This is a genomic window from Marinobacter caseinilyticus, from assembly GCF_011074955.1.
GTDB classification, from domain to species: Bacteria; Pseudomonadota; Gammaproteobacteria; order Pseudomonadales; family Oleiphilaceae; genus Marinobacter; species Marinobacter caseinilyticus.
In genome coordinates this window covers 1-115343 of the sequence record NZ_WUQJ01000019.1, presented here as the reverse complement: position 1 = coordinate 115343, position 115343 = coordinate 1, and the positions used below count along the sequence as shown (strand labels likewise).

The window sequence follows — 115343 nt, the reverse complement described above, 5'->3', positions numbered from 1 at the left end:
CGATGCTGGTGGAAATCCAGGCGCTGGTGGATGTTGCTCAGGGCGGCTATCCAAGGCGGGTCGCCGTCGGCCTCGATCAAAATCGACTGGCCATGCTGCTGGCAGTGCTTCACCGCCATGGCGGTCTGCATTGCGCGGATCAGGACGTCTTCGTGAACGTTGTGGGCGGGGTCAAAGTGAGCGAGACCAGTGCCGACCTGGCGCTACTGGCAGCCGTAGTGTCGTCATTTCGCGACCGGGCTCTGCCGCAGGATCTGGTGATATTTGGTGAGGTTGGTTTGTCCGGCGAAATCCGCCCGGTCCCCAGCGGGCAGGAGCGGATTTACGAGGCGGCCAAACACGGTTTTACCCGCGCACTGGTGCCCAAGGGTAACGCGCCCCGCAAGGTCCTGGAGAATATGAAGGTCATTCCGGTAACCAAACTCAGCGATGCCCTGACCGCGCTGGAAGAGCTCTGAGCCCAAGGCCCTCACTCACCCAACAAGTGGCTGAGCTCACGCTCCAACAAGGCCTGATCGCCCAAGTTGAGCTCTACCAGGCGTTTGAGGTGAGAGGCACTGTCGAGGTCAATATATTGGCATTTGAAGCCCAGGTGATCAGACTCAACATGGCAAAGCTCGACCGCCATGACGATGCCACTTTCCTGATCGTCCAGATGAATGGTGATTTCGAACGACTGCTTAAGCGGGGCCGACCAGTCTTCCGGGCGCCTTACCAGCAGGCCCCGAAAGGAAATATCCAACAGCTGTGACGACCAAACCTCGTCCTGCCAGTGAATGTCACAGGGGGCGTCGAACAGGATTCGTTGAAACTGGCGCTTCTCATTCCGTGGCACATTCAAAGTCAAACCACCTTTGTTTTTACCGTCGATCTCGAAACTATAGTGCCGTGCGCCATCAGGCGCCAGCTGCCATCACCCCTGATGATATGGCGGGCTCAGCTCAACCACCGCCTCAATAAAGGCGCCGGCATGGGCCGGGTCAACATCCGGCGTGATACCGTGACCAAGATTAAAAATGTGTCCGGAACCTTCGCCAAAGCGAGCCAGAATATCGGCCACTTCCTCACGAATGCGAGCGGGGGGGGCGTATAGCATGGACGGATCCATATTGCCTTGCAGCGTCACCCGATCCCCGACCCGCGCCCGAGCTCGACCGATATCCGTGGTCCAGTCCAGCCCGAGCGCGTCAGCCCCGGAGTCCGCCATGGTTTCCAGCCATTGGCCACCATTCTTGGTGAACAGAATAACCGGCACATGCCGGCCGTCATGCTGGCGAATAAGCCCGTCGACGATTTTCTTCATGTAGGCCAGGGAAAACACTTCATAGGCCCAGCTACTGAGCACTCCGCCCCAGGTATCAAAGATTTGCACGACCTGGGCGCCCGCACGGATCTGACAGTTCAGGTAATCTGTCACCGCTGTCGCAAGATGGTCTAACAACCGATGCATCACCTCCGGCTCTGAATACATCAGGCGTTTGGCCTCGCGAAAATCTTTCGACGAACTGCCCTCAACCATATAGGTCGCCAGGGTCCAGGGGCTCCCAGAGAAGCCAATCAGTGGCACCCGGCCATTAAGCTCACGCCGTATGGCACTGACAGCGTTCATGACATACTCAAGGTCCGACGCGGCGTTCAGCGTAGGCAAGGCGTCGACATCTGCGGCGGTTCGTACCGTCTTGCGAAACTTGGGACCTTCCCCGGTTTCAAAGTACAGACCGAGCCCCATGGCATCCGGGATGGTCAGAATGTCAGAGAACAGAATCGCCGCATCCAAAGGGTAACGAGCCAACGGTTGTAGCGTCACCTCACAGGCGAGTTCAGTATTTTTGCACAAACTGAGGAAATCACCCGCCCTAGCCCTTGCCGCCCGATATTCAGGCAAATATCGCCCCGCCTGCCGCATCATCCACACGGGCGTGCGATCTACCGGCTGGCGCATCAGGGCCCGGAGAAATCGGTCATTCTTAAGTTCAGTCATGCAAATCCTGTTCAGTCAATGAGCGTCGTTCAGACGTCGAGATAATCGAGAATACCTTCCGCCGCTTGCCGGCCTTCCCATATGGCGGTTACTACCAGATCGGAGCCGCGGACCATATCACCGCCAGCGAAGATCTTGGCATTCGACGTTTGAAACGGGTACTCGGCCTTTTCTTCAGCGGTTACACGACCTGAATCATCGGTCGCAACCTCAAGCTCGCCAAACCATTCGGCCGGACTCGGCCGGAAACCGAATGCTACGAGCACCGCGTCCGCCGGGATCACTTCTTCACTCCCCGGCACCACTTCAGGGCGCCGACGACCATTCTCGTCCGGCTCGCCCAACCGGGTCTGAACGACTTTTACGCCCTCGACCTGATCTTCACCAAGAATGGCGATGGGCTGGCGATTGAACAGGAATTTAACACCCTCCTCTTTCGCGTTGGAGACTTCCCGTCGTGACCCTGGCATGTTGGCTTCGTCGCGACGGTAAGCACAGGCGACACTCGTCGCTTGCTGGCGAATAGAGGTGCGGTTACAGTCCATGGCGGTATCACCCCCGCCGAGCACCACCACGCGTTTGTCCTTCATATCAATGAATTCGTCGCCGTCTTTTTCGAAACCCAGACGACGATTTACGTTGGACACCAGGAAAGGCAGCGCGTCGTAGACGCCCGGCAGGTCTTCACCCGGGAACCCACCTTTCATGTAGGTATAGGTGCCCATGCCCATAAATACCGCATCGTATTCATCGATGATGTCCGGCAACATCACGTCGGTTCCAACGTCTGTCGACAACCGGAATTCGACCCCCATCTCTTCGAAAATCTGGCGGCGACGGGTCATTACCGACTTCTCGAGTTTGAACTCGGGAATGCCAAAGGTGAGCAGGCCACCAATTTCCGGGTACCGGTCGAATACCACCGGTTTGACGCCATTACGCGCCAAAATGTCTGCGCAACCCAGACCCGCGGGCCCGGCTCCAATAACCGCTACTTTCTTATCAGTCCACTTAACGTGGGACAGATCCGGGCGCCAGCCCAAGGCAAATGCGGTGTCAGTGATGTACTTTTCGACAGAACCAATGGTCACAGCCCCAAATCCGTCGTTCAGCGTGCAGGCGCCTTCACAGAGCCGATCCTGGGGACACACACGACCACAGACTTCTGGCAACGAGTTGGTCTCGTGACACAATTCCGCCGCTTTGAGGATGTTGCCCTCGGACACCAGTTTGAGCCAGTTGGGAATATAGTTGTGGACAGGACACTTCCACTCGCAATAGGGATTACCACACTCAAGACAGCGATGCGATTGATCCGAAGCCTCTTCCTGCTTGAATGGGTAGTAGATCTCACCGAACTCTTTTTTCCGCTTCTTGGCGGGCACTTTTTTCGGATCAATGCGTCCGACTTCGACGAACTGAAAGTCGTTATGCAGTCGTTCTTTCATTATGATGCTCTCATTAGCTCAATTTCGAGAGGCTCGATTACCATGCGCAATCGAGCCGAAACCTCTGGTTGCGATGCCCGCTATTCAGGCCGTCCGCGAGTACTCGCCAAAAGGCTTCTGAGGCTTGCGGCCTTGGGTTTCACCAGCCAGAAGCGCCCTACGTAGTCATCGAAATTGTCAAGAATATGCTCAGCCCACGTACTGCCCGTTTCTGCGACGTGCTCTCTCACAACGCCTCGCAAATGGTTACGGTAAGGCTCCATTTCTTCACTGGATATCCGCTGGATCTCCACTAACTCGTGGTTGTACTTGTCAACGAACGTATTTTTTCCGTCCAGCACATAGGCAAAGCCGCCCGTCATGCCTGCACCAAAGTTATGGCCAGTCGCACCAAGGACCGTCACCAAACCACCGGTCATGTATTCACAACAGTGATCGCCGACACCCTCAATTACGGCATGGGCACCCGAGTTACGGACGCCAAAACGCTCACCCGCGGTACCCGCGGCAAACAATTTACCGCCAGTTGCACCATAGAGGCATGTATTGCCGACAATCGAGGTGTCTTGGGACTTGAAACTGCTGACGCTGGGCGGCCGAATGACGAGTTTGCCACCGGTCATGCCTTTACCGACATAGTCGTTCGCATCGCCTTCCAGAATCATATTCAAACCGGAGACGTTCCACACCCCGAAGCTTTGACCGGAGGTGCCTGTCAGTTCAAGCGTGATGGGCGCGTCGACCATGCCTTGGTTGCCGTGCAGTTCGGCAATTTCCCCTGACAGGCGGGCACCGATGGAACGGTCACAGTTAGTCACCCGATACGAGAAGGTACCGCCTTTCTTATGGGCGATGGCGTCCGCGGCATCACTGACCATGCGCTCAGCCAGAGCACCCTTATCAAATGGCTCGTTGCGCTCGACCTGACAGGTGTGCGGTTTATCCGCCGGTATCAGGTCACTGCCAAGCAATGGCGTGAGGTCCAGTTTTTGCTGGCGTGGTGTGTTGCCGGGCAAGCGCTCAAGCAGATCCGTGCGACCGACCAACTCTTCAAGCGTACGCACGCCCAATTGCGACATCCACTCACGGGTTTCTTCTGCCACAAACCGGAAAAAGTTCATTACCATTTCAACGGTGCCTTGGAAATGCTCGTCCCGTAACCGCTGATTCTGGGTTGCAACACCGGTTGCGCAATTATTGAGATGACAGATCCGCAGATACTTGCAGCCGAGCGCGACCATTGGCGTGGTGCCGAAACCAAAGCTCTCAGCACCCAGAATCGCGCCTTTCACCACATCCAGACCGGTTTTGATCCCGCCATCGGTCTGCAGACGAATCTTGCCCCGCAAATCATTACCACGCAGCGCCTGCTGCGTTTCGCTCAAGCCCAGTTCCCATGGAGAACCGGCGTAACGTATAGAGGTGAGCGGGCTGGCTGCCGTGCCACCGTCGTAGCCGGAGACGGTGATCAGATCGGCATAAGCCTTGGCCACACCGGCCGCGATGGTGCCCACACCAGGCTCAGACACCAGTTTCACTGACACCAGGGCTTTCGGGTTGACCTGTTTGAGATCGAATATCAGCTGGGCCAGATCTTCTATCGAGTAAATATCATGGTGCGGAGGCGGTGAAATCAGCGTCACCCCAGGCACGGAGTAGCGCAACCGGGCAATCAGGTCGTTAACCTTGCCTCCGGGTAGCTGGCCACCCTCACCCGGCTTGGCACCTTGTGCGACCTTGATTTGCATGACATCGGCGCTGCGCAAATATTCTGCCGTCACCCCAAATCGACCGGAGGCCACTTGCTTGATCTTTGAGCGGCGTTCTGACCCGTAACGAGCGGGGTCTTCACCGCCCTCGCCAGAGTTCGACCGGCCACCCAGTGTGTTCATGGCAACCGCCAACGCCTCATGGGCTTCCGGCGAGAGGGCCCCAAGCGACATGGCGGCTGAATCGAAACGCGGGAAGATGGCCTCAACAGGTTCAACCTCGGACAAATCAATTGCCGTCAGGTCTTTTCTGAAGGTCAGCAAGTCCCGCAGTGTCGCCACAGGGCGCTCATTAACCAGTGCCGCGTATTCGCGGTAGGTACCATATTCACCGCTGCTGACAGCCTGCTGCAGCGTTGTAACCACGTCCGGGTTAAAGGCATGGTATTCCTGACCGTGGATGTACTTGAGCAAGCCACCGGGTGATATCTGCTTACGCGGTTTCCAGGCTACCGCCGCCAATTGCTCCTGGTCCTGCTGGAATTCGTAGAAACCGGCGCCCTGTATGCGACTGGGTACGCCTTTAAAACAAAGATCAACCACTTCGTCCGCAACACCAATGGCTTCAAATAGTTGGGCTCCGCGATAAGACGTGATGGTGGAGATCCCCATTTTGGAGAGAATCTTCAGCAGGCCTTTGTTGATGCCCTTGCGGTAATTGTTCTTCGCCTCGATGGGGTCCATCAATACTTCGCCGGTGCGAATCAGATCATTCAGTACCTGGTAGGCAAGGTACGGGTACACCGCGGTTGCGCCAAAACCAAACAATACTGCGAAATGGTGCGGGTCTCTTGCCCAGCCAGTTTCAACAATAATATTGGTGTCGCAACGCAGGCCTTTGGTCACCAGATGGTGGTGCACCGCACCGGTGGCCATCAGTGCGTTGACCGGCAGTTCACCTTCCTTCAAAGTCTTGTCAGTCAGTACCAGCAAGACACCGCCGGCACGGACCGCTCGCTCGGCTTCTTCACAAACGGTTTCGACCGCTTTCTTAAGCCCTAACTCCGCTCGATATCCCAGCTGCACCTGTGCAACTTCAAAACCTTCACGATCATTGTTGACGATCCGCAAAAACTTTGCGGGCGACAATACCGGCGTGGACAGAATTATCCGGTTGGCATGGTCCGCCGTCTCTTCGAAAACGTTGCGCTCGGCACCCAGGCAGGTTTCCAGAGACATAACGATGGATTCACGCAATGGGTCAATGGCCGGGTTGGTCACCTGGGCGAATTTCTGGCGGAAATAATCCGCCACATGACGAACCCGACTGGACAACACTGCCATTGGGGTGTCATCGCCCATCGACCCAACGGCTTCCTGGCCATTTTCTGCCAATGGCCGCAGAATCTGATCGCGCTCTTCGTAGGAAACCATGAACATTTTTTGCTGAATCAGCAGTTCATCGGCCTCCATCAGCTTGAAATCAGGGGTGTCCTGATTCAGCGTGGCTTCAACCCTCAGGCTGTTTTCTTTCAGCCACCGTTTGTACGGCTGACTGCTTTTCAAGCGGTCATCAATGTCCTGGGTATGCAGCAGTTCGCCCGTATCCGTATCGATGGCCAACATCTGTCCCGGTCCGACTCGGCCTTTTGCAACAACGTCTTCCGGCTTATAACCGTAAGTACCAATTTCCGATGCCAATGTAATAAAGTCATCTTTGGTGATGACCCAGCGGGCAGGACGAAGTCCATTGCGGTCAAGCATGCACACGGCGTAACGGCCATCAGACAAAACAAGACCGGCCGGGCCATCCCAGGGCTCCATGTGCATGGAGTTGTATTCGTAAAATGCCCGCAGCTCCGAATCCATGGTATCGACGTTCTGCCAGGCCGGCGGGATCATCATCCGAGCGGCCCGGAACAGATCAACGCCACCGGCAAGCAATACTTCCAACATGTTGTCCATGCTGGAGGAGTCGGACCCGGTCAGGTTCACCAAGGGCTGAAGAGTCTGAAGGTCCGGCAAGTCGGGAGAACTGAATTTGGACGCTCGCGCCAGCGCCCAGTTTCGGTTGCCCGACACTGTATTGATTTCACCATTGTGGGCCAGATAACGAAACGGCTGAGCCAGTGGCCAGCGCGGCATGGTATTGGTGGAAAACCGCTGATGAAAAACGCAGATCGCGGTTTCAAAATCCGGATCAGCCAAATCCGGGTAAAAGGCCGTCAAATCGGCCGGCATCATCAGCCCTTTATAGGACAAGGTCTGATGTGACAGGCTGCAGATATAGAACTCCGAATCGTCGGCCATGTCGCCTTCCGCATGCCGGCGACCAACAAAGAGGCTGATGGCAAACTGACGTTCGGTTTTACCGCCAGGTTCGACAAATACCTGCTCGATCTTTGGCAGGCAGTCCAGTGCCATAGGGCCCAGGCAGTCGTTATTGGTTGGAACTCCCCGCCAACCGACAATTTCGAGCCCCTGCTCCGTGAGTCGCTTTTCAATGGCTGCCCGGCCAGCCTGAGCCTTGGCATCATCCTGGCTCAGAAAAATCTGCCCGACGGCAAACTGGCTGCTCAGTTTCTTTCCACACGCAGCGTTCGCCGCTTTTCTCAAAAACGCATCCGGTTTTTGGATCAGAAGACCACAACCATCTCCGGTCTTGCCATCGGCCGCAATGCCACCGCGGTGGGTCATGCACGTCAGCGATTCGATGGCAGTTTGCAATAACGTGTGGCTGGTTTGCCCTTTCATATGGGCAATCAGACCAAAACCACAGTTATCCCTGAATTCATCGGGGTGATACAAACCTGTCTTCATAAGCGTTCTCTCGCAAAGAAATTCTTTTTCAATCAAAGGGATATTATTTAATAAGCAATAAGTCCGACCTTCGACACTGAAAATAGGGGCTGGCCATTTTACACACGTGGAAGTACCTACTCAAACAAATGAGCAGTTGGCATGGATTTTTCATTAACCGCCGCACCCAGGTTTCGCTTTGAGCGCGAGCTCAACTGGCGGGAGCGCAAGCTACATGGTGTTGAGTGGTCTGATCCAGGTATCCTGCTGTTGAATCGTTGCGGGCAACGATTTCAGGGCCACGCGAGCCGCCTCGGAACTTTCAAACTCGCCATAGAATACCACAAACCAATCCCGCCCCTTTCTTTCACTGCGGGTGTAGCGCAAGCCTGGGACACCTTTGTGCTGCTGAAGGAACTTAAGCGCCGTCTCTTCATTGAATCCCGCAATGTACTGAGCGGTTTTGCCACTTTTCACCCGAACCCGTGTCACCTCGACAAAACGTTCAGGGTCAGCAGGCACAAACAGCGGCTCTGGCTCTGGCTCTGGCTCTGGCTCTGGCTCTGGCTCTGGCTCTGGCTCTGGCTCTGGCTCTGGCTCTAATTGTGGGGTTTGGGTAGATGATATTAGAAGGTCAGCACCATCTCCCACGCCCTGCCCGTTCGTTTCGTCTCCACTGACAGGCCTGTCGCTGCCTGACGCCGGACGGGGTTCGTCGTCTGTCGAGACGGTCGCGCCAACATTGGATTCAGCACCGTGCTGCTCCAAGGGCGGCTGCCTAACCAGCCCCTGGGGCGCCCTGTGGTCGCTCTCCACCCTGGAATCGGTATCCAGATGCTGATTTTCGGGCCCCAGTGAAATAATTGTTCGCTGTTTTTTGGATTCGCTTCTGTTGACGTCCTGCTGCGCTATGACGGTATCGTACTGGTAGGAAACCAGCCACCAAGAGATGCCAAGCAATAATGCCGTGAGCGCAGGCCAGCGAATACTTCTCAGTGAGGGCACCCTGCGATTGGCGCGAGCCATAGAGGGCGTAATATCCAGCCAGACAGCTGGCGTCACACGCTTTAAGCGCCCGAGGCTACCCTGACTCAACTCTTGGATAAGATCCAGGTACCGCCCGGACAGCAATTCACTAACCTTGCCACCAGCAGCGTGCACTCTGGGCTCAAGGTATCGAAACACTTCCGCACGAGTCAGGGGCCGCAAATGAATCTGATGGACGCCCGATATATCGCCAGCCCCTCCAATGACACCAATACTGTGAACAAGCTGGTCCAAGCCACTCAATACAGGGGTCGCGCAACAAGTGGTGTCAGCGGCCCGATGTGCGGATAAAATCAGGCGGATCAGCTCAGGGGCGACCTGATCCGCATCATCGATTAACAACACCAGACGCGAACCCTTTCGGGTTGCCGTCTCGCTCCATCGAAAGAACCGGTAGACTGCGTCGCGGGGAGACTCTCCCGGAGACGAACCGAGGTGCGCCGCACTCAACAATGTTTTCGCAAGCGCCTGCACACTGGTCAAATTCGTTGCGGGAATACGCACAAACTCCAGACGTGCCGACTCACTGCGCACCAACTCCACCAGAATACGGGATTTACCCGCTCCTTTTGCCCCGGTGAGGAGTAATGCCAGATCGCCAAAACCACAGAGGTGCCTGAGTGTTTCCAGCGCATGTTGACGCTGGGCATCAGGATAAAAAGGAGAGTCCATGGCGAGCGGGTCCGACCTTAAGCCATAGCGTTCCTGCAACCGCGGAAACAGGCCTCCGGCATCCAGGCCAGTCAACGATTCATGACCCATTGTCACCCTTTTTGTCCTTCAATTTACTTGTGCTCACAAAAAGCTCGCAAGGTATCCCCTAGCGCTACGGGATCGAAATCGTCTTTAATCACTGCCCGTCCCGGCGCTTGCAAGAGTATTAACCTAAGTGTCCCATCCAGGTTTTTCTTGTCGACCGCCATCAGATCCAGGAACTTATCCGGCGTCATCCCCTCAGGTGTTTTCAGGGGCAAACCAGCACGCTCAATCAGACGCTCGACACGTGCCAGATCAGCTGGTGTTATCATGCCCAGCCTTGCCGACAAATTGGCGGCCATTGCCATCCCCGCGCCAACGGCTTCACCATGAAGCCAGTGACCATAGCCCGCAAACGTTTCCATTGCATGCCCAAAAGTATGGCCCAGATTGAGAAGCGCACGCACGCCGCCTTCCCGCTCATCCATGGCCACAACTTCCGCTTTACAGGCGCAAGAACGATAAATCGCCTCTGCCAGAGCTTCGGAATCCAGATCTGTAAGACTGCGGATATGATCCTCAAGCCACTCAAGGAAGGGCAAATCCCGGATAAGGCCATATTTTATGACTTCGGCAAGACCCGCGGGAATTTCCCTGCCCGGTAAGGTCTTGAGGGTCTCGGTATCAATCAACACAACTTGCGGCTGATGAAAGGCGCCAATCATATTTTTACCCAGCGGGTGATTGATGCCGGTCTTGCCACCCACTGACGAGTCAACTTGGGACAATAACGTGGTTGGAATCTGAATGAATCGGACGCCTCGCTGGTAGGACGCGGCGGCAAAGCCGACCATATCTCCCACCACACCACCACCCAAGGCCACCAGTGTGGTATTCCGGGAGTGCTTGTTTGCCAATAAGGCATCAAAGATCAGGTTCAGGGTTTGCCAGTTTTTGTGTTGCTCACCATCCGGCAACATCATGGTGTCGATTGTTTTCCCGGGGAAACAGCGACAAGCCTGCTCAAGATAAAGCGGCCCAACGGTCTCATTGGTCACAATCATAATCTTCTCCCCTGCCGCATACGGGGTAAGATCCTGACTATCAAGCAAACCGGCGCCAATGATAATGGGGTAACTACGGTCCCCCAGTTCAACCCGCAGCTGACGAACGGTTTTATCCATGCTTGTGACCCTCCTTCCTTACTTGTCGTTTTTGTCTCGGCGTTTTCGGATGAATTCGGTTCACCAATTGACGCACAACCAGGCGGGGACTTTTTTTGTCGGTAAACATTACAATGTCGGCAAGCTCAGTGTAAATAGGGTCCCGAATAGCAAACAACGATCTGAGAACGCCTTCCGGATCATCGCCCTGAAGCAGTGGCCGATTTCGATCTCGCCGTGTTCTTTCGACTTGCTGATCAACCGACGTCTTCAGATATACCACCAGTGCCTCACATTTCAGGCTTTGACGGTTTTCCTGCCGCAAAACAGCACCGCCACCGGTGGCCAGCACAACTTCATCCAGGCTCGCCAATTCCGCAAGGATAGCCGCCTCACGCTGACGAAAACCCTCCTCCCCCTCTACATCAAAGATCCAGGGAATATTGGCGCCACAGCGTTCCTCAATCAGTCGGTCTGAGTCGACAAAGCGATACCCAAGCTCTCTGGCCAACAATCGACCAATAGTACTTTTGCCTGCACCCATGGGTCCGACGAGAACTACACGCTTTGGCAACAACATGGTATCCGCTCTTATCACTCTGGGCGGGTGAGAATAGCACAGCGACTTAAGTTGCATAAGATTTGGGGAAATTGAAGGCAAAAAAAAGCCGCCCTGCAAGGGGCGGCTCTTTGTTCAGTTCAACTAATCAACCAGGTCGCCCTTAAGGATCTTAGGCGTGATAAAAATCAGCAGTTCGCTTCGTTCATCAACAGACGCCCTACGTGTGAACAAGCGGCCTAGGTATGGAATATCTCCCAAAAATGGCGTCTTAGTGATCGTGGTTGATGTTTCTGATTGGAAGATACCACCGAGTACCACGGTTTCTCCATTTCGAACCAACACCTGAGTGGTTACCTCGTTGGTGTTAATACTTGGAACACCAGCGGTTTCTTGCCCACGAGAATCCTGATTAACGGTTAGATCCATAATGATTTTGTCATCAGGCGTAATCTGAGGCGTTACCTCAAGGGACAACGCCGCTTCCTTGAAGGACACCGACGTAGCACCGCTGGACGATGCTTCCTGATAAGGTATCTCTTCGCCCGATTTAATCTTTGCGGTTTGTCGATCCGCCGTTACAACTTTAGGCTGGGCCACAATTTCAGCTTGGCCATCACTTTCGAAGGCTGACAACTCAAGATCCACAAGAAAGTCGGATCCGATATAACCGAACGATACCGAGGACGTGTTAGCCCGAGTGACACCAAGATCAACGTTCAACCCCCCCAAGCTCAGCGGCGACCCTCCGATTGGCGCGCCGTTGCTACTGCCTGCGAACCCGATATTGTTCTCGCTACCGTTGATATTGGAACGGCCGGCTGCGCCCCAGCGAACACCCAATTCTTCCGCTAAGTCTGTCTGAGCGCGAACCAGTCTCGCCTCGATTAGGACCTGACGCACGGGCACATCCCAAGTGTTCACCAGCCTACGGATTTGCTCGAGCTTATCCGACGTCTCGCGAACACTGATCGTATTCGTCCGGTCATCGGATGACACAAAGCCCCGCGATGAAATCAGCTCTTCATCTTCTTTGATCAGCGCCACTATATCAGCCGCCTTGGCGTAATTCACCTGAACGATGTCCAGGCGTACTGGGGCAAGCTCGGAAATTTGTTTGCTTGTTTCCAGCTCCAGCCTCTCGCGGGCCGCAATTTCGTCTGCCGGCGCGACTAAAAGGACGTTACCAATTTGGCGTTTATCCAGGCCTTTGGTCTTCAGAATCAAGTCCAACGCCTGATCCCAAGGCACGTTCTGCAGGCGCAATGTAATGCTGCCGCTGACGGTGTCGCTCGCAACCAAATTAAGCCCCGTAAAATCAGCGATCAGCTGCAAGACTGAACGAACCTCAATGTCTTGAAAGTTGAGAGACAGTTTATCGCCGGTGTAAGGAAATTTGTCTTCTCGTCTACTTTCAGCTTCTTCCTCAGTCAACGGCTCAACACTGACCGTGAAAACGTTATCCGCTTGGTAGGCAATGTAGTCGTAACTTCCTTCGGGTCGGATTTCGACGACCGCATTATTGCCTTCCATATACGTGTCAACACGGGTAACGGGTGTTGCAAAATCGGTTACATCCAGGCGTCTGCGGAGTTCTGCCGGAACTTGCGTGTCTTCGAGCACCAAACGGATCCGGCCGCCGGTCTCAGACAAGTCAATCGGCGTCTTGCTGCTACTGAGTGACAAAACGACACGCCCTTCGCCATTCTGGCCACGCCGGAAATCAACGCCCGCCAAGCCCTGGCCAGAAGAGGAGCCCCCAGCCCTTGCAGGCTGGCTTGATTCGCTTCCAGCGATTTCCGACCCACTGTCAGCTGTTGCGCCACCGATGGTTAATACCAGCGAGTCCGCTTTCTGCGACGTCGAGTAAGGCACAAGCTCAACCAGATTGAAGATAAGACGCGTGCGATCTTTTGTTTCAACGACGGTCATGCTTTGGGCATTGCCCGAACCCAACGAAATATTACGGCTGTCGAGTCCGCTTTGCGTATCACGCAAATCAACCGCAATACGGGCGGGGCGCTCAATAGTGTAGCCGGTCGGCTCGGGCGGTTGGCCATCAAACTGCAGGATCACCTGGGTCTTGTCTCCCGGCAGTGAAGAAAAGGATACATCCTTGAGCGTGACCGCACTGGCGAGGCATGACACCATTCCAAGAGCAACCATGCTGACGCAAGCGGTAAGTTTTCTGAACATTGCTAGCCTCGACCCCAAACCAAAGTGTTTGTGCATTTTTTTTACATTTATCATATTCACGCTCCTCAGCCCTCATCCAGTGAAAGGGATCGGGGGCGTTCTACCCAGCCTCCCCGGCCATTGGGTACAATTTCGATCAATTCTATTCGGGACTCACTGACACCGATAATACGGCCGTAGTTTTGCCCGACATAATTGCCACCACGAACTCTATGGACACCACCTTCACCATCTGAGATAAGCGCAAACTGGCTTCCACTCGCGCCTTTCAGCGTGCCAACCATCTTCAATTCAGCCAACCCGAAGTTTTCCAGAATTTCCCTCGGCCGATCCAGGTCTGGCTCAATATCGCTCTGCGGTTGCTCATCGACCATCGTTAACTGAACGTCAACCGGTGGCTCGAAGGGGGCCCGGCGATCAGCGGAGGCGTAGCTGAATGCCTCGTACGCCTTAAACTCGGGCAAAGGTTCAACAAAACCCCGCGGCTTAGAACGAGTCTCTTGCATAAACCGATCAATATCCGAGAAGCCGTTACCTTGGGAACAGGCGGACAAAAGCGATACCATACAAATACTTAACCAAGCCTTACCGGCATGCTGTCGTGCCATGCTCATTCTCCAGCCCGGTAGCGATACGTACGTGCCAGAACTTGCATATCCAGCCTATCTCCACCGCTTGTTGGTTTAATCGTGAAATCGTGCAAAGTGACGATGCGAGGTAAGCTGGCAACACTGCTCACAAATGAAGCGAGCTCGTGGTACGACCCGATTACCTTTATGCTGATGGGGAGCTCCACATAAAAGTCCCGGCGCTGTTCTGGCTGCAACTTTATCTCTTGGAGCTCAAGCCCACTGCCCACCGCCGTATTGGTAATATCTTCGAGTAAGCCTGGCACCTCGGTGTCACTGGGCAACTGTTTTACCAACGCACCAAAAGTCTCCTCCATTTCAAGCATCTGAGCCCTGAACACTTCGAGGTTGGCGACCTTGTAGGCTTTCTTTTCGTATTCCTGGCGGAGTTCCGTCTCCTTCTTTTCCACACCAGCAAGTTTGACGTACTGGTCCTTCACGAAGAAATAGTACCCGCCACCTATAATCAAACCGACAATGATCAATACAACGATCGCTTTGACAGGCGCAGGCCAAATCCCCGCGTTGTTTACGTCAAGGTCGTTGATATCGAATTCCTTCAATCCTTTCATCGAGTCCGCGAAGCTCATCACTTATCCTCCGCTTTCAGCTCGGGCGTCTGCTGACTCACCGATAGAGTGAACTTGCTGTAACCTGCTCGCGCGTCATCGACGGAAGCCACATCGAAAAGGTCAGGTTCCTTAAACCAATCCGAGGTTTCAAACTGCCGCATCAGTGCAGATATTCGACTGTTTGACTCCGCCATACCTACGATGCTGACCTTGTCGTTAGCCCGCTTGAGATCCGTGTAATACAGGCCTTCCGGAAGCGTCCGAACCAGCTCATCGAAAACACGCACAATGACCGGGCGTTTGCCCTGCAGATCCTGAATAACGCGCATCCGCGCCAACAGTTCATCCCGTTTGCGCTTCAGGTCTTCTATCTCTTTTATCTGGCTTTCCAACTGCTTGGTCGCCGTCTGAATGTAAGCGTTGCGAGACTCCTGGTATGCGATTTTACTGTCCAGGTCGGACTTCCAGAGAAACGCCATACCCGCAGCGACAATAGCCGCCCCCAGCAACATAACGACAAACTGCTGTTGCTTCTCAGCTCTGAGTTCTTCACGCCAGGGCCGAAGGTTAATTTTTGCCATTAGTCGAAGCTCCTCATTGCCAACCCGCAGGCAATCATCAGAGATGGTGCGTCGTTAGCCAAAGCCGATGCGTTGACCCGCGAACCAACGGCCATTTCGGAAAAAGGGTTGGCTACCAGGGTCGAGGTTCCGGTCTTATTTTCGACCATCTCAGTTAACCCCTGAATCGACGCTGTGCCGCCAGCTAAAATCACATAGTCAACCGCGTTGTACTGGCTGGCCCCGAAAAAGAACTGGAGTGCGCGTGCAACTTGCTGAACCACGGCCTCCCTGAACGGCACCAAAACCTCAGATTCGTAATCGTCCGGCAAACCACCCTGTTTCTTGGCCAATCCGGCTTCCTCCAGGGACAAGCCGTATCGCCGCTGAATTTCTTCGGTCAGCTGTTTGCCTCCGAATATCTGTTCACGGGTGTAGACTGTTTTCCCTTCCGCCAAAACACTCAAGGTGGTCATCGTCGCGCCTATATCGACAATTGCGACAACCAGCTCTTCACCCTGAGACTCGAGCTGCGACTCTATCAACGAGTAAGCCCGCTCCAGAGCATAAGCCTCTACATCCACAATTTTTGCGGTTAACGCGGCAATGCCGAGCGCATCCTCACGGATGTCCACGTTCTCCTTTCGGCATGCAGCCAAAAGAACATCAACCTGGTCTGGATTGGATTCGGACGGCCCTTGCACCTCGAAGTCGATAGCGACTTCGTCCAAGGGGTAGGGGATGTATTGGTCCGCTTCGAGGGCGATCTGGTCTTCCATCTCAAACTCGTTAAGTCCCGAGTTCATCTGAATCAGCTTCGTAATTACCGCCGAACCGGACACCGCGACAGCCGTCTGTTTGACGCCTGTGCGCGACTTACTCGATACGCGTTTGAGGGCTTCACCAACGGCTTCTACATCCGTGATGTTTTTTTCGACAACAGCATTGGCTGGCAGCGGTTCAACCGCATAGCTTTCAACCCTGTATCGATTGCCCTGCTTTGAGAGCTCTAACAGTTTTACCGAGCTGGAGCTGACATCCACACCCAGTACTGCATTGGATTTCTTACCGAACAATCCGAACACGCGGTCACCCTATACCTGGTTACATGCACCCGGTTATGTGATTTTTATTTAAGAGAATTTTTTCTACTTTACGTCTACAATGCCTGATCAATACTTGGAGAGGCGTTGTAGTGACGAAGCAAGCCCGTCGTTCCTAAAGCAATTTCTCAAATGATAGACCTATATCCAACAGTTGTCAGAAAAAAATGTCCCGAATCTTCCGAACATCTCGCATTCTTGCCTGGTTTTTTCTCACGGGTACAAGCTTAGCCATAATCATGGTTTCCAGTTTCTACCTTTACTTGAGACCAGGACTTCCTTCTGTCGATCAACTGATGGACATCCGGCTACAGACCCCTCTCAGGGTCTTCAGCGCGGACAACAGATTAATAGCAGAATTCGGTGAAAAGAGAAGGGCACCGGTCACAATAGAACAGATCCCTACAATTCAGTTACATGCCTTTCTAGCCGCAGAAGACAGCCGTTTTTACGAACACATTGGCGTCGACTTTAAAGGCCTACTGCGGGCTGCAATCGAACTGGTCACTACCGGCGAAATCCAATCGGGAGGCAGTACGATCACAATGCAGGTTGCAAAAAATTACTTTTTGTCACGTGATCGCACCTTCATTCGCAAGTTCAACGAGATACTTCTGGCACTTCAGATAGAGCGTGAACTTCCAAAAGACCAGATTCTGGAGCTGTACCTCAACAAGATTTACCTCGGTAATCGAGCTTACGGCATAGAGTCGGCAGCAGAAGTCTACTATGACAAAAGCGTTAACGAACTCAGCCTGGCGCAAATGGCCATGCTCGCCACGCTCCCGAAAGCACCATCTGCCTACAACCCTATTGCCAACCCTGAGCGCGCGCTCGTTCGCAGGAACTGGATTCTTGGCCGTATGCGAGACCTCGGCTATATAACTCCGGACGCCTTCCAACTTGCCAGCAACGCGCCCGTCACGGCGACTTACCATGGCGCCTCGACAGAGGTGGATGCCGATTATGTGGCGGAAATGGCGCGGTCAGAAATCGTTTCAAGGTATGGCGATGCCGCCTATACCGATGGCTATCGAGTAACGCTAACGGTGGATAGCCGAGATCAGCAAGCCGCCACTGACGCACTGCGTGCCGGCCTGGAAGCGTATGACCAACGGCATGGGTTTCGTGGACCGATTGGCCGAATCGAGGACAAGGCGCTTGAGTCCGGCGATCTCAGCCAAGCACTCTCGAACTACCAGCGCCTGGAGTCGCTGTACCCTGCGGTGGTAACCGCTTTGAGCGAGGACAAGGCGACGCTGTTTTCTCGACATCTGGGGAAACTGGTCATGCCATTTGAAACGATGGCCTGGGCCCGTCGCCACAAGACGGAGGACTTACTGGGACCCGAACCCAAGACGCCCGCCGACGTGGTTACGCGCGGGGATGTCGTTTACGTTCAACGCGAGCAGCCCAGCGCCTCTTCCGGGACATCCGGAATCAGTGAGCGCCCAGAAGACTCTGGCGATTCAGAAACAGCTACTACGAGCGTCACATTATCACAGGCTCCCAACATCCAGGGCGCCCTGATATCGCTGAACGCCAAGACTGGGGGCATCAAAGCACTCACCGGTGGCTACAGCTTCAGCCAAACAAAATACAATCGCGCTACTCAGGCGCGGCGGCAGCCCGGCTCCAATTTCAAGCCCTTCCTCTACCTCGCCGCGTTGGAAAAAGGCATGACACCGGCAACGATATTCAACGATGCGCCCATTGTGTTTGACGACCTGGATCTTGAAACCACATGGCGACCGCAGAATTCCTCAGGTCAGTTTTACGGCCCAACCCGGCTTCGCGAAGCACTGTATCGATCACGCAACCTGGTATCCATTCGACTGCTGCGCGACGTAGGCATCAACAACACCATTGACTACTTAGATCAGCTGAAAGTCAGCACAGCCGGAATGCCCCGTGACCTTTCACTGGCCCTTGGCAGCGGCAACCTGACGCCTATGGACGTCGCCCGGGGGTTCGCGGTTATTGCCAACGGTGGCTACGATGTAACCCCTTACCTTATACAGTCGATACAGGACAGCCAGAACAACACCCTTTACGAAGCACCCACGGTCGTCCTCTGTGACGACAAGTGCGATACCCTGGAGCAAGAGACATCCCAGGCGTCGACCGACGCGCCTACGACAAGGGTAGCCCGGCGATTGGCGGATGAGCGTGCCGTATACATTCTGCACTCCATGCTGCGGGACGTGATCACACGAGGCACAGGCCGCAGAGCGCTAGCGCTGGGCAGAGATGACATTGGCGGCAAGACTGGCACCACGAACGAACAACGGGACACCTGGTTTTCAGGCTTCAATTACGACACTGCCGCGACCGCATGGGTCGGCTTTGACCAACCTACCCCGCTGGGACGTGGCGAATATGGCGCCAAGGCAGCCTTACCGGTTTGGTTGGATTACATGACCGTTGCCATGAAAGGCAAATCCAGATCCTTTATGCCGCAACCGAATGGCATCGTCAGCATCAGGATCGACCCGGAGACCGGGCAGCGAGCCAGACCCGGGCAATCCGACGCCGTGTTCGAACTATTCCGGGAAGAAGACGCGCCGGCACCGCTGGACATCAGTGACAACGGAAGCGCTGACACGGATGGTGACGACGGCAGCTTGCCACAGGATATTTTCTAACCAGCGGGTTACCGGTGGCCAGCATCTACGTCAGCCTGGCATTAACAGGTACAAAAAAACCGGCGTATTTCGCCGGTTTTTTTGTTCGCAATTCGCGCGTTACTTGATGTCGTCCATAGACGTCAGCGGGTAATGCGCAGGGTACGGGTTCCGAGCAACACCGGAGTCAACCGCTGCACGTGCAACTGCCGCGGGCACAACATTCAGCAACCGAACGTCCATCGGCTTCGGAATGATGTATTCGTGACCGAACTCAAAGCTCTCGACACCGTAAGCTTCGCAAATCTCTTGAGGCACCGGCATCTTGGCCAGTTCACGGATCGCGTTCACCGCAGCCACTTTCATCTCTTCATTGATCGCAGTAGCCCGAACATCAAGAGCGCCACGGAAGATGAAAGGAAAACCAAGAACGTTGTTGACCTGGTTCGGGTAATCCGAGCGACCAGTTGCCATAATCAGGTCGTCTCTCGCGGCCAATGCGAGCTCCGGACTAATTTCCGGGTCAGGGTTGGAGCACGCAAACACGATGGGCTTTGGCGCCATCTTTTTCAGGCACTCAACCGGGAACAGGTCAGGGCCGGAAAGCCCCAAGAATACGTCCGCACCATCAATTGCATCTTCCAGGGTGCGCTTGTCCGTTTCATTGGCGAACATGGCCTTATACTGGTTGAGATCATCTCGACCCGAGTGGATGACACCCTTGCGATCCAGCATGTAAATGTTCTCAGACTTGATGCCGCAACTAACCAGCAGCTTCATACAAGCAATGGCTGCCGCACCAGCGCCCAGGCATACAACCTTTGCTGATTCCGGAGTTTTTCCCTGCAACTCCAGAGCATTGAGCATGCCCGCAGCCGTCACGATTGCAGTGCCGTGCTGATCATCATGAAACACGGGAACGCTACACTTTTCGATCAGTGCACGTTCAATTTCGAAGCACTCTGGCGCCTTGATATCTTCCAGATTAATGCCGCCAAAAGTGTCCGCTATGCGCTCTACCGTTTCGATGAATGCCTGCGGGCTTTCGGAGTTAACTTCGATATCAAACACATCAATGCCAGCAAAGCGTTTAAATAGCACGCCCTTGCCTTCCATCACCGGCTTGCTGGCCAGCGGCCCCAGGTTTCCGAGTCCCAGAATCGCCGTGCCATCAGAGATAACGGCGACAAGGTTACCCTTACCCGTGTATTTGTATGCGTTCTCGGGGTCTTTCGCGATCTCGCGGACCGGCTCTGCAACCCCAGGACTGTATGCCAAAGAAAGGTCGCGAGACGTTTGGGTAGGCTTGGTGATTTCAACACTCAGCTTACCAGGCCGCGGCTTGGCGTGATATTCAAGGGCTGCTGCTTTCAGATCTTGAGACATTGCCACTGTTCCGTTTGTCACGTTAAAAGGGACGGAGATACGTTGTTGTCGGCCATCACTACCTTTAGGTCGGCGCTTTCGCGACCCTAACCATGGGCTTTTATGTATTTGCCGACGCTGTTCTCTCGTAACCCGCCAACCCTAAGGTTAGCGAGAGCGCGACATTATGGCGCGAAGGCGGGGCGCAAACAAGGGTTGCTGAGCATTCTATGACCAGCAAAACCGTCAAAGATGTTAAATTCCAAACATAAAAAAAGCGCCCTGAAGGGCGCCTTTTTGCTGACGTGTTCGGATCAGTCTTTTTTGGCTGCGATCCGGCCACCAAAGCGCTTCTGGAACCGATCGATACGACCGCCGGTGTCCATGACCTTCTGCTTGCCAGTGTAGAAAGGATGACACTGTGAACAAACATCCAGCTGCAAATCGCGGCCAATGGTTGAACGCGTATTGATGACATTGCCGCAGCTACAGGTGGCAGTAATTTCTGCGTACTTAGGGTGAATACCTTCTTGCATGGCGAACCTCTATCGGTCATGCCGCTACCCGATCATCAACCCAGAACATTAACACTGAGGATGTCAGGCACCGCATCGTTTGAAACAATCGGGAAGACAGGGCACAATCATGCCCCGTCACAATTAGACCGCGAATCTTACTGACAACGTGCCGTTTCCGCAAGCACTGATGTTTACGGAACATCCGCATTTACCGAAGTAGAAACCGAACATCACAAGGCCGGAGCTCACTTGACTCGATCAGTCCGAATTGCGTTGGCCCGCCCTGTCCGTAAACTCTTTGATTACCAGACACCGGAAAGTCTGTCCCTGACTGCCGGGCAAAGAGTCCGCATTCCGTTCGGGCGACAGATCGCAACAGGGGTGGTCGCCGAAGTCGACGCGCATCCGCCGCCGGGCATCACTCTGAAGACAGTGCAATCTGCCTACGAGCATTGGCCTGCGCTACCGCCTGAAACCCTGTCGCTTCTGACATGGGCGGCCAACTATTACCAGCACCCTCTCGGCGAATGCCTGTTCATGGCCATGCCGCCGCCCCTGCGCAAAGGACGACCGGCTGAGCGGGCGACAAAAACCCATTGGCAACTGATCGAGAACACCCTCGCCAACCTGCCCGCCAACGCGGTCCGGCTGAAGGCGCTAATCGATTGGCTATCCACCCAAACTACCCCGAGGGAAACGTCGGCCATCACACAAGCCGGATTCACCCGCGCCCAGTTGACCTCCCTGGCCAATAAAGGGCTGGTATCTGCGACCGACCAGGCGATGCCGCCACAACCATCCGAGGCACCGTTTGCATTACCTACCTTGTCCGGTGCGCAAACGGAAGCGTTTGATCAGCTCCCCTCGCCGGAACTCGGATTCAGCGCCTCTCTGCTCTACGGAATTACCGGCAGCGGTAAAACCGAAATCTACCTTCACTACCTCCAAAAATATCTCCCGCATCACCAGCAGGCGCTGGTACTGGTGCCTGAAATCAATCTGACACCTCAAACCGTCAGTCGTTTTCGGCGGTATTCCGGCTCTGATATTGTGGTATGGCACTCGTCACTCAATGACAGTGAACGCCTGGATACCTGGCTCAGAATTCGCGAGGGCGAACCCGTCACGGTGATTGGCACCCGGTCGGCTGCATTGCTGCCATTTACTCATCTGGGCACGATCATTGTTGACGAAGAGCACGACAGCTCTTACAAGCAAGGGGAAGGGTTCCGTTATTCGGGACGGGATCTGGCGGTGTATCGAGCCCGCCTCAACCAGTGTCCAATCATTCTGGGCTCTGCCACACCGTCACTGGAGTCCCTACACAACGCTCGTTCGGGCAAATATCGCCTGATCAAACTGGAGGAGCGCGCGGGCAACGCCCAACCTCCGACAATCAAGCTGCTGGATATACGCAGCCGCCCGCTTGAGGGCGGGCTTGCGGCGCCCGCGCTCAAGGCTGTCCGAGATTGCCTTGAGTCCGGCCAACAAGCACTGGTGTTCGTCAACCGCCGCGGTTTCGCGCCGGTCATGATGTGCTTTGACTGCGGCCACATGGTCGAATGCCCTCGCTGCGACACTCGGCTGACCTACCATCGCAAGGATCGCGCCATGCGATGTCATCACTGCGAGTTCCAAATGGCGGCTACCGAACAGTGCCCCCAATGCCAGAGCCACGCCTTCAAGCCGGTCGGACAGGGTACCGAGCGTACGGAAGATATCCTGACTCAGCAGTTTCCGGATACTCCGGTGATTCGGGTAGACCGAGACAGCACCCAGCGAAAAGGCAGCATTCAATCCATCCTGAAAACCGTCAATACGGGACAACCCTGTGTACTGGTGGGTACTCAAATGCTGGCCAAAGGTCATGACTTTCCGAACGTCACTCTGGTGATCGTGGTGAATGCCGACGGCGGATTATTCAGTGTCGACTTTCGCGCACCCGAGCAGCTCATTCAGACTCTCTTGCAGGTCAGTGGCCGGGCGGGTCGGGGTGAACTGGCAGGCCAGGTCATAGTGCAAACCTGCCACAGCGACCACCCGATGCTGCGCCAACTGGCCGACGGACACTATCTTCCCCTGGCGGACCACATGGTGGAGGAACGTGCCACCGGTGGTTTCCCGCCATTCCGGGCGATGGCCATTCTCAGAGCTGACAGCAGCACGATGGAAGCCAGCATCGACTTCCTCGATCGCGCCAAAGAACTTCTGAAAGCCCAGCCTCTGGACGTCTGGGGCCCACTTCCCGCGGTCATAGCCCGCCGAGCAGACCGGCACAGGGCTCAACTCACCATCCTCTGCGACAGCAAGTCCCGCCTGAACCGGGCATTGTCCAGTCTCTGCCAGGCCCTTGAGTCACAAAAGACCAGCAACCAACTGCGCTGGCATGTCGATGTTGATCCACTGGAGACTGGCTAACATCGCATCCTCGCCAACGTCCAACCGCAAATCGCCGCCCGTCTCAACCGGATCAAAGCAGACCAGGGCCTCCGTCCTATGACCCACTCGCGCCCGGAATCATTGACTGCGCCGGAGCTGCCCCCTGTAGCCGGCCTCACCCGACTTGCTACGGTGCTTTTGCTTGCCGGCCTTGTTTCCGGGATAATGCCGCCTTTAAGCGTCAACACGACATCAATCTCCCCCAATACCCGATGAACTGAGTCATCCGACAGCATGAAAGACACCGTTACCCAACTGCTTGAATCTGCACTGGCAACCCTGCAGTCCGAAGGCATCTTGCCGACGAACCAGTCGTTTACCCCCAATGTTGGCAATACCAAAGACAAAGCTCACGGCGACTATGCGAGCAACATCGCCTTAATTGCGGCAAAGGCGGCCGGTTGCGCGCCACGGCAGTTGGCTGAAACTCTGATTTCGCGTCTGCCCGCGTCTGGCGCCGTGGATAAAATTGAAATTGCAGGGCCCGGGTTCATTAATTTTTTCATGAGCACCGCCAGCAGCTTTGAAGTTGTGAACGACATTCTGGCGCGCGCGGAACAGTATGGCCGCAACAATTTCGGTAACGGCGCCTCCGTCCAAATCGAGTTTGTCTCGGCCAACCCGACCGGGCCGCTGCACGTCGGACACGGCCGCGGCGCAGCGATAGGCGATTGCCTGAGCCGCCTGCTGGAAGCGAATGGGTACAACGTGACACGGGAGTTTTATTACAACGACGCGGGGGTGCAGATAAAAAATCTGGCGTTGTCGGTTCAGGCCAGGGCAAAGGGCCTGACACCCAATGATGAAAAGTGGCCCAAAGATGGCTATCGGGGTGACTACATTGATGATGTCGCTCAAGCCTATCTGGCCAAGGAGACCGTTACGGCTGATGACCGCGAAGTAACGGCCGTAGGCGATGCCGACGACCTGGACGCCTTGCAGGCGTTTGCCGTTGCCTACCTTCGCCGCGAACAGGATCTGGACCTGAAGGCTTTCGGTGTCGAATTTGACGTGTACTTCCTTGAATCCTCGCTTTACGACAGCGGCAAGGTCGAGGAAACGGTCAACCGCCTTATTGCCAATGGCTACACCTATGAACAGGACGGCGCGCTGTGGCTCAAAACCACCGCGTTTGGTGACGATAAAGACCGGGTAATGCGCAAAACAGACGGTGGCTACACCTACTTTCTACCAGATGTCGCTTACCACCAGAACAAGTGGGAACGGGGTTTTAACACCGTGATCAATGAACAGGGTGCCGACCATCATTCCACCGTCACCAGAGTTCGGGCCGGGCTGCAGGCGCTCAACGAGGGCATCCCGAAAGGCTGGCCGGACTACGTCCTGCATCAAATGGTAATGGTCACCCGGTCGGGCGAAGAAGTGAAATTATCCAAACGGGCGGGAAGCTACGTTACACTGCGGGATCTGATCGACGAAGTCGGCTGTGACGCAACGAGATTTTTCCTGGCTGCCCGGCGTGTGGACTCACAGCTGACATTTGATATTGATTTGGCGCGTTCGCAAACCAATGAAAATCCAGTGTATTACATCCAATATGCCCACGCCCGCATTTGCAGCGTGCTCCGCAAGCTATCAGAGAGCGGTATAGAGCGTGGTTTTCAAGAGTGTGTGGGTGATCTGTCTCTGCTGACTCTGGACGAAGAAAAAGACCTTGCCAACCAGTTGGCCCAGTATCCGGAATTGATTCGCAACGCGGCCAACCTGAGAGAGCCCCATCATCTGACTCATTATTTGCGAGAGCTGGCGGGACATTTTCACACTTACTACAACGCCCACAAAGTACTGATCGATGACACCGCACTGCGGGATGCGCGAATCAGCCTATACCTGGCCGTCCGCCAGGTACTGGCCAATGGCCTTGATCTGCTGGGGGTCAGCGCCCCCAAAGAAATGTGAAATCTGAGTGGAATACAAGGTAACGTCCTCCCATGCCACACGACTACGCCAAAAAAAACCGACCTTCCGGTGGTGGCGCCAAAGGCGTCCAATCCAAACATGCGAGTCGTAACAGGCCCAGGCGTAATTCCAAGCCGGCCGCCAAAACACCGGCGGCGAAACATCGACAGTCAGGAGGCTTATCCGTGCGTTGGATTCTGTCTTTAGCCGCCGTCGGCGGGTTCATCGGGTTTATTGCCTACCTGAATTCGGTGCCGCCGCACAAACTGCCTGCAGCACACGATGGGCAGCCTGAGCAGCAACCACTGAACACAAAAGCAACCGAAACCCAGAAACCTAAAGAAGAGACCGGGTTCAGATTCTACGACATGCTGCCTGACTCCGAGGTAATTCCGCCAAAAGTTGAGGCCTATGATCCGGGTCCGGCGAAACAATCGTTTACTTATCTGGTCCAGACAGGCTCGTTTCGAAGTGAGAAAGACGCTGAACGGCAACGTGCAGAAATCGCCTTTCAGGGCCTGCGTGCCCGGGTCGATCGCATCGATCTGGACAATGGCTCCATCTGGTTCCGCGTCAACGTAGGCCCGTTCATCTCCCGCAGCCAGATGAATGCAGCGATCGATAAGCTGGTTTCGATCAGCATCCAGCCGCTGGTTCGGAAAATCCCAAAGGATCAGGGCTAGCCACTGCGGCTGGCCCTGAATGACACTGCTGAGACTGACCGAGGCCAATTACCCTCCCCCACCTTGAAAAACACGCCACAGCCGCCATATCGGTTGAATAATCTATTCGCCGGCAATTGGAGCTGACATGACAACCATCCTCTCGGTACGACGCGGCGACAGTGTTGCCATGGGCGGTGATGGCCAGGTATCCCTGGGCAATACTGTAATGAAAGGCAATGCGCGCAAGGTGCGCCGACTTTACAACAATCAGGTACTTGCGGGTTTTGCCGGCGGCACCGCTGATGCTTTTACACTTTTTGAACGTTTCGAGGCACAGCTTGAAAAACACCAGGGCAACCTGACGCGCGCTGCGGTGGAGCTGGCCAAAGACTGGCGAACGGATCGCGCCCTGCGACGTCTGGAGGCGCTTCTTGCCGTGGCCGATAAAACAGCGTCGCTGATCATCACCGGTAATGGCGATGTGATTGAGCCCGAACAGGGTCTGATTGCCATCGGTTCCGGTGGTCCATTTGCGCAGGCAGCCTCCCGCGCACTGCTGGAGAACACCGAACTGAGCGCCAAAGACATTGTCGAGAGGGGTCTCGATATTGCGGCCGACATCTGTATCTACACAAACCACAACCGTACTCTTGAAGTGCTGTCTGCCAACGAATGATTCGGAGCCACCATGTCTGCAATGACTCCCCGTGAAATTGTCCACGAACTTAACAAGCACATTGTCGGTCAAGACCAGGCCAAGCGCGCCGTCGCCATTGCTTTGCGCAACCGGTGGCGTCGCATGCAACTGGACAGCGACCTGCGCGAAGAAATCACTCCAAAAAACATCCTGATGATCGGGCCGACCGGTGTTGGTAAGACGGAAATCGCCCGCCGACTCGCGAAACTCGCTGACGCGCCCTTCCTGAAAGTCGAGGCGACGAAATTTACCGAGGTTGGCTATGTGGGCCGCGATGTCGAATCCATCATCCGTGACCTCGCTGACATGGCCGTCAAGCTGCTGCGCGAAAAGGCGATGAAGCGCCACGAATATCGGGCGATGGACGCCGCGGAAGATCGCATTCTTGACGCCCTGCTGCCACCGCCGAGGAATTTTGAAGAGAACAGTAAGCCCGCCGAAGACTCCACCACTCGCCAACTGTTCCGCAAGAAATTGCGCGAAGGGGATTTGGACGACAAGGAAATTGAAGTGGATCTTAAAAACCCCAGCGCGGGTGTTGAGATCATGGCCCCTCCCGGCATGGAGGAGATGACCAACCAGCTTCAGAGCATGTTCTCCAACATGTCTTCCGAGCGTCGCAAGACCCGCAAGATGAAAGTCTCGGACGCCCTAAAGCGGGTTCGCGAAGAAGAGGCCGCCAAACTGGTCAATGAAGATGAAATCAAGCAAGAGGCCATTCAGGCGGTGGAGCAAAATGGCATCGTCTTCATTGATGAGATTGACAAAGTGGCCAAGCGCTCTGAGAACAATTCCTCCGATGTGTCCCGGGAAGGCGTTCAGAGAGACTTGTTGCCACTGATTGAAGGCAGTACCGTCAGCACCAAGTTCGGTATGATTCGAACCGATCACATCCTGTTCATTGCATCTGGGGCCTTTCACCTGACAAAACCGTCAGATTTGATTCCAGAACTCCAGGGTCGGCTCCCGATTCGCGTCGAACTGCAAGCCCTGACGCCGGATGACTTTAAACGAATTCTGACCGAGCCGGACGCCTCACTGGTGCAGCAGTACGAAGCATTGATGGCCGCCGAAGGCCTGACACTCACGTTCAATGACGCGGCGATCGAACGAATCGCCGAGGTGGCGTACAAAGTGAACGAGACCACCGAGAATATTGGCGCACGTCGATTGCATACGGTGCTCGAGCGTTTGCTTGAAAGCCTGTCGTTTGATGCCGGCGATAAGGTGACAGAAAAGTTCGAAGTGACGGCTGAGTATGTTGACGAAAAACTCGGTGACCTGGCGGAAGATGAAGATCTAAGCCGCTATATTCTCTAACATAAGGGCAATTCAGGATGACGGAAGGACTGCGCCCCACCGACATCAGGGTACGTAAACAGAGCCGATTGCTGCGGCTCGAATACCCTGATGGGGTTCTGCATGAACTGCCCTTCGAATTGCTTAGAGTCTACTCTCCGTCTGCCGAAGTTCGCGGACACGGAGCGGGCCCGGGCATTTTGCAAACGGGCAAGAAAGGCGTCTTGATAACGGGTGCCGATATTGTGGGCAATTATGCGCTCAAGTTGAGTTTCAGTGACGGCCACGACTCCGGGCTGTTCAGCTGGGAATACTTACGCCAGCTCGGAGATGCGCAGACCGCCTACTGGCAGGCCTACCTGCAACGTCTTGAAACGGAGGGTGGTTCAAGGGACTGAATTGGGGAGTCGATTAACTTAACCCCCACAACGCTACTCTCCACTCAGCTCTAAAGCGCTTTTTGAATGAGATCGGTCACATTATCGAAGCGGGCGCTCAGCCCGTTTTTTTGGGCCAGTTTTTTACGGCCTTTGGCAACATACAGCGGCAACATTTCCCCGTAGAGACTGGTGCTGATGGTGCGTTGTTCGTCTTCAAGCCGATCGCGACGCAAACGAATGCCATACTTGGCAAGCCTTGGCTCAAGCTCATCCGCACGACTCAACAAGTCCCGCCGAGTCATCTGATAGGCGTGTTCACACACCATACGTCGCGATTGAAAGCTGAAAACGTTGGAGAAAAACAGCTTGGCGTCGTCTCGCGTGGGCTCAAACAACAGTATGTCTTTGTCAGGATAGTCTCGCGTGTACTGCGCAATCCCGGACTGCATCCGGGAATAAACCATGGTGCGGTACATTTGTGACAGCAGGTTAGGCATTCCGGAACGGGTCAGAGCGCCCGGCTCCATAGAGCCGGAGCGCACCGCGGCACTGGCGTCTATCGGGACTTGGGGATTAACCGCAAACACCAGGTCGGCACCGTCCTCAAACGCGACTGAAGCGTGCAGTCCTTTGCGCAAGGTACCGTCCACGTAATAGCGGCCGTCGATATTGACCGGCACATAGAGCCCCGGTGACGCCGTGCTGGCCTGAATCGCTTTCGATATCGGGACGTGGTCAAAGCCGGGGGCGCCAAAACAAACGGCTTCGGTGCTCTCCACATCCGCGGCAACGATATACAAGCTGCGCTTAAGTTGGCGGAAATCGTTGGTTCGACCCAACATGCTGAACGCGCGATGAAGATAATCGTGCAGACCTTCGTTGTCGAAGAAACCTGCGGGTGCTGCCTGGGCAAGAATGGTCAGCGCCTCCAGCAAGCTTTGGTCATAGGGGTTGTTGACGAATCGACCAATAGCACTGGCCATCAGTCCTGGTACTGCCAACAGTCGACTGCCCATTTCGCGTAAGGCGGGCCGATAAAAAACCTCAGGATGAAAGGGGTGAACCTCTGCCTCATTGCGGACAAAAATCCGGCACAACTGCGCGGTAGTCATCTGGTTGGCCAGGTTTGCGGCCACAAACGACCCCGCATTCACCCCGACGTAGACATCAATTTCATTAAAATCGATGCCGTCCAATGCCTCATCCAGTGCCCGCATCGCCCCGATTTCATAGATTCCACCCAGCGGCCCACCACCCCCAAGGGCCAGGCCAATGCGCGGTTTCGTTTTTAGGTCCGAGTGCGTTGCATTCATGGGCACATTCTTATTCAGTTATGAACAGTACGGTATACGTTAACAGGCCTCATTAGAGTTCACAGCCTATTCGCGTTGTCGCGTGGTAACACAAAGTCTCTTTATTTAGAGCTTTGCGATCAGGAATTTTGGCTTAGCAGATCCGCCGAGGCCTTACCGGGCCTGAGATATCGCCCGAACCCGGCGTTCCTGAGCGCCAGATCGACGCAACTTTTGATAACGTGCGGGGAGTCCAGCAGCAGAACATCTTCCAATAGCTGACCCGCCCAATCCAAGGCAATACTGCGAATAACGGATTTCACTTTCGGCAAGCTGGCTGCGTTCATGGAGAGGGCATCGTACCCCATTGCCATCAGCAGAACCGCTCCACCCGGGTCACCCGCCAGCTCGCCACAAATGCTTACCGGCTTGCCTACAGAATGGGCATCGTGAGCAATACGCACCAACGCCTGCAACACCGCTGGATGATACGAGTGATACAGCTGGGCCACCCTTGGATTATTGCGATCAACCGCCAGCAAGTACTGCGTCAGGTCATTAGAGCCCACCGACAGGAAGTCGACCCGTTCAGCCAGCTCCCGAACCTGATACACGGCGGCAGGAATCTCAACCATCACGCCCACTTTGGGCATGTGAATGTCATAACCTTCCTCGCGAACCTCATGATAGACGCGGTAAATCAGGTGCAAGGACTCTTCAACTTCAGAAATGTTACTGATCATGGGCAGCATGATCTGCAAATTGTTCAAGCCCTCACTGGCCTTCAACATAGCGCGGACCTGAACCAGAAAAATTTCCGGATGATCCAGTGTTACGCGTATGCCGCGCCAGCCCAGGAAAGGATTTTCCTCCTGGATAGGAAAATAGCTCAGGGCCTTGTCGCCACCAATATCCAGCGTCCGCATGGTAACCGGGCTCGGAGCGAAGGCTTCCAACTGCTCGCGGTAGTATTGGCGCTGTTCCTGCTCGGAGGGAAAGCGCTCTTTGATCATAAACGGGACTTCGGTCCGGTACAGACCAATGCCCTCGGCACCGTGGCTTAGAGACCGCACCACGTCTGTCATCAAACCAGTGTTGACCAGCAATGACACGCGATGGCCATCGGTGGTTTCGCACGGCTTGTCGCGCAGCGCTTCAAGGCCGCGAAACAGCGCAGCTTCCTCGTCGTAGATTTCCTGATAAAAGGTTCTCAGGTCGGCGGTCGGTGAGGCAAACAGCTGCCCTTCAAAACCGTCAACAATCAATTCCTTGCCGTCAAGCTGGTTGACGGGAATATCCACCATGCCCATGACGGTTGGGACACCCATGGCGCGCGCCAGGATGGCCACGTGGGAATTTCCCGAGCCACGCACCGACACCAGGCCGACCAATTGCCCCCTGGGCACCTCGCCCAGCATCGCAGGGGTCAGCTCTTCACTGACCAGCACTGTATTGTCCGGGTAGACGACTTCCTGCTGATCCCCTTCCTGCAGGTGCGCCAGTAGTCGTCGGCCCAAGTCCCGGATATCGACGGCCCGCTCCCGGAGATACAGGTCGCCCATCAATTCAAAGTGGCGGACATACTGATTGACGACCTGTTTCAGTGCGCCTTGCGCCCACAGCCCTTCCTTGACCCGCGTAACCACTTCGCCGGGCAGTGCGTTGTCATCAAGCATGCGCAGGTAAACTTCAAACAGCGCCTGTTCTTCCGGCCGCAATTGCGACGCCAAGCGCTCGGCCACCCGCTCAATATCCTCTCTGACTGCAGTAACGGCGTCACCGAACACCTGCAACTCATGGTCAATATTGTCGGTCTGTTTTTCGGGCACAGCATCAAGATCAGCGGGGGGATAGATGACCACGCACTGCCCAATGGCAACACCCGGGGCGCCGGCAACCCCTTTAAAGCTGACGTCCCGGGTCTCCTCGCCGGTCATCGACAGGCCGCTGATGGCTCCGGTTGCTTCGCTGTGCGCAATCACGCCTGCCAGCTGGGCTGATACCGTGACGAGAAACGCCTCTTCGCCTTCATCAAAACAACGGGAATTCTCTCGCTGCTGGACAACCAGTACACCCAGCACCCGGCGGTGGTGAATGATCGGTACACCTAGAAAGGACCGGAAGCGCTCTTCGCCGGTTTCAGGAAAATAACGATATCGTGGGTGGGACGGTGCATCTTCAAGGTTGATCGGCTCCTCTCGGGAGCCCACAAGACCGATCAGACCCTCAGAGTGGCCCAGACTGACATTGCCAACCGCTTTTTTATACAGCCCTTCGGTGGCCATCAGGATATAGCGATTGGTTTCGGGATCCAGCAGATACACCGAGCAGACTTCGGTGGTCATGGCCGACTGAACCCGCGACACAATAATATCCAACGCTTCCTGCAAGTCGCGGGCGCTGTTTACTTCTTGTACGATACTTCGCAGTACACTCAGCATGGCGGGCTCAATTCGTCATTGATGATCCTGTAATCGCCGCTGACCCTCACCCCGGCTGGCCTGTTCCATCTCTCGAAACAGCCTGGGCGCAAGTTCTCTCAGCGCACGTCTGTACACCTCACGCTTAAACGACACGACCTGGCCGAGTGGATACCAATAGCTTACCCATTGCCAGCCATCAAACTCCGGTGAGTCGCTGCCATCAACACACACTTGCGCGTCCGGCGAAAGCATCCTCAGCAGGAACCATTTCTGTTTTTGCCCCACACACACAGGGTGCGAATTAAATCGTACCATCCGTCTCGGCAAGCGATAGCGCAGCCAGCCGCGGGTGCAGCTGATGATATCGACATCCGCTGCACACAGACCAACTTCTTCTCCCAACTCCCGGAATAACGCATCCTCAGGTGACTCATGCTGCTTGATGCCACCCTGGGGAAATTGCCAGGAGTCCTGCCCTATTCGCCGTGCCCAGAGAACTTCACCCCTGTGGTTGGCCAGAATGATTCCGACGTTGGGTCTGAAACCGTCTGAATCAATCACGGCACAGTCCTATATAAAGTCGGTATAAATCCAAGTTGACTTCATTCTTACAGAAAGCCCAACTGGCGGCAAACTAAGCCGTTATCTTTTCAGCATGTTAGACTGTTGAGTTCAGATATAAGGGCGGCTGTTGCGGCGTCCGCCATCTGCCCTTTCCCGCCGGCCTTTATAGGAGTTGCGCTTTGACGCTTGCTATTTTTGACCTCGATAACACACTGCTGTCTGGCGACAGCGATCACGCCTGGAATGAGTTCCTGGTGGAGGAAGGTATTGTCGATGCCGAGAGCTATCGTCAGGCCAATGACCGTTTTTACCAGGACTATGTCAACGGCGACCTCGATATTCTCCGTTATCTGAGCTTCGCACTTGCGCCGCTGGCGCGTCACGAGCCGGCGCAGCTGGACCGGTGGCGAGCACAGTTCATGGACAAGAAAATACGCCCGATGATGCAAAGCAAGGCCGCGGCTCTCGTCGACCATCACCGCAGCCAGGGCCACACCTTAATGATCATTACGGCCACCAACCGTTTTGTGACGGAACCGGTTGCCGAAGCGCTTGGCATTGAACACCTGATCGCCACCGAACCTGAGATGATTAATGGTCAGTACACCGGCGGTGTTGCTGGCATTCCCAGTTTTCAGGATGGCAAAGTGGTTCGGCTTGACGATTGGCTGTCCCATCAGCAGTTGACGTTAGACGGCGCTTGGTTTTATAGCGACTCCCATAACGATTTGCCACTACTGAAAAGGGTCACAAACCCGGTTGCGGTGGATCCAGACCCGACCCTGTCAACCTATGCCCAAGCCCAAAGCTGGGACATCATCTCCCTCAGAGACTGAACGGAGCAGCACAATGCGAAACCTGGCTTTATCGCTGAGCGCCTCAGCTTTTTTGCTACTGGCCGGCTGCGATGCCCCAAAGCCGCCAACACCGACTGTCGACGATACCCTGTCCTCTGCCGAGCCGTTTCCGGAGGCGATTCGTAACGAAGTGATGGCCCAAACCGGCAAGGTGTGCGACGCAACGGTTGTCTTGAAGGACAGCACCGCTGAGTTTCTGGACAATCCCGATGCCGATACCCTGACCGCTGCCCAGACCCAGTGGGCAGCGGCGCACCGCGACTACACTCAGCTCATGGCGCTCTATACTGTGGCGGGCACGCAACCGCTGCACATTCGCGACGACCGGGATAGTATTGACGCTTACCCGATGCTGCCTGGCTATCTTGACCGGGTTCCCGGCTACCCACGCAGCGGGCTGGTCTACTCCGAAGTGCCGTTGACGCCGGATTTCTTGCGTGAGGAACACCAATACAGCGACTTTTACTACCTGACACTGGGCTTCCATCCTCTGGAGACGATGCTTTGGGGCAGCGCCGAGCAGAGTGCGAAGGAACGCGCAGCGCTTTATACCCGTAAAGAACAGGTTCCGGAAGACCAGGTTGATTCACACACACGTAGAGCTGAATTGCTGCGCCTGATTGCCCATCGTCTGACTCGCGATGTCGCTGTGCTCTGTCAGCCAAATAGCCAAACCCATCTCATGGCTGAACTGACAACGGTTGTTCAACATCGCGCTGACCTACTCAACGCCAGCCGGCGTGCCCTGAAAACCATGGTCCAAAGTCCGCTCTCACAGTGGTCTGCCCATCCAGATGGAGAGGACCGGAACGGTATGCCGATATGGCACGCACCGTTAGCCCGAAGTGATTTTGACAATATGCGAACTCAGGTTGCCGCGCTAAACGACCACTTGCTGCCCTTGATGTTTGCCGCAGGCAACATGGAGCCCAAGGTCCTTGAGTCACTGACCGCCACCTTCTCTGCACTCGACCAACGCCTGGACGCGCACGCCAACGCCGGCAGTGAACAAAAACAAGAGGCGCTCGAGGTGACACTGGCGCACGTAAACGACCTGATACAGGCCCTTGAGCTGCCAGCAGCGACATCGGCCGAGTCCGAAAACGACTCAGAGAAAACCGGTCAATGAGCGCACGAAACACGATTTAATGTAATCCGTTTCCGGAATGCCTGGCACAACGGGGTGGTCGGGCGCCTGATGCCCCTGCTCTAGCAGCTGAACGAAGCGGTCAATCTTGCGACCACTGCCGCGAATAATATCAATCAGCTTTTCCTGCGACAGATGCATGGAACAGGACGCCGAAACCAGCAAGCCGTCGCGCTCCAACAACCTCAGCGCCAGCTGATTGAGCCGCGCATAAGCCTGTTCGCCTGCTTTCTGGTCCCGGCGCCGGGGAATCAGCGCCGGCGGATCCAGCACAACAATGTCGTATTTCTCTTTCTCATCACACAGCGCCTTCAATGCTTCGAAGGCGTCGCCTTCGATCGATTCCACATTGGCCAACCGGTTCAGTTCGGCATTATGGTGGACAGCATCCAATGCCTGGGTGGAACTGTCGAGACACGTAACGTGGGACGCTCCGGCGGCGGCGGCCTGGATGCCCCAGCCACCGACGTAGCTGAAGACGTCCAACACACGTTTTCCCGGTGCGTAGGCTTGCAAACGTTGCCGATTCATCCGGTGATCATAGAACCAACCGGTTTTCTGTCCACCTGCAAGTGGCACTTCAAAATCGACACCGTTTTCGCGAACCTGCAGACTATCGACCGGCACGCCGTCAACGTGCTCCACATAACTGGCAAGCCCCTCCACCTGACGCATTTTGCCGTCATTCTTCAGCACAATGGCTTTGGGGTGCACCAGGCGCTGAACCGCCCTTACGATGGCCTCTTTCATCACTTCCATGCCAGCGGTGGATATTTGCACCACCACCACATCGGCAAAGCGATCAATCACCAACCCGGATAAGCCATCACTGTCCCCGAAGACCCAGCGATAAAACGGCTCCGGAAACAATCGCTCCCGCAACGACAAGGCCATTTCCATCCGATGGGTCAGACGCTGGGCCGTCATGCCATGGGCTGGATCCCGGCTTATCAGGCGCCCGCAAATCAACGTATTGGGGTTTACAAACACGGTGCCCAGCGGCTTGTCCTGCGACGAGCGCAATTCCGCCTGACTGCCGGACTCGAACCCCGCCAATGGGGAGCGCTGTGTATCGACCTCATTACTGTATACCCAGAGATGACCCGCCCGTAAACGACGCTCAGCGCCCTTTCGCAAATAAAGTACCGGGAACTTCATACTGCCCACCTCTGTGCCAACGCTAAAAGAAGGGGCGGATTATACGCCGTACACCGCCTATGCGACAGGCGCGAAGCCCATCAAAGTGGAAAGCAAGGTGGTTCCGTCGTCGGAGCGACGTTCAAGCGTGTTAATCCGCTTGTTAAGACATCCACGAATTAATCAGGCATGACATCAGGATGAAAATGTGGATTGGCGGCAGATACCGAAAGGGGCGGTGAGACACCCAGATCCGAGGTTCCACTCATCACCGGGACATCGTGGCTGAACACGTCGGAACATGGCTGCCGACATCTGCGGCAACTCAATGCCCGGCCGCCGCAGACAGATACCTCAAAGACTTTATTCTTCCGACGCCATGTGCTCAGAATACGCCTCAGCGTCCATCAGGCCATCAAGTTCGCCGGGGTCGGCCAACTTGACTTTGAACATCCAACCCTCACCGTAGGGGTCTTCATTCACTTTTTCAGGCTCGTCTTCCAGACTCTCATTCACCGCCAGCACCTCACCGGTAACCGGGCTAAAAACATCCGATGCCGACTTGACCGACTCAGCAACACCGGCCTCTTCGCCTCCGTTGACCCGCACGCCCACGTCTGGCAAACCAATGTAGACCACGTCGCCCAGCTGTTCCTGGGCAAAATCCGTAATCCCGATCGTGGCGGTGCCATCATCAGCCACTCGCACCCACTGGTGAGTTTCAATGTATTTAAGATCCGCTGGTGTTTCACTCATAGTTCAGTCCTTGGCCTGTTTTTCCGGCAGTTTAACCGATGGTGCGCGTATGGCAAGAAACGCCTAAAAACTCCAGCATGGCCGGAACCACGCGATCGAAGCGCTGAAAACGGTGATCCCCGCCCGGCTGAATCCAGGCCGGCGAATCTGGGTACCGTCTAATCGCCTGCCTGAAATCGAGCGTTTCATCACCGCTCTGTAACAACAGCAGCAGCTGTTTCGGATGTTTTAGCGGGCCGGGATCAAGGGCGCGCAAATCCGCCATGTGGCGCTCGGTGAGCACATAGCGCTCGCCAGTATAGGGATTATGCTGCGGCCCCAGATGGCTGCGCAACAATTCATAGGGATAAACGGCGGGGTTGATAAGTACCGCTTTAAGGCCAAACCGCTGGCTCAGGGCGGTCGCATAATAGCCGCCCAACGAACTCCCCACCACCCCGGCACAACGACCGGAAACGGCCTCATAGGCCTCACAAGCTCGCCGATAGGCTTGCTTTGGATCAAACCCAAGCAATGGCGTAACAAGTTCAACGTCCGGATTCAACTCCGGCAGCAGCCCGCCCAGCTCAACGAGTTTTTGTGACTGTGGCGAACTGTTAAAACCGTGCAGATACAGAACAGCGGGATTTTTTAATAGACGAGGGGGCATGATCAGTAACCGGTACTGTCGGCGTCCAGATCGTACACAAAATCTTCGGCCCGATGGATACCGGTTTCAAATTCGCCAGAAGGGAAAAAGTTAAACCAGCGATACCCCGGCGCCAGCGCCTCAACCGAAAATTGACGAGAGCCCCGTTCAAATTGTATGCACGTCGATGGGGTGGCCAACAGTCGCACATCTTTACGCAGACCTTCGTACTCTTGGTGTATGTGGCCCCAGAGTACAATCTTGACCTGCGCGAACCGATCCACAACCTGCCAGAAGGCTTGCCGGTTGCGCAGGCCTATTTCCGCCATCCAGCCGCAACCAATATCAACCGGATGGTGATGCAGCAAAATCACTGTTGGTAAGTCCGGCTCGCCGGTCAGGGCCGAGGTTAAAAATGCCAGCTCATTCTCGGTCAGTTCACCGTGGACTTTGCCTCGCACTGAAGAGTCCAACTGAATAAAATGCCAGCCCCCCATAACCCGCTGTCTCAACGCGCTCTCAGTGCCCTGAATGACGGAGTTCAGCACGTCCACATCATCATGATTGCCCGGCAACCAGGCCGTCGGGCAGTTGAATGATTCGAGTCTGTGGGCGAACGCCTGATACGCCGCTTCAGATCCGTCCTGGGCAATATCCCCGGTCGCCAGGATGAGATCCGGCGATGGCGATTCCCGGTGCGCAAGGGCAATCACCGCATCAAGGCTGTCGCGCGTATTGACACCCAAAAGGGCACCTGACGGATCAGCCATCAAATGGGGGTCGGTTAATTGAAGTACCCGCAATGCAGGACCGTGCTTAGCGCGTGTCATATCATCCGCTGTTGAGTTTATGGCTATGCCGAGATTAGCCATAATTGAGATGGGTTTCCAGAACCACCATCACACTATGACCGACGCTGAGAGACAGTTTACGAAATATGGCGCAAGGTGAATCCTGGCGCCATTCAACCTTGGTCGATTTGATCGCCCGTCGGCCAGCCGGAAAACGTCAGCGGGATGTGCCCAAAATGCAAACAGAAGTCCAGCCAGTCGGCCAGAAAACCGTTGACCTGAACTTTCTCATCCGGGTGATGCATGTAGCGGTTGGGATAATCGTTAACCGCAGCAATGTGATGATCACGGTAGCAACTGATCACTTCAACCATTGATGCGTCGTGGTAGACCCGCACAGTTAACTGCGGATTGTTCAGCCATTTGCCACCGTTGTGAACTTGTTCCAGAAGCAACGTCTCAGTGAACCTTGCCCGCTGCAAGACTTCCAGGCGAACCCGGCCAAAGTATTGCTCACCCCGGTGCAATTCGAATTCGGATACCGGCTTGCCGTTCGATTCGAGTTTACGGAGCTGGCAAATCCTCAGGTAGTTCCCCTCACAGAGTGCCCCGAACCGTCGAATATCCGGTACGTAAGACTTTTGCCGCATTGTCCACTCACCCACGTTCGCGCCACTCCCGCTGCAGCCTGGAGCGATTCAGCTGCAACCACTGAAGACTGATGATCGCGGCGGCGTTATTGATGTGGCCCGCCGCCATCATTGCCAGGGCATCATCCACTGAGAACACATGAGCTCTTATGTCCTCATGCTCCGCCTCAAGACCAAACAAACCACCTGCGCCGTCCGTACTGACACAACCACAGAACAGGTGCACCATCTCGGTAGTACCGCCTGGAGACACCAGATAGTTACAAACAGGCTCCAGGGCGCTGAAACTTAAACCCGCTTCCTCCTCCGCTTCCCGGTGTGCGACGTCTTCCGCGCTTTCACCCTCTTCGTTCATACCCGCCACCAGTTCCAACAACCAGGGTGACTGTGATCGCCCCATTGCGCCCGGGCGAAACTGCTCCAGCAATACCACTTCCTCTCTCTTAGGATCATAAGGCAGTACACACGTGGCGTCGCCCCGTATGAACAGCTCACGGCTGAAAACCTGGGATTCCCCGCCCGCAAACGTGGCGTGACTCAACATCAGTTTATCGACCCGAAAAAAACCCTGGAAGACGGTGTCCCGGCTTTTGACGTGCACGTCGTGTTCAGAGAATTGAAACGGCTTGGGGTCAGGCATAAGGGCACTACGTCAGTGGGTGAAGGCGAACAATAGCTGGCTCTGGATGAAGGTTTCAAGTCCCGGTTTCCGTTCTCACAACGAAAACCGGGCACACCCGGTCAGACCTTGTCGTACAACTTGCTGCCCGATGCCAGGAACTCCCGGGATTTCTCCTTCATCCCCGCCTCAGTCGCAACCACTTCATCAATCCCTTTGGCTTTGGCGTATTCGCGCACTTCCTGACTGATCTGCATGGAGCAGAATTTTGGCCCGCACATGGAACAGAAATGTGCGACTTTGGCGGAGTCCTTGGGCAAGGTCTCGTCGTGATAGGCCCGAGCCGTATCCGGATCAAGCCCCAGGTTGAACTGGTCTTCCCAGCGGAACTCAAAACGGGCCTTCGATAGTGCGTTATCCCGAATTTGCGCGCCCGGGTGCCCTTTCGCCAAATCCGCCGCATGGGCGGCAATTTTATAGGTGATAATGCCCGTTTTTACATCGTCTTTGTTGGGCAGACCCAAGTGCTCTTTCGGGGTGACATAGCACAGCATTGCGCAACCAAACCAGCCAATCATGGCGGCACCGATACCCGAGGTGATGTGGTCATAGCCGGGCGCAATATCGGTAATCAACGGCCCCAGGGTGTAAAATGGAGCCTCGTCACAGCAATCAAGCTGCTTGTCCATATTCTCTTTGATCAAATGCATGGGCACATGGCCGGGGCCTTCGATCATCACCTGCACATCGTGCTTCCACGCAATCTTGGTCAGCTCGCCGAGGGTTTCGAGTTCGCCGAACTGGGCCTCATCGTTGGCATCCGCGATCGAACCCGGTCGCAGACCGTCGCCCAGGCTGAACGACACATCGTAAGCCTTCATGATCTCGCAAATTTCTTCAAAGTGGGTATAGAGAAAGCTTTCCTCATGGTGCGCCAGGCACCACTTCGCCATGATAGAGCCTCCCCGGGAGACGATTCCGGTTACGCGCTTGGCCGTCATGGGCACATGATGGAGGCGAACTCCGGCATGAATGGTAAAGTAATCAACGCCCTGCTCCGCCTGCTCAATCAGTGTGTCGCGGAAAATCTCCCAGGTCAGGTCCTCTGCAACACCACCGACTTTCTCCAAGGCCTGATATATCGGTACCGTCCCGATCGGGACCGGTGAGTTCCGTATGATCCATTCCCGGGTTTCATGAATGTTCTTACCGGTGGACAGGTCCATGACCGTATCGGAGCCCCAACGAATGCCCCACGTCAGCTTTTCAACTTCTTCCTCGATGGAGGAACTGACAGCGGAATTACCGATGTTGCCGTTGATCTTCACCAGAAAATTCCGGCCAATGATCATGGGTTCCGATTCGGGATGATTGATATTCGCCGGAATGATTGCCCTTCCCCGGGCCACCTCATCACGGACGAATTCAGCGGTGATTTCTGCTGGCAGCGCCGCGCCGAACGATTGCCCGGGATGCTGTGCCGCCAGCAATCCCTGGGAGCGGGCTTCCTCCAGCTTCATGTTTTCCCGAATGGCCACAAATTCCATTTCAGGCGTGATTATGCCTTGCCGGGCATAGTGCATCTGACTGACATTCTGGCCTGTCAGTGCCCGCCGTGGCGTGCGCTGATCCATAAATCGCAGGGGATCCAGCTGAGGGTCTTTCATTCGGCGACGAGTGAACGCCGACGTGTACTCGCTCAACCGCTCAGTGTCATTACGCTCATCGATCCATCGGTCTCGCAGCGATGGAAGTCCTTTGCGCAAATCTATGCTGGCAGTGGGGTCGCTGTATGGGCCCGACGTATCGTAGACCCGCACCGGCGAATTTTTCTCGCCCCCCAGTTCGGTGGGGGTATCGCTGACGGATATTTCCCGCATCGGTACTTGAAGATCGGCACGGCTGCCCTGAACGTATATTTTTCGCGAGCTTGGCAGCGGTTGAATCGCTGCGGTATCGACTTGAGCGGCATCACTGAGGTAACGAGGTACTGTCATGAGAGCGTCCCTGGTTTGCAGGTTATCGGGTCGCGTATGACGGAGTCGCGGAGTGCCACATAGAAAATTCAACGGGGCCTCCACTCTTGTCTCAAATCCCTACGCCGGTACTAACCGGATCAGGTTCGCGGGTTTTGCGATGCAATCTCAGCCAGTCGACGCTGGCACCCCGTCAAGACGCTTGAAGTCGACACCCGTATGGCCCTGGCTTGCACTACTGCTGCAGCGGCATTAGGTGTCTTTTGCAAGTGTAGAGATCGAAATGATTATTGTCCATAATGACTGCCGCTATCTCGTCGCCGCAGCATTGCGTCCTCACGTTTCAGGAGTGTTTATGAACAAACGACTGCTTTGTGGTCTGATCGCCGTTTTTTCGGCACAGCCCGCACTTGCCATGGATCTGGTGGAAACATACGAGAAAGCGCTTTCCTATGACTCCGGCATCGCTTCTGCCCGAGCGAGCTACGAAGCCCAGCAGGCCAGCATCGATGTCAGCCGCAGCGGGTTGTTGCCGCAGATCAATGCTTACGGTGATGCCAGCCACATTGACAGCGACTCGGACAACAGAGAGCTCAGCTATAGAACCTACGGCTACGGCGTGCGTCTGACCCAGCCGTTGTTCCGCGCCGGGGCGTGGTTCGAATATAAAACCAGCGAACTGCAGAGCGAAGCGGCCCGTGCGGATTACAATCTCGCTCAGCAACAACTGATTCTTGACGTCGCCAGCGCTTACTTCAATGTGCTTCGCGCCAGCGACAACCTGACCACCACCCGGGCCGCCGAGGCAGCCATTCAGCGCCAGTATGAGCAAGCCCGCGAGCGTTACGATGTGGGCCTGATTGCGATTACCGAGGTGTTCGAAGCGCGCGCCAGTTACGACGACAGCAAGAGCCGACGTATCGCCGCGGAAAGCGACCTCGACATCGCACGAGAGCAACTGGCACGTCTCACCGGCGAATACACGGAAACGCTCAACAACCTGGTTCAGGCGTTTCCTCTTATCAGGCCAGAACCGATGAATCCCGAAGCCTGGGAAGACATTGCCCTGGAACAAAACTGGCAGATTCAATCGGCGAGCTACAGCCTGGACGCCAGTGAGTCCACCCTGAAAACCGCCAAAGCTGGCCACTACCCCACGCTGGATCTCAATGCCTCGTACGGCAATACTGAAATCGACGGCATCAATCAGAGTGGCACTGCCTTCGCGAGCCAGGGCCAAACCGATGGCACCACGACGGAAGGGGTTATCAGCCTGTCACTGAACGTGCCGCTATACCTCGGCGGAGGCACTCAAGCGGGCGTCCGACGTCAACGGTCCCTGGTGGACGTCGCCGAACAATCCTTGCGCACGGTGCGCAGAGATATTCGGGTTAACACGCGCAGCCTGTTCCGCACCGTTAACACCAACATCGAGACCGCCTCTGCGCTGGAGCAAACGATCGTGTCTCGGCGCAGTGCCTTGGATGCGACTCGCGCGGGGTACGATGTCGGCACCCGCAATATTGTCGAAGTGCTTGACGCCGAACAGGCCTATTACGTGGCACTGCGGGATTTTGCCAACGCCCGTTATGACTACGTCGTCAACACGCTGACACTCAAGCAGGCCGCCGGGACTCTGAGCCCCCAGGATCTGATCGATCTTAACCGCTGGCTAAGTGACACGGCCCCGGGCATTGAAGCGCTGGCCAATGACAACAAAACCATAGACGAACCCGCCAACAACTGATTCAGACGGACCTCACACCCGCTCGATAATGCCTGTTACTACCTTTTCCAACGCGCCACGGTTGTCATCGACAACCTTGAGCGCGTTGGTTCCGGCCTGCCGGGCCGCAGCCTGGTCCTGAATCAGTTGAGTGACGCAATCGGCCAACTCCTTGCTGTTGTGGGTGATCCGCAAGGCGTCTCCCGCATTGAGATGCTGGTAAATAGTCTCAAAGTTAAACACGTGCGGGCCCGATATCACGGGTATACCCCAAGCGGCGGGTTCCAGAGGGTTGTGACCACCGCGCTCGATCAGGGAGCCACCAACAAACGCAATATCTGAGGCGCCAAACAGCATCAACAGCTCACCCATGGTATCGCCCAGATAGACCTGCACGCGGTTTGCCTCGGTGCTGGCCGAGCGCCGGGCCTGACTGAAGCCGTGTTCGGTGATTAATTCGGATACGTCGTCGAACCTTTCTGGATGCCGTGGCACGATCACCAACAGCGCGTCGGGCACCGCTTCCAGCAATTGCCGGTGAGCTTGCAATACTTGCCGGTCTTCACCTTCGTGGGTGCTGGCGGCAATCCACACGGGCCGCTGTGCACCCAAAAAATGGCGAAGTGCCGATGCCGTGTCGCGCAACGCAGGGGTGATGGCCACATCGAATTTGATGCTGCCGGTTACCGACACGGTCTGAGGGCTGGCACCGATTCGCAAGAAGCGCTTTGCGTCCTCTTCCGCCTGAGCTGCTATCCAGCTGATGCTTTGTAACAGAGGCCGGACCAGAGAAATAATGCGCTGATAACCTTTTGCCGAGCGGCTCGATAACCGGGCATTGATGAGAAAGGTAGGCACCTGGCGCTGACGGGCAAGCGCAATCATATTGGGCCAGAGCTCAGTCTCCATGATCACCAGGGCCCGGGGCCGGACACGATCAACAAACCGACTCACCGATCCGGGCGTGTCGTAGGGTGAAAACGCGTACTGTACCTGGTCACCAAACATCGCCTTGGCGCGCTGGGAGCCCGTGGCGGTCATCGCCGTCATTAAAATTGGAATATCCGGGTTTCGCTTCAGCAATGCTGTCACAAGTGGCGCGGCTGCAATCGTCTCGCCGACGGATACAGCGTGCACCCAGATCACCGGTTCCTTTGATTTTGGGACAAACCCCAACCGCTGCTGCCAGTGTGCCCAGGTTTCCGGTGACTGGCGGCCTTGCCACCACAGCCGAATGAGCACAAACGGCAACGCCATCCTGAAAAACAGTGAGTATAAAAAGTGCAGCATGACAACTCCGTGTAAAACGAACTGGGCGCCATTCTACCTAAACCGGCCTTCTTTCGCTTGCACTGCCCGCACACGGCAGACTAGCGCTGCGACAAACCGATAATGAAGTCTTATACAACGTCACCTCCACTGCTAAACTGGCGCTTGATAACGTGACCCCCACACTCAGTCATGACAGGAAGGTCTCTGAGCAACGTGAGCCAGCCCAAAAAGAAAACCCGAGATACCAACTATTACCACTACCTTCACCCACGCTGGTGGCCCACCTGGATCAGCGTGGGATGCATGCGGCTGCTTGCGCTGCTGCCCATGTCAATCCAGTGGCGGCTCGGTGTTGCGGTGGGCGAACTGGCCTACAGGCTTATCCCCCGTCGGCGTCACATCGCCAACGTGAATATTCAGTTGTGCTTCCCCACACTGAGCCCCGAAGAGCATCAGGCACTGGTGCGAAAGACCTTTCACTCCAATGGCATTGGCTTCATGGAAATTGGTCTGGCCTGGTTTCGGGATCCGGAAGACTTCAGGCCGATAACCCGGGTTCATGGCCTCCAACACGTCGAAACGGCTCTGGCCCGGGGCCACGGTGCACTTCTACTCGGCGGCCACTACAGTACGCTGGACCTTGGCGGCAGCCTGGTGTCGCTGTTCATTGACGCGGACGTCATGCAACGCGACCATAACAATCCGTTGATGAACGCCGTTATGACGCGCGCCCGGGAGCGCCGCTATGGCGTTGCGCTGGGCAGCAAGGACCTGCGGGGCTTGCTGCGCCGGCTGAGTGAGAATCGTGCGGTCTGGTATGCGACCGATCAGGACTATGGCCGAAAGGGCACCGTGTTTGCGCCCTTTTTCGGCATCCCGGCGGCCAGCATTACGGCCACTGCCCGCATTGCACAGCGCAGTGGCTGCGCGGTGATACCCTTCAGCCATTTTCGTCGCGAAGGGGAAGTCGGGTACGATATTTATTTTCAACCGGCCCTGGAAAATTTCCCGTCCGCTGACGAGATGGCTGACGCCAGCCGTGTGAATGCCACCATCGAACGGGAAGTTCGTCGGTACCCGGATCAATACTTATGGATGCACCGCCGATTTAAAACCCGACCGTCGTCAAGCGATCCAGACCTCTACCGGACAACGAGCCCATGACATCTCAACCAGCATTGTCGACAAAAGCTCCGGTAGTGTGGCTACTGACCGATAATAAAGCAGGCCACCTCAATCAGTTGAAAGGCCTTGGCAATCGTCTGCGAGTTCTCAGCGGGGCAAGCCTCTACTGGCTGGATACCACTGAAATAATCACACCACTCTGGCGCGCCCTGACGGGCATTGCACCCCACCTGGACGCCGCCCTGCCAAACCCCGATCTGGTCATTGCGGCGGGTACCGGAACGCACCGATTGCTGCTCTCGCTCCGGCGCAAGCGACACGCGCGTACGATTGTGCTCATGAAACCCGGATTCCCGATGCGCTGGGTCGACGCCGCCATCATTCCCGAGCACGATGACGTACGTCCGGACAAACACACCCTGATCACCGAGGGCGTCCTCAATGCCATCACCCCCATGGCGAGACTGACCGACAAACCCGAGGCCCTCGTGCTTATCGGCGGCCCGTCACGCCATTACGAATGGGACGACGATTTGATCTTTGACCAATTAATGCGACTCATGCAGACCTACCCTCAATGGCGCTGGACCATCAGCAGCTCCCGACGCACGCCTGACCATTTGAAAGCCCGCCTGGAAGCGCTCGCCGGCCCGAAAACCACCGTCACCGATCCGGAGCGAACCCACGCAAATTGGCTGCCCCATACGCTGGCCGCGTCCCGCGCAATTTGGGTAACGCCAGACAGCACCTCCATGGTCTTTGAGGCACTCACCTCCGGCGTACCAACGGGGCTCTTCGAGCTGCCCACAAGACCCCAGAGCCGTCTTGCCAAAGGCGTGGCTGAATTAGTGGCACGCGGCCGCGTCGCACACTGGCGCGACCACCACGCCATCATGGAACCTCGCCGTGAAGTCAGCACTCCTTTGTGGGAAGCAGACCGCGCCGCCCACTGGCTGATTGATCGGTACCTGTCCGAGCGTGCATCATGAGAGTCTTGCAAGTGCTGCCAGCGCTCCAAAGCGGCGGCGTTGAGCGCGGCACCGTGGAGTTTGCGGCGGCCCTGGTCCAGCGTGGCCATGAATCATTTGTGTTGTCCTCGGGTGGCTCGCAGACCAGGCACCTGGAAACCCATGGGTCGACCCACATAGAGATGCCGGTTCATCGCAAGTCACTGGCATCCTTTGGCCAGATAAAACCAGTCAGGCAATTATTGAGGACGATACAACCCGACATCGTGCACGTGCGCTCACGCATGCCGGCATGGATCACCTACCTGGCCTGGAAAGGTTTGCCCAAGGCCGAACGCCCGGGGCTGGTGTCGACGTTTCACGGCATGTATTCCGTTAACCCCTACAGCGCTGTTATGGCAAAAGCCCAACGCATCATTGCGGTCTCCGACTGCGTTAAGCACTACGTCCTGACCAACTACAAGGTCCAGCCCAGCCAGCTGTCAGTGATCCAGCGGGGCGTCGATGTGGCCGCCTTCAAAGACGGGCAATTGAACGAGGCATGGAAACAGCGGCTGTTTCGGCAATACCCCCAGTTTCAGGGAAAGCGGCTACTGCTGTTGCCGGGGCGGATCACCCGCTGGAAAGGCCAACTGCTGTTCCTTGAGGCAATAGCGGACATTCTGCGGACCCGAGCCGACTGCCATGGCTTGATTGTGGGCGGCGCGGAACCCGGCAAGGAGCGATTCCTGAAGGAACTGGAGCAGCGTCGCTCCGAGCTCGGGCTTGGTCCGCATGTTACGTTCCTGGGTCAGCGCAGCGATATGACCGAACTCTACTTGCTGGCCGACCTGGTTTGCCACATGTCCACCAAACCGGAACCATTTGGTCGCACCGTCACCGAGGCGCTCGCGTCCGGCACGCCCGTGGCCGCATTCAATCGCGGTGGTGCCGCCGAAACACTGCAGGCCTGTTTTCCCGCCGGCCTGGTGCCACCGGATGACACCCAGGCGTTTGCCCGCAAAGCGCTGGCATTGATCGGCGCATCGGAGCACCACATTGTGTTGCCTGAAAAATTCAGGCTGGACGCCCAGACAACCGCGACCCTCGCCGTCTATGACGACCTGCTGGCAAGCCTGCCCCATGACCGGCCCTAGCCGCCTGCGGATAGCCCTGGTACTGGGCACACCGGGTACCGTCCCCGGCGGTATGGAAAAACACACCTCCGATCTGGCGGCCGGGCTGGCCCGACTGGGCCACGAGGTCCATGTGCTTGCCCACCGGTCATTCGCCAGCATACTCCCAGCGACCGTCCACCTGCATGAGATCCCCATGAGTGCCAGCCGCAACAACCCCTGGCTGATCTATCGGGTTCGCAGGACGCTGGCCTCGATCGCACCGGATATCTGCCATGCCCAGGGCAACAAGGCCGCCAAGTTGATTGCCCGCTACCGCAAACCCGGGGTGCCCAGGATCGGAACCGTGCATGGGATCAAATCGTCACACCGATCGTTTGCCGCACTCGACGGGGTCATCACTATCAACCAACGTATGCAGGACAGCCTGCGCCACCGGCAGACCCGACTGATCTACAGCGGCGTTCCTACGCTCGCCATTCCGCCCAAATCCAAACTGTCGCCGCTGACGGCACTGCCCACATCCCAGCCGTTAATACTGGCCATTGGGCGCCTGGAACCGGTAAAAGCGTTCGATCTGCTGATTCGGGCCTGGGCTTGTGTCGACACGCCGGGGCACCTCGTGATCATCGGTGACGGTTCCCAGCGATCGGTCTTGCAGGCCCTGATCCGCGACCTTGATCAGACCGACCGCGTTACGCTCGCCGGTTTTCGCAACGACGCCCGAGACTGGCTCGCCTACGCCGACCTGTGTGTAATCAGCTCTGTGCGGGAGGGATTTTCTTACGTACTGATTGAAGCCCTGCTCGCCGGCTGCCCGATTTTATCCACTCCGGTGGGGGGCGCCCAGGAGTTTTTGCCTGCTGACAACCTGACCAACGGGCATTCGGTTGACGCCATGTCTCGTTTGCTGCGGCAACACCTGACAGATCTGGCATCACTGAAACAAGGCCAATCCAGCGCCAGGGCAAGAGCGCAGCAGGAACTGACACTCGACGCGATGCTGGCGCAAACCCAGCAATTTTATCGGGCGTTGATACACAACGCTCAAGGCGTCTGATCCAGTTTTGACAACATCTGAATCTCTCGGGCCTTGGCTAACCGCATAAAATTCCGGTTGGCCGCCACGATGGCAACACTGAGCCCAAACCAGCCATTCAGGATCTGGCGGTGCACAAAGTAATATTTGAGGAACTTCAGCGGGAATTCCACCGCCAACCGGCCAGACGTGATTTTTCGACCGGTTGCCGCCAGGAACCGGGCCTGCTCGCTGGACAGCTGGACGTATTTACGCTCCATCTGCTCAAGACTCACCAAGGTCCGGTGCAATACGTCCCCGGGGATAAAACCAACCTTGCCCTCATGCACGCGGGGCCGGTCATCGTTGCTGTCCAGCTCAGCATGAATGGCGGCTTTCTTACGGTGGTAAAGGCGCACTATCTTTTTGGGTTTATCGTGCCGGAATGGATGGTCCTTGTGGGGCTGGGACAATACCCAGCGCATTTTGAATCCGGCCAGGTTTGGCTGGATGGGGTGGGAGAACAGTGTCTTGATGTTGGCGACCAGTTCATCGGACAGCACCTCGTCCGCGTCCAGATCAAGCACCCAGTCATTCCGACAAAGACTGGCAGCGTAAGCCTTTTGGCAGGCAAAGCCCTGCCAGACATTGAATTCGAACCGGGCACCGTAGCGCCGGGCGATGGCTTCGGTGCCATCGGTGCTGCCGGAATCCACCACAATTACCTCATCGGCCCAATCAACCACCTTGCACAGCGCCTCTGCCAGCCGCAGCTCTTCGTTCTTTGTTATAAAGTAGACGGATACAGGTACCATAATGACATCTCTTGTTCGCGAGCCGTGGCTGTCCAAAAGCATGCACATTGCGCATCAACACGGACAGTGTTAGTTTCCTCTCGCCTTTTGTTGACTGCACGGAACCAGGCGCTGAATGAAAGTCGTAAAATACTTTATCATCACTTTGTTGCTTCGGACGGCCGGGTTGCTGTCCCTCCGGTCCGCCCAATGGGTGGGCAAGGTGCTCGGAACCCTGGCTCGAGTATGTCGAAGTCAGTCGCTAAAAGTCACTAACGTCAATCTCGACATCTGCTTTCCCGACATGACCGCGAGCGCGCGGCAGCAACTTGCCAGAGAATCCCTTCAGCATACCGGCATGACCATAATGGAAATCCCCCTGATGTGGGAATGGCCTGTGGACAAATGTCTGGCCCTAATTCGTGAAATAGACGGCGAAGACTTGCTGCATCAGTCATTGAATTCCGGCAAGGGTCTGATCCTGCTCGCCCCCCACCTGGGCAACTGGGAATTGGTCGGGCTGTATTTTTCCTCCCAATACAAAATGGCCGCACTCTATAGCCCACCCAACATGGCGGAGTTTGAGGACTACATGATCAAAGTCCGCGGCCGCCTGGGGTCTGAGCTGGTCCGCGGTGACCGTCGTGGACTGGCCCGTCTGGCGTCAATTCTGCGGGAAGGCGGCATTGCCGGGATTTTGCCGGACCAATCACCCCGCGGCAAAGGGAACGCCTTTGCGCCCTTCTTTGGCATGGACGTTAAAACCATGACGCTGGCGTCAAAACTGATGCAGCGCACCGGCGCCCAGGTGCTTGTTACCTACGCCGAACGTTTGCCTGACGCCCAGGGCTTTCGTATTGTGATACGCAAAGCGGATGCTGGCATGGACGATCCCGATTCCATCAAAGCCGCCACCGCCATGAACCATTCCATTGAACAGTGCGTTAAAGCCATTCCCGCACAGTACCAGTGGGAGTACAAACGAATGCGACATCGCCCCCCTGGCGAACTCAACCCCTACAACCCCGACCGGGTATGTTGATGTTATGAACCGACTCAAAATCGCTTTGCTGGCGCTGACGTTTATCGGACTGGGTGGCGCTTTGCTGTCGTCTTCCTGGCTCGCTGGCGCAACGCTGTTCATTGCCTTGACTGGCATAGCTCTGTCCTATCGCAAAGCGCTGCCCAAGGCAGGTTGGGACGAGCCCAAGGAACTTCGACTGCTTCATTTTGCATTCTGGTTTTTCGTCGTTGCCAGTGCCCTGTCCTGGTTCAACGCCGGCTTGGGCTATGAGGGATTTAAAACCCTGGGTTCCGATGTCCGTTTCATTCTGTTCTGGCCCCTGATCATAGCGCTCACTTATTCCGAGCTGCGTGCATCGACCCTCTTTCTCGCGTTCGGCCTGACCGCGCTGTCCGCACTAGCGGCCGTACTGGCCCACTTTGCCCAGTCCACCGAGACCCTGACGCCCTACCTGGCAGGCCGGCTCGGTGGCGGCATCAACCCGATCATGTTTGGCAACTTGGCCTTACTGGGTGGCGCGCTTTCGTTGGTGGGTGGGCTCTACTTCCGTCGTCAGCCATCGGACCAGATCAAAGCACTCGTTTTAATTATTGCGGGCCTCGCCGCGCTGGTTGTCGCCGGTCTGTCACAGACCCGGAGCAATTTGATCGCCCTGCCGGTTCTGCTCTTACTGATCACCCCCTTGCTGACACCCCGCCTGCGGCGGATGTCGGTGCTGGTGATTATCATCATCGCTGCGGTGTCATTCACCACCAGCGACCGTATCCAGACAATGATGGCCAGCCTTTCCAACGGCGTGTTGGAGCAAGGCATCACCATTCGGTTCGAGCTCTGGCAACTGGCCTGGAACCTGTTCCTGGACAACCCCATACTGGGTGCAGGTCTCAACAGTTTCACCCAGGCAGCCGCAGAAGCGTCCAGTCGCGGCGATATATCACCGACGATACTCACCTGTTGTACCGGCCATGCCCACAACGACGTGTTGAACCTGATGGCCACCCGGGGCATCGCCGGACTCCTGAGCTGGCTCTTTTTACTTGGCGTCCCGCTCTTTATTTTTGGCCGCTACATCACCAGCCGACACCCCGCTACCGCCCACATGGCGGTGGCAGGCACCATGGTTCCTGCCGCCTACATAGTGTTTGGTCTGACCGAAGCGACCCTGAGTCGCAATCTGTACCTCACCTTCTACCTGCTGCTCATTGCCAGTGTATCGGCCGCATTTTTTCGTGAACTCAGCGCGTCTTGTTACCGTCCGCGCTCGGTGACAGTGTCAGCCACGGTCATCACCATGAACGAAGCCGACCACATCGCTGACTGCCTGCAATCCGCGCGCCTGGTGGCCGACGAGATCATTGTGCTGGACAGCGGCAGCAGCGACGGCACCGCCGACATTGCCCGACAATATGCCGATGTTGTCGAAGTGACCGACTGGCCAGGTTTTGGTATCCAGAAACAGCGCGCGCTGGAAAAAGCCACCGGTGACTGGGTGCTGTCCATTGATGCCGATGAGCGCATTACCCCGGAGCTGGCCAGTGAGATCAATCACCGCCTGGCCGAGCCAGACGCCGATGCCTACAAATTGCCTTGGGCCGTTACCATCTACGGTAAGCGACTGGACTTCGGTCGCAGCGGGCGGGCCCCTCTGAGGTTGTTCCGACGAGAGGGGGTGCGCTTCTCCGACGCCTTAGTGCACGAAAAAATACTGATCCCGGATGGCCGAAAAACACGCACGCTACGCGGTCGTCTGACCCACTATACGCACCGTGACTTTGGCCATTCACTGGAAAAAAGCTCAAAATACGCGTGGTTGGGCGCCCAGGAAAAATACCGTCAAGGCAAACAAACCCGCACTATGGTCTACCCAACCTTGCGTGCGTTGCTGACTTTTGTGCAGGTCTATTTTATCCGGTTCGGCTTTCTGGACGGGTCCGTGGGGTACTTGACGGCCGTCACCTATGCGCAAGTGACGTTTAATAAGTACGCGGGCCTGTGGACCCTGGGGAAGGCATACCCAAAAAACGACGCCAAGTCTTAGGCATACTTACTTGTCAGGTTATTAGCCTGGAACACCCTGTTCGATCTCTGCTACGTCTCGTCTCATGACTGACGATGAAGCAGTTTAAAACATCCGATCCCGCAGTTTGGTAAAGGCCAAGGACTCGGCCGCTTGTCGGACCATGTTCATAGTGATCTCACATCGCTCGAAACCCAAAGAACTCCATTCGCTCTGCGATCTCACCCCGGCAATAATGGGGACTGGATACCGGGGGCGCCAATGCAGTTGAAGCATCCGCCTGAATCCGTTCAGTTCACACCAATGAAAACCCAAACAGGCACTGTTCCATTTGCCACCGCCTGTGCGGTTTACACGGGCGGAATCGTCTGCTCATTGATTCTCAACATCATGCGAATGGTCAGATCGCAGGCTATATACCGTTGAGAACCAAAAAACCAGCGGAAGCCATAACAGCATCCAGTTTGCGCTGGGCGACGAGATCGGGTGGGCCGTATCTGTAAAGTTAACCATAATAACCACCAGCAAAACCGACACGGCTAGCAACTTGCTTCTGCCGGAAACTGGAGCCTCCCACAACCTCTTCAAAGCAACACAAATTGTTGATAATAGTATAAAAAGAGCAAAAACCCCTCCGATCAGAAATATTTCCAGAAAAATATTATGAGAATGGGCAAACTCAAAACCCAGTTCCGACTTGAGCGCCGCGCCAGCGCTGGTGTCTACAAACTCTGTGGCGGCCCCAGAGCCAAAAATCCAATGATTAGCGGCATACTCCAACACAGACGACCAAATTTCGGGGCGGTACGATAAACCTCGGCTCATCATCATCTCGAAGAACCAGTCGGCATAGTCCTGGGGCAATAGAACCCAAAATCCGCCAAGGGATACGCCAAAAATAATATACAACCAGAGCTTGGATCTTGGGTGCGCAATAAGCCACGGACCTGTCATCAGCAGCACGGTTATCACAGACGCAATCACAGGCCCCCGGCTTTGCGAAAAGACCGCCACCGTCAACATGGCCAAGCCCGAAAGGGCAATCAGCAACCAATCAGCGGCCTGCACAGAGGTTGCGAACCCCATCAAGGCAAACCCGATTGCCCACAGTACAAGCAGGGAGGAGGCACCCTGAATCGGGTGCTCGAGAAACCCGACGCCCACCAGGCGAAGGTCAAAAAATCCGTTTGTAACGTAAGGCATCAGCACCAGCACACTGGCTAAAAACACACCACTCAGGATTAGGCGTCCGAATATTATGGGCCGTCGCATCCAATGCTCCGAAGCGTACAAAATACCCATTATCAGGAATAATATTTCCCCTCCCCACCGAAAAGAATCAACGCTGTCTTTCAGCGGCGCACTGCTAACCAGAAACGAATTCAATGACAAATACAACACCAGAAGAATAAGAGCCTTGATGCTGCGCGCGCCCATACACAACGGCTTTTCACCCTGATAAAGCGCCCAAATAACGCCAGGCATGACACCTGCGAAAAAAAAGAAACGGTAGACATCTTTCCAGGGCACCAAAATTGCGAGGAGTAAAAACAGTAGCAAGCTAGTGCTAATGAGAACTATTGGCGAGCGCATTAACGAATGCCCATCCTTCACAGTGAACATAGCAGCGTTATAGTCCAAGTTGTGCTCGCACATTTGATACAAGTAAATCCGGATCGGAATCTATCATCGAACCATACATGGAGTCGTAGTTACTTGATTTTGTTCCAGCAAATAGTTCACAGGAGTATATCGGGCCGTCGCCTTTGTACTGCTCACCGGAGTGATGAACGGGCAAGAAAAAATGGCTTGGAACAATGGTAGCGCTTCGGTCGCTTGTTGAAAAAATAGTATTTGTAAACGGAATCGGACCGGTTGTGTTCCAAGCCCGACGCCGCTTATGCTTAAGCTTGTACCAGACAAACCGCCGTGCCAGATCTTTTTGCTCAGCCAGTTGGTTTACCATGGAAGCGATCACGGCATGCCCTGAATGGGCACCAACATAGCCATTGGCAACAAGCCCGGGCCTTACGTATTCATTCTCCCACGCCGCAAACAAGCTACAATCGAAAAGCCAATCAGGCAGCCTGTTAATACAAACAGAGTCCGCATCAAGAGCGAACCCTCCCTCATTGAGTAAAATTTCCCATCGCATAATATCTGCAATTCCACGAAACTCACGAGAGTGTTCGGCAAAAGCATCCATGTGGTGCCGGTTCAACCAGTTGCCATTTTTCCAGTCATCATTACCCCAAACGCGAATTTTGAAATCCGGGTGCTTTCGGCGCCATGTTTCTATAAACGCATCAGGCCTTAAGGATTCATCTCCGACCCAGACGAAATGCAAAGTCTTTGGGATCACGCTCATATGATTAATTCCTGTGCATCCTATTCAAAATCCAAAATAATTTTCGGATTAAGTACTGAGTTTGTTTTCTAAAGGAAAGCAGTGCTTCCAGTTTTTGACGGAGAGATTCTCTGGGAACAAGACTTCTCGCCCAGTCCAGTTTGCTCAAAGCCGATCGGTATTCCTTTTTTACTGGGCTGAAACAATAGGAAAGCCAGGGTTTTTCCCTCCCAGTGAAATGATAAATTCCCGGATTTTGAATAGCCTCTCTCAGCTCCTCTTTTGAATACCCACAGTCCTCGCTGATTTTTTTATAGGCTTTGTATACGCTGGCCTGCTGATTCCATCTGGCCGGCAACCGTGTCCATTTCTTATGAAGAACTGCATTCAGGCTACACTGGTCAACGTGTTTTAACCGGTGTGCATTTTGACCTGCATACGCCGCCACGGTTTTGTGAATTCCCTGCCTTCTCCAGACTTCGAGATCCATAAGAAGGACGCCAGAGTTGAAATATTCATGTCGGGGAATCTTAATCGTTTTGCATGCTGACTTTGATAGGTCTTCAACCGCCCCGAGTGGGTTACCTTGCAGATTCATTTCCCAGAGAACACTCAAGTCATCAACAACGTATGTATCCGCATCGATGTAAATCACTCGATTTATGTCGTTAGACAAATAATCTGCTAACAATATTCTTTGATAAACAGAATTCCCATATCTCAAAGTTGGTAAATCTTTGAATGACAGTTCATCCGCTTGATAAGAAATCAATTCCCCGCCTTTTTGCTCTACCTCGTTTTTTAATGCTGAAAGCGTATCTTGATCAATATCAACACCCACGAAGTGAAAAATCGGATTATATTGCCCACTTAATCTACTGATCGCCGAATTCATCATTACGGCAACAAAAGGCAAATAATTTTGGTCGCAACACGCAGCAATATGAATCTGTTTTTTTCCACTTCCAAATGTGTCAGACATTTTAAAACCTTAACCTTTAAAAATTTTAAGAAAATTCCAGTCAGATTTTAATTGACAGAAACAGACAGCCACTAAACACCCCAGTACTTTATAATTTTCACTGACTAAAATTTCTGACTGGACTTTTTGAAACCTTAATACAATAAGGGCATCCAGTTTCGTTAAACCCATATCAGGGTCAGTGACTAAACCAAAGTTTTGCGCAGCTCTCGGCGCAAACGTCTCCGAACCTTCAGTTTACGGATCAAATTCAGTGGCTTGGATTTAAGGCCATGGTGTTGACGCTGCATAAAATGCTCGACAGCATTCAGTACCCGCTCACTCGATGCACCGTCCGAGTATGTGTGCAGATCCAGACACAGTTTCCGCTGTTCGGCCAGCAGATTTTCAGGACGACTCACCGCCTCCGCGAGAGCCCCTTCCAGTTCCTCAGGCTCCTTCGTGTCAATCAGATAAGGCCCGGGCATCTTGGTTCGGTACGTCACCACCGGTCGGTCCAGAAACATAAACTCAAACATGATGGACGAGGTGTCACACAACATCACATCCGCCTCTGGCATGATGGGAAGCAGGTCCTCATGGCTCTCAACAAACCGCAGGTTGGGCCCAACCAGAGCGCGGTATTGGTCCACCACGGCCGGGTCCATTTTAGGATGCAGGGTAACAATGAACTGCCAGTTGCCATTCTTTGAGAGCCTGGTGATGGTATCCAGCAGCGCTGGCGCCGCAGTCACGGACCGGCTGAAGGTCGATGCAAAAAACACCACCGGCAGTTCGCCTTCCTGCCTTCGACGTTCACCTTCCACCCGGCTCGAGAGCAACGGGTCCAGTTTGGGCCAGCCGGTTTTGGCGACAGCAAAATGCCCATGACTCTGAGCCAACGATTGAAACTTGGCAGTATCTTTTTCCGCATGGGTGCAATAAAGATCAAAAAAGCCCCGAATCCGGTAGTGGTCACTTTCATCTTCACTGCTGTGACCACGCTTATTGCGCGCCATGCCATGGAACACTTCCACTTTAATGCCGGGGAAAAAATACGGCACCCAGTCACCGGGGACAAACGTCGCGGCGGCGTTGTAGGCCATCACTTCGGCAACAGTTGTCAGACGCCTTTCGTCCGCCTGCAAGGGCCCGGCGGTACAACCGGCGACAAACCAGGCCACCTCATCACCCCGTTTGCGGATGGCATCCTGCAAGGGCCTGAGAATAGAGTACGAATATGGCTGGTTAACAAAAAAGAGGTAACGATTCATGAAGTAAGCTCGCGTGTCAGTTCCTGATATAGGCGGCTTGTTTCGGTCACCGTGGCGGCTGTATTGAAATCATCGGCAATACGGTTCTGTCCCTTGCGCCCCATTTCTGTCGCCTTGTCGCGATCCGCTTCCAATTGGATGAATGCCCTGGCCAATGCTTCAGGATCCTTGACCGGCACCACCAGACCTTCCTCGCCATGACGCACAAGTTCCGGCATGCCACCCGCCTCGGTCACCACGACTGGACGACAGTACGCCATGGCTTCGATAACGACACGAGGCAACCCTTCACTTTCAGATGGCAATACCATGGCGTCGCAGGCCGCCGCCACTTGCGGCGCATCGGTGCGGAATCCAGCGAGCCGAATTCTGTCGGCGTGGCGAGAAGACTGAATGCGTGCGTGCAGTGCGCCGTTTTCCTCCAGCTTACCCACTAATAGCAAATGAACGGGGCAATGATCGGGAATGAACTCCATGGAATCGATCAGGGTGCCAAAGCCCTTGCCCGGACGGTCACGACCGGTACAACAGATAACAAAGGCGTGCTTCGGAAACTCAAAGACCGACAAATCCGCCGGCGGCAGCTGATACCACGCCAGATCATGGCCCTTATAAATACGAACAAGCTTTTGGGGAGCGATGCGCATCCAGAGGAAACGAATACCAAGAAAGTAGCGTTTGACCGCATCGGACACACAGACAATTCGGTCCAATCTCGGATGCAAAAAGGTAAGCCATGATTCAGGGCTCAATACGCCGACGTTCCCGATTACGCCGCGGTAGGCTACCACTTTGATCCGCATTCCCCGGGACGCCCGGAGCGAACACGCAAGCGCCCTGGGGTTGAATGTATGGATGACCGTGTACTGCTTGCTCTGCAACTGCTGGTGGATGGCGAGACTGCCCGCTTTGTCGAAGCGCCCGGCCAGTGCGACAGGCACTACCCGGACACCGGCGTCCACCAATCGCTGGTAATTTCGGCCCGACGGGTTGGCCATGACATCCACGTCAAACCCCGCACGGTGAAGCCCGATAAACAGCTCGGACTCCGGCAGGTCGCACGCATCGGTCACACACAATACGCTCGGCAACACGCGGTCTGTTTCTGGTTGCTCAGTCACTGAAAGGCTTCCCGTCATATCCATTGTTCATGGTGACCCATCGAGTCTCCAGACGCCCTTGTTCCTGCTTGCCTGCCACTTTTTTCAGCGAGCGGTAGAGTCGGTCGAGGGTTGATTTTTTCCAGCGCGCGGCGCCGCTTTCACCGCGAATGCGGCTTTTGTCAAAGTCGATTAAATAGAAGTCGTCACCCTGTACCAGAATGTTGTAGCAATTAAGATCCGCATGCATAACACCGGCATCGTGGAATCGACGCAGCACACGCCCCAGTCTGTGCCAGAGCCCGAGCTCCATGGACAAAAATCGATCCGCCAGCGGCACCGAGTCGGCAATACGCTCGATAATGATAGACGCACAATACAGGAACGGGGACTTCCTCTGGTACCTTGCGGCCACGGGCTTGGGCACCGGCAAGCCCTGATCGGCAAGCACATTCAGCAGGCGGAATTCCGCGAAAGCTCGAACATCGCTCTCGCGAAGAAACAGATAGGACGCCTCGGACAATCGAGCGATCAACCCGCCGCGGCGGTACTCTCGCAACACCACGGCTAACTGATAACCATCGATAAACCAGGCGTTGCCCCGACCGCCACTGTCGACCGGGCGTGCATACCCGCCCCAAGCTCCGGGATCAAACCAGCTCGACGTTACCTGACCCCGGTAATCCGGGTGAACCAGCAACGCGGAATCCGAGCCCGACATATAGATCTCGGGTTCGGTTTTAGCGTCGCTGGAATGGTTTTGTTGTGTCATGGATTACCGGGTTACAGCCGGAGCCACTGGGACGTCCGATCTCTAGTAGGTTAGAATGGCGGCCAGTTTACCAATGAATGCCCTCCAAGCTCCACACACCTCAGCCTTGGAATTGAAACGGACTGTCATTCAATGAATTCTATCTGCATTATGCGACTCTCAGCCATCGGCGATGTGACCCACGTTGTACCGGTGATACTAAGCCTACAGGCGCAGGTTCCGGGCATCCAGATTACCTGGGTCGTTGGAAAGCTGGAGGCCAAACTCGTGGGCGACTTACCGGGTGTGGACTTCGTGATTTTTGATAAAAAGGCGGGGCTAAAGGGCTATCAGGCGCTTCGTCAGGCCATGAAAGGGCGACGGTTCGATGCGCTGCTGCATATGCAGGTCGCTTTTCGCGCCAATCTGGCCGCCGCACTGATACCCGCGAAGGTCAAAATCGGGTATGACGCTGCCCGCAGCAAAGACCTGCATGGGTTGTTCATCAATCGTCGCATTGCCCCATCCCCACACCAGCATGTGCGCGACTGCCTGGCGAGTTTTCTGGAGCCCTTGGGACTGGCGGCGGCGCCACCGAAGTGGACAATACCGATATCCGACAGTGACAGGGCATTTGCAGAGCAGTGGGTCGACGAAAACCAGTTCACCCTGGTCATCAGCCCATGTGCCAGCCATACCCTGAGAAACTGGACACCGGAGCGTTATGCCCAACTGGCTGACCATGCGGTTCTACAGCATCAAGCCAAAGTGATTCTGGTCGGTAGCCCGGCCGACTTTGAGAAGACCATGTGCGAGGCTATCGCCTCCCGCATGCAGTCCCCGGCGCTTAATATTTGCGGTCAGGACACGCTGAAGCAGTTAACAGCATTGCTGGCAAAGGCGGATTTACTGGTGTCGCCGGATACCGGACCGGCCCACATTGCCAGCGCAGTCGGTACCGATGTGTTGGGTCTGTATGCCGCCAGCAACCCTTTTCGCTCTGGCCCATACAACTCCTTGAACTGGTGCGTCAACCGCTATCCGGAGGCACTGGAGCGCTTCACCGGTTCGACCGTTTCGCAGGCACGCTGGGGGGCTAAAGCTGAGTTCGAGGGCGCCATGGATATGATTTCAGTCGCGGACGCAACCGAGATGCTCGACAAATGGGTGGCCCAAAAGCGCTGACACGGCCATGTCGTTCACCGTCATGCCAGCACCTCGGCCGCCCATACGCACTTGCTAATTTTTAACGCTGTAATCCTGATAGGATTTTTCTTCCACGAAGCGCGAGCCCAGCGCCAGGTTCACTTCCTTTTTGATCGCAGCACGCTTGTCATTCGTCACATACACTGCGCGCGCCAGCTCCACGAAGCGAGAGCCGAAATCCTGAGCCGCTTCCTGGTCGCGAATGTCATCTTCAATTTCCCAAAGCTGCTCATTCACCGCCTTCAAACGCTGGCGGGCTTCGCTGATCGCGGCCTGGTCGGGCACCGCCGTATCCCATACCCGGCTCAGTTCCTCCAGCTCAAGACGCACGTTGCGGACTTTCTGAGCGTCCGCAATGCGCTCGGACTTGATCTCCAGAATGGTGATTTTGTCGAGCACTTCGCCGAATGAAACCGGCACAGTTATAACGTCTGCCATGGTCATACCCTGGAATTCATGAATTGGTGTGGGTCAGCCAATCGGCGTTGACCTCCCGCTTGCCTTTGACGGCATCGAAATACATGTTCTGTAGCTTCTCGGTCAGCGGGCCGCGCTTGCCGGCACCGATCAGACGCCCGTCAAGCTCCCGGATAGGCAACACTTCAGCGGCCGTGCCGGTGAAGAAGGCTTCGTCGGCGATGTAGACTTCGTCGCGGGTAATCCGACGCTCCCGGACTGGAATGCCCAGCTCCTGACAGAACTCCATAATCGTTTGACGGGTAATGCCTTCCAGACAGGACGTCAGCTCCGGTGTATGCAGCACCCCGTTGCGTAAAATAAAGATGTTTTCGCCGGAGCCTTCCGCGACGTAGCCTTCGTTATCAAGCAACAGCGCTTCTTCACAACCGGACGCGATGGCTTCGTTCAACGCCAACATGGAGTTCATGTAGTTGCCGTTCGCCTTGGCCTTACACATGGTGATGTTCACGTGATGGCGGGTGTAAGACGACGTCCGCACCTTGATACCCAACTCTTTGGCTTCCGGTGACATATAGGACGGCCAGCTCCAGGCCGCGACCATCAGGTGCACCTTCAGGTTATCGGCCCTCAACCCCATACCTTCAGACCCCAGAAAGGCCATCGGTCTCAGGTAGGCTTCATCCAGATTGTTTTCACGCACGGATCGAATCTGAGCTTCATTGACTTGCTCTTTGGTGAAAGGCATCTTCATGTTGAGAATGTGCGCAGACCGGAACAGGCGATCGGTATGCTCTTTCAACCGGAAGATAGCTGGGCCCTGGTCTGTATTATAAGCGCGCACCCCTTCGAAGCAGCCCATGCCATAATGCAGCGTGTGAGTCAGAACGTGCACCTTGGCGTCGCGCCAGGGCACCATTTCACCATCCAACCAGATCAGGCCATCGCGATCCGCCATTGACATTGTTCTTGCTCCTAAGCAGGCAAATTCCGGAAAAGCAGCATTCTAGCAGGAATTCTCATGGGGACGAAGAGCCTCTATGCATCCATCATGATACGTTTCCACATCGTTTGAATATAACGGCGCTCGGCCTCAAAGGCATCCGGCTCGACCTGACTGTTCAGGTTCTGCAGCGCACGCCGGTGGATGGTTGAGCGCAGAGTGATGTAAGCGTCTCTCAGCTTTTCCGTATCAGCCACCGGCAGGACACCAACGCGCCCAAGCTCCTCCAGTTGTCGAATGTTGTCCGACCACTGGGTCAGTTCGGCGTGCTGCGCCGCATTGGCCAGCATCAGATACTGCACCATAAATTCAATATCGATGATGCCGCCATAATCGTGCTTTACGTGAAAGGTCTCGGGTGACTTTCCCTCTGATTGAGGGGTGCCGAGACTGGCGCGCATTTTCTCCCGCATTTCCACAACCTCGTTGCGGAGCCTCTTTGTATCCCGGGGTAGGCACAATAGATCGTGGCGCAACACCTCAAACGCGTCTATCGTGGCCCGACAGCCTGCCACACCTCTGGCCCTTGCAAGCGCCTGGTGTTCCCAGGTCCAGGCGTCCTCGCGTTGATATTTTTCGAACGCCAACAGAGTGCTGACCAACAGCCCTGAATTACCCGACGGGCGGAGTCGCATGTCCACTTCGTAAAGCTGGCCGGCCGTGGTCTGCGTACTCAGGATATGAACAATTCTCTGCCCCAACCGGGTATAGAACACGGCATTATCAATGGATTTTTCGCCATCAGTGGACAGCTGTGGGTCGGCGTTGTGAATAAACACCAAATCCAGGTCTGACGTGTAACCCAACTCAATGCCACCCAATTTGCCATAACCAACAATGGCAAAATCCGTATCACAGACCGTCCCATCCTTACGCGTGGGATAGCCATAACGACTGACGAGGTTGGCAAAAGCGACAGCCACCACATGGTCCAAAACAACTTCGGCTATCCAGGTCAGGTAATCACTTACTTTCATCAGAGGCAGTGTGCCCCGCAGTTCTGAGGCCGCAACCCGAAGAATATGGGCTTTCTTAAAATGCCGCAGCGATTCCATCTGCTCTTCCAGGTCCTCATAGGAAATTCTCAGCATTTGCTGTCGCAAATCGTCCTGTAATTCGCTTTTGGCCGGCGGGTGATAAAGACTTTCGGCATTCAGCAGTTCATCCAGCAACAGGGGCGTCTCGGCAAGTTGGCGGGCAATCCAGGGACTTTCACTGCACAGGCGAACCAGCTGCGTCCTGGCCCCGGGGTTTTCCAACAGCAACACCAGATAGGCTGTACGCCGCAGGACAGCCTCAACCAACTGCAATACCCGATCCAACGTCTCCGAGGGCTGGGCCACGTGGGTGAGCGCCTCCAGCAACACCGGCATGATCTGGTTCAGCCGGCGCCGCCCCTGGGTCTGCATGGTCTGCACCGGACGGCCACTGCGCAGGTCAGTCAGTGCCTTCATGCTGGCAGCCGGATGTTCGAAGCCATGATGCGTCAACCATGCTTCGGCAGCGGACTCATCCATCTCCCCAAGCCACAATTCCTTCCAGCCATCCGCCAGCATACTGGCATCGTCATCTTCGTCATCGGAGGCAATGATATCGGCGAAGTGATGGGCTACGCGCGCCCGGTGGCGGTCAAGCTCGGCACAGCACGCCGACCAGTCCACACAGTTCATGATGAGCGCTACCCTGGCCTGCGAGCGGGCATCCGCCGGAAGCAGTTGAGTTTGCTGGTCATCGATACCTTGCAAGGCATGCTCGAGGTTTCGCAGAAACACATAAGCGTCCCGGAGTTCTTGCACCACTTTTGTAGGGAGCAACTCCATGTGTTCCAGCGCCGTCAGCACCTGTAGCAGCTCTCGTTTCTGTAACTCGCGGTCACGCCCCCCACGAATCAACTGAAACGCCTGCACAACGAACTCGATTTCCCGAATCCCACCACGGCTTAGTTTGATGTTATTTTCGAGCCCCTTGCGACGGACTTCACGGCTGATCATCGACTTCATGTTGCGCAAAGACTCAAAGGCACTGAAATCAATGTATTTTCGATAGACAAAGGGCCGCAGACTCTCCATCAGTACCTGCCCCAACGCCTGGTCACCAGCGACCACCCGCGCCTTGACCATCGCATAGCGTTCCCAATCCCGACCCTGATCCTGGTAATAGGTTTCCAGCGCCGAAAAACTCATGGCCAGGGCACCACTCTGGCCATACGGTCTTAATCTCATGTCGACGCGGAACACAAAACCATCCGCAGTAATCTGATCCAGTGACTGGATCAGGCGCTGGCCCAATCGAACAAAAAACTGTTCACTGTCCAAGGCCCGGCGGCCACCTCGGGTCTCTCCCTTGCTGGGGTAGGCGAAAATGAGATCAATATCGGACGATACGTTCAGCTCCCGCCCCCCTAACTTTCCCATCCCGATAACCAGCAAGGGCTGCGGTACAGGCTCCGACGTCACGGGGTGAGCTCCCCAAGGGGTTCCGAATTGTTCACACGCATCGGCATAAAGCCAAGCCAATGCCCCCTGAATACAGGTATCGGCCAGTTCACTGGTGGCCGCCATGGTTTCACTCAGATCAGACCACCGCATGGCATCCCGCCAAATGATGCGGAACTGACTTTCCATGCGGAATTGTCGAAGACCACGGTGCAGTCCGGGTTCATCTTTTACATCGGCAAGGTATTCCCGCCAGCGACTGGATAGAAACTCGGGCGTTGTCGCCGCCCGGAGAGATTGAGCGGAGGCCAGGCGCGCCATTGCTTCCGGATGTCGGAGCATGGTGTTTTTCAGGAAATCACTCCGGGCAATCGCCTCAACGACGTCGTCATGACTGACATCTGCCATCGAATCCAACCAGGACAACCGATCGTCGTCCGCCAGCGATTTCAATGCGGCTTTCAACGCCGGGCGGAGGACCTCTGGATACGTTTCAAGATGCGCAGACATAATGCAAACCCCTGTTACTCTTTTATATTTTCGACTAGGTTATACTTCCGATACAGTAAACGTAAGCTCTCACTGTCTAACCGGGGCCCCAAGCACCAACCATGCTACCTAACCGACGCCCGTTAAACCCAGAACATCAGCTCTCTCACCTTCCCATGTCCGGTATTATACGACGTCGTATCCGCTGGTTGTTTGCCATGCTGGGGCTACTGGTGGTGTTTCAGACCGTGTTGCTTTCGGTGGTTGAAAACCTGACATTATTTGAAGCGGCCTGGCTCACCTTAACCACCCTGGTGACGGTCGGTTATGGTGATCTGGCACCCCACACCATCATTGGTCGACTCAGTACCGTTATTTTCATGTACATCATGGCAATAACACTGCTGACACTGATCGTCAGCGACTTTATCGAGTACCGATTCTATCGAAGGGAGCGCATCCTAACCGGACGCTGGGTATACGACATGAAAGATCACATTGTAATCATCAATACACCCCGGCAGGGTGGCGAACAGTACTTTTCCCGGATTGCGTCTCAGGTCCGTGCCGTGCCCGGCTACGAGACCATTCCGATCCAGATCCTGACGCAAGAATTCCCGAACGGTATGCCGCCGGAACTCAAGGATGTGGGGTTGACCCATTACCACGGCTCCGGCAGCGATGCTGCCGCATTGAAAGCGGTGCATGCAGCGGATGCGCGACATATTATTTTACTTGCGGCCGACGAATGCGACCCCACCTCTGACAGCCTGTCGTTTGACGTTGCCCACCGTCTCAGTGAAGCCAAACTTGCCGGGCGTTTAACCGTGGAAGTAGTCCGGGACGAAGACCGGCCCCGCTTCAAAGCCCTGGGCGTTCGTACCATCATCCGGCCGGTACGCACCTATCCGGAAATCATGGTGCGGGCGGTGATTTCTCCAGGGTCGGAAAAGGTGCTTGAGGACCTTTTCAATTACCAGCAGGACCACCCTCATCGCTACGATATCGTGCTGGATGACCTGACCTGGGCTGACATAGTGAGCGCCTTGGTGCGTGACGGTGTCGGTACGGCGCTGGCGTACATCGACAAGGATGGCGAAGTCATTTGCCACCCCGAACCCAATGAAGAAGTCGAAGGCAAGGGCTTGATCGTGTTGGTGAAATCCAGCAATACCGCGTCCACCGAAGTGGTCGAATCGGCGCTCGAACGCTATAGACAGTTCCTGAAAAAATGGCGCGCCATGCAAGCTCACGCCGGTTTTGACACCGTGGAAGAGGACAATACGTCCGCGAAATAAAGCCCTTGAGGTTGGCGGTTACCTCAGCAGCCCCAACTGCAGTTGCCCCAGTTGCAGCTCAGTCATGAGCACCTCAATGCTGACTCCGGCCCTGAGGCGCTGCGCAAGCCAGTCGTATTCAGTGCCCAGACCTTGACCGTGAGCCTGAGCCCGCAGATCGCTCAGGCAGTGATCCAGGGTGTTTGGCCGTTCTCCGGTGAGCCAGGCATTACTGAGGCAACGCAACAAGCCGGTCAGCCCCTCTCCCGCCGGCACCTTGCCGGGCTGATACAGTCCCGCGAGCCAATAGCCTTGCTCCGCTTTACTCACCAGATTCAGGAATACCGGCACCTCACTGGCTAGCCATCCGGCCCATACCCTCAATCTGTCCGGACTGCCCCCCTTAAGCTCCAGCTCCACTTCATTCAGGGTCCGTCGGTGGTCACCCGATTTGATTTCGCCTCGGTCGAGCGCGCACTCAATCAGCGAACTCCCATCGTCGAGCATCACAATTTGTCGCTCAAAATTGGTTTCGAAAGCCGGCGCCAGCTCCGCAACGTTGACGCTCTGGGCAACCGGCGTGTCGGCTATTAAACCGAGATTCAGATCAGGTGTAAGCAGCGGCCATTCCCACTCCTGACGGCGATGTGCGCCATTGACGAATACCCCCTGTGTTTTTAAGGTTTGAATGTAACGATCGCCCGCTGCTCTGACCCGAAGGGCAATACGTTGGCGATTCAGATCCGCACCCGGAGTATCGTAATAGACATTATGCAACGTGCGCACCGGGCCTTTGCGCGCCTCTTCACGTGCCAGAAGCCAGGACTGCGCCAACGCCATGGCCGAGGAAGAAAGTGTCAGCTTGATTTCCAGCTCTTCTGCCATATGCACTCTTTTCCAATCGATTGAATGAAACTTGCACCCATGAACGGCGGCGGTTGAGACCCGTTTGCAAATCGGCCCGCAAGCACCTCAGGCCGCGCCCGCTCAGTCCTCCATTGACACGCCAGTCGTAGGGAATGTCGGTCACCAATGTCAGGGCTGCTGCCAGGTCAGGACGGTAGCGGCGGACAAATGCTTCGACACCGCCAGGAGATTCAACACCGGCTTCGAACCCATCGCAAATACTCGACAAGCGAAGCTCGTTGTCCTTTTCATTGAGAATAATGCCTTTATTCGTCAGATTCAAAAACCGGACAGCCTGATCGTCAAGCTGCTCATCAGGAAAGTATTCGACCCAAGGTTCATGCCGCAGGTCCGGACAGCTCATTGACGCGCCGTTAATCGCCATAGGCACCCGGGGATCATCCACGGCTCTGAGCACATCGTTTTCCAGCACTCTCAGCGAGACCTTCCCGCCCCTTATGGACCCGGCATCGTGTGCCCAGACAGGATCAAATAAAGTGCCAAGCGAACGCAGGCTGCGCAATGGCCAATAAGTCTGAACCATGTTTATTGAGAGGGTGTTGTAGGCATTGAGATAAAACGCCTTCTGCTGGCCCCGGGTTCTTGATTTCTTAACCGGAAATACTGCCAACGCCCGGACCAGGACGGCCCACTGCCGGTCGCCAGACACCGCGGAGTAGTCGACCATTCGCGCTTGCAGAGTGCCTGCTCGCCAATGCTTGTATGACGAATCAGAAGCTCAGCGTACAGCGTGTTCAAAGCTTCTCGCGTCAACCTTGCCGGCGTACACAGAGGATGAACTGATAATAGCGATGACGAGAGAGCAACAGGAAATCAGATGCATACCAGGCCCTCTGAACCGAGGAGAGGCGGCATCCTACGTGGATAACCCATTCAAACAACCATAAAAAAACCGGCGACTTCGAAAAGTCGCCGGTTCCTATTACCGCTTCAACTCAGGCCTAGGCCTTGATTAGAAGTAGTAAACGCCACCAACAGATGCGACAGAACGCTCGCTCTTGCCAGCTACGCCGTATACGCCGTCATCGCCGCCACCCAGGTAGCCTTCGAAGTAAACGTACATGTTGTCAGACAGGTTGTGCAGCGCCTGAGCAGTGATTGTAGTGACTTCAGTGTCCGATGCGTCGTCGGCAGTTGCCATTTCATACGACAGGGCAAACTGGTTTGCACCCAAGGCAATAACGCCCTGAACACCGATCAGATCGCCAACATCCTTACGCGTCTGGTACTCACCTGAGAAGGTCAGGTTGTCCAGGCTGTAAGCGGCACGAACGCCGTAGGTGTTTTCGTTGTTGATATCAAGACCTGTGCTTGAGTAGCCAGTGTTGCCATCGTTGGAGTCCATGGCAACGGCCAGATCCAGATCGCCCAGGGAATACATGGCGGCCAACTGGTACGGGTACGACTTGTCGTCAGGCTGCTGATCATCGCCGTCGCCGTTGATCTGCAGTGAAGCGCCCAACGTCAGGCCGCCAAAAGAAGGCGTCTTGTACTGGATCAGGTCGCCTTCGCCGGTGGAGTAGGAGCCGCCGATGTTCAGCGCCGCTACTTCGTAGAAGTTCACAATCTGGTCAATGGTCGACTCATACATGGAATCGTCAGAACCAACCCACAACTGGCCGAAGCTGTCGCCTTTCACACCAATGTAAGCTTCGTCCAGACGGATCTGGCCGCGGCCATAGGACTTGTCGTCAGCGTTGATGCCGTCGAATTCAATTTTCAGGAAGCCGGTCAGACCCGGTACGATTTCGTGATCGTGCTTGAAACCGATGGTTGAACCGTTGTCAAAGTGGCTGAGTTCTGAAGAACCGCCATCAACCGCGTCGTGAGCGATTGCGTATTGAATGTTACCGTAAACTGACGGCATGGAGTCCATGCGGGCGGCCAGTTCAGCTGCGCTTTCCATTGCCAGCACGGAGCCGGAGAAAGTGGCGGCTGCGATTGCAGAGGCGATGAGCGTTTTTTTCATTTTGCGTCTTCCTTTTTGAGTTAACTCAGGTTTTAGCGGCGGGTTTTCCCCGCTTTCTTTACGATCGGGCTATCAACGTGCCCAATTCTGTGTCGATAAAATGTCAGCTTAATGACAATTTGTAAATAACGACAAAAGTTTTATCGGTACGTCCACAAGTCAGCGCCAGGCATCGTCGATCACTGTACCACCACCGGACTTCTTCTGAGCTCTCCATTTTTGTCCACAAAACCTGAAGAGCGAATCCTTCGTGGTCAATTGCTTACAGCACTTTATTAAAGCACTGAATGATGAGTCTTTTTAATACAAGGAACGTGAATTTGCAAACTTTTCTACCAGATTTAATGGTCAGTTTTGTGACACGTCTTGCATGTTTCCGTGACTCATTTTCTAACCCTGACATTACAAATTCAGGGCCAACACACCAGTAATTCTTAATTTTCAGCAACATAAATGTCATTTTAGTCGAGCCGACCCAAAACCATGCCGACCGACCCGCCCTAATAAAGCACACACAGGCCATCACCGCACTATTTAGGACCATGGAGATTGGAGCCATGGAACCCGGATACCTCTAACAAAAATGTCACAGGCCCATCATTAACCAGGGATACCTCCATATCGGCGCCGAATTGACCCGCGCCTATCCGCTTCGGTCCAAGAAGGCTCGTGGATTGTTGCAAAAAATTACAAAATAATGCCCGCGCATCGTCAGGAGCGGCTGCTCCGGAGAAGCCTGGCCGGGTTCCCGAGCCAGTATCGGCAGCTAACGTAAACTGAGGCACGATCAACAAGGACCCACCGGCGTCCATCAGACTCCGATTCATGCGTCCGTCTTGGTCGGGGAAAACGCGGTAGTTCACCACTTTTTTCAGTAAGGCTGACACCTGCGCCTGGCCGTCGGACTTCTCAACCCCCAGGAACAGAAGCAGGCCTGCGGGGATTTCAGCGATTAACACTTTTTCAACATGAACACTCGCACGCTTTACACGTTGTATAAGCCCTTTCATGCATCCCCTAAATCATGGGCGCAACCTGGTGTCCTGTTGGCTTGATTCGGCTAACCTACTCAGCCACTGAAGACCTAGAAAGCAAGTCGCAGTGGCGACAGTTTGGCGGTTCCAAACCGCGGCAGTACAACGTGGCTGTAAAGGTCTTCAGCCGGGTCCAAAGGGGTTGACGCTGAGGCCACTGGCCGGCGTTGCCAGACCTTGATGCGAGGCCTCAGCGTCACGCAGTAGATTAGCCGAATCAAACCAACGGGGCACGAGCGTTGCTCAAAATGGTCTCGAGATTCTAGTCGTCCGTTGGCACTCTCGCAAGCAAGCTCAGTCCGCGCGACCTTCGATCGCATCGGCGACTTCATCGCAGGCTCTCATCAGCGCGTCGACAATAGCGGGTTCTGACGAAGAGTGCCCGGCATCCCTTATGATGCGAAGGCTTGCTTGCGGCCAAGCTTCGCTTAGCGCCAGTGCATTATCCAAAGGGCAGACCATGTCGTATCGACCGTGCACGATCACACCCGGGATGCCGGCCAGCTTTCCGGCATGCCTCACAATCTGGTCGGGCTCAAGAAACGCCCTGTTCATGAAGTAGTGACATTCGATTCGAGCCAAGGCGATGGCAACGTGCGGGTGACCAAACCGATCCACGACGCGTGGGTTGGGGTGCAACGTCGCACAACGCCCCTCCCACACCGACCACGCTTTGGCGGCCTGAATTTGCTCCAGTTCATTGGGGCTGGTGAGGCGACGATAATAGGCGGCAACCATATCGTCTCGCTCGTCTATTGGTATCGGGGCCAAATAGTCCCGCCAATAATCCGGAAATACCCGGCTCGCACCGTGCTGATAAAACCAGTAGATGTCCTCAGGCCGACAAAGAAAAATGCCACGAAGTATTAGCCCACTGACGCGCTCGGGGTAAGTCTCTGCATAGACCAGGCTGAGAGTGGAACCCCAACTGCCGCCAAACAGCAGCCACCGGTCAATGCCCAAAAATTGACGTACCCGCTCCAGGTCTGCGACCAACGCCTGAGTTTCATTACCCTCCAGTTCCGCCAGCGGTGTTGATCGCCCGGAGCCACGCTGATCCAACAACAGGATCCGGAAGCGTTCGGCATCGAAAAAACGGCGGTAATAGTCCTCACAGCCGCCCCCGGGGCCGCCGTGAATCACGATCACCGGAAGTCCGTCGGGGTTTCCGCTTTCTTCCAGATACAGTTCGTGAGGTGCATCCACCGCCAAACGGTGTTCGGCATAGGGCTTGATGTCGGGGTAGAGAGTGAGCATAAAAAGCTCCGAAAAAGGGTATTACCAAAGTTTAGCTGAAGTGAACAAAAAAAGGGGCAGATGTGATCTGCCCCTTTTTTTGTATTGATGTACTGCAGATTACTTCTTGTGGGCGCGCTTGCGATCGGTTTCGGTCAAATGTTTCTTGCGCAGGCGGATCGACTTCGGCGTCACCTCAACCAATTCATCTTCATCGATGAATTCCAGTGCCTGCTCAAGAGTAAACTTGATTGGCGGCACCAGGGCGATGACTTCGTCTTTGCCAGAAGCGCGCATGTTGTCAAGCTTCTTGCCCTTGGTTGGGTTGATCACCAGGTCGTTCTCACGGCTGTGAATGCCACACAGCTGACCTTCATAAACTTCCTGACCCGGGTCGAGGAACAGCTTGCCACGACTCTGCAATGTTTCCAGTGAATAGGTCAGCGCAGGGCCAGTTGCCATAGACACCAGCACACCGTTCTGGCGAGCGGTCATATCGCCACTTTTGATCGGACCATAGTGACTGAAGGTGGACGTCAGAATGCCTGAGCCAGAGGTCAGGGTGAGGAAGGAGTTACGGAAACCGATCAGACCACGTGCTGGAATGGTGTATTCAAGGCGCATACGCCCCTTGCCATCCGGCACCATATTGGTCAGGTCGCCCTTGCGCAGCCCCATCTGATCCATCAAAGCGCCCTGATGCTGCTCTTCGATATCAATAGTGACGTTTTCGTACGGCTCCTGTTTGACACCGTCAATTTCCCGGATGACCACTTCAGGACGTCCAACAGCGAGCTCGAACTTCTCGCGACGCATGTTTTCGATCAGCACCGACAGGTGCAGTTCACCGCGGCCGGATACCTTGAACTTATCCATCGTTTCGCCATCCTCAACACGCAGGGCGACGTTGGTAAGCAGCTCCTTCTCAAGACGCTCCTTGATGTTCCGGCTGGTGACAAACTTGCCTTCTTTACCACAGAACGGCGAGTCGTTGACCTGGAAGGTCATAGACACGGTCGGCTCATCCACCGTCAGCGGAGGTAAGGCCTCCACCTTGGCCTGATCGCACAGGGTATCGGAAATGTGCAGTTCGTCCAGCCCGCTCACGCAGATGATATCCCCTGCCTGTGCTTCTTCGACTTCCACACGGTGCAGACCGGAATGCCCCATGATTTTCAGGATACGGCCCTGCCGTTTTTTGCCGTCGGCGCCAATAGCGGTTACTGGAGAATTGGCCTTGATTTTACCGCGCGCAATACGACCGATGCCGATTACACCCAGGAAGCTGTTGTAGTCCAGCTGGGAGATCTGCATCTGGAACGACCCCTCGGGGTCGACGTTGGGTGCGGGCACATGATCAACGATGGCCTGAAAAACAGCATCCATATTGTCGTCGAGGTTCTCATGATCCATACCGGCGATGCCATTCAGGGCGCTGGCAAATACTATCGGGAAGTCCAGTTGTTCATCGCTGGCCCCCAGGTTGTCAAACAGGTCGAACACCTGGTCAACGACCCAGTCCGGTCGGGCACCGGGACGGTCAATCTTGTTCACCACAACAATCGGATGCAGACCCGCCGCAAAAGCCTTCTGGGTTACAAAACGGGTTTGTGGCATCGGGCCGTCGATGGAGTCAACTACCAGCAGCACACAGTCAACCATGCTCATTACCCGCTCAACTTCGCCACCAAAATCGGCGTGTCCCGGGGTATCAACGATATTGATGTCGTAGTCGTGCCATTTCAGCGCTGTATTTTTGGCCAGGATGGTAATGCCTCTTTCCTTTTCCTGGTCATTGGAATCCATGACGCGCTCACTCTCGAGCTCTTTTCGGTCCAGAGTACCGGATTGGCGCAACAACTGGTCCACCAGCGTGGTCTTACCATGGTCAACGTGAGCGATGATGGCTATATTACGAAGTTTTTCAATCACAACTGTATCCTGCGGCATGCATGATGACCTGAGAGGGTCGTCTGGCCGCGGTCTCACCGCAGCACGTATGCCGTCTCAAATCTTTAAAGTAAAGTAGGGTCACGGTATCGCCGTAACCGAGGGCGCGCAGTATATCGGAAACTGCTGTCAGTAACTATGTAGAGATATGCTTATCTGACTAAAAAACAACCAGCCAGCATTCCCTTCGACAAACCAACCCAAAAACGCACCATCTTTGAGCGACTCATGGCTTAACGCTCCTTATTGGTGCGCATCTTGTCTTAAGCACTTCCTTTCTGAAACGACCGCTGGCGCCATAAACGCTCAGTTTCCGCACTGCTGCGCAATTCTGGCGCACTCACAAAAAACTGGCAAGCGGATTGCTTAATTCAAATCCAACGAATATGCAGGCAAGCAGCCAAACCTTTTGATAAGCTGCCCAAACCTGAAGAATGAGTGGCGTGACCGACAATCTGTCCGGCGCGCGACTTTCCGATCCGGTAATTCGAATAAAGAACTCTCCCGCTAAGCGGGTAAAACTACGGAGCATGCACAATGTCGAAGACGATTGATCTGATCAAAGAACACGAAGTCAAATGGGTCGATTTGCGATTCACCGACAGCCGCGGTAAAGAGCAGCACGTAACGCTGCCTGCGACCGAGGTCGATGATGACTTCTTCACTGACGGCAAAATGTTCGATGGCTCATCGATCGCTGGCTGGAAAGGCATCAACGAGTCCGACATGATCCTGATGCCAGACGATACCAGCACCGTTCTGGACCCGTTCACCGAAGAAACGACTGTCAACATCACCTGCGATATCGTCGAGCCTTCTACTATGCAGGGTTACGAACGCGACCCCCGCTCCGTTGCACGTCGTGCTGAAGAATATCTGAAGTCCACAGGCATTGCTGATGGCGCACTGTTTGGTCCAGAGCCCGAGTTCTTCGTATTTGACTCGGTCAAGTGGAAGACCGACATGAACGGCGCCATGTACGAACTGTACTCTGAAGAGGCAGCCTGGGTTTCCGGCGAAGACTTTGAGCGCAACAACATTGGTCACCGTCCTGGCGTCAAAGGTGGTTACTTCCCGGTTCCACCGGTAGACAGCCTGCATGACCTGCGTGGCGCAATGTGTGCGGCCATGGAATCCATGGGCCTGGTCATTGAAGTACACCACCACGAAGTGGGCACAGCCGGTCAGTGCGAAATCGGTGTTGGCGCCAACACTCTGGTCAAGAAAGCTGACGAAGTTCAGATTCTTAAGTACTGCGTTCAGAACGTCGCTCACGCTTACGGCAAGACGGCCACCTTTATGCCTAAGCCAGTGGTTGGTGACAACGGTTCCGGCATGCACGTACATATGTCACTGAGCAAAGACGGTAGCAACCTGTTTGCGGGTGACAGCTACGCGGGTCTGAGCGAGTCGGCACTGTTTTACATTGGCGGCATCATCAAGCACGCAAAAGCCATCAACGCGTTCACCAATGCCTCGACTAACAGCTATAAGCGTCTGGTTCCAGGTTTTGAAGCACCGGTTATGCTGGCTTACTCTGCCCGCAACCGCTCTGCCTCTATCCGTATTCCTTACGTGAATAGCCCGAAAGCACGCCGGATCGAAGTGCGCTTCCCGGACGCTTCCGCCAACCCATACCTGGCCTTCGCGGCCCTGATGATGGCAGGCCTTGACGGCATTCAGAACAAGATCCACCCGGGCGATGCCATGGACAAGGATCTGTACGACCTGCCAAAAGAAGAAGCACTCAACATCCCGACCGTGTGCGAAACCCTGCAGGAAGCACTGGATGTTCTTGAAAGCGACCACGAGTTCCTGACTCGCGGCGGCGTATTCACGGAAGACATGATAGAAGGTTATGTCGGCCTCAAGCGTGCTGAAGTTGAGCGTCTGAACATGACCACACACCCGGTTGAGTTCGACCTGTACTACTCAGTCTGATCCTTCGGGACGCAGTCTGAAAAACCCCGCTTCGGCGGGGTTTTTTTGTGCCGGCAGGACCAAAAATCAGACGGTTGCATTACCCCGCTGTAACGCATCTGCCCGCGCCAGGCATTGCAAACCACAGACCGCCTGCTGATAATCAAAAAACAATCACCGAACGGGCTACTAACATGAACTATTTGATGTGGGCCGCAGTGCTCGTCATCGTCACCACAGCGACTCCTGCCGTGGCGGAGGTTTATCGCTACCTGGACAAAAACGGCAACGTTACCTTTTCCGACGAACCGCGGAAGGGCGCCGAAACCGTAAAAGTGCGCCCAGTAACAACCGTGACGCTGCCCAAAATGAAAGACGTTGAGGCCCGTGCCCGGCAACCCGAAGCGGAGGAAAAAACTCAAGCCAAGCCTTACGACGCCATTACGTTCGATGCGCCAGAGGATGGTACCGCTTTTTACAGCGGCAACGGTGATATCGAGTTACGCGTGTCCAGCTCACCGGCCCTGAAGAAAGGCCACCGCTTTGAAGTCGATATTGATGGTCAACCGGTTGGGCAGAACCCTAGTGGTTCGTTCACCGTCCGGAATATCGACAGAGGCACGCATAATGCCAGCGCCTTTGTGGTCGATAGCAAGGGCCAGCGCATTCAATCCGGCAGCCGCATAAGCTTCACCCTTCACCGCCCATCGGTTATCAATCAGAATCGCAGCAACTAAGCCCCGCCTTTGGCTCCCCGCCACACAAACATAGCGCACCTCATTGGTGCGCTCGCACTATAAAGTCGCCATACTCTGATCCACCACGGGGCATTGGGCACATTAGTGCTTCCGAATTATGTTGAGGCCCGCACCAGCACACAGCGACGCACGCCCCGCGAGAGTGGCGTCGCTCATCACCGATGCACTGTCTGGACATCCCGTCCATTTTGGTTCGCTTTTTGCAGTGCTACTGATCATCACAAGGGGGCGAATATGGACATATCGGCAGAATACAAACACATACTGGATAACCTGACCACCGCCGTTCTGGTTCTGACCCCAGCACTGAAAGTCCAATATCTGAATACAGCCGCCGAAAATCTGCTTGAGACCAGCCTGACGCGCATTAACGGCCACCTGGTGAGTGACCTGTTCATCGAATCCGCCAAGGCGCTCGAAACTCTGTTTGCAGCCGCGAGCAATGGCAACTCCTACACCAAGCGGGAAGCGGAGTTCATGTTGGTGTCAGGCTCACGGTTTACCGTGGATTACTCTGTGTCGCCGATGGGGTCCGAGCCCTCCGATTTGCTGATGGAATTGCAGCCCCGGGATCGGTTGCTGCGCATCAGTCGTGAAGAAGACATCATTGCCCAACAGGAAACCACGCGCATTTTGGTCCGGGGCATGGCTCATGAGATCAAGAACCCTTTGGGCGGCATTCGAGGTGCCGCACAGCTTCTCGATCGGGAGCTGAATGACGAAGGACAACGGGAGTACACCCGCGTCATTATTGACGAAGCTGACCGGCTGAGAGGTCTGGTTGACCGCATGCTCGGCCCCAACCGGGCACTGAAGCTGGCGCCAACGAACGTTCATGAAATTCTTGAACGGGTCCGAACGCTGCTTGAAGCGGAAAGCCGGAACCAACTGGTGTTTGAACGCGATTATGACCCCAGCCTCCCGGACTTGATCGGAGACAAGGAACAGTTGATTCAGGCGTTTTTGAACATTGCTCGCAACGCCATGGAGGCGGCCTTTGAACAGACCGATAAACGGGGCGTCACAGACCCACCGACGATTCGGTTCCGCACCCGTGCGCTCCGGCAATTCACCATTGGCCATCAACGTCACCGCCTCGTGTGCCGCGTGGACGTAATCGATAACGGACCGGGGATTCCGGCAAACCTGTTGCAAAATGTGTTTTACCCCATGATTAGCGGCCGTGCGAACGGCACCGGACTGGGGCTTTCCATCACGCAAAGCATAGTCGGACAGCATCACGGACTCGTAGAGTGCGAAAGCGAGCCCGGCCGAACCAACTTCATCATCTTCCTACCCCTGGAGGAAACATCATGAGCCAAACGGCGAATGTCTGGATTATTGACGACGACCGAAGTATTCGCTGGGTTTTAGAGCGCGCCCTCACCCAGGCCGGGTTGAACCCACGGGTGTTCGAAAGTGGTGAGAGCATTCTGGCGCGGCTGGACCACGAGCAACCCGATGCCATCATCAGTGATATCCGGATGCCGGGCATTGATGGCATCGCTTTGTTGTCCGGCATTGTCCAGGCTCACCCGGACCTTCCCGTTATCATCATGACGGCGCACTCCGACCTGGAAAGCGCGGTGACCAGCTACCAGACCGGCGCCTTTGAGTATCTGCCCAAACCCTTTGATGTCGACGACGCCGTTGCCCTGGCCAAACGCGCCATAGCGCACAGCCATGAGCGCCGGGCAACGTCTGAACCGCCCGTGGACAGCGGTCAGCGCCACACCGAAATCATTGGCGAAGCGCCGGCCATGCAGGAGGTTTTTCGGGCAATCGGTCGGTTGTCGCATTCCAATATCACCGTCCTGATCAACGGTGAAAGTGGCACAGGTAAGGAGCTCGTGGCTCAGGCTCTGCACAATCACAGTCCACGCTCAAGCAACCCTTTTATCGCCCTCAACATGGCTGCCATTCCCAAGGACTTGATTGAGTCGGAGTTGTTCGGTCATGAAAAAGGCGCCTTCACCGGGGCTGCGGCAGCACGCCAGGGCCGTTTTGAACAGTCCAACGGCGGTACGCTGTTCCTTGATGAAATCGGCGACATGCCCGCGGATACCCAGACCCGGCTATTGAGGGTCCTGGCCGATGGTGAATTCTACCGCGTCGGCGGCACCACACCGATCAAGGTGGACGTCCGCATTATTGCCGCCACACACCAGGACCTCGAGAAACTGGTCCAGGCAGGCACTTTCCGGGAAGACCTGTTTCACCGACTCAATGTCATTCGTGTGCATCTGCCGAAATTGGCCGAACGCCGGGAAGACATCCCTCGCCTAATGCAGCACTTTCTTAAGCGTGCTGCCCGGGAACTGGCGGTAGAGTCCAAGGTATTGCGGCCGGACGCTGAAGAGTACCTGACGACGCTTCCGTGGCCGGGCAACGTCCGCCAGCTCGAGAACACCTGTCGCTGGCTGACCGTCATGGCCAGTGGCCGAGATATTCACGTGGAAGATCTGCCACCAGAACTGCTACAGCAGGCCGACGCCCCCACCACCGCTCACACCTGGCAAGAAGGCTTGCAGAGTTGGGCGGAACAGGAATTGAAGCGTGGCAAAAAAGGCATCCTCGATTCGGCCATCCCGGAATTCGAACGCATCATGATAGAAACGGCCCTCAAGCACACTGGCGGCCGACGTCGCGACGCCTCGATCCTGTTGGGCTGGGGCCGCAACACCCTAACCCGGAAAATCAATGAATTGGGGCTAGACCATCCGGAGGGCGAGGAGGATTAAACCCTCCTCGCGCTGGACTACCCGTTACCGCTCTTGCCAATAGATGACTCGGTCATGGCCACGAAAAACTCCAAATGTGGCCGTTGCAACGGGAGACTCCAGACTGCCATCGCCATTCCAGTCGTCCCTCAGCCACAAGGGCACCAGCCACGACAACGTGTCGGTGCCGCTTGTTGCGTTCGGCTCCAGCACCAGCGGGCCGCCCTCACCTCCGCTCAATACCCCGGCATCAGCAACCAGCGAGTGGAAGATCTCCGTGTCCGAGATGTCCGCTGTTGACCACTGGCTGCATGCATCCGCCTGGTGATCAACAAACCGGAAACCATTCCAGTACTCTGCGCTGAACGGCATCGTCAACTCCGCCAGAGTTTCAGGACCGTACACGTTTTCAAGGGCGAATCGCCCATAACGAAGTTCAAACGGCGCATCCGGCGAGATACCGAACGGTATCGCTGTGGCCGAGACCGAATCGGTGTCTTCGACACCGGTCACCGTGATATCCAGCGCAGGTACAAACGGTGCCACGAGGGCATCGATATTTTTAGCATAGGTAAAGGCATCGGAACCCGAAAAATCGTAACTTACAACGCCCGGCGACAAGACGCTGAGTCCCCCCCCACCGAGGACAGAGTTGACAGCGAACAAGGCCCCGGAGCCATCCACCGAACCTGAATCCGTGGTTGGCGCCACTCGAGTGATGCCGGCAGCGGACAGCTTCAGGAACCCACCCACGGTGTAATTGCGCGTTACTTCCTCCGTGGCCGACACGGCGGTGATGGACAGCTGGGCGGGCAGGCTCCACAGTATCGGCGAGCCGCTGTACCCGAAAGCCGTTCCGACGTCGCAATACGGCAACAGACTGCCAGAATCAACGACTACGCTGAACCGAGCGGGCACGAAACGCCCAACATTGGACGACTCACCTGTTGTTAACGGTGAAACGCCCAGGTAGCGGTTGTTGCTGGCACGAATCCGGATAATGCCCACTTCATTCCAACTGACACCCCCGAGTGCCGCCACCCCGCCAGCAAACTGACTCCCCGGGATCGTTGTTACTCCAGACAACACGCCGGTCTCGCCCAAGGCCGGGGCCACGAGTGTGTGAGTGAGATCAACGCCCTGGGGCGTGCCCTCTTGGCCATAACTTGCCAAATTGCCACCTAAGGCCCCCAACGCCGTCACTGACAGGTTGAAAGCATCGCCCGCTGCAACAAACACGGCGCCGCCGGCGTTAGCTGCCGCAGGATTATCCACCACCGCTACACCAAATCGGTCGGGCCGGACTGTCCATTGCGCGCCGGACCCAAGAACGGGGATTGGGTTGTTGGCAGCGTCAACCACCAGGCCGGAACTGTCATCTTTGGTGTTTAACCGATACTGGCCGACGTCTGTGGTAACCCAGGACAAAGCGGCCACGCCGTCAATAAACGAGACGGCAAAATTGGCCACCCCAGGCTCAGCATCGGGCAGCGTGGCTTTTGCAGCACCGGCAGTGGCCACCGGTGCCTGACCACCCGGGTCATCCGTGCTGCGATCCAACCACGCTTTTATATCAACCGCCCCATTGTAATTGGCATTCAACCCACACTGGCCGGAGTCGGGATCTCGCCGGATGGCTTCCAGTTGCAAGGCGTGATCCCGTTCGGCGATAAAGTCGCTGCCCTGGGAATCGGTTACGGAAATCACAAAGGCATTGTCCGAAAATGCCACGGGCGTTGACGAACCGGTGATGCCAGCCGCGCCATCGGTTGCCATCACCGTTAGCACGTCAGCACTGGCATTGCTGAGGGCGAGGACAACAGAGCCCCCGTCCGCCGCTACGAACTGATAACCGGCCTGGCCATCATTGCTGGCGTGAGGGTCTGGCGACAAGGTGCCCCCACCCGAGCTGATGGACCAATTACCCCGACCAGAACTGGTTTGCAGATCAACCTCGCCCACATAGTCGCTCAGCAGGTTGCCGCCCCCGTCCCGGACACTGATTGTCACGTCCGCCGCACGGCACACGCTGGCAGAAGTGGGCACGTCTACTCTGATTTCTGCCGGCCCTGTGGCTGGGCACGAACGCCTGCGCTCATACAGGCGCTGGATACCCGCTTGCTTCAGGGCCGAGCGAAAAACCGACACCTCGTCGATACGTCCATTGAAAAAACGGCCTGCAAAGCCTTGGTCCTGGCCGATCTGAAAGGGATCATTATTGACTCTGAGCTGACCACTAAAAGCCGCATTGCCGCGCTCGGTACCGTCTATGTAGATGCGCTGTGCACCACTGCGGTAGGTAACCGCAATATGATGCCAACGATTGACCGCCAGCCCGGCGGACGTGGTGGTCATTGAGTGAGTGGCGCCACTGGCCGTTCGCCACCACCAGTAAACCTGTCCATTGGCATCCAGATGGAATTCGTAGTTTTCATCTTTCGATACAATGGTATTCAACCCGAACTGTGGAAACCGATCAATGTACACCCAGCCACTGATGGTCAGTTCGTCGCTCAGATCGAGCCGGGGATCGTCCGATATTTCCGCGTACTGGTTCTGCAAACCGTCAAACACGCCGTAGCCGCACGTGCCTGGGTCACCGGATAACGCCGGCGCGGCATCACTGAAGCCGGTACCGTTAAACATTCGGCCATGGAGACCTGATTCGGAATAATCCAGCACTTCGCTGGCTGAACCGTCCCAACCACCTTCGTCAAAACGCCAATCTGCCACAGCTGCCGGAATAATGGTGCCTACCCCTACCTGGGTCTCGAAACGACCGAACCGGGTACCGCCCCCATCCACGGCATTACTCAATTCAAGGTAGAATTGCCGGGGACCGGCGGCCCCAGACACGAGCGTGGGAACGATGATCTGCGCCGAGGTGTCCCCGGCGGCGATAACCGACGTCCCTTGGGTGACGCTGTAATCCCGCCCGGACACGGCTGACGCATCCGCGGTTCGATAATCAACCTGGACATCCCGGGTCGCTGCCGCGCTCAGGGACCAGGTAAACACCGCGGACTCGCCCTTAAAAACGGACACGTTGTCGATGTTTATGTTGGGCCCAGAAACTCCGCCATCATTAGTATCGCCGCCGCTGACATCGCCAGAATTGCCGCTCTCAAAGCCCCACATTCCGGTTCCATCAGGATTGCGAAACAGCGTCTTGGAATTCGAACCGGGTACTTCCCAGTCGAATGCCGGCGTACAACGGGCGTCGCTCTGCTGGGAAACCCCCCCGACACTGAGGTAGTCAATCAGATTTCCGCCCGCATCCAGCAGCCTCACGTCCATGGCATTGAAATCAAGATTGTCATTGCGGGTGATTAACGAGTCATCCGCAGTAATCCACGGCAGCGTCGAATCGTTCATGGCCGACACCGGAATATCACCCGTGCAACGTCGACTGGTGCAGGCGCGCAGAGTCCAGCTGTCGTAATCCGTAGCGCTCAGTCCCGAAGACAGAATCTTAAGTTCGATGAACCGACTGGTCGCACCTTGGGATTGTTGATTGACCTCATTGATGGTCGCCAGGCCGTGATAATCGGCAGAGCATACCGCCCAGGCTGCGTTTGAAGCGCCGGTCATCAGCGTCAGTGCCAACAGCCGCGCGACGGCTTTGTCTGGAAACGTATCGGCAAATACTCTGGCGATAATCAACAGGAGTTTCAGGGCACCCTTCATCGCACACGCACCTCAACCACTCGTTCGGACAAGTCTTGTCCTGCACCGCAACGTCCGGTACTGACAATGGTGAAAATCGTCTGTGCCGGACTCTTGCCGTTGAGTTCGGCAGTCACTGCATTGCAGGTCAAAGTAGCCCCACAGCCATCAAGGCCATCAACCGAATAGGATCTCGACAACGTCACGCTGGAGCAGGCTCCGCCGGAGAGCACCTCGGCAACGCCGGCCTGAGCACCACTTTCAGCAGCAAACAATGCCCTCTGCGACTGGACTTGCAGCCCGATTGCCTGCCCGCTACTTTGCTGCACTTGCCCCATGCCGACCACCAGCAACGCCAGCACGGTCATCACGAAGAGGGCAACCGGTAGCCCGGCACCCGATTGATGGACTCCAGGATGGTCACGGTACATTGCGAATCTGCACCTCCTGACTGACGGTCGTGGTCTCACCACTGCCGGTGTCGTAATCCTGCAATGTAAACGTAAATTGGACCACGCCCGCTCGCTTCAGCGTCGGCGGCGCGACCGAAAAATCGACGGAGCCCAAGAGGTTGGCGCTGAGCACTTCTCGTGTCGCGGACGACAGAAAGCTGACCGGCTGGGTGGTGGCGCGACCGTAGTCACTGTATCGATAAAGGAAGCGACCGCTTTGACACAGGCTGACGGGGGTATTGATGACGTAGAGTCTCTGTTCGGGTGAATGCGAGCCAAAGCGGTGACCAGCGCTCAGGGTGATGGCATTGCTGGCAATGCCCCCTGCGGCAATCCTTGGGGATACCGGGCCGGGATTGCCATTGCCATACAACGATGCCTGAGGCGAACCATAACCATACACAACCACCCGTGTGCTGCCGACCAGTGGTACCGTGCTGAATGCTGCAATGGATATATCGTCAAACCCCGGGGCGGTTGTCAGGGCGGCGTAGTTGGTCACGGCCTCAACAGGCAACCACTCGATACACCCTCCCGCCACTCTGATGGACAGCGGGAAGGCCTCGCGCAGCTCCCGGATAATCTGCTCAGAAATCACCGTATTCTGCAACGCTCGCTGCTGACGTGCGCTGACATCCAGCGCACCACGAGTCGAGAGTGCGACGAACTGAACGGAGATTGTCGCCACAATAGCCAGCAGCACAATCACCATAACCAGCTCGATCAGCGTAAAACCCTTTGTCCGGCGCATCAGAAATTCGCCCGGTAGCCGGAAAAGAGATAGCTTTGGCTGGAGGGATCGGTGATGGTGATATCCACCCGTTTACCGTCCTCATTGGCCAGCCCGATCTCCGTCCCCGCGCAGGTGATGGCAACGGAGACAGTAAAGCCGTTGTATGCGGTACCTGCCAGTGCAAGCCCATCTGCATTGCGGGGGCTCTCGCCGGCAATGGCGTTGTAATCGTCCACATCGTCGTAACCGCTGCGAGCGCTTTCTTCGGTCACAATCGAACACCCGTTTTGCTTTGGCGTGCCGCCCGGAGGGGTATTCTCGTCATACTTACGCGCAATAATTTCGTCCATGTAAAGCTGGGCAATCGCAATCGCCCGAGTCTGGTTCAGCGGGTCGGCACTGCGCCCGGCAATGACCGAGAAAGCACCGACCACACCCGCAATGGCAATGCTGATAATCACAATGGTGATGATCAGCTCAACCAGCGTTGCGCCCGCGGATCGAACCAGCCGAAGTTCCCGGCCCGGAGTCATTGGCATGCCCCGGAATAGACCGCCCCAAGAGCGCTCAGGCAGACGTCAAACTGACTTTCCCCTGAGACCCTGAAGTCAATAGGTTGCCTTGCGACCGGGCTGCCAATCCGTCCAAAGGCATCAAATACCACCTCAAAACCGGATCCGGGCACCAGCGTGTAGCTACCGCCTGACAGCCGGTAAGAAAGGCTGGCGCCATTGCGAGCCATATCAAACTGACTTCCCAACGCTTCAAACGTCAAGCGGTCAGCGGTCTGGCGGAGGGTCACCGAATTGGCAGGGTTGCCCGCCAACGCAGCTTGCTGGGCAAGCAGCGCGGCGGACGAGAATTGTTGCTGGACTAAAAGAGGGCTAAACGCGGACCGGCCTGCGAACAGGCCAACGCCAAGGGCGGAAAGGATACCGACGAGGATCAGCACCATGACCAGCTCTACAAGTGTAAAGCCGGATGTTGAGAACTTGAGGAAACGGTCATACTTCACACTGCCTCCTCCACTTCAACACATCGTAAATAATGCGATGTTGATAAGCGCCTCACCCTACTCTTAAAGCTGACAGTCTCTTTGATAGTCTGACCTTGAAAAAGCCGCTAACAAAAAACTGTCAGGTTACCCATCGCTACCCATCCGGTTTAGCAATCGGTTACGTCAACAGCGATCACCGGAGCGGTTGTCGCATCAGCGGCGGCGGTGAAGGAAACCTGACAGTCAGCCGGCGTCGCCGCACCAATCGGACTGACGAGAATCGGGTCACCTGCAGTTATTGCAAAGTCAGTGGCAATTACTTGGGCGGCATCAAGGATACCTGCCTGCGTTGCAGCTGGGTAACCAAACACTGTATCGACGGCACCGCCATCAAGCGCAACCGTTCCAGTTGGAGCGGTGGTATCACACGCTGCGTCAGCCAAACAGGCTGAGCGCACAATGGCATTTGCAGATTTGATCGCGCCGGCCGCACCCTGGGCTGTGCTAACCCTTGCATCCCCGCCCAAATCCGCAAACCGTGGCAGTGCAAACGCCGCCAAAATCCCCAGAATAACGATCACCATGACCAGTTCGATCAGGGTGAAGCCTTGTTCTTTTCTTGCTGCGATTGCGTTCATTGCTGTCATGGTATTTTCCTGTTTACTGCTGTTTGAATTGGAAATCAGTTTAGGGTGTTCGCTACTTCGCCATTGGTGGCGTTGTATTCAATGTACTCACCGGCACCGTCGAGGTTATAGGTGTAACGACAGCTGCCCGCGACCGGCACAGCCGCGGTGTAGTCGTCGGTCGCCGCCGTTGTCGATACCGTAGGCGCGTTGGACTGCATCAGCCCCGCCCAGAGTTGTAAGCAATCCGTTGCGTTGATCGCGGACGCCAGGGCCTTGTCGCCGGCCACACTGACCGGCCAGCCGTCAGCACTGACATCCACATTCTCTTCTCCGAATCCTGTCAGGTTGGTTTGCGCGCCACCGGCACCACGAGCTGTCCACTGAGCCCGGACCAGGGCCACAGACGCAGCGAAAGCGCCGGTAGTGCCCTTTACACTGGCCCGGTGCGCCTCGTCCGAGAGTTCGGCAAACCGGGGCAGCGCAAACGCCGCTAAAATACCAAGTATGGCAATCACCACAACCAGTTCAATAAGAGTAAAACCACGCTGTGGCGCTTGAATCGCTTGCCCTTGGTTCATTGATTTGCCTCTCCGAATTCATTCGGTTTTAAAGTCTCGTTACGGTCGCCAACTCGATTAAGTTTCAACCCGGTCTGTAAATCTTTGCTATCCATACGATCGTTGCTGTTTCTATCTGTATACTCAACCACCACTTGCCACATTAACACCTGATTTCTGGTGGTATTTTGTTGTTTCTCTGTTATCGGCCCGCCGAGCTGAAAGATGAGCGTACCGGTCGGCTTATCCCACTCTGAACGGCCTGAGACCTTAAAACACCATTGCCCCGGCCGCAACGCACGGCCAGCGCATTCACCCAGGTAATCCCGAGGTTCCGACCCCAGTAACGCCATGGGGTTGATCCCCACCCAATTGGCATACTGACCCTCGTTGCTCAGGCGCACTTCGGCGGCTTTCACGACCAACGCCGCCCGTAACTGATTGAGCATTACCACCCTGGCCATGTCCTGCGCCCTGGCCGTCTCCCGCTCAAGGGCATTGAGCAAAAACCACACAACGCCACCCAGCAGACAAAAACCGATCCAAAACCGAAACTGCCTGGGCATGCGGGCCCATCGAGCACCGGTTGGCAGGGACGATGCCCCCACTTAGCCCCGCCCCATGGCCGCAGCGCCGAGGTCCCAGATCGGTAGAAACACGCCCAGAGCCAAAATCAAAACCAGCACGCCCATGGCCACAATCAGGATGGGCTCAATGGATTCCGCCAGGCGTTTAAGCCCATAGTCCACGTCTTCATCGTAAAAATCGGCCACATTGACCAGCATTTCGTCAACCGCACCGGTTTCTTCCCCCACCGCGATCATCTGTAGAATCAGTGGGGTGAACATCATACTGCCCCGTGCCGTCCGCAGCAGGCTGTCTCCGCGCTCAATTCCCTGCCGCATTTCACGGATGTGCTTTGATATCCAGGCGTTGTCGGTGGCATCGGCGACTACCGTTAACGCCCGGGTAACCGGCATACCCGCCGCCAGCATGCTGGCGAAATTGCGGGCAAAGCGGCTCATGGTGATCAGCTCCAGCAACGGCCCGATAATTGGCATTCTGAGCTTGTAGCGATCCCAGGTTTCACGCCCCGCTTCGGTGTTTTTCCATTGCCTGAGCATTACCGCACCGGCGGCAACGGCGAACAACAGCACATACCAGTAGCCAATTAAAAAATTCGAGGTTGCGACCAACACCTGGGTCAGGAAGGGTAGATCTGCGCCCAGCTTGGCAAAAACCGCCGAAAACTTCGGAATAACCAGAAAATTGACCACCATCAAAGCGGCCAGTAACGCAATCATGACGAACGTCGGGTAACGCATGGCCTGCGACAGCCGGCGTTTGGTGTCCCGCTCCAGTTCCAGGATGCTCGACAGCCGTTTAAAGGCATCGTCCAGCTGGCCGGTGTTCTCTCCGACATGGATCATGGCGATGAACAACTCGGAGAATACTTTTGGATGCGCTTGCATGGCCGCTGCCATGGGGACACCGCCCTCCAGCCGATCGGTAATATCGGTCAGAACCACCCCCAGTTCGGGCGACCGTGAGGTATCCGCCAGCCCCCGCATGGTACGAATCAGCGGTATTCCCGCCTTAGTGAGCGCATACATCTGCCGGCAGAATACGATCAACTCATCCAACGTCACCTTGCGGCGGAAAATCGGGAGCGCGTTCAGCTTATCCAGTGAGGACGTCGACGCCACCTTCTCTGTCACCTGCAACGGCGTTATGCCCCGGCGCATTAATTCACCGGCCGCCGAGTCAGCGCTGGCGGCTTCAATCGCCCCCTGCTGAACCGTGCCACTGGTGTCCTTGCCCCGATAGCGAAACAGCATGACTAGCCGTCAACCTTGTGAAAGTGTGCGATCATTCCGGTAACTCCAGTGTTGGAAGCTGTTCTTCTTCGTAATAGTCGGTTTCCGCCGCCGCCGTCACCCGCGACACTTCGTGCAGGGTGGTAATGCCGTCAAGGGCATAGTCCAGTGCACACTGACCCAGAGGTCGGTAGAGTTCACTGCGCCGGGCCGCCTTGTTGAAGGCCGACACGTCCTGACGTCGGAGCGCATCCAGCATCATTTCGTCCAGTTCCAGCATCTCGTACACACCAATCCGGCCCTTGTAGCCAGTATTGCTGCACTGGTAACAGCCGCGGCCCTCAATAAAGCCACCGGCAATGTCCAGCGGGTCACGACTGAAGCCATCCAGCCACACGCGTTCCTGATCGGTTGGCTGGTAATCCGCTTTGCAGTTATCACACACCCGGCGGATGAGGCGCTGGGCAACCACGCCCAGCAGCGAACTGGCGACCAGAAACGGTTGCGCGCCCATATCCATCAGCCGAATGGCACTGCTGATGGCGTCGTTAGTGTGCAGGGTCGATAGCACCAGATGCCCGGTCATGGCCGCACGCAAACCGATCTCGGCGGTTTCCCGGTCACGCATCTCCCCCACTAGAATGACATCCGGGTCCTGACGCAGGCTGGCCCTCAGGACCGTCGCAAATTCAAGCCCGATTTTGGTGTTCACCTGCACCTGAGTGATCCGTGGCAACCGGTATTCCACCGGGTCTTCGGCGGTGATGATCTTCACCTCGGGTTGATTGAGCTCGGTCAGTGCCCCGTAGAGGGTCGTGGTTTTACCACTGCCGGTTGGACCGGTCACCAGAATCATGCCGTGGGGCTTTTTGATCAGTCTTCGGAAGCGCTCCAGGATTCTGGGCGGCATACCGGTGCCGCTCAAATCCAACGTGCCCTGGGACTGGTCCAGTAAACGCATGACAACGGATTCGCCGTACTGTACCGGCATCGTCGAAACCCGAACATCGATGCTGCGACCTTTAACCCGAATGTTGAATCGACCGTCCTGGGGCATGCGTTTTTCGGATATGTTAAGTCCCGCCATCAGTTTCAGGCGCAGCACCAGCGCCGAGTTGACGCGTTTTTCTTTCATCACCTGTTCTTGCAGCACCCCGTCTACCCGCTGCCGGATCCGGACGACGCTTTCATCCGGTTCAATGTGGATATCGGAGCTTCGGGCCTGCACAGCGTCCTCGAACAGGGTCTGCAGCAGCTTTACCACCGGCGCCTCGGCGCTCTCGGATTCCGCTGACAGGTCGGCCAGATCAAAGGCATCATCGCCGAGTTCATCTTCCAGTTCTTCCGCCAGCGAGGCGATTTCATCGGTACGGCGGTAAACCAGATCCAGGGTCGTCAATAACTCGCTTTCACGAACCACGGCTTGCTTGATGGGCACCTTGAGAACCCGCACCAGCTCATCGTAGGCAAAGATGTCCATCGGGTCGGCCATACCAACCAGCAGTTCACCGCTCTGATCGGCCAGCACAATGCTGCGAAAACGACGAGCCAGCGCTTCTGGCAAGCGACGGATCAATTCATTGTTAAACTGGAAATGGCGTAACTGCACAAACGGTATCTCAAGCTGACGAGACAGAAAGTTGAGCAGATTGTCTTCATCAACATACCCGAGATCGATGAGCGTTCGGCCGAGCTTACGCCCGGTGTTTTTTTGCTCACGCAACGCGGTCATCAACTGATCTTCGGTAATAACCTCATTCTGAACCAGCAAATCCCCGATTCGGATTTTCTTTTTCGGCTCAGCCATCGTTTTTGGTTCAGCCATAGTCTAACCCGCCCCCAAGGCGTTCAGGCGGCGGCGTACATAGTCCGCAAGCGACGGTGATAAATCCGACAATGCCATGGCCTGCCGATAGGCCCGCGCCGCACCGCGGGTTTGTTGGTCCGTTTCCAGTGCAATGGCCAGTCCAACCCACCAGGCTGCCCTGGCATCGTCGTAGGCAATCAATTCCGCCCATTGGACGGCCGCATCGGCAACACGCTCTTGCCGCTGAAGCAATGTCGCCAGTGTTACCCGGTATTCGGCACTGTCTTTTACAGGCGGAATGTCCGACTCCAGCAGCATGACTGCGGCAGCGGAATCCCCAAGAGCATGCAGCGCTCGGGCACGCAGCAATCTGAGCGCACTGTACTCGCGCGCGGCCTCTGTTGTAAGCCAGCTCAGTGCTCGCTCAGGCTGGCGCCCTACCAACAAATGCCGGGTAAACCGGGCACGGCTTTTCGGTGCCGATTGTGTACTCACAATATCCTTGAGCAACTGCTCAGCCTCGATGACACGGCCACGCATCAGCGCTCTACGAATCAGGTCATCGGCCCGGCGGTCCGCGAGCTCTGGCGTCTCTCGCTGTTGCTTGATGGCGGGCGGGGCTGACGGTAATGAGTCATTCCCTGTGCGGTCGTCCACCGTGGCCACGACTGGTGAAACCGGTTCAGGCTGCGTACGCGGTGACGGTTTGGGAGCTCTATTCGGAGCCTTCTCCTGAACCTCCGGCTCCGCTGCAGGCACAGGTTGAGGGGCGACCACAGTTTCGGTCGTCGACGTCTCGCCTGATTTACGCAGGGGTTCGGTTCTGCGCGCCAGCGTCGAGTGATCAGAATTAGCTTTAGTGTTTTCCAAAACAGACAGCGGGTCGCCCGGGGTTGAAGACGTCTCAGATTGCTCTGGCAATACCGCGGCGTTTTGCTGGGGCTTCGCTTCCGGAAGATCCATTGACGCCGGTTGTTGCGGTGCCGGCCGGGCAATGTGTCCCGCAACGGGTGGTACCACATCCGGCGACGCCGCAGCAGGAACTGGTTTAAGCCATAACCAGATCACGGCCAGCAGCGCCACGATCAATGCCAGGGCCAGCAGCACCAGCCAGGGCACAAACGCGTTGGTTGATGCATGGCCAGACCTGGGCTGACCTGGGTAGCCCGCTGGTGCATCGGGGCGACGACGACGGGTTTCGGCCCCGCGCAGGGCATCGTTTAGCAAACTCAAAACCAACTCCCAATCCAGCCGGACCGGTAGGCGCTCTCGGTATCCTGTATGGCCTGCTTCACATGCCAGCGATCCACTCGGAGGTCGCCTCGGCCCCACGCCGCCAGCAAGGATTTATGTGCCAGGATATTCAACAACCGGGGAATGCCACCGGAAGCCCGGGCAATCAATCTCAGAGCCGCTGGCCCGAACAATTCAGCGCCGTTGTAGCCCGCCTGGGACAACCGGTGACGGAGGTATTGGTCAACCGATGCTTTGTCGAGAGCATCCAGGCGGTATTGAAAAGTAATACGCTGCTTTAATTGACGCAGGCTGGGGCGGTTTAACATCGTATCGAGTTCGGGCTGACCAAATAGCACCACCTGCAACAACCGTGCATTCTCGGTTTCCAGGTTCGTCAGCAGCCGTAAGGCTTCGATGGTCGATTCTGGCATCGCCTGCGCTTCGTCAATCACCAGCACGACCTGGCGGTTATCCGCGGCATATTCAATCAGTTTTTCTGTCAGCGCCTTGAGTACGCGGTGGGTATTGTCATGCCCAGCCAGGGTCACGCCCAATTCATCAGCGACCGCTTCATACAGATTCTCGGGCGTCAGGCTGGGGTTGGGTATATAAGCGGTACGGGCAGTCTGATCCAACGCATTCAGCAGCAACCGGCACAACAGGGTTTTGCCGGTGCCGACTTCGCCGGTGATCTTGATAAAGCCTTCGCGCTCTCTCAATGCCACCATGAGCAACTCAAGCGCATCGCTGTGGCCCCGCGACTTCAAAAAGTAGCGAGTATTGGGGGTCAGAGAGAACGGTGCTTCCTGCAGACCAAAATGCGCTTCGTACATCACAGGCTCCGGCTACCGTTTGGCCTTTTCAGGCTCTGGGGTGACCGACTCAGACGACTGCAGCAGTTCCCGCAAGACCGTCATGCGCTCACGACTGGCGGAAATATCCGCTTGCACGCCTTTGGCATCGGCAACAATAGGACGCAGGAGAATCACAAGCTCACTCTTCTCGCTGTCAAAATTGCGCTGTTTGAAGGCCTCACCCAGGATGGGAATCTCGCTGAAAAATGGCACCGCTGAGTTTCGGTCTTCACTTTTATCCTGAATCAGGCCACCAATGACCACAATCTGGCCGCTATTGGCGCGTATAACACTGTCGGTTTCCCGCACCGTGCTGAGCGCCAAAGGCAGGGTAACGTCCCGCTCACCGATGGTGATAATCTTCTGCTGATCCTCGACTTCGCTGACCGAGGGGTGCACGTGCAGAGTGACGGATCCGTCTTCCGCAATTTGCGGCGTTACATCCAGCGAGATGCCCGAGAAGAACGGCGTCAACTCAACCGATGTACTGGTGTTGTCGGAGATTCCGGCCGCGTTGTTGTCCTCGTTAAAATCAATATCCGTGACAAAGAACTCATCGGTACCCACTTTTATGACCGCCTTTTGGTTATTCACGGTCGATATGCGTGGGCTGGAAAGAATCTGCACGTTGCCCTGCCGACCGAGCAACTCAATCATGCCGGTGAAACTGCCTTCGCGGAAACTGGCTGAGAACACGCCGCCAATATCACCGCTGGTCACGGCACGCCCCAATAGGCTTTGGGCGGTAAACTCGGTCGGCAAACCGTCGCTGGCGGTAATGCCGGATGCGTTCTGAATATCCGACCAGTTGATGCCTTGCTGATAGCCGGCGTTCAAGCTGATCTCCAGAATTTTAGCCTCCAGGACAACCTGACGCTGCATGATCAGCTCGGTTTTGGTCAGGTACTGCTCCACCAACTGCAATTCTGTGGGTGTCGCCCGGACCATCACCAGACCCGCGCCTGGATTGGTAATCACCTGGTTGTTCTCACCACCAGCAAGGATCATTCGAACCGTACTGTCCAGGTCCGCCCAGAAGTCTGACTCCGTGGCTGTCGAGATTCGGGTGCCGACCAAACTGCTCCCCGAATCGCTTTGGCCCCCACTGTCACTCCTGCCCTGGGAGCCACTGTTACGTGCATTGGACACCTGACCCGAGCTGACGCGGGTTTCAGAGCCACCCTGACGTTTGAAATGCAGATAATCGATGGGGAACAATCGGGTCCGCACGCCACCGGGCAAGATACGATAGAGCTGGCCATTGCGCTGAACATCGAGGTCGTAGAGGTCACTGGCAATGGTCATGACTTCTGGCACCGACACATCCCGGAGATTCAGTGTGATGGCTTGGTTCACATCAGGATGGACCACAACATTGTAATGGCTGTCCGCCACCAGCCCAGCAAAAAACGCTCGGGCGTCCAGCTCACGGGCACTGATATCAAATCGGCCTTCACTGCCTTGCGAATCCGCTAATGAGGGCAGCAACGCGTCCGTCACCGCTGACGGTACCTGAAGACGGTCCGTGGATGAGCGCCCCGGGTTGGCTGACGGCTTTTCAGCCTCGGCCAACGCGTCGTCGATGGCTCGGGCAGCGTCACGTGACGTGGCCTGACTGGTCCGCAGCAACGGGTTATTACTACACGCGGCCATCAAAATCGCCAAGCCAACAACGGCGGCTTTTTTACTCATTGTCATAGATAAACCTTGTAACCGTATCATCGTGACACCCGAACGCTTGGCGGCATCACCCAGTTAAGAATCAATGTTCGTCCCTGACTCCTGAGTATTACTTTATCGGACTCGACACGCACCAGGCGTGCGCCGTCAAAAACGTCACCTTCCCGTCGCACAACACCATCAATCACGGCAACCCGCTTAGCGGAGCCAACCACGATGGAATTCAAGGTGAACGGGCGAACCGCAGTCGCCTGCACGGGCGCCTTGAAATCCGCGGGCCGCGTCGGGTCCTCCAGCGCAGACGCTGGCGCCAGAACGGCCAGGAACAACACGGGCAGCACGAACGCTATCTTCATTGTCATGCGGTCAAACCCCCAACCATGCCCGGCTAAGACTCAGTGTGCGAACACGGATGGTCGCCTGAGCCTCAGGAAATGTTGTTACTTCATAGCTCAGTTGATGCCAGCCAAGCCTCTGATCCAGGCTTTCCAGGCGCTCAAGATAGGCCAGGAGTTCCAGATAGCGACCAGCGATGACCACTTCGACATCGTGAGCGTAGAGTAATGGCGTCCTTACGCCGTCGCTTTTTTCACCAGAATCGTCTGTTTCGGTGCGGTCGTTCTGCTCGCTATAAACCGGCACGGGCTCCAACAAATCCAAGGCAACCAGTTCCAGCTCTTGCTGCGCCGCCAGCATATCCCGTAGCAGTGCAACCATGGCCTTGGGCGCAATCAGGCGGTCAGTCGCTCGGGCCAGCTCTTGATTGAGGTTTTCCAGGCGCTGTTCGCGACTGCGGCGACGTGCCAACAGCTCAGCATTGGGGTCTTCCTGCACTTTCGCGGCCAATACGTCGCTTTGAACCTGCCAGTCCTGCACCTGCTGCCGGGCCTGTTGTACTTGATTGCGAACTTGGGTGTTGCGATCAAGTACCGGCGATACCGCCAGCTCCCACCCCAACAACGAGACAACCACAGCCAGCGTGGCCAGAATCAGTGCCCGCTCTCTGACTGGCCGGTTGTTATACCATTGAGCGCCCTGATCGAGCGGCTGCTTGAGCGCACTCACGATTCGTTTCCAGGCATTCGTTCGGTCGCAATGTCAAAGTCGATCCATTGCCCGGATGCGTGGCGCTCCAGCTTAAAGCGTGCAAATTGTCGACCACTGAACACCGGCTCATCTCCAAGCCGCTCCAGATAGACCGGCACCCGATCGCCCGAACGCGTGCGTCCGGAGAGCTGCACATCTGCGGCCCGGAGATCGATTTTAAAGCCGGTCAACCAGACGCCTTCGGGAATTTGACGCGCCATGGCCGCCATGTATGGCGAAAAGCCTTCGCCGCCGGAGCCAACCAGACGCTGCACCTCCACCAAAAGACGTTGCCGGCGGACGATGTTGCCAGAGAGTTCGTCGATTGCCGTGACCAGGTCAGGGTCTATCTGCCGGGACTCCACAGCCGCCGTCAGCTCAGCCACGCGCACTTCCAGCAACTGCTGCTGCGATATATATCCGGCCAGGGCAGTATTGAGAGTATGACTCTCATAACGGACATAGGCGGCACTGGCCACCACCAGGAGTAAGCACGCCATCGCCACCACGACAACATGCCTGACCTGGAAGGGCTCCTGACGGGGTCGCAGTTCATCGGTATAAAGATTGATGTGCTGAGTCATCGCGACGGAGCCTCAGCAACAGGCAAAGCCGCGCTCCACGCCACCAGGCATCGACTGTCCAGCGGTTCGGTCAAGCCTTGAGCCCCCCAGTCAACGGTTTCGATGCCCGCTGCGACGTAGTTCGAGATCATGGAAGCCAATGGCAGCTTGGTGTCCCTGGCCACCAGCCGGACGGATCTGGGAGGTACCTGGCCCAGTTGGCTTTCGAAGTAATCCAGTGAACGCTGCATCTCAAGTGCCAGAGACTGCACGGCACTTTCCTGCCGGCCCGCGTCTCTTAAATCCTCCGCCGACACATCAAGCCGGCGTGACAGGTAGAGCACCGGACCCTTGCAGATCACCATCTGGCCGTACCCATCCCGAAGATGGACAAGCGCCATACCGCGGCCGGAAGTATCCATCTGTGCGGCAAAATTACGCAGCGCCAGTTCCGCCACATCCACTCGTTTTAACTCAAGGCCGGCATCGCTGACCAGCGCCACCAGTTCTTTCGCCAGGGTTTTTCGGGCCGACACAACGTTGACCAAATGCCCCCGGCCACGGGATGCATCATGAGGAAAATCAAATACGTCACAGACCGCGTTGGAAGGGCTGTAATCCAGTAGGTCCTTCAGCTTCCAGCGCAGCGCATCGGCCAGGTCGTGATCGCTCAGGCCATCGGGTCGTTCAAGCTGGAACACGCTGTACTGGTCAAGGGGCAACACCACGGTGGTAGGGGCGCCGGTCCAGCCCTGCTGAGCGACAAGATCCGCCAGGAGAGGGGCACGCTTGGCGGGAGGGCACGCCAAAAACCCGGACTGATCGGCGGCTGAATGATTGCCACAAAACCAGGCAATGCCATCGGGCAAGATCTCCAGACACACGGTCTTCGTCTGAGCTGACCGTTTAAAAATTCGCTGTAGAAACGACGACGCCACGTACAAGCCTTTTAGGTCCAGAAGAATTTTGTCTCACATCATAGTTTAAAAAACAGACACAACCCCACGATTTTCGACTGATTTAACCACCTTTTGCATACTATGTATGTTCAAAGTCAGCAGCGGGATGCCAATTGGGGGCCCAAACACAACAACACTCCGGGCCAAAGCTTGGCAGCGGAGTGCTAAATCATCACAAACACCTAACGGCAATTGCTCAGTACGCAATCAAAACGGAATATCATCATCAAAATCATCGACGGGCTCGGGCATGCTGCCCTGACTCTGGCCCTGGTTTGGATTTTGACCCTGAGATGGCGGCTGGCTGTAACCCCCACCCTGGGATTGCGGGGCGCCTTGTGACGAAGATGAGCTGGTGTTGGCGGCCTGCTGGGGCCGTCCAGCTGGCGCTCCTTGGCCGGCATTGCCGCCGTCAGCACCGCGGCTGTCCAACATCTGCATCTGGCCGTTGATATCAACCACAACTTCTGTTGTGTAACGGTCTTGACCGTCTTGCCCCTGCCATTTACGGGTCTGAAGCTTGCCTTCAATATAGACTTTTGAGCCTTTCCGAAGGTATTGACCTGCAATTTCGGCGATCTTGCCAAACATGACAATACGGTGCCATTCGGTTTTGGGTACCAGTTGCCCTGTCTGCCGATCCTTATAGCTCTCGTCCGTCGCCAGGTTTAGATTAACCACGGCATTGCCGTTAGGGGTATAACGGGTTTCTGGGTCTTGGCCCAGATTACCAATCAGAATAACTTTGTTTACGCCTCGCGCCATGATTCGCTCCTAGTTCAGTCTCTTTTAGTCACCCGCGGTCCCTTGCTGGCGGTCAGAAATCACGAAGACATTGTTGGCTGAACAAAGGAAAACTCAGCCAGGCAGCCTTCATCAAAATATTGGCGATCCACCTTTAAATAAGCGGTATCGGCTCCTTCAAACACCACCACGTCCTCCACACCGGGAAGGCTTCGCAACAGTCGATCAACCTCGACAATATTGGTAAGCGCAGCGTCTCGCAACTGTACCACGAAACTTGCAGCGTGGCTCGGTGGTGCCATAGTCAAAGCAACAACCAGCCAGCAACATAGGACGGCCACCATTAAGGCAAGCACGCCGTCGACGCCCACTGTTCCAAGCAAAATGCCGCCCAGACTGCCGCCCAGGAACGCTCCGGTAAATTGTGCGGTTGAGTAGACTCCCATCGCGGTCCCCTTACTGCCTGCAGGAGACTCTTTGCTGATCAATGACGGCAAACTGGCTTCAAGGAGATTGAAAGCCATAAAAAAGAAAAACAGCGCTAACCAAGCCCACTCTAGCCTGCCGGATACCAAAGAAAGCCCAACCACCGCAGCTATTAATAGCGCGACCGCACCACTTAATACCAATTTCATTCGCCGCTTCTTTTCACCAATAATGATAAAAGGAACCATGGCAAAGAACGATGTCACCATCACAGTCAGATAAAACCACCAATGTGACTTGGCCTCAAGACCGAGCTCATTTTCCAACAGACTTGGAACCACCAAAAAAGTCGCCGTTAACACAAGATGCAAAGCAAAGATGCCAAAGTCCAACCGCAACAGACGGGTGTCGCGGAGCACTTGCCCCAACATTGCCAACACCGGCTGTGAATCATGGCTTTGAGATGGCTGCAGGGGTTGCGGTACCAATTTATGGACGATGAACATAGCCACCAGTGCCAACGCTGCGGTGACATAAAAAATGCCGGCCAAACCCACAAGATCACCTAGCAAAGGTCCCACCACCAGCGATAACGAAAACGCCAAGCCAATGGAGACTCCAACCGTCGCCATAGCCTTGGTACGCTGTTCCTCCCGTGTCAGGTCGCTCAGCAAAGCCATCAACACGCTGGCAATAGCGCCCGAGCCCTGAAGAATCCGTCCCAGAATTACACCGTATATAGAGTCGGCTGCGGCGGCCGTCATACTGCCCACAGCAAACAAAATCAGACCAATATAGATCATGCGCTTACGGCCAAAGCGGTCAGACAGCATACCGAAAGGAATTTGCAGTAGTGCCTGACTGAGCCCGTAGCCGCCGATGGCGAGTCCGATCAATGCGGGGGTTGCGCCATCGAGGTCGCCGCCAAGCAGTACAAATACCGGCAGAATCATGAACAGGCCGAGCATTCGCATGGCATAGACGGAGGCAAGTGCTGCGACTGAGCGCTTTTCGAATACATTCATGGGGTAGCGCGGGGTCCTCAAGTCAATCTAAAACAGCGAACGGGCTAACGTGGGTTGCGCATTGTACCAGATGCATTGTAAGGCGTTTACATTTCGCCGCAGTATGCCGAAGGCGGTATACTGATCGCTTTTCTATCGGGGAGAACTATGGACCGTATCCAGATCAAGGGTGCTCGCACCCACAACCTTAAAAACTTCGACCTGGATATACCTCGGGACAAGCTCATTGTTATTACCGGGCTATCAGGTTCCGGCAAGTCATCTTTGGCATTTGACACACTCTACGCTGAAGGCCAGCGTCGGTACGTCGAATCACTCTCCACATACGCACGTCAATTTTTGTCGATGATGGAAAAGCCCGACGTCGATCACATCGAGGGCTTGTCTCCAGCCATCTCCATTGAGCAGAAATCGACGTCTCACAACCCTCGCTCAACCGTTGGCACCATCACCGAAATTTACGACTATTTGCGCCTACTGTTTGCCCGGGCAGGTGAACCCCGCTGCCCGGATCACGGTCAAGCGCTGGAAGCACAGACCGTAAGCCAGATGGTCGATCAAGTATTGGCGTTGCCAGAAGACAGCCGGCTCATGATTCTGGCGCCCGTTATTCGCGACCGCAAAGGCGAACACCTCCAGGTGGTCGAGACCATGCGCAGCCAGGGTTTCATCCGCCTGCGGGTGGACGGTCAAGTCTACGATATCGACGATATCCCGGCCCTCGACAAAAAGCGCAAGCATCAAATTGATGTGGTCGTGGATCGCTTCAAGGTCAAGCCTGGCCTGGAGCAACGTCTGGCAGAAAGTTTTGAAACTGCACTTGAATTAGCCGAAGGTATCGCCCTGGTATCGCCATTGGACGGAGATGGCGAAGATCTCGCGTTTTCGGCTCGCTTTGCCTGTACTCAATGTGGTTACTCACTCAGCGAACTGGAGCCCCGATTATTCTCTTTCAACAATCCGGCTGGCGCTTGCCCGACGTGTGACGGCCTGGGTGTGAAACAGTTTTTTGACCCCGACAAGATTATTCAACACCCAGAGGCGACTTTGGCTGAAGGTGCCATCAAGGGCTGGGATCGGCGCTCTGTTTATTATTTTCAGTTACTGTCCAGTGTTGCCGACTATTATGGCGTTGACATGGACACACCCTTTACCGACCTGCCGGACGATTTCCGGGAAACCATTCTTCAGGGCTCGGGCAGTGAAAACATCACCTTTCGCTACGTGAACTCACGCGGCCAGGTGATGGAACGGGCTCACCCATTCGAAGGCATTCTTCCCAATCTTGAACGCCGTTATCGAGAAACTGACTCCCAAAGCATTCGGGAAGAACTTGCACGCCACTTGAGCCAGCAACCTTGCCAAAGCTGCCTGGGCTCAAGATTGCGGCGCAGTGCACGCAATGTGTTCATCGCCGAGCGGACGTTGCCCGAACTCACTACATTACCGGTTGGCGAGGCGCACACCTATTTCGAACAACTGTCGTTACCTGGCAGCCGCGGTGAGATCGCCGAAAAAATCATGAAGGAGGTTCGTCAGCGACTGCAGTTCCTGGTAAATGTCGGACTGCAGTACCTGACGCTTGAGCGCAGTGCTGACACCTTATCGGGCGGCGAAGCACAACGTATACGTTTAGCCAGCCAAATTGGCGCGGGCCTTGTCGGGGTCATGTACATACTGGACGAACCTTCCATCGGGCTGCACCAGAGAGACAATGACAGACTCCTGACAACGTTGACTCACCTCCGGGACATGGGCAATACGGTTATCGTGGTGGAACATGACGAAGATGCGATCCGAGCAGCCGATCATGTTATCGATATTGGCCCCGGTGCCGGTGTCCATGGCGGCGAAATTATTGCCCAAGGTACGCCCGAGGATATCATTGCCAATCCGGACTCGATGACAGGCCAATACCTTAATGGCACCCGAGCGATCGCAATACCGAAAGAGCGATTCGCCGGCAATGGCCTATATCTAAGCCTGTCCGGCGCCACCGGGAATAATTTGCAGAACGTCAACCTCAGTATTCCGCTGGGCGCCATGACGTGTGTCACTGGCGTCTCCGGCTCAGGCAAGTCAACACTGATCAACACTACCCTCTACCCTGTGGCGGCAACAAAACTGAATAAAGCCTCCACGCTCAATCACGGCCCTTTTGAAAAGCTCGAGGGTCTGGAGCACCTGGATAAAGTCATTGATATTGATCAAAGCCCCATAGGACGAACTCCGCGATCCAATCCCGCGACCTACACTGGGCTCTTCACTCCCATTAGAGAGCTGTTTGCCGGCACACAAGAGGCGCGTTCCCGGGGTTATAAACCCGGCCGCTTCAGCTTCAACGTTAAGGGCGGACGCTGCGAAGCCTGCCAAGGCGATGGCGTTATTAAAGTCGAAATGCATTTCCTGGCCGACATCTACGTCCCTTGCGATGTCTGCAAAAGCAAACGGTATAATCGAGAAACCCTCGAGGTACGCTACAAAGGCAAGAATATCCACGAGGTACTAGATATGACCGTCGAGGAGGGGCGTGAGTTCTTTGATCCGGTACCGTTTTTGGCCCGCAAACTTCAAACCCTGATGGACGTTGGCCTGTCCTATATCCGCCTTGGCCAAAGCGCCGTAACGTTGTCCGGAGGCGAGGCGCAGCGCGTCAAGTTGGCCAAGGAACTGTCAAAACGTGATACCGGCAAGACGCTCTACATACTTGACGAGCCGACAACCGGGCTCCATTTCTACGATATTCAACAGCTACTCAACGTTTTGCAGCGGCTGCGGGACCATGGCAATACCATCATTGTCATCGAGCACAACCTGGACGTGATAAAAACCGCAGACTGGATTGTCGATCTCGGTCCGGAGGGCGGGTCCGGTGGCGGAATGATCATCGCCGAAGGCACCCCTGAAACTGTCGCCAAAAATGGCGCCTCCCACACCGGCCACTATTTAAAACAACTGCTCGCACTTTAACTTTTAAAAACACGCACAAAAAAAACCGAGGGCTCTCACCCTCGGTTTTTTTATGGATCAAACGACTTATTCGTCGTCGTCCATCTCTTCTGCTTCCACATCCACCGGGCGACCGATTACTTCAACGTACGCCATGGGCGCATTGTCACCAGCACGGAAACCACACTTCAGGATACGGAGATATCCACCCGGACGCTCAACAAAGCGAGGACCCAACTCACTAAAGAGTTTGGCAACCGCAGCGTCGTCACGCAGGCGTGAAAACGCCAGACGACGGTTCGCGACCGAATCATTCTTAGAAAGCGTAATCAATGGCTCAGCTACCCGGCGAAGTTCTTTCGCTTTCGGGAGCGTCGTTTTGATCAGCTCGTGTTCAACCAGTGACGCAGTCATGTTACGGAACATGGCCTTGCGATGCGCACTGGTCCTGTTGAACTTACGACCACTCTTACGATGACGCATTGCTCTGATTCCTTACCTTAAACTACCAATTCGGCGATTAACCGCCCAGAACCCGGTCGTCGCCACGAAGGCTTGCCGGTGGCCAGTTATCCAGACGCATACCCAGGGACAGACCGCGTGAGGCCAGTACGTCCTTGATTTCTGTAAGCGACTTTTTACCCAGGTTAGGCGTCTTCAGCAGCTCGACTTCGGTCCGCTGAATTAGATCGCCGATGTAGTAAATATTTTCAGCTTTCAGGCAGTTCGCTGAACGCACTGTCAACTCAAGATCATCAACCGGGCGCAACAGAATCGGATCAATTTCTTCCTCTTCCTCTACACGCTCGGGCTCTTTCTCGTGATCGAAGTCAACAAATACGGCCAACTGCTGCTGGAGAATCGTCGCGGCTCGACGGATCGCTTCTTCAGGATCAATCGTACCATTCGTCTCCAGATCGATAACCAGCTTGTCCAGGTCTGTACGTTGTTCTACACGGGCACTTTCAACCGCGTAAGACACACGACGTACTGGACTAAACGTAGCATCCAGCTGCAGGCGCCCAATCGCGCGAGTCTCATCTTCATCAAGACCCCGCTGGTCAGCAGCCTCATAACCACGGCCTCGAGCAACCTTCAGGCGCATGTTCAATTCACCATTTGCACTCAGGTTGCAAATGACATGCTCTGGGTTAGTAATCTCAACATCGTGATCCAGCTTGATGTCCCCGGCTGTAACAACACCAGGTCCCTTCTTGCTGATGGATACTTCAGCCTCATCCCGGCTGCCCATTTTCACCGCAACGCCTTTCAGATTCAGAAGAATCTCAATGACGTCCTCTTGGACACCTTCAATGGCACTGTACTCGTGGAGCACGCCATCAATCTGTGCTTCAGTAACGGCACAACCCGGCATTGAGGACAAAAGTATGCGGCGCAACGCGCTGCCCAAAGTGTGCCCGAAACCTCTTTCAAGAGGCTCCAGTGTCACCTTGGCGCGGGTGCCGCTTGATTCCTTCACGTCAATGGTACGAGGTGTCAATAACTCATGTACTGAACGCTGCATAGACGCCCCTATCTGTCTCGTTGCTAACTGGGCTTTACTTGGAGTAAAGCTCGACGATGAGGTTCTCGTTGATGTCGGACGGCAATTCCGTACGTTCCGGAGTTGCCTTGTAAACGCCGGACATCTTGTTGGCGTCGACCTCTACCCAGCTTACCGGCGCGCGATTAGCAGAAAGATCCAGGGCACCTTTAACTCGGAGCTGATTCTTTGCTTTTTCACGAACACTCACAACGTCTCCTGGCTTAACCTGATAAGAAGCGATGTTAACCACCTTATCGTTAATCAGGATTGCCTTGTGAGACACAAGCTGACGGGACTCTGCACGGGTCGAACCAAAACCCATGCGATACACTACGTTGTCGAGACGACCTTCAAGTAACTGAAGCAGGTTTTCACCTGTTGCGCCTTTAATACGGGCGGCCTCGGCATAGTAATTCCGGAATTGCTTTTCAAGCACGCCGTAAATACGACGAACTTTCTGTTTTTCACGAAGCTGCACGCCATATTCGGACAGACGACTGCGCCGTGCACCATGTTGCCCCGGAGGGGTTTCAATGTTGCACTTCGAGTCGAGAGCACGTACTCCGCTCTTCAGAAAAAGATCTGTCCCTTCACGACGAGACAGCTTACATTTTGGGCCTATATAACGAGCCATATTTCACTGTCTCCTGTGTTAAACGCGGCGCTTCTTGGGCGGACGACAACCGTTGTGTGGAATCGGTGTCACATCGGTGATGTTTGTGATCTTGTACCCACATCCATTCAGTGCGCGTACAGCGGATTCACGTCCGGGCCCAGGACCCTTAACCTCTACATCCAGGTTTTTAAGGCCGTATTCAGCAGCCGCATTACCGGCTCTTTCAGCTGCTACCTGCGCAGCAAAAGGTGTACTTTTGCGTGACCCACGGAAACCAGAACCACCAGAGGTGGCCCAGGACAATACATTGCCCTGACGGTCAGAAATGGTCACGATCGTGTTGTTGAAGGAAGCGTGGATGTGCGCTACGCCATCAACAACCGTCTTTTTCACCTTTTTACGGGTACGTGTACCTGGCTTTGCCATGATTGCCTACCTGTTACTTGCGAATAGGTTTGCGAGGACCTTTACGGGTGCGAGCGTTGGTCTTTGTGCGCTGGCCACGGACGGGAAGTCCATGACGGTGGCGCAGACCACGGAAGCAACCGAGATCCTTCAAACGCTTAATGTTCATCTGAACTTCACGACGCAGATCGCCTTCAACGCTCAACTTGCCCACTTCGGTACGAAGTGACTCAAGCTGCTCGTCGGACAGGTCTTTGACCTTGACGTCCGGCTTAACGCCGGTTGCATCGCAAAGCTTTTGGGCTGCCGTCTTTCCAACTCCGAAAATATAAGTCAGTGAGACAACAGCATGTTTGTGATCGGGTATATTGACACCGGCTATACGTGCCATCCAAATTACTCCGCGTTCAAAGCTTTGCTGTGTGAATTTTCCGCCACAAAAAGGGCGCGAAATAATAACGCTTGATCTATTAAAGATCAAGCGCTAAAACTTCGTACCCCTTGCGAATCCGGTAATGCCTTTTTGGGCAATTAACCTTGACGCTGCTTGTGGCGAGGCTCCGAGCAAATGACTCTTACTGAGCCATTGCGACGAATTACTTTGCAGTTACGGCAAATTTTCTTTACCGAAGCGCGTACTTTCATTGTCGACTCCAGTTTTCAAGGGGAACTGTTTCAGTTCCGACTATAGCCCTTGAGATTGGACTTTTTCATCAGCGATTCATACTGATGTGACATCAGGTGCGATTGTACCTGGGCCATAAAGTCCATCACCACGACTACAACAATCAGCAGTGATGTGCCGCCCAAGTAGAAGGGCACATTCCCGAACACCATCAGAAACTGAGGGAACAGGGAAACCGCTGCAATATACATGGCACCAAACAAAGTCAGGCGCGTTAGAACACCATCGATATATTTTGCGGTTTGCTCACCTGGGCGAATGCCCGGGATGAACGCACCAGACCGCTTGAGATTATCTGCAACTTCCTTTGGGTTATACATCAACGCCGTATAGAAAAAGCAGAAAAACACGACCGCGGCGGCGAACAGTATCACATACAGAGGGCTCCCAGGAGCCAAGGCCTGAGAAATATCGCTTAGCCATTCCATACCCTCACTCTGACCAAACCACTGTCCGATCGATGCAGGAAACAGCAGGATAGAAGAGGCAAAGATGGGAGGAATAACCCCAGCCATATTAACCTTTAACGGCAAATGGCTCGACTGCTGAGCGAATACCTGACGGCCTTGCTGACGCTTGGCGTAGTTAATCGTCAATCGTCGTTGACCGCGCTCCATGAACACCACGAAGCCGACCACAGCGATTGCTAAAACAGCAATGCCCAACACCAGCAACATGCTCATTTCGCCATTACGGGCCTGTACCAGAGTTTGTCCGATAGCACCGGGCAAACCTGCAACAATCCCCGCAAAGATCAACAGCGATATTCCATTACCGACGCCCCGCTCGGTGATCTGCTCACCCAACCACATCATGAACACCGCACCACTGACAAATGAGACGACTGCCACAAAATGAAAGCTAAAGCTGTCGTTAAAGGTAACTCCTTGAGACGCTAAGCCTACGGAAATACCCATACCCTGAACCAGCGCAAGAACAACCGTACCGTACCGCGTGTACTGGCTGATCTTTCGACGGCCTGACTCGCCTTCTTTCTTGAGCTGTTCCAACGTCGGACTGACCGCTGTCATCAGCTGCATGATAATCGACGCTGAGATGTAGGGCATGATGCCCAGCGCGAAGATACTCATCCGCTCCAGAGCACCACCTGAGAACATATTGAACAGACTCAGGATTGTCCCCTGATTCTGGTCAAATAACGCCGCCAGACGATCCGGGTTGATCCCCGGCACTGGAATATGCGCACCTATCCGGTACACAAGAAGTGCCAGGAAGACAAACCAGAGCCGCGATCGCAGCTCTGCCAGTCCTTTTCCCGCGCCCGCAGGCATTGATGATGTCTTGGCCATTTAGTCCTCGACTCGCCTTAGTCTTCGACTTTCCCGCCCGCGGCAGCAATTGCCTCACGTGCACCTTTTGTCACTTTCAGACCTTTAACGGTCACTGGACGACCCAACTCGCCAGACAGAATCACTTTAGCAACGCGAATTTCGTCGCGAATGATGTCTGCTTTCTTCAATGCCTCAAGGTCGACTACGTCGCCGTCGACTTTCGCCAATTCGTTCAAGCGAATTTCGACAACATAGCGGGCCTGGCGAGACGTAAAACCAAATTTCGGCAAACGACGAGCCAAAGGCTGCTGGCCACCCTCGAAACCGGGCGCGACACTGCCACCAGAGCGGGCCTTAAGACCCTTGTGACCACGACCACAGGTTTTTCCAAAACCACTACCGATACCACGACCGACGCGCTTGGCATCGGGACGTGAACCGGGCTCCGGACTAAGTTCGTTAAGACGCATCTTAGCTCTCCTCCACCCGAACCAGGTAATTGATCCGGTTTACCATACCGCGAACTGAAGGGGTATCTTCCACTTCTACGGTATGACCAATTTTGCGAAGACCCAAACCCTTCACACATTTTTTGTGGTTAGGCTGACAGCCAATCGGACTGCGGGTCAGTGTTACTTTCATTGTCTTTGCGTTCGCCATGACTTCAACCCAGAATATCTTCCACGGTCTTGCCGCGCTTGGCTGCAATATCTTCAGGCGCATGCATGCCCTGGAGACCCTTGATAGTGGCACGGACTACGTTGACCGGATTGGTCGAGCCGTAACACTTTGACAGTACGTTCTGAACGCCTGCAACTTCAAGCACCGCACGCATCGCACCGCCGGCGATGATACCAGTACCTTCCGACGCTGGCTGCATGTATACCTTAGAGGCACCATGGTTAGCCTTGATCGGATATTGCAGAGTGGTGCCATCCAATGGGACGTCGACCATGTTCTTGCGTGCTGCTTCCATTGCTTTCTGGATCGCAACCGGCACTTCGCGTGCCTTGCCGCGGCCAAAGCCAACACGACCTTTACCATCACCCACCACAGTCAGCGCTGTGAAGGCAAAAATACGACCGCCCTTGACCACTTTGGCTACGCGGTTAACCTGAACCAGCTTTTCCTGGAGCTCAGGCGCCTTCTGTTCGTTAACGCTCATCTTCTCCACCTCTTAGAATTGCAAGCCAGCTTCACGGGCCGCATCGGCTAACGCCTGTACACGACCATGATAACGGTAACCCGAGCGGTCAAATGCAACCTGCTCGACACCTGCCGCCTTCGCCCGCTCAGCAATCAGCTGACCGACTTTTTTCGCGGCATCCACGTTACCAGTCGCGCCCTGGCGCAGCTCTTTGTCCAACGTGGAGGCTGAGGCCAGCACTTTGCTGCCATCAGCGGTTGTAACCTGAGCGTACATATGTCGCGGTGTACGATGTACACACAGACGATTTGCGCCCAGCTCACGGATCTTGATGCGCACTTTACGTGCGCGACGCAATCTTTCGTTATTCGCGCTCATAGTCCCGCCTTATTTCTTCTTGGCTTCTTTACGTCTGACCTGCTCATCCGCATAACGAACACCTTTGCCTTTGTAGGGCTCGGGCGGACGGAACGCACGAATATCAGCAGCGACCTGGCCAACCTGTTGCTTATCGATCCCGCGAATAACAACTTCCGTTTGTGTCGGAGTTTCTGCGGTGATCCCCTCGGGCAGCTCGTACTCGACCGGGTGCGAAAAACCCAGTGTCAGATTAAGCTTCTTACCTTGCGCCTGAGCACGGTAACCTACACCCACAAGCTGGAGCTTACGCTCAAACCCAGCAGTAACACCTGTGACCATATTATTGATCAGGGCACGGGTGGTACCTGCAAGAGCGCGGGACTGTTTCGCACCATCACGAGCGGCAAAGCGAAGAGTGTTTTCTTCCTGCTTTACTTCAACGATGTGGTGCACGGTGATTTGAAGCGCTCCCTTGGAGCCCTTCACATTAATTTCCTGTCCGTTTAGCTTTACCTCAACACCGGAAGGCAGCACGACAGGATTATTGGCAACCCTGGACATGTGATTCTCCTAGAATACGGTGCAGATGACTTCGCCACCCACGCCTGCAACACGTGCAGCGCGGTCTGTCATAACGCCCTTGGACGTTGAGACAATCGCGACACCCAAACCACCGGCTACTTTCGGCAATTCCCCAGCGCCTTTATAACGACGCAGACTCGGACGGCTGACCCGCTTAATTTCCTCGATAACCGGCTTGCCCTCGAAATACCTGAGGGTAATGGTCAGCTCGGGTTTGGCATCAGCTGAAACGGAAAAGTCTTGCACGTAACCTTCATCCTTAAGGACTTGAGCCACGGAGATTTTCATTTTTGAAGACGGCATAGCCACATCGGCTTTCTGTGCCATCTGTGCGTTGCGTATACGCGTAAACATATCCGCAAGCGTATCTTGCATACTCATTGGTATGAGTCTCCTGATCTTTTTAGTTGTGCAGCGGCGCGCCGCACCGCTTACCAACGGGCACCATTATGGTGCCAACGTTACCAGCTTGCTTTGGTCAGACCCGGGACGTCACCACGCATACCTGCTTCACGTAACTTAATACGTGACAGCTTGAATTTGCGTAACACGCCATGGGGGCGACCCGTTATCTGGCAACGATTACGAAGACGCGAAGGACTTGCATCACGGGGGAGCTTTTGTAGCCCGACCTGTGCGTCCCAACGGTCATCATCGCTGGAATTCGGGTTTTTAATAATTGCCTTGAGCTCCGCACGCTTTGTTGCATATTTCGCAACAGTTTGCTCGCGCTTCAGCTCACGGTTTTTCATGGAAACCTTAGCCATTACATTCGTTCCTTATTTCTTGAACGGAAAGCCAAAGGCTTTCAACAATTCACGGCCTTCATCATCGGAACCAGCAGACGTCGTAATGGTAATATCCATACCGCGAATCTTGTCGACTTTGTCGTACTCGATTTCAGGAAAGATAATTTGCTCACGCACACCCATGCTGTAATTGCCGCGGCCATCAAAGGATTTCGGGTTCAGACCACGAAAGTCACGAACACGCGGAATCGCGATGTGTACCAGACGGTCAAAGAAATCCCACATACGCTCGCCGCGCAGCGTGACCTTACAACCGATCGGCCAACCTTCACGGATCTTAAAACCCGCAACCGATTTTTTAGCTTTGGTAACAACAGCTTTCTGACCCGCCAGACGCTCAAGATCAGCGACTGCGTTTTCGATCAGCTTCTTGTCACCTACCGCTTCACCAACACCCATATTAAGGGTGATTTTTTCGATACGAGGCACCTGCATAACGTTCTTGTAGCCGAACTCTTTCTGCAGGGCGGGTACCACTTCCTGTTTATACTGCTCTTTCATGTTAAGCATCGTAACCACCACCGCTTACTGGTTATCGACGACTTCATTCGTGGACTTAAATATCCGAGACTTCGCGCCGTCTTCCTTAGTCAGGAAGCCAACACGATCGGCTTTGCCGGTCTGCGGATTAAAAATAGCCACGTTTGAAGCCTGGATAGGTGCTTCTTTCTCGACGATGCCACCTGGGGTGCCAAGCATCGGGTTCGGCTTGGTGTGCTTCTTGATCATGTTGATACCAGAAACAACCATTCGGCCGTCGTCCTGAACTTTCAAGACTTTACCACGTTTGCCCTTATCTTTCCCCGTAGTGACGATTACTTCGTCATCTCGTTTAATCTTTTTCATAACCGGCCTCTAGTCCTTACAGTACTTCGGGTGCCAGCGAAATAATCTTCATGAACTTTTCATTACGCAGTTCACGTGTCACAGGCCCGAAAATACGGGTACCGATCGGCGCGTCCTGGTTGTTCAGAAGTACAGCCGCATTACCGTCGAAGCGAATCAACGAACCGTCCGGGCGGCGAACGCCCTTACGGGTGCGCACAACAACAGCTTTCAGGACCTGGCCTTTTTTCACTTTCCCGCGGGGTATGGCTTCCTTAACGGTTACCTTTATTACATCCCCAACGCTGGCGTAACGCCGATGTGAACCGCCCAGGACCTTGATGCACATAACGCGACGTGCACCACTGTTGTCCGCGACTTCAAGCATTGTTTGAGTCTGAATCATGGTTATTCTCCAGCAGAAACCACTTTGTCATTACGACAAGACTCACCGTCCGGGCGAGTTACACCTTCGATGCGTGTTCGACTACATCTACCAGAGCCCAACTCTTGGTCTTAGAGACCGGCCGGGTTTCCTGGATTGTAACGATGTCACCGATATTGCACTGATTGTTCTCGTCGTGAGCGTGAATCTTGGTTGAACGCTTAAGGTACTTCCCATATAGGGGATGCTTAACCTGGCGCTCTACCAGAACCACAATGGATTTCTCCATCTTGTTGCTCACGACCTTGCCGCTCAGGGTTCTGGCAGTTTGGGTAGCTTCGGTCATGTCACTTTCCTGCCTTTTCATTCAAAACCGTTTTCACACGAGCGATGTCGCGCCGCACCTTACCGACGAGGTGGGACTGATTCAGCTGACTTGTCGCTTTACGCATGCGAAGGTTGAACTGCTCCTTCAGGAGATCGACCAGTTCTTTATTCAGCTCTTCGACTGACTTCTCACGCAGCTCTGTTGCTTTCATCACATCACCGTCCTCGTAACGAAGGTTGTCATCACAGGCAGCTTCGCAGCGGCCAGCGTGAAGGCTTCACGCGCGACTTCCTCAGGAACGCCTTCCATCTCGTACAACATCCGGCCTGGCTGAATTTCAGCAACCCAGTACTCGACAGAACCTTTACCTTTACCCATTCGTACTTCAAGCGGCTTACCGGTAATCGGCTTATCCGGGAAGACCCGAATCCAGATCTTACCGCCCCGCTTAATCTTACGAGTCATGGTACGACGTGCCGCCTCAATCTGGCGTGCAGTTATACGTCCACGAGTCGTCGCTTTCAATCCGTATTCACCGAAGCTCACCTTGTTAGCGCGGTGCGCCAGACCGGTGTTACGGCCTTTCATTACCTTGCGAAATTTGGTGCGTTTTGGCTGCAGCATACGAGTGCCCCTTTACTTAGAACCTTTCTTGCGAGAGGCATTCTTGTCAGCACGGACTTGCTCCATACCACCAAGAATCTCACCCTTGAAGATCCATACCTTTACGCCGATCACACCGTAGGTGGTATGCGCTTCATAGGTTGCGTAATCAATATCTGCACGTAATGTGTGCAGCGGAACACGACCTTCGCGATACCACTCGGAACGTGCGATTTCAGCACCCCCAAGACGGCCACCGACCTGAATCTTGATACCCTTCGCGCCTTGACGCATTGCATTCTGTACCGCGCGCTTCATAGCACGACGGAACATCACACGGCGCTCCAGCTGACCGGCTACGTTTTGCGCAACCAGGCGAGCATCCAGATCCGGTTTGCGGACCTCTTCGATGTTGATGTGCACAGGCACACCCATCATGTCGCTTACTTCGCGACGCAGACGGTCAACATCTTCACCCTTCTTCCCAATAACGATACCGGGGCGGGCTGTATGGATCGTGATACGGGCGTTCTGAGCAGGGCGCTCGATCACAATCTTGCTGACAGACGCCTTTACCAGACGCTTGTCCAGGAACGTGCGAACCTCAATATCGTTCAGGAGGTTATTCGCGTATTCCTTTTTCTCGGCATACCAGACTGAGTTGTGCTCTTTAATCACACCCAGCCGCATACCGGTCGGATTTACTTTATGACCCATCTGAGCATCTCCTACTTGTCGGCGACCTTGACGGTTATATGACAGGTGCGCTTGAAAATCCGGTCAGCGCGCCCCTTGGCTCTCGCCTTGATACGCTTGAGCGTCGGACCTTCATCCACACAAATCGTGGCAACCCGCAACTCGTCAACGTCCAGACCTTCGTTGTGCTCAGCATTGGCAATGGCGGATTCAAGTGCTTTCTTGATAATCACCGCTGCCTTTTTTGGGCTGAAAGTCAGAATGTTCAGGGCGTCCTCAACAGCCTTGCCGCGAACCTGGTCTGCGACAAGCCGCGCTTTCTGAGCAGAGAGGCGAGCGCCCTTATACTTAGCCGCTACTTCCATTTCTATTCCCCTCGTGATCAGCGTTTAGCTTTCTTGTCGGCAGCATGGCCGCGGTAGGTTCGCGTCGAAGCGAACTCACCCAGCTTGTGACCAACCATGTCTTCAGTGACATGAACGGGCACGTGTTGCTTACCGTTGTGGACTGCAATGGTCAGGCCTACCATCTCCGGAAACACTGTCGAGCGACGCGACCAGGTTTTAATTGGTCGCTTGTCGTTCGTTTCCAGAGCTGCCTCGACCTTCTTCAACAGATGCAGGTCTATAAAAGGACCTTTCTTCAAAGAACGTGGCACAGCAATTACCTCTATGTAGTCGTTTACTTGGCCGAACGACGACGTACTATCATTTTATCAGTACGTTTGTTCTTACGAGTCTTATGCCCTTTGGTTGGAACACCCCAAGGAGTTACAGGGTGACGCCCACCAGAGGTACGCCCTTCACCACCACCATGTGGGTGGTCAACTGGGTTCATAGCAACACCACGCACTGTTGGACGCTTGCCACGCCAACGTGATGCACCCGCTTTACCAAGCTGCTCAAGACTGTGCTCACTGTTGGACACTTCGCCCAACGTTGCGCGACAGTCTACGAGCACCTTTCGCATTTCACCTGACCGAAGGCGGATAGTTGCATACGCACCTTCACGAGCGACCAGCTGTACGGATGCACCCGCACTACGGGCCAACTGGGCGCCTTTACCAGGCTTGAGTTCGACGCAGTGAATCACAGAACCAACCGGAATGTTCCGGATCGGCAACGTGCTTCCTACTTTAATCGGCGCGTCGATGCCGGAGCGCACAGGGTCTCCAAGCTGCACACCTTTGGGAGCGATAATATAACGGCGCTCGCCATCGGCGTACTTCAGGAGCGCGATGTGCGCAGTGCGGTTTGGATCATATTCCAGGCGCTCAATGATTGCCGGGATACCATCTTTGGTCCGCTTAAAGTCAATGACACGGTAATGGCGTTTGTGACCACCACCGATGTGACGAGTGGTGATGCGACCAAAATGGTTGCGTCCACCCGATTTACTTAACGTCTCGACCAACGGCTCGTAAGGGCTGCCTTTGTGCAGGTCAGGGTTGTAGAGCTTTACAACGTGACGGCGGCCAGGAGATGTTGGCTTGGTTTTGACGATCGGCATATTACGACCCCTTTACCTTATTCCACATCCAGAAAATCGATGTCCTGACCTTCCGCAAGCTTCACATAAGCCTTACGAATGTCATTACGCTTACCGAATCCGCGGGCAGTACGCTTGAGCTTGCCCTTACGGTTCATGATCTGAACACCTTCGACAGTAACGTTGAACAGCTGCTCAACGGCTTTCTTAACCTCAGGCTTTGTCGCGTCGGGCGCAACGCGAAACACGACTTGCCCACGCTCGGACGCCATTGAGGTTTTCTCTGACACGTGCGGTCCCAACAGAACCTTATAGATACGTTCCTGATTCATCCCAGCATCTCCTCGATTTTCTTAAGAGCCGGAACGGTCACAACAACCTTCTCAAAGGCCACCAGGCTAACCGGATCAAGACCTGCCACATCGCGCACGTCAACATGAGGCACATTACGCGACGCCAAATGAAGGTTCAGCTCAACATTCTCGGCAAGGATAAGGGCGTTAGTAACCCCCAGATCCTTCAGCTTTGCGTTGAAGGCCTTGGTCTTGGGAGTTTCGACAGTAATATCGTCGACCACGACCAAACGCTCCTGACGAACCAGCTCGGAAAAGATCGAGCACATTGCAGCCCGGTACATCTTGCGGTTTACTTTTTGCTCAAAGTTCTGAGGCTTTGCAGCAAAGGTAACACCACCGGAACGCCACAGCGGGCTGCGGATGGTGCCAGCCCGGGCACGACCTGTGCCCTTCTGACGCCACGGCTTTTTGCCACCGCCACGAACTTCCGAGCGTGTTTTTTGAGCACGGGTTCCCTGACGACCGCCTGCCATGTAAGCAGTGACCACCTGGTGTACCAGTGCCTCATTAAAATCTTTGGCGAACGTGGCATCGGAGACTGAAACATCCTTGCCACTACCTGTAATTGTCAATTCCATCGCACCGCTCCTCAGGCTTTAACTGCTGGCTTGATGACAACGTCGCTACCTGTAGCACCTGGCACGGCACCACTGATCAGCAGCAAATTGCGCTCAGCGTCGACACGGACGACTTTAAGGTTCTGCACAGTAACCTGAGCATTACCCATCTGGCCCGCCATCTTTTTGCCTTTGAATACACGGCCCGGGGTTTGGTTTTGACCAATAGAACCCGGTGCGCGGTGAGACAGAGAGTTACCGTGAGTGGCATCCTGCATGGCAAAGTTCCAGCGCTTGACGCCACCCTGGAAGCCCTTACCCTTGGACTGGCCAGTCGCATCAACCATCTGTCCGTCTTCAAAGACTGTCGCCGCGATTTCGCCGCCAGCGATCAAATCTTCGCCTTCGCCATCCGCTAAACGAAACTCCCACAGACCACGACCGGCTTCGACACCCGCCTTAGCAAAGTGGCCTGCCGCGCTCTTGGAGACACGTGAGGAACGACGCTTACCAACAGTTACCTGAACTGCACGATAGCCATCGCTTTCGAGGGTCTTTAACTGGGTAATTCGGTTGCCATCAACCTCAATTACCGTTACGGGCAAAGCTTGCCCGTCTTCCGTAAATATACGGGTCATACCGGCCTTGCGACCGACAATTCCAATTGCCATGTTTCACCTCTTAAGTGTACGGGGCTCTCACCCTCTATGGCCTTATGACACAGTTACACTAGCCAACGCTTGAGCGTTAGCCGAGGCTGATCTGAACGTCTACACCCGCTGCGAGATCAAGCTTCATTAAAGCATCAACTGTCTTTTCCGTTGGCTCAACAATGTCGAGCAAACGCTTGTGTGTACGAATCTCATACTGGTCGCGCGCGTCTTTGTTGACGTGCGGAGAAACCAGGATGGTGTACTTCTCCTTCCGCGTCGGCAGAGGGATAGGTCCACGCACCTGAGCGCCGGTACGTTTAGCTGTATCGACGATCTCCTGCGTTGACTGATCGATCAGGCGATAATCAAACGCCTTCAACCGAATTCTGATCTTTTGGCTTTGCATGTTGCACCAAACTCCACTCGTAGCAGCTACTTTAGCCGACCTTAAAAAAAGGAGCCGCATTGTATGCAGAATGCCCAACAGTGTCAAGCGTGGTTATCTCGCTAGACACTACAGGGCAACACAACTCCGGATAGAAAAAGGGGCTGCAAGCTGCAGCCCCCTCTCCTGCAATGAACCGAGCGAGTCTTACTCGACGATCTTTGCAACAACCCCGGCACCAACGGTACGGCCACCTTCGCGAATCGCGAAGCGCAGACCTTCTTCCATTGCAATCGGTGCAATCAGGGTGACGTCCAACTTAACGTTGTCGCCAGGCATGACCATCTCTACACCTTCCGGCAGTTCACATGACCCGGTCACATCGGTGGTCCGGAAATAGAACTGGGGACGGTATCCTTTGAAGAACGGCGTATGACGACCGCCTTCCTCTTTGCTCAGTACATAAATTTCTGACTCAAAACGCGTATGCGGCTTGATGCTGCCTGGCTTGCACAGAACCTGACCACGCTCAACGTCGTCACGCTTGGTACCACGCAACAGTACACCAACGTTCTCGCCCGCACGACCTTCGTCAAGCAGCTTACGGAACATCTCAACACCGGTGCAGGTGGTCTTCACGGTATCTTTGATACCAACGATTTCCACTTCGTCACCAACCTTGACAATACCGCGCTCTACACGACCGGTCACAACGGTACCACGGCCAGAGATCGAGAACACATCCTCAATCGGCATTAGGAACGGCTGATCGATCGCACGCTCAGGCTCAGGGATGTAATCGTCCAGGGCCTCTACCAGCTTCTTAACAGCCGTGGTGCCCATTTCGTTGTCATCCTTACCTTCCAACGCCATCAGCGCCGAACCGGTAATGATCGGAGTGTCGTCGCCCGGGAAGTCGTACTGGCTCAGCAGATCACGAACTTCCATCTCGACCAGCTCAAGCAGCTCTTCGTCATCGACCATGTCCGCCTTGTTCAGGAACACAACGATGAAAGGCACGCCAACCTGACGAGACAGCAGGATGTGCTCACGGGTCTGCGGCATCGGGCCGTCAGCGGCGGAACACACCAGAATAGCACCGTCCATCTGAGCCGCACCGGTGATCATGTTCTTCACATAATCGGCGTGGCCTGGGCAGTCAACGTGTGCGTAGTGACGCGTTGGGGAGTCGTACTCAACGTGGGAGGTCGCGATGGTGATACCACGCGCCTTCTCTTCCGGTGCGTTATCGATCTGATCGAATGCGCGCAGCTCACCTGAGCCCCATACTTCATGACACACGCGCGTCAGCGCTGCGGTCAGAGTCGTCTTACCATGGTCAACGTGACCAATCGTGCCCACGTTCAGGTGCGGCTTTTTACGTTCAAACTTTGATTTAGACA

Annotated in this window: 113 protein-coding genes and 1 riboswitch (1 of these 114 running past the window's edge); of the genes, 24 read left to right on the top strand and 89 right to left on the bottom strand. The window is 55.3% G+C overall.

The window, feature by feature from the left end:
- Positions 1–458, top strand: partial view of a DNA repair protein RadA gene (gene radA / locus GRX64_RS09095; protein WP_166266378.1) — the end only. It extends 919 nt beyond the left edge of the window; the window shows 458 of its 1377 coding nt (coding positions 920–1377); its start codon lies off the left edge, out of view; its stop codon occupies positions 456–458.
- 11 nt (positions 459–469) lie between these two features.
- Here radA and GRX64_RS09090 read toward each other — a convergent pair whose 3' ends face one another.
- The 12 genes from GRX64_RS09090 to GRX64_RS09035 all read right to left on the bottom strand — a co-directional run bounded on the left by GRX64_RS09090 (position 470) and on the right by GRX64_RS09035 (position 16444).
- Complete coding sequence (locus GRX64_RS09090; RefSeq protein WP_166266375.1) at positions 470–841, bottom strand: PilZ domain-containing protein; 372 nt, start codon at positions 839–841, stop codon at positions 470–472.
- A 72-nt stretch (positions 842–913) separates the two neighbouring features.
- Positions 914–1981, bottom strand: a complete 1068-nt coding sequence (gene hemE / locus GRX64_RS09085; RefSeq protein ID WP_166266372.1) for a uroporphyrinogen decarboxylase — start codon at positions 1979–1981, stop codon at positions 914–916.
- Between the two features lie 29 nt (positions 1982–2010).
- Entirely contained in the window at positions 2011–3429 is a 1419-nt protein-coding gene (locus tag GRX64_RS09080) for an FAD-dependent oxidoreductase (RefSeq protein WP_166266369.1), read from the bottom strand.
- 80 nt (positions 3430–3509) lie between these two features.
- Complete coding sequence (gene gltB, locus GRX64_RS09075) at positions 3510–7958, bottom strand: glutamate synthase large subunit (protein WP_166266366.1); 4449 nt, start codon at positions 7956–7958, stop codon at positions 3510–3512.
- Between the two features lie 210 nt (positions 7959–8168).
- Positions 8169–9746 carry an AAA family ATPase gene (locus GRX64_RS09070; RefSeq protein ID WP_166266513.1) on the bottom strand — a complete coding sequence of 526 codons (1578 nt, stop codon included), beginning with the start codon at positions 9744–9746 and terminating at the stop codon, positions 8169–8171.
- 23 nt (positions 9747–9769) lie between these two features.
- The gene (gene aroB, locus GRX64_RS09065; protein WP_166266363.1) at positions 9770–10864 is read right to left on the bottom strand and encodes a 3-dehydroquinate synthase; all 1095 of its coding nucleotides are present in this window, start codon (positions 10862–10864) and stop codon (positions 9770–9772) included.
- Positions 10857–11423, bottom strand: coding sequence for a shikimate kinase AroK (gene aroK / locus GRX64_RS09060; protein WP_166266360.1), 567 nt, complete (start codon positions 11421–11423; stop codon positions 10857–10859). Before aroK ends, aroB begins: the two co-directional genes overlap by 8 nt.
- A gap of 123 nt (positions 11424–11546) precedes the next feature.
- On the bottom strand, positions 11547–13598 hold the full coding sequence (locus GRX64_RS09055; protein WP_166266511.1) for a type IV pilus secretin PilQ: 2052 nt from the start codon (positions 13596–13598) through the stop codon (positions 11547–11549).
- A 65-nt stretch (positions 13599–13663) separates the two neighbouring features.
- Complete coding sequence (locus GRX64_RS09050; RefSeq protein ID WP_166266357.1) at positions 13664–14206, bottom strand: pilus assembly protein PilP; 543 nt, start codon at positions 14204–14206, stop codon at positions 13664–13666.
- A gap of 2 nt (positions 14207–14208) precedes the next feature.
- On the bottom strand, positions 14209–14817 hold the full coding sequence (locus GRX64_RS09045; RefSeq protein ID WP_166266354.1) for a type IV pilus inner membrane component PilO: 609 nt from the start codon (positions 14815–14817) through the stop codon (positions 14209–14211).
- Positions 14817–15380, bottom strand: a complete 564-nt coding sequence (locus GRX64_RS09040) for a PilN domain-containing protein (protein ID WP_166266351.1) — start codon at positions 15378–15380, stop codon at positions 14817–14819. The genes GRX64_RS09045 and GRX64_RS09040 overlap by 1 nt, the downstream gene beginning before the upstream one ends.
- On the bottom strand, positions 15380–16444 hold the full coding sequence (locus GRX64_RS09035; protein ID WP_166266348.1) for a pilus assembly protein PilM: 1065 nt from the start codon (positions 16442–16444) through the stop codon (positions 15380–15382). Before GRX64_RS09035 ends, GRX64_RS09040 begins: the two co-directional genes overlap by 1 nt.
- A gap of 185 nt (positions 16445–16629) precedes the next feature.
- Here GRX64_RS09035 and GRX64_RS09030 point away from each other — a divergent pair, with 185 nt between their 5' ends.
- Positions 16630–19107 carry a penicillin-binding protein 1A gene (locus GRX64_RS09030; protein ID WP_166266345.1) on the top strand — a complete coding sequence of 826 codons (2478 nt, stop codon included), beginning with the start codon at positions 16630–16632 and terminating at the stop codon, positions 19105–19107.
- A 99-nt stretch (positions 19108–19206) separates the two neighbouring features.
- On the opposite strand, the gene GRX64_RS09025 is transcribed toward GRX64_RS09030, so the two are convergent.
- Together GRX64_RS09025 and rpmE are read right to left on the bottom strand one after the other, a co-directional pair.
- On the bottom strand, positions 19207–20472 hold the full coding sequence (locus tag GRX64_RS09025; protein ID WP_166266342.1) for a malic enzyme-like NAD(P)-binding protein: 1266 nt from the start codon (positions 20470–20472) through the stop codon (positions 19207–19209).
- 293 nt (positions 20473–20765) lie between these two features.
- On the bottom strand, positions 20766–20987 hold the full coding sequence (gene rpmE, locus GRX64_RS09020; RefSeq protein ID WP_166266339.1) for a 50S ribosomal protein L31: 222 nt from the start codon (positions 20985–20987) through the stop codon (positions 20766–20768).
- 231 nt (positions 20988–21218) lie between these two features.
- Between rpmE and GRX64_RS09015 the strand changes: the two genes are divergently transcribed.
- The 6 genes from GRX64_RS09015 to GRX64_RS08990 all read left to right on the top strand — a co-directional run bounded on the left by GRX64_RS09015 (position 21219) and on the right by GRX64_RS08990 (position 28387).
- Entirely contained in the window at positions 21219–23387 is a 2169-nt protein-coding gene (locus GRX64_RS09015) for a primosomal protein N' (RefSeq protein ID WP_166266337.1), read from the top strand.
- 255 nt (positions 23388–23642) lie between these two features.
- Entirely contained in the window at positions 23643–25328 is a 1686-nt protein-coding gene (argS, locus tag GRX64_RS09010) for an arginine--tRNA ligase (RefSeq protein WP_166266334.1), read from the top strand.
- A 32-nt stretch (positions 25329–25360) separates the two neighbouring features.
- The gene (locus GRX64_RS09005) at positions 25361–26011 is read left to right on the top strand and encodes an SPOR domain-containing protein (RefSeq protein ID WP_166266332.1); all 651 of its coding nucleotides are present in this window, start codon (positions 25361–25363) and stop codon (positions 26009–26011) included.
- Positions 26012–26138: 127 nt separating this feature from the next.
- Entirely contained in the window at positions 26139–26669 is a 531-nt protein-coding gene (gene hslV, locus GRX64_RS09000; RefSeq protein WP_166266329.1) for an ATP-dependent protease subunit HslV, read from the top strand.
- Positions 26670–26681: 12 nt separating this feature from the next.
- Positions 26682–28010, top strand: a complete 1329-nt coding sequence (hslU, locus tag GRX64_RS08995; RefSeq protein ID WP_166266326.1) for an ATP-dependent protease ATPase subunit HslU — start codon at positions 26682–26684, stop codon at positions 28008–28010.
- Positions 28011–28027: 17 nt separating this feature from the next.
- The gene (locus GRX64_RS08990) at positions 28028–28387 is read left to right on the top strand and encodes a gamma-butyrobetaine hydroxylase family protein (RefSeq protein ID WP_166266323.1); all 360 of its coding nucleotides are present in this window, start codon (positions 28028–28030) and stop codon (positions 28385–28387) included.
- A gap of 50 nt (positions 28388–28437) precedes the next feature.
- On the opposite strand, the gene GRX64_RS08985 is transcribed toward GRX64_RS08990, so the two are convergent.
- The 3 genes from GRX64_RS08985 to GRX64_RS08975 all read right to left on the bottom strand — a co-directional run bounded on the left by GRX64_RS08985 (position 28438) and on the right by GRX64_RS08975 (position 32645).
- The gene (locus tag GRX64_RS08985; protein WP_166266320.1) at positions 28438–29682 is read right to left on the bottom strand and encodes a patatin-like phospholipase family protein; all 1245 of its coding nucleotides are present in this window, start codon (positions 29680–29682) and stop codon (positions 28438–28440) included.
- Between the two features lie 119 nt (positions 29683–29801).
- A complete protein-coding gene (gene ptsP, locus GRX64_RS08980; RefSeq protein ID WP_166266317.1) occupies positions 29802–32102 on the bottom strand; it encodes a phosphoenolpyruvate--protein phosphotransferase in 2301 nt (766 codons plus the stop codon).
- Between the two features lie 15 nt (positions 32103–32117).
- Positions 32118–32645: an RNA pyrophosphohydrolase gene (locus GRX64_RS08975; protein WP_166266314.1), complete on the bottom strand. Its 528-nt coding sequence runs from the start codon at positions 32643–32645 to the stop codon at positions 32118–32120.
- A 182-nt stretch (positions 32646–32827) separates the two neighbouring features.
- Between GRX64_RS08975 and GRX64_RS08970 the strand changes: the two genes are divergently transcribed.
- Together GRX64_RS08970 and GRX64_RS08965 are read left to right on the top strand one after the other, a co-directional pair.
- A complete protein-coding gene (locus GRX64_RS08970; RefSeq protein WP_166266311.1) occupies positions 32828–33484 on the top strand; it encodes a histidinol-phosphatase in 657 nt (218 codons plus the stop codon).
- A 13-nt stretch (positions 33485–33497) separates the two neighbouring features.
- Positions 33498–34634, top strand: coding sequence for an imelysin family protein (locus GRX64_RS08965; RefSeq protein WP_166266308.1), 1137 nt, complete (start codon positions 33498–33500; stop codon positions 34632–34634).
- Here GRX64_RS08965 and GRX64_RS08960 read toward each other — a convergent pair.
- The 7 genes from GRX64_RS08960 to thiC form a co-directional block, all read right to left on the bottom strand.
- Positions 34614–35810 carry a class I SAM-dependent rRNA methyltransferase gene (locus tag GRX64_RS08960; RefSeq protein WP_166266305.1) on the bottom strand — a complete coding sequence of 399 codons (1197 nt, stop codon included), beginning with the start codon at positions 35808–35810 and terminating at the stop codon, positions 34614–34616. The two genes, GRX64_RS08965 and GRX64_RS08960, sit on opposite strands and share 21 nt — an antisense overlap.
- A 342-nt stretch (positions 35811–36152) precedes the next feature.
- Complete coding sequence (gene gcvH / locus GRX64_RS08955) at positions 36153–36545, bottom strand: glycine cleavage system protein GcvH (protein WP_166266302.1); 393 nt, start codon at positions 36543–36545, stop codon at positions 36153–36155.
- A 31-nt stretch (positions 36546–36576) separates the two neighbouring features.
- On the bottom strand, positions 36577–37194 hold the full coding sequence (locus GRX64_RS08950; protein WP_166266299.1) for a YqiA/YcfP family alpha/beta fold hydrolase: 618 nt from the start codon (positions 37192–37194) through the stop codon (positions 36577–36579).
- Between the two features lie 2 nt (positions 37195–37196).
- Entirely contained in the window at positions 37197–38003 is an 807-nt protein-coding gene (gene cpdA / locus GRX64_RS08945; protein WP_166266296.1) for a 3',5'-cyclic-AMP phosphodiesterase, read from the bottom strand.
- Between the two features lie 134 nt (positions 38004–38137).
- On the bottom strand, positions 38138–38629 hold the full coding sequence (locus tag GRX64_RS08940; RefSeq protein WP_166266293.1) for a DUF1249 domain-containing protein: 492 nt from the start codon (positions 38627–38629) through the stop codon (positions 38138–38140).
- Entirely contained in the window at positions 38622–39254 is a 633-nt protein-coding gene (locus GRX64_RS08935; protein ID WP_166266290.1) for an NUDIX domain-containing protein, read from the bottom strand. The genes GRX64_RS08940 and GRX64_RS08935 overlap by 8 nt, the downstream gene beginning before the upstream one ends.
- A 101-nt stretch (positions 39255–39355) precedes the next feature.
- Positions 39356–41230 carry a phosphomethylpyrimidine synthase ThiC gene (gene thiC, locus GRX64_RS08930; protein ID WP_166266287.1) on the bottom strand — a complete coding sequence of 625 codons (1875 nt, stop codon included), beginning with the start codon at positions 41228–41230 and terminating at the stop codon, positions 39356–39358.
- A 78-nt stretch (positions 41231–41308) separates the two neighbouring features.
- Positions 41309–41412: riboswitch (TPP riboswitch) on the bottom strand.
- 152 nt (positions 41413–41564) lie between these two features.
- Here thiC and GRX64_RS08925 point away from each other — a divergent pair.
- Complete coding sequence (locus GRX64_RS08925) at positions 41565–42956, top strand: TolC family outer membrane protein (protein ID WP_166266284.1); 1392 nt, start codon at positions 41565–41567, stop codon at positions 42954–42956.
- A gap of 12 nt (positions 42957–42968) precedes the next feature.
- On the opposite strand, the gene waaA is transcribed toward GRX64_RS08925, so the two are convergent.
- Positions 42969–44225, bottom strand: a complete 1257-nt coding sequence (gene waaA, locus GRX64_RS08920) for a lipid IV(A) 3-deoxy-D-manno-octulosonic acid transferase (RefSeq protein WP_166266281.1) — start codon at positions 44223–44225, stop codon at positions 42969–42971.
- Positions 44226–44420: 195 nt separating this feature from the next.
- On the opposite strand from waaA, the gene lpxL reads away from it, so the two are divergent.
- From lpxL to GRX64_RS08900, 4 genes are read left to right on the top strand one after another with little or no spacing between them, the layout of a single operon-like run.
- Positions 44421–45371: an LpxL/LpxP family Kdo(2)-lipid IV(A) lauroyl/palmitoleoyl acyltransferase gene (gene lpxL, locus GRX64_RS08915; protein ID WP_235937599.1), complete on the top strand. Its 951-nt coding sequence runs from the start codon at positions 44421–44423 to the stop codon at positions 45369–45371.
- The gene (locus tag GRX64_RS08910; protein WP_166266275.1) at positions 45368–46321 is read left to right on the top strand and encodes a mitochondrial fission ELM1 family protein; all 954 of its coding nucleotides are present in this window, start codon (positions 45368–45370) and stop codon (positions 46319–46321) included. Before lpxL ends, GRX64_RS08910 begins: the two co-directional genes overlap by 4 nt.
- Entirely contained in the window at positions 46318–47436 is a 1119-nt protein-coding gene (locus tag GRX64_RS08905; protein WP_166266272.1) for a glycosyltransferase family 4 protein, read from the top strand. Before GRX64_RS08910 ends, GRX64_RS08905 begins: the two co-directional genes overlap by 4 nt.
- Positions 47423–48475, top strand: a complete 1053-nt coding sequence (locus GRX64_RS08900) for a glycosyltransferase (RefSeq protein WP_166266270.1) — start codon at positions 47423–47425, stop codon at positions 48473–48475. The genes GRX64_RS08905 and GRX64_RS08900 overlap by 14 nt, the downstream gene beginning before the upstream one ends.
- Here GRX64_RS08900 and GRX64_RS08895 read toward each other — a convergent pair.
- Positions 48463–49248 (bottom strand): glycosyltransferase family 2 protein, encoded by a 786-nt coding sequence (locus GRX64_RS08895; RefSeq protein WP_235937597.1) that lies wholly within the window; start codon positions 49246–49248, stop codon positions 48463–48465. The two genes, GRX64_RS08900 and GRX64_RS08895, sit on opposite strands and share 13 nt — an antisense overlap.
- Before the next feature lie 115 nt (positions 49249–49363).
- On the opposite strand from GRX64_RS08895, the gene GRX64_RS08890 reads away from it, so the two are divergent.
- On the top strand, positions 49364–50269 hold the full coding sequence (locus GRX64_RS08890; RefSeq protein WP_166266267.1) for a lysophospholipid acyltransferase family protein: 906 nt from the start codon (positions 49364–49366) through the stop codon (positions 50267–50269).
- Between the two features lie 4 nt (positions 50270–50273).
- Positions 50274–52289 carry an O-antigen ligase family protein gene (locus tag GRX64_RS08885; RefSeq protein ID WP_166266264.1) on the top strand — a complete coding sequence of 672 codons (2016 nt, stop codon included), beginning with the start codon at positions 50274–50276 and terminating at the stop codon, positions 52287–52289.
- Positions 52290–52640: 351 nt separating this feature from the next.
- Here GRX64_RS08885 and GRX64_RS08880 read toward each other — a convergent pair whose 3' ends face one another.
- From GRX64_RS08880 to GRX64_RS08855, 6 genes are all read right to left on the bottom strand, one after another.
- A complete protein-coding gene (locus GRX64_RS08880; protein ID WP_166266261.1) occupies positions 52641–53891 on the bottom strand; it encodes an O-antigen ligase family protein in 1251 nt (416 codons plus the stop codon).
- A 7-nt stretch (positions 53892–53898) separates the two neighbouring features.
- Positions 53899–54636 carry a glycosyltransferase family 32 protein gene (locus GRX64_RS08875; RefSeq protein WP_166266258.1) on the bottom strand — a complete coding sequence of 246 codons (738 nt, stop codon included), beginning with the start codon at positions 54634–54636 and terminating at the stop codon, positions 53899–53901.
- Positions 54637–54640: 4 nt separating this feature from the next.
- Entirely contained in the window at positions 54641–55597 is a 957-nt protein-coding gene (locus GRX64_RS08870; RefSeq protein ID WP_166266255.1) for a glycosyltransferase family 8 protein, read from the bottom strand.
- A 185-nt stretch (positions 55598–55782) separates the two neighbouring features.
- Positions 55783–56850 (bottom strand): CDP-glycerol glycerophosphotransferase family protein, encoded by a 1068-nt coding sequence (locus GRX64_RS08865; protein WP_166266252.1) that lies wholly within the window; start codon positions 56848–56850, stop codon positions 55783–55785.
- Positions 56847–57971, bottom strand: coding sequence for a glycosyltransferase family 4 protein (locus GRX64_RS08860; RefSeq protein WP_235937595.1), 1125 nt, complete (start codon positions 57969–57971; stop codon positions 56847–56849). Before GRX64_RS08860 ends, GRX64_RS08865 begins: the two co-directional genes overlap by 4 nt.
- Positions 57964–58722, bottom strand: a complete 759-nt coding sequence (locus tag GRX64_RS08855; protein WP_166266246.1) for a 3-deoxy-D-manno-octulosonic acid kinase — start codon at positions 58720–58722, stop codon at positions 57964–57966. The genes GRX64_RS08860 and GRX64_RS08855 overlap by 8 nt, the downstream gene beginning before the upstream one ends.
- A 132-nt stretch (positions 58723–58854) precedes the next feature.
- On the opposite strand from GRX64_RS08855, the gene GRX64_RS08850 reads away from it, so the two are divergent.
- Positions 58855–59886, top strand: coding sequence for a glycosyltransferase family 9 protein (locus GRX64_RS08850; protein ID WP_166266243.1), 1032 nt, complete (start codon positions 58855–58857; stop codon positions 59884–59886).
- 54 nt (positions 59887–59940) lie between these two features.
- On the opposite strand, the gene GRX64_RS08845 is transcribed toward GRX64_RS08850, so the two are convergent.
- The 3 genes from GRX64_RS08845 to glnE all read right to left on the bottom strand — a co-directional run bounded on the left by GRX64_RS08845 (position 59941) and on the right by glnE (position 64272).
- Positions 59941–60345 (bottom strand): DUF6165 family protein, encoded by a 405-nt coding sequence (locus GRX64_RS08845; RefSeq protein WP_166266240.1) that lies wholly within the window; start codon positions 60343–60345, stop codon positions 59941–59943.
- 16 nt (positions 60346–60361) lie between these two features.
- Positions 60362–61288, bottom strand: a complete 927-nt coding sequence (locus tag GRX64_RS08840) for a branched-chain amino acid transaminase (RefSeq protein ID WP_166266237.1) — start codon at positions 61286–61288, stop codon at positions 60362–60364.
- Positions 61289–61362: 74 nt separating this feature from the next.
- Positions 61363–64272, bottom strand: coding sequence for a bifunctional [glutamate--ammonia ligase]-adenylyl-L-tyrosine phosphorylase/[glutamate--ammonia-ligase] adenylyltransferase (glnE, locus tag GRX64_RS08835; RefSeq protein WP_166266234.1), 2910 nt, complete (start codon positions 64270–64272; stop codon positions 61363–61365).
- A gap of 101 nt (positions 64273–64373) precedes the next feature.
- On the opposite strand from glnE, the gene GRX64_RS08830 reads away from it, so the two are divergent.
- Positions 64374–65549: a potassium channel family protein gene (locus GRX64_RS08830; RefSeq protein ID WP_166266231.1), complete on the top strand. Its 1176-nt coding sequence runs from the start codon at positions 64374–64376 to the stop codon at positions 65547–65549.
- A gap of 18 nt (positions 65550–65567) precedes the next feature.
- On the opposite strand, the gene GRX64_RS08825 is transcribed toward GRX64_RS08830, so the two are convergent.
- The 6 genes from GRX64_RS08825 to typA all read right to left on the bottom strand — a co-directional run bounded on the left by GRX64_RS08825 (position 65568) and on the right by typA (position 72626).
- A complete protein-coding gene (locus tag GRX64_RS08825; protein WP_166266228.1) occupies positions 65568–66413 on the bottom strand; it encodes a CYTH domain-containing protein in 846 nt (281 codons plus the stop codon).
- The gene (locus tag GRX64_RS08820; RefSeq protein ID WP_235937593.1) at positions 66334–67065 is read right to left on the bottom strand and encodes a DUF547 domain-containing protein; all 732 of its coding nucleotides are present in this window, start codon (positions 67063–67065) and stop codon (positions 66334–66336) included. Before GRX64_RS08820 ends, GRX64_RS08825 begins: the two co-directional genes overlap by 80 nt.
- A gap of 342 nt (positions 67066–67407) precedes the next feature.
- Positions 67408–68424 (bottom strand): porin, encoded by a 1017-nt coding sequence (locus tag GRX64_RS08815; RefSeq protein ID WP_166266225.1) that lies wholly within the window; start codon positions 68422–68424, stop codon positions 67408–67410.
- Positions 68425–68954: 530 nt separating this feature from the next.
- A complete protein-coding gene (dtd, locus tag GRX64_RS08810) occupies positions 68955–69434 on the bottom strand; it encodes a D-aminoacyl-tRNA deacylase (RefSeq protein WP_166266222.1) in 480 nt (159 codons plus the stop codon).
- A gap of 318 nt (positions 69435–69752) precedes the next feature.
- On the bottom strand, positions 69753–70715 hold the full coding sequence (pip, locus tag GRX64_RS08805; protein ID WP_166266219.1) for a prolyl aminopeptidase: 963 nt from the start codon (positions 70713–70715) through the stop codon (positions 69753–69755).
- 99 nt (positions 70716–70814) lie between these two features.
- Entirely contained in the window at positions 70815–72626 is a 1812-nt protein-coding gene (gene typA / locus GRX64_RS08800) for a translational GTPase TypA (RefSeq protein WP_166266216.1), read from the bottom strand.
- 555 nt (positions 72627–73181) lie between these two features.
- On the opposite strand from typA, the gene glnA reads away from it, so the two are divergent.
- The 4 genes from glnA (at position 73182) to glnG (ending at position 78063) form a co-directional block, all read left to right on the top strand.
- Positions 73182–74585: a glutamate--ammonia ligase gene (glnA, locus tag GRX64_RS08795; protein WP_166266213.1), complete on the top strand. Its 1404-nt coding sequence runs from the start codon at positions 73182–73184 to the stop codon at positions 74583–74585.
- Positions 74586–74758: 173 nt separating this feature from the next.
- Complete coding sequence (locus GRX64_RS08790; protein ID WP_166266210.1) at positions 74759–75301, top strand: DUF4124 domain-containing protein; 543 nt, start codon at positions 74759–74761, stop codon at positions 75299–75301.
- A gap of 255 nt (positions 75302–75556) precedes the next feature.
- The gene (gene glnL, locus GRX64_RS08785) at positions 75557–76639 is read left to right on the top strand and encodes a nitrogen regulation protein NR(II) (protein ID WP_166266207.1); all 1083 of its coding nucleotides are present in this window, start codon (positions 75557–75559) and stop codon (positions 76637–76639) included.
- Positions 76636–78063 (top strand): nitrogen regulation protein NR(I), encoded by a 1428-nt coding sequence (glnG, locus tag GRX64_RS08780; RefSeq protein ID WP_166266205.1) that lies wholly within the window; start codon positions 76636–76638, stop codon positions 78061–78063. Before glnL ends, glnG begins: the two co-directional genes overlap by 4 nt.
- 24 nt (positions 78064–78087) lie before the next feature.
- Here glnG and GRX64_RS08775 read toward each other — a convergent pair whose 3' ends face one another.
- The 19 genes from GRX64_RS08775 to GRX64_RS08685 all read right to left on the bottom strand — a co-directional run bounded on the left by GRX64_RS08775 (position 78088) and on the right by GRX64_RS08685 (position 97273).
- The gene (locus GRX64_RS08775) at positions 78088–81729 is read right to left on the bottom strand and encodes a DUF6701 domain-containing protein (RefSeq protein WP_166266202.1); all 3642 of its coding nucleotides are present in this window, start codon (positions 81727–81729) and stop codon (positions 78088–78090) included.
- Entirely contained in the window at positions 81726–82139 is a 414-nt protein-coding gene (locus GRX64_RS08770) for a hypothetical protein (RefSeq protein WP_166266199.1), read from the bottom strand. Before GRX64_RS08770 ends, GRX64_RS08775 begins: the two co-directional genes overlap by 4 nt.
- On the bottom strand, positions 82129–82911 hold the full coding sequence (locus GRX64_RS08765) for a type II secretion system protein (protein ID WP_166266196.1): 783 nt from the start codon (positions 82909–82911) through the stop codon (positions 82129–82131). Before GRX64_RS08765 ends, GRX64_RS08770 begins: the two co-directional genes overlap by 11 nt.
- Positions 82911–83432, bottom strand: a complete 522-nt coding sequence (locus GRX64_RS08760; RefSeq protein WP_235937592.1) for a type II secretion system protein — start codon at positions 83430–83432, stop codon at positions 82911–82913. Before GRX64_RS08760 ends, GRX64_RS08765 begins: the two co-directional genes overlap by 1 nt.
- Positions 83423–83908, bottom strand: coding sequence for a type II secretion system protein (locus tag GRX64_RS08755; protein WP_235937591.1), 486 nt, complete (start codon positions 83906–83908; stop codon positions 83423–83425). The genes GRX64_RS08760 and GRX64_RS08755 overlap by 10 nt, the downstream gene beginning before the upstream one ends.
- A 149-nt stretch (positions 83909–84057) precedes the next feature.
- A complete protein-coding gene (locus GRX64_RS19715; protein ID WP_166266193.1) occupies positions 84058–84537 on the bottom strand; it encodes a type II secretion system protein in 480 nt (159 codons plus the stop codon).
- A gap of 35 nt (positions 84538–84572) precedes the next feature.
- Entirely contained in the window at positions 84573–85097 is a 525-nt protein-coding gene (locus GRX64_RS19710) for a pilus assembly FimT family protein (RefSeq protein WP_207308761.1), read from the bottom strand.
- Positions 85094–85525 carry a hypothetical protein gene (locus GRX64_RS08740; RefSeq protein ID WP_166266191.1) on the bottom strand — a complete coding sequence of 144 codons (432 nt, stop codon included), beginning with the start codon at positions 85523–85525 and terminating at the stop codon, positions 85094–85096. Before GRX64_RS08740 ends, GRX64_RS19710 begins: the two co-directional genes overlap by 4 nt.
- 159 nt (positions 85526–85684) lie before the next feature.
- Positions 85685–86914: a type II secretion system F family protein gene (locus tag GRX64_RS08735; RefSeq protein WP_166266188.1), complete on the bottom strand. Its 1230-nt coding sequence runs from the start codon at positions 86912–86914 to the stop codon at positions 85685–85687.
- A 31-nt stretch (positions 86915–86945) separates the two neighbouring features.
- Positions 86946–88700 carry a GspE/PulE family protein gene (locus GRX64_RS08730; RefSeq protein WP_166266501.1) on the bottom strand — a complete coding sequence of 585 codons (1755 nt, stop codon included), beginning with the start codon at positions 88698–88700 and terminating at the stop codon, positions 86946–86948.
- A 21-nt stretch (positions 88701–88721) separates the two neighbouring features.
- Positions 88722–89933, bottom strand: a complete 1212-nt coding sequence (locus GRX64_RS08725; RefSeq protein ID WP_166266185.1) for an MSHA biogenesis protein MshN — start codon at positions 89931–89933, stop codon at positions 88722–88724.
- The gene (locus GRX64_RS08720) at positions 89930–90769 is read right to left on the bottom strand and encodes an ExeA family protein (RefSeq protein WP_166266182.1); all 840 of its coding nucleotides are present in this window, start codon (positions 90767–90769) and stop codon (positions 89930–89932) included. Before GRX64_RS08720 ends, GRX64_RS08725 begins: the two co-directional genes overlap by 4 nt.
- Positions 90770–90781: 12 nt before the next feature.
- Positions 90782–92488 carry a pilus (MSHA type) biogenesis protein MshL gene (gene mshL / locus GRX64_RS08715; RefSeq protein ID WP_166266179.1) on the bottom strand — a complete coding sequence of 569 codons (1707 nt, stop codon included), beginning with the start codon at positions 92486–92488 and terminating at the stop codon, positions 90782–90784.
- Between the two features lie 20 nt (positions 92489–92508).
- Positions 92509–92832 carry a general secretion pathway protein GspB gene (locus GRX64_RS08710; protein WP_235937589.1) on the bottom strand — a complete coding sequence of 108 codons (324 nt, stop codon included), beginning with the start codon at positions 92830–92832 and terminating at the stop codon, positions 92509–92511.
- Positions 92833–92836: 4 nt separating this feature from the next.
- Positions 92837–93535 carry a type II secretion system protein GspM gene (locus tag GRX64_RS08705; protein WP_166266177.1) on the bottom strand — a complete coding sequence of 233 codons (699 nt, stop codon included), beginning with the start codon at positions 93533–93535 and terminating at the stop codon, positions 92837–92839.
- Positions 93532–94140: a PilN domain-containing protein gene (locus GRX64_RS08700; RefSeq protein WP_166266174.1), complete on the bottom strand. Its 609-nt coding sequence runs from the start codon at positions 94138–94140 to the stop codon at positions 93532–93534. The genes GRX64_RS08705 and GRX64_RS08700 overlap by 4 nt, the downstream gene beginning before the upstream one ends.
- Positions 94137–95003, bottom strand: a complete 867-nt coding sequence (locus tag GRX64_RS08695; protein WP_235937588.1) for a type IV pilus biogenesis protein PilM — start codon at positions 95001–95003, stop codon at positions 94137–94139. The genes GRX64_RS08700 and GRX64_RS08695 overlap by 4 nt, the downstream gene beginning before the upstream one ends.
- Before the next feature lie 282 nt (positions 95004–95285).
- Complete coding sequence (gene ssb, locus GRX64_RS08690; RefSeq protein WP_166266171.1) at positions 95286–95843, bottom strand: single-stranded DNA-binding protein; 558 nt, start codon at positions 95841–95843, stop codon at positions 95286–95288.
- Between the two features lie 59 nt (positions 95844–95902).
- Positions 95903–97273 (bottom strand): MFS transporter, encoded by a 1371-nt coding sequence (locus GRX64_RS08685; RefSeq protein WP_166266168.1) that lies wholly within the window; start codon positions 97271–97273, stop codon positions 95903–95905.
- A gap of 147 nt (positions 97274–97420) precedes the next feature.
- On the opposite strand from GRX64_RS08685, the gene uvrA reads away from it, so the two are divergent.
- Positions 97421–100243 (top strand): excinuclease ABC subunit UvrA, encoded by a 2823-nt coding sequence (uvrA, locus tag GRX64_RS08680; protein WP_166266165.1) that lies wholly within the window; start codon positions 97421–97423, stop codon positions 100241–100243.
- A gap of 66 nt (positions 100244–100309) precedes the next feature.
- Here the strand turns inward: uvrA and rplQ are convergent, their stop codons facing one another.
- From rplQ to tuf, 29 genes are all read right to left on the bottom strand, one after another.
- Complete coding sequence (gene rplQ / locus GRX64_RS08675) at positions 100310–100705, bottom strand: 50S ribosomal protein L17 (RefSeq protein ID WP_166266162.1); 396 nt, start codon at positions 100703–100705, stop codon at positions 100310–100312.
- A gap of 37 nt (positions 100706–100742) precedes the next feature.
- Positions 100743–101747 (bottom strand): DNA-directed RNA polymerase subunit alpha, encoded by a 1005-nt coding sequence (locus GRX64_RS08670; RefSeq protein WP_166266159.1) that lies wholly within the window; start codon positions 101745–101747, stop codon positions 100743–100745.
- A gap of 34 nt (positions 101748–101781) precedes the next feature.
- On the bottom strand, positions 101782–102402 hold the full coding sequence (gene rpsD, locus GRX64_RS08665; protein WP_166266156.1) for a 30S ribosomal protein S4: 621 nt from the start codon (positions 102400–102402) through the stop codon (positions 101782–101784).
- Positions 102403–102420: 18 nt separating this feature from the next.
- Positions 102421–102810, bottom strand: coding sequence for a 30S ribosomal protein S11 (rpsK, locus tag GRX64_RS08660; RefSeq protein WP_004580767.1), 390 nt, complete (start codon positions 102808–102810; stop codon positions 102421–102423).
- A 13-nt stretch (positions 102811–102823) separates the two neighbouring features.
- Complete coding sequence (rpsM, locus tag GRX64_RS08655) at positions 102824–103180, bottom strand: 30S ribosomal protein S13 (RefSeq protein WP_166258789.1); 357 nt, start codon at positions 103178–103180, stop codon at positions 102824–102826.
- 140 nt (positions 103181–103320) lie between these two features.
- Positions 103321–103434: a 50S ribosomal protein L36 gene (gene rpmJ / locus GRX64_RS08650; protein ID WP_008174902.1), complete on the bottom strand. Its 114-nt coding sequence runs from the start codon at positions 103432–103434 to the stop codon at positions 103321–103323.
- A gap of 30 nt (positions 103435–103464) precedes the next feature.
- Entirely contained in the window at positions 103465–104784 is a 1320-nt protein-coding gene (gene secY, locus GRX64_RS08645) for a preprotein translocase subunit SecY (RefSeq protein WP_166266153.1), read from the bottom strand.
- 17 nt (positions 104785–104801) lie between these two features.
- Positions 104802–105236, bottom strand: coding sequence for a 50S ribosomal protein L15 (rplO, locus tag GRX64_RS08640; protein ID WP_166266150.1), 435 nt, complete (start codon positions 105234–105236; stop codon positions 104802–104804).
- Between the two features lies 1 nt (position 105237).
- Positions 105238–105426, bottom strand: a complete 189-nt coding sequence (gene rpmD / locus GRX64_RS08635) for a 50S ribosomal protein L30 (protein WP_166266147.1) — start codon at positions 105424–105426, stop codon at positions 105238–105240.
- A 4-nt stretch (positions 105427–105430) separates the two neighbouring features.
- Positions 105431–105931: a 30S ribosomal protein S5 gene (rpsE, locus tag GRX64_RS08630; RefSeq protein ID WP_166266144.1), complete on the bottom strand. Its 501-nt coding sequence runs from the start codon at positions 105929–105931 to the stop codon at positions 105431–105433.
- Positions 105932–105943: 12 nt separating this feature from the next.
- Positions 105944–106291: a 50S ribosomal protein L18 gene (gene rplR, locus GRX64_RS08625; protein ID WP_166266141.1), complete on the bottom strand. Its 348-nt coding sequence runs from the start codon at positions 106289–106291 to the stop codon at positions 105944–105946.
- Between the two features lie 9 nt (positions 106292–106300).
- Positions 106301–106834: a 50S ribosomal protein L6 gene (gene rplF, locus GRX64_RS08620; protein ID WP_166266138.1), complete on the bottom strand. Its 534-nt coding sequence runs from the start codon at positions 106832–106834 to the stop codon at positions 106301–106303.
- A gap of 9 nt (positions 106835–106843) precedes the next feature.
- On the bottom strand, positions 106844–107236 hold the full coding sequence (rpsH, locus tag GRX64_RS08615; RefSeq protein ID WP_166266135.1) for a 30S ribosomal protein S8: 393 nt from the start codon (positions 107234–107236) through the stop codon (positions 106844–106846).
- Positions 107237–107316: 80 nt separating this feature from the next.
- A complete protein-coding gene (gene rpsN, locus GRX64_RS08610) occupies positions 107317–107622 on the bottom strand; it encodes a 30S ribosomal protein S14 (RefSeq protein ID WP_166266132.1) in 306 nt (101 codons plus the stop codon).
- A gap of 12 nt (positions 107623–107634) precedes the next feature.
- Positions 107635–108165 carry a 50S ribosomal protein L5 gene (gene rplE / locus GRX64_RS08605; RefSeq protein WP_427901652.1) on the bottom strand — a complete coding sequence of 177 codons (531 nt, stop codon included), beginning with the start codon at positions 108163–108165 and terminating at the stop codon, positions 107635–107637.
- A gap of 24 nt (positions 108166–108189) precedes the next feature.
- A complete protein-coding gene (gene rplX, locus GRX64_RS08600; protein WP_166266126.1) occupies positions 108190–108510 on the bottom strand; it encodes a 50S ribosomal protein L24 in 321 nt (106 codons plus the stop codon).
- A 16-nt stretch (positions 108511–108526) separates the two neighbouring features.
- Positions 108527–108895 (bottom strand): 50S ribosomal protein L14, encoded by a 369-nt coding sequence (gene rplN / locus GRX64_RS08595; RefSeq protein WP_134032462.1) that lies wholly within the window; start codon positions 108893–108895, stop codon positions 108527–108529.
- Positions 108896–108953: 58 nt separating this feature from the next.
- Positions 108954–109220 (bottom strand): 30S ribosomal protein S17, encoded by a 267-nt coding sequence (gene rpsQ, locus GRX64_RS08590; RefSeq protein ID WP_166266123.1) that lies wholly within the window; start codon positions 109218–109220, stop codon positions 108954–108956.
- A 1-nt stretch (position 109221) separates the two neighbouring features.
- Positions 109222–109413: a 50S ribosomal protein L29 gene (gene rpmC / locus GRX64_RS08585; protein ID WP_166266120.1), complete on the bottom strand. Its 192-nt coding sequence runs from the start codon at positions 109411–109413 to the stop codon at positions 109222–109224.
- Positions 109413–109826, bottom strand: coding sequence for a 50S ribosomal protein L16 (gene rplP / locus GRX64_RS08580; RefSeq protein ID WP_166266117.1), 414 nt, complete (start codon positions 109824–109826; stop codon positions 109413–109415). The genes rpmC and rplP overlap by 1 nt, the downstream gene beginning before the upstream one ends.
- A 12-nt stretch (positions 109827–109838) precedes the next feature.
- On the bottom strand, positions 109839–110522 hold the full coding sequence (rpsC, locus tag GRX64_RS08575; protein ID WP_166266114.1) for a 30S ribosomal protein S3: 684 nt from the start codon (positions 110520–110522) through the stop codon (positions 109839–109841).
- 11 nt (positions 110523–110533) lie between these two features.
- Entirely contained in the window at positions 110534–110866 is a 333-nt protein-coding gene (gene rplV / locus GRX64_RS08570; protein WP_166266111.1) for a 50S ribosomal protein L22, read from the bottom strand.
- Between the two features lie 17 nt (positions 110867–110883).
- On the bottom strand, positions 110884–111159 hold the full coding sequence (rpsS, locus tag GRX64_RS08565; protein ID WP_166266108.1) for a 30S ribosomal protein S19: 276 nt from the start codon (positions 111157–111159) through the stop codon (positions 110884–110886).
- A gap of 23 nt (positions 111160–111182) precedes the next feature.
- Entirely contained in the window at positions 111183–112010 is an 828-nt protein-coding gene (gene rplB, locus GRX64_RS08560) for a 50S ribosomal protein L2 (protein ID WP_166266105.1), read from the bottom strand.
- Between the two features lie 17 nt (positions 112011–112027).
- Positions 112028–112321, bottom strand: a complete 294-nt coding sequence (gene rplW, locus GRX64_RS08555; RefSeq protein ID WP_166266102.1) for a 50S ribosomal protein L23 — start codon at positions 112319–112321, stop codon at positions 112028–112030.
- Positions 112318–112923 carry a 50S ribosomal protein L4 gene (gene rplD, locus GRX64_RS08550; RefSeq protein WP_166266099.1) on the bottom strand — a complete coding sequence of 202 codons (606 nt, stop codon included), beginning with the start codon at positions 112921–112923 and terminating at the stop codon, positions 112318–112320. The genes rplW and rplD overlap by 4 nt, the downstream gene beginning before the upstream one ends.
- 11 nt (positions 112924–112934) lie before the next feature.
- Positions 112935–113573, bottom strand: a complete 639-nt coding sequence (rplC, locus tag GRX64_RS08545) for a 50S ribosomal protein L3 (protein WP_166266095.1) — start codon at positions 113571–113573, stop codon at positions 112935–112937.
- A gap of 76 nt (positions 113574–113649) precedes the next feature.
- Positions 113650–113961 (bottom strand): 30S ribosomal protein S10, encoded by a 312-nt coding sequence (gene rpsJ, locus GRX64_RS08540; RefSeq protein ID WP_041341420.1) that lies wholly within the window; start codon positions 113959–113961, stop codon positions 113650–113652.
- A 186-nt stretch (positions 113962–114147) separates the two neighbouring features.
- A partial coding sequence (tuf, locus tag GRX64_RS08535) for an elongation factor Tu (RefSeq protein ID WP_235937586.1) occupies positions 114148–115343 on the bottom strand: 1196 nt, incomplete at its 5' end.

What these genes read in the sequence shown, in the direction of transcription:
- hemE (WP_166266372.1), bottom strand. Translation starts at nt 1,981, where the DNA reads ATGACTGAACTTAAGAATGACCGATTTCTCCGGGCCCTGATGCGCCAG.
- GRX64_RS09080 (WP_166266369.1), bottom strand. Translation starts at nt 3,429, where the DNA reads ATGAAAGAACGACTGCATAACGACTTTCAGTTCGTCGAAGTCGGACGC.
- gltB (WP_166266366.1), bottom strand. Translation starts at nt 7,958, where the DNA reads ATGAAGACAGGTTTGTATCACCCCGATGAATTCAGGGATAACTGTGGT.
- GRX64_RS09070 (WP_166266513.1), bottom strand. Translation starts at nt 9,746, where the DNA reads ATGGGTCATGAATCGTTGACTGGCCTGGATGCCGGAGGCCTGTTTCCG.
- aroB (WP_166266363.1), bottom strand. Translation starts at nt 10,864, where the DNA reads ATGGATAAAACCGTTCGTCAGCTGCGGGTTGAACTGGGGGACCGTAGT.
- aroK (WP_166266360.1), bottom strand. Translation starts at nt 11,423, where the DNA reads ATGTTGTTGCCAAAGCGTGTAGTTCTCGTCGGACCCATGGGTGCAGGC.
- GRX64_RS09055 (WP_166266511.1), bottom strand. Translation starts at nt 13,598, where the DNA reads ATGTTCAGAAAACTTACCGCTTGCGTCAGCATGGTTGCTCTTGGAATG.
- GRX64_RS09050 (WP_166266357.1), bottom strand. Translation starts at nt 14,206, where the DNA reads ATGGCACGACAGCATGCCGGTAAGGCTTGGTTAAGTATTTGTATGGTA.
- GRX64_RS09045 (WP_166266354.1), bottom strand. Translation starts at nt 14,817, where the DNA reads ATGAGCTTCGCGGACTCGATGAAAGGATTGAAGGAATTCGATATCAAC.
- GRX64_RS09040 (WP_166266351.1), bottom strand. Translation starts at nt 15,380, where the DNA reads ATGGCAAAAATTAACCTTCGGCCCTGGCGTGAAGAACTCAGAGCTGAG.
- GRX64_RS09030 (WP_166266345.1), top strand. Translation starts at nt 16,630, where the DNA reads ATGTCCCGAATCTTCCGAACATCTCGCATTCTTGCCTGGTTTTTTCTC.
- GRX64_RS09025 (WP_166266342.1), bottom strand. Translation starts at nt 20,472, where the DNA reads ATGTCTCAAGATCTGAAAGCAGCAGCCCTTGAATATCACGCCAAGCCG.
- rpmE (WP_166266339.1), bottom strand. Translation starts at nt 20,987, where the DNA reads ATGCAAGAAGGTATTCACCCTAAGTACGCAGAAATTACTGCCACCTGT.
- argS (WP_166266334.1), top strand. Translation starts at nt 23,643, where the DNA reads ATGAAAGACACCGTTACCCAACTGCTTGAATCTGCACTGGCAACCCTG.
- GRX64_RS09005 (WP_166266332.1), top strand. Translation starts at nt 25,361, where the DNA reads ATGCCACACGACTACGCCAAAAAAAACCGACCTTCCGGTGGTGGCGCC.
- hslV (WP_166266329.1), top strand. Translation starts at nt 26,139, where the DNA reads ATGACAACCATCCTCTCGGTACGACGCGGCGACAGTGTTGCCATGGGC.
- hslU (WP_166266326.1), top strand. Translation starts at nt 26,682, where the DNA reads ATGTCTGCAATGACTCCCCGTGAAATTGTCCACGAACTTAACAAGCAC.
- GRX64_RS08990 (WP_166266323.1), top strand. Translation starts at nt 28,028, where the DNA reads ATGACGGAAGGACTGCGCCCCACCGACATCAGGGTACGTAAACAGAGC.
- GRX64_RS08985 (WP_166266320.1), bottom strand. Translation starts at nt 29,682, where the DNA reads ATGAATGCAACGCACTCGGACCTAAAAACGAAACCGCGCATTGGCCTG.
- ptsP (WP_166266317.1), bottom strand. Translation starts at nt 32,102, where the DNA reads ATGCTGAGTGTACTGCGAAGTATCGTACAAGAAGTAAACAGCGCCCGC.
- GRX64_RS08965 (WP_166266308.1), top strand. Translation starts at nt 33,498, where the DNA reads ATGCGAAACCTGGCTTTATCGCTGAGCGCCTCAGCTTTTTTGCTACTG.
- GRX64_RS08960 (WP_166266305.1), bottom strand. Translation starts at nt 35,810, where the DNA reads ATGAAGTTCCCGGTACTTTATTTGCGAAAGGGCGCTGAGCGTCGTTTA.
- gcvH (WP_166266302.1), bottom strand. Translation starts at nt 36,545, where the DNA reads ATGAGTGAAACACCAGCGGATCTTAAATACATTGAAACTCACCAGTGG.
- GRX64_RS08950 (WP_166266299.1), bottom strand. Translation starts at nt 37,194, where the DNA reads ATGCCCCCTCGTCTATTAAAAAATCCCGCTGTTCTGTATCTGCACGGT.
- cpdA (WP_166266296.1), bottom strand. Translation starts at nt 38,003, where the DNA reads ATGACACGCGCTAAGCACGGTCCTGCATTGCGGGTACTTCAATTAACC.
- GRX64_RS08935 (WP_166266290.1), bottom strand. Translation starts at nt 39,254, where the DNA reads ATGCCTGACCCCAAGCCGTTTCAATTCTCTGAACACGACGTGCACGTC.
- thiC (WP_166266287.1), bottom strand. Translation starts at nt 41,230, where the DNA reads ATGACAGTACCTCGTTACCTCAGTGATGCCGCTCAAGTCGATACCGCA.
- GRX64_RS08925 (WP_166266284.1), top strand. Translation starts at nt 41,565, where the DNA reads ATGAACAAACGACTGCTTTGTGGTCTGATCGCCGTTTTTTCGGCACAG.
- waaA (WP_166266281.1), bottom strand. Translation starts at nt 44,225, where the DNA reads ATGCTGCACTTTTTATACTCACTGTTTTTCAGGATGGCGTTGCCGTTT.
- GRX64_RS08910 (WP_166266275.1), top strand. Translation starts at nt 45,368, where the DNA reads ATGACATCTCAACCAGCATTGTCGACAAAAGCTCCGGTAGTGTGGCTA.
- GRX64_RS08905 (WP_166266272.1), top strand. Translation starts at nt 46,318, where the DNA reads ATGAGAGTCTTGCAAGTGCTGCCAGCGCTCCAAAGCGGCGGCGTTGAG.
- GRX64_RS08900 (WP_166266270.1), top strand. Translation starts at nt 47,423, where the DNA reads ATGACCGGCCCTAGCCGCCTGCGGATAGCCCTGGTACTGGGCACACCG.
- GRX64_RS08895 (WP_235937597.1), bottom strand. Translation starts at nt 49,248, where the DNA reads ATGGTACCTGTATCCGTCTACTTTATAACAAAGAACGAAGAGCTGCGG.
- GRX64_RS08890 (WP_166266267.1), top strand. Translation starts at nt 49,364, where the DNA reads ATGAAAGTCGTAAAATACTTTATCATCACTTTGTTGCTTCGGACGGCC.
- GRX64_RS08885 (WP_166266264.1), top strand. Translation starts at nt 50,274, where the DNA reads ATGAACCGACTCAAAATCGCTTTGCTGGCGCTGACGTTTATCGGACTG.
- GRX64_RS08880 (WP_166266261.1), bottom strand. Translation starts at nt 53,891, where the DNA reads ATGTTCACTGTGAAGGATGGGCATTCGTTAATGCGCTCGCCAATAGTT.
- GRX64_RS08875 (WP_166266258.1), bottom strand. Translation starts at nt 54,636, where the DNA reads ATGAGCGTGATCCCAAAGACTTTGCATTTCGTCTGGGTCGGAGATGAA.
- GRX64_RS08870 (WP_166266255.1), bottom strand. Translation starts at nt 55,597, where the DNA reads ATGTCTGACACATTTGGAAGTGGAAAAAAACAGATTCATATTGCTGCG.
- GRX64_RS08865 (WP_166266252.1), bottom strand. Translation starts at nt 56,850, where the DNA reads ATGAATCGTTACCTCTTTTTTGTTAACCAGCCATATTCGTACTCTATT.
- GRX64_RS08855 (WP_166266246.1), bottom strand. Translation starts at nt 58,722, where the DNA reads ATGACACAACAAAACCATTCCAGCGACGCTAAAACCGAACCCGAGATC.
- GRX64_RS08850 (WP_166266243.1), top strand. Translation starts at nt 58,855, where the DNA reads ATGAATTCTATCTGCATTATGCGACTCTCAGCCATCGGCGATGTGACC.
- GRX64_RS08845 (WP_166266240.1), bottom strand. Translation starts at nt 60,345, where the DNA reads ATGGCAGACGTTATAACTGTGCCGGTTTCATTCGGCGAAGTGCTCGAC.
- GRX64_RS08840 (WP_166266237.1), bottom strand. Translation starts at nt 61,288, where the DNA reads ATGTCAATGGCGGATCGCGATGGCCTGATCTGGTTGGATGGTGAAATG.
- glnE (WP_166266234.1), bottom strand. Translation starts at nt 64,272, where the DNA reads ATGTCTGCGCATCTTGAAACGTATCCAGAGGTCCTCCGCCCGGCGTTG.
- GRX64_RS08830 (WP_166266231.1), top strand. Translation starts at nt 64,374, where the DNA reads ATGCTACCTAACCGACGCCCGTTAAACCCAGAACATCAGCTCTCTCAC.
- GRX64_RS08825 (WP_166266228.1), bottom strand. Translation starts at nt 66,413, where the DNA reads ATGGCAGAAGAGCTGGAAATCAAGCTGACACTTTCTTCCTCGGCCATG.
- GRX64_RS08815 (WP_166266225.1), bottom strand. Translation starts at nt 68,424, where the DNA reads ATGAAAAAAACGCTCATCGCCTCTGCAATCGCAGCCGCCACTTTCTCC.
- dtd (WP_166266222.1), bottom strand. Translation starts at nt 69,434, where the DNA reads ATGAAAGGGCTTATACAACGTGTAAAGCGTGCGAGTGTTCATGTTGAA.
- pip (WP_166266219.1), bottom strand. Translation starts at nt 70,715, where the DNA reads ATGCTCACTCTCTACCCCGACATCAAGCCCTATGCCGAACACCGTTTG.
- glnA (WP_166266213.1), top strand. Translation starts at nt 73,182, where the DNA reads ATGTCGAAGACGATTGATCTGATCAAAGAACACGAAGTCAAATGGGTC.
- GRX64_RS08790 (WP_166266210.1), top strand. Translation starts at nt 74,759, where the DNA reads ATGAACTATTTGATGTGGGCCGCAGTGCTCGTCATCGTCACCACAGCG.
- glnL (WP_166266207.1), top strand. Translation starts at nt 75,557, where the DNA reads ATGGACATATCGGCAGAATACAAACACATACTGGATAACCTGACCACC.
- glnG (WP_166266205.1), top strand. Translation starts at nt 76,636, where the DNA reads ATGAGCCAAACGGCGAATGTCTGGATTATTGACGACGACCGAAGTATT.
- GRX64_RS08775 (WP_166266202.1), bottom strand. Translation starts at nt 81,729, where the DNA reads ATGAAGGGTGCCCTGAAACTCCTGTTGATTATCGCCAGAGTATTTGCC.
- GRX64_RS08770 (WP_166266199.1), bottom strand. Translation starts at nt 82,139, where the DNA reads ATGTACCGTGACCATCCTGGAGTCCATCAATCGGGTGCCGGGCTACCG.
- GRX64_RS08765 (WP_166266196.1), bottom strand. Translation starts at nt 82,911, where the DNA reads ATGCGCCGGACAAAGGGTTTTACGCTGATCGAGCTGGTTATGGTGATT.
- GRX64_RS08760 (WP_235937592.1), bottom strand. Translation starts at nt 83,432, where the DNA reads ATGCCAATGACTCCGGGCCGGGAACTTCGGCTGGTTCGATCCGCGGGC.
- GRX64_RS19715 (WP_166266193.1), bottom strand. Translation starts at nt 84,537, where the DNA reads ATGACAGCAATGAACGCAATCGCAGCAAGAAAAGAACAAGGCTTCACC.
- GRX64_RS19710 (WP_207308761.1), bottom strand. Translation starts at nt 85,097, where the DNA reads ATGAACCAAGGGCAAGCGATTCAAGCGCCACAGCGTGGTTTTACTCTT.
- GRX64_RS08740 (WP_166266191.1), bottom strand. Translation starts at nt 85,525, where the DNA reads ATGCTCAATCAGTTACGGGCGGCGTTGGTCGTGAAAGCCGCCGAAGTG.
- GRX64_RS08735 (WP_166266188.1), bottom strand. Translation starts at nt 86,914, where the DNA reads ATGCTGTTTCGCTATCGGGGCAAGGACACCAGTGGCACGGTTCAGCAG.
- GRX64_RS08730 (WP_166266501.1), bottom strand. Translation starts at nt 88,700, where the DNA reads ATGGCTGAGCCGAAAAAGAAAATCCGAATCGGGGATTTGCTGGTTCAG.
- GRX64_RS08720 (WP_166266182.1), bottom strand. Translation starts at nt 90,769, where the DNA reads ATGTACGAAGCGCATTTTGGTCTGCAGGAAGCACCGTTCTCTCTGACC.
- mshL (WP_166266179.1), bottom strand. Translation starts at nt 92,488, where the DNA reads ATGACAATGAGTAAAAAAGCCGCCGTTGTTGGCTTGGCGATTTTGATG.
- GRX64_RS08710 (WP_235937589.1), bottom strand. Translation starts at nt 92,832, where the DNA reads ATGACAATGAAGATAGCGTTCGTGCTGCCCGTGTTGTTCCTGGCCGTT.
- GRX64_RS08700 (WP_166266174.1), bottom strand. Translation starts at nt 94,140, where the DNA reads ATGACTCAGCACATCAATCTTTATACCGATGAACTGCGACCCCGTCAG.
- ssb (WP_166266171.1), bottom strand. Translation starts at nt 95,843, where the DNA reads ATGGCGCGAGGCGTAAACAAAGTTATTCTGATTGGTAATCTGGGCCAA.
- GRX64_RS08685 (WP_166266168.1), bottom strand. Translation starts at nt 97,273, where the DNA reads ATGAATGTATTCGAAAAGCGCTCAGTCGCAGCACTTGCCTCCGTCTAT.
- uvrA (WP_166266165.1), top strand. Translation starts at nt 97,421, where the DNA reads ATGGACCGTATCCAGATCAAGGGTGCTCGCACCCACAACCTTAAAAAC.
- rplQ (WP_166266162.1), bottom strand. Translation starts at nt 100,705, where the DNA reads ATGCGTCATCGTAAGAGTGGTCGTAAGTTCAACAGGACCAGTGCGCAT.
- GRX64_RS08670 (WP_166266159.1), bottom strand. Translation starts at nt 101,747, where the DNA reads ATGCAGCGTTCAGTACATGAGTTATTGACACCTCGTACCATTGACGTG.
- rpsD (WP_166266156.1), bottom strand. Translation starts at nt 102,402, where the DNA reads ATGGCTCGTTATATAGGCCCAAAATGTAAGCTGTCTCGTCGTGAAGGG.
- rpsK (WP_004580767.1), bottom strand. Translation starts at nt 102,810, where the DNA reads ATGGCAAAGCCAGGTACACGTACCCGTAAAAAGGTGAAAAAGACGGTT.
- rpsM (WP_166258789.1), bottom strand. Translation starts at nt 103,180, where the DNA reads ATGGCACGTATAGCCGGTGTCAATATACCCGATCACAAACATGCTGTT.
- rpmJ (WP_008174902.1), bottom strand. Translation starts at nt 103,434, where the DNA reads ATGAAAGTACGCGCTTCGGTAAAGAAAATTTGCCGTAACTGCAAAGTA.
- secY (WP_166266153.1), bottom strand. Translation starts at nt 104,784, where the DNA reads ATGGCCAAGACATCATCAATGCCTGCGGGCGCGGGAAAAGGACTGGCA.
- rplO (WP_166266150.1), bottom strand. Translation starts at nt 105,236, where the DNA reads ATGCGTCTTAACGAACTTAGTCCGGAGCCCGGTTCACGTCCCGATGCC.
- rpmD (WP_166266147.1), bottom strand. Translation starts at nt 105,426, where the DNA reads ATGGCGAACGCAAAGACAATGAAAGTAACACTGACCCGCAGTCCGATT.
- rpsE (WP_166266144.1), bottom strand. Translation starts at nt 105,931, where the DNA reads ATGAGCGTTAACGAACAGAAGGCGCCTGAGCTCCAGGAAAAGCTGGTT.
- rplR (WP_166266141.1), bottom strand. Translation starts at nt 106,291, where the DNA reads ATGAGCGCGAATAACGAAAGATTGCGTCGCGCACGTAAAGTGCGCATC.
- rplF (WP_166266138.1), bottom strand. Translation starts at nt 106,834, where the DNA reads ATGTCCAGGGTTGCCAATAATCCTGTCGTGCTGCCTTCCGGTGTTGAG.
- rpsH (WP_166266135.1), bottom strand. Translation starts at nt 107,236, where the DNA reads ATGAGTATGCAAGATACGCTTGCGGATATGTTTACGCGTATACGCAAC.
- rpsN (WP_166266132.1), bottom strand. Translation starts at nt 107,622, where the DNA reads ATGGCTAAGGTTTCCATGAAAAACCGTGAGCTGAAGCGCGAGCAAACT.
- rplE (WP_427901652.1), bottom strand. Translation starts at nt 108,165, where the DNA reads ATGAAAGAGCAGTATAAACAGGAAGTGGTACCCGCCCTGCAGAAAGAG.
- rplX (WP_166266126.1), bottom strand. Translation starts at nt 108,510, where the DNA reads ATGAAAAAGATTAAACGAGATGACGAAGTAATCGTCACTACGGGGAAA.
- rplN (WP_134032462.1), bottom strand. Translation starts at nt 108,895, where the DNA reads ATGATTCAGACTCAAACAATGCTTGAAGTCGCGGACAACAGTGGTGCA.
- rpsQ (WP_166266123.1), bottom strand. Translation starts at nt 109,220, where the DNA reads ATGACCGAAGCTACCCAAACTGCCAGAACCCTGAGCGGCAAGGTCGTG.
- rpmC (WP_166266120.1), bottom strand. Translation starts at nt 109,413, where the DNA reads ATGAAAGCAACAGAGCTGCGTGAGAAGTCAGTCGAAGAGCTGAATAAA.
- rplP (WP_166266117.1), bottom strand. Translation starts at nt 109,826, where the DNA reads ATGCTGCAGCCAAAACGCACCAAATTTCGCAAGGTAATGAAAGGCCGT.
- rpsC (WP_166266114.1), bottom strand. Translation starts at nt 110,522, where the DNA reads ATGGGTCATAAAGTAAATCCGACCGGTATGCGGCTGGGTGTGATTAAA.
- rplV (WP_166266111.1), bottom strand. Translation starts at nt 110,866, where the DNA reads ATGGAAGTAGCGGCTAAGTATAAGGGCGCTCGCCTCTCTGCTCAGAAA.
- rplB (WP_166266105.1), bottom strand. Translation starts at nt 112,010, where the DNA reads ATGCCGATCGTCAAAACCAAGCCAACATCTCCTGGCCGCCGTCACGTT.
- rplW (WP_166266102.1), bottom strand. Translation starts at nt 112,321, where the DNA reads ATGAATCAGGAACGTATCTATAAGGTTCTGTTGGGACCGCACGTGTCA.
- rplD (WP_166266099.1), bottom strand. Translation starts at nt 112,923, where the DNA reads ATGGAATTGACAATTACAGGTAGTGGCAAGGATGTTTCAGTCTCCGAT.
- rplC (WP_166266095.1), bottom strand. Translation starts at nt 113,573, where the DNA reads ATGGCAATTGGAATTGTCGGTCGCAAGGCCGGTATGACCCGTATATTT.
- rpsJ (WP_041341420.1), bottom strand. Translation starts at nt 113,961, where the DNA reads ATGCAAAGCCAAAAGATCAGAATTCGGTTGAAGGCGTTTGATTATCGC.